This is a genomic window from Paenibacillus sp. BSR1-1 (genome assembly GCF_030403775.1).
Classification (GTDB): Bacteria; Bacillota; Bacilli; order Bacillales; family Cytobacillaceae; genus Neobacillus.
This window is the reverse complement of sequence record NZ_JAQMWQ010000006.1, coordinates 1-115,343: the sequence shown is the minus strand read 5'-3', so window position 1 is coordinate 115,343 and position 115,343 is coordinate 1. Positions and strand designations below refer to the sequence as shown.

The 115,343-nt window shown below is 38.7% G+C and carries 103 protein-coding genes, 1 pseudogene and 1 riboswitch (1 of these 105 running past the window's edge); of the genes and pseudogenes, 22 read left to right on the top strand and 82 right to left on the bottom strand.

What is annotated here, in order from left to right:
- The 16 genes from PH210_RS12095 to PH210_RS12020 form a co-directional block, all read right to left on the bottom strand.
- Positions 1-102, bottom strand: partial view of a EutN/CcmL family microcompartment protein gene (locus PH210_RS12095; protein WP_289985648.1) — the 5' portion only. Its footprint begins 180 nt before the window's first position; the window shows 102 of its 282 coding nt (coding positions 1-102); the start codon lies at positions 100-102; the stop codon falls past the left edge of the window.
- Between the two features lie 5 nt (positions 103-107).
- Positions 108-935, bottom strand: a complete 828-nt coding sequence (locus PH210_RS12090) for a hypothetical protein (RefSeq protein ID WP_289985647.1) — start codon at positions 933-935, stop codon at positions 108-110.
- Between the two features lie 5 nt (positions 936-940).
- Positions 941-1,723, bottom strand: a complete 783-nt coding sequence (pduL, locus tag PH210_RS12085) for a phosphate propanoyltransferase (RefSeq protein WP_289985645.1) — start codon at positions 1,721-1,723, stop codon at positions 941-943.
- 3 nt (positions 1,724-1,726) lie between these two features.
- Positions 1,727-2,008, bottom strand: a complete 282-nt coding sequence (locus PH210_RS12080; RefSeq protein WP_289985644.1) for a BMC domain-containing protein — start codon at positions 2,006-2,008, stop codon at positions 1,727-1,729.
- Between the two features lie 13 nt (positions 2,009-2,021).
- The gene (locus PH210_RS12075) at positions 2,022-3,497 is read right to left on the bottom strand and encodes an acetaldehyde dehydrogenase (acetylating) (RefSeq protein WP_289985854.1); all 1,476 of its coding nucleotides are present in this window, start codon (positions 3,495-3,497) and stop codon (positions 2,022-2,024) included.
- Positions 3,497-3,991 carry a BMC domain-containing protein gene (locus PH210_RS12070; protein ID WP_289985643.1) on the bottom strand — a complete coding sequence of 165 codons (495 nt, stop codon included), beginning with the start codon at positions 3,989-3,991 and terminating at the stop codon, positions 3,497-3,499. The genes PH210_RS12075 and PH210_RS12070 overlap by 1 nt, the downstream gene beginning before the upstream one ends.
- Positions 3,992-4,055: 64 nt before the next feature.
- Positions 4,056-4,868, bottom strand: a complete 813-nt coding sequence (gene phnX / locus PH210_RS12065) for a phosphonoacetaldehyde hydrolase (protein WP_289985642.1) — start codon at positions 4,866-4,868, stop codon at positions 4,056-4,058.
- A 146-nt stretch (positions 4,869-5,014) separates the two neighbouring features.
- A complete protein-coding gene (locus PH210_RS12060) occupies positions 5,015-6,208 on the bottom strand; it encodes a saccharopine dehydrogenase family protein (protein ID WP_289985641.1) in 1,194 nt (397 codons plus the stop codon).
- 264 nt (positions 6,209-6,472) lie between these two features.
- Positions 6,473-6,991 carry an MgtC/SapB family protein gene (locus PH210_RS12055; protein WP_289985640.1) on the bottom strand — a complete coding sequence of 173 codons (519 nt, stop codon included), beginning with the start codon at positions 6,989-6,991 and terminating at the stop codon, positions 6,473-6,475.
- Between the two features lie 69 nt (positions 6,992-7,060).
- Entirely contained in the window at positions 7,061-7,846 is a 786-nt protein-coding gene (locus PH210_RS12050) for a DeoR/GlpR family DNA-binding transcription regulator (RefSeq protein ID WP_289985639.1), read from the bottom strand.
- A gap of 150 nt (positions 7,847-7,996) precedes the next feature.
- Positions 7,997-9,130 (bottom strand): 2-aminoethylphosphonate--pyruvate transaminase, encoded by a 1,134-nt coding sequence (phnW, locus tag PH210_RS12045; RefSeq protein ID WP_289985638.1) that lies wholly within the window; start codon positions 9,128-9,130, stop codon positions 7,997-7,999.
- A gap of 64 nt (positions 9,131-9,194) precedes the next feature.
- Positions 9,195-10,502 (bottom strand): MFS transporter, encoded by a 1,308-nt coding sequence (locus tag PH210_RS12040; protein WP_289985636.1) that lies wholly within the window; start codon positions 10,500-10,502, stop codon positions 9,195-9,197.
- 216 nt (positions 10,503-10,718) lie between these two features.
- Positions 10,719-11,588: an EamA family transporter gene (locus tag PH210_RS12035; protein ID WP_289985635.1), complete on the bottom strand. Its 870-nt coding sequence runs from the start codon at positions 11,586-11,588 to the stop codon at positions 10,719-10,721.
- Between the two features lie 5 nt (positions 11,589-11,593).
- Entirely contained in the window at positions 11,594-13,348 is a 1,755-nt protein-coding gene (locus PH210_RS12030) for a putative 2-aminoethylphosphonate ABC transporter permease subunit (protein WP_483312108.1), read from the bottom strand.
- A gap of 123 nt (positions 13,349-13,471) precedes the next feature.
- Complete coding sequence (locus PH210_RS12025) at positions 13,472-14,470, bottom strand: ATP-binding cassette domain-containing protein (RefSeq protein ID WP_354669980.1); 999 nt, start codon at positions 14,468-14,470, stop codon at positions 13,472-13,474.
- A gap of 113 nt (positions 14,471-14,583) precedes the next feature.
- On the bottom strand, positions 14,584-15,633 hold the full coding sequence (locus PH210_RS12020; protein WP_289985631.1) for a putative 2-aminoethylphosphonate ABC transporter substrate-binding protein: 1,050 nt from the start codon (positions 15,631-15,633) through the stop codon (positions 14,584-14,586).
- 692 nt (positions 15,634-16,325) lie between these two features.
- Between PH210_RS12020 and mqo the strand changes: the two genes are divergently transcribed.
- A complete protein-coding gene (mqo, locus tag PH210_RS12015) occupies positions 16,326-17,852 on the top strand; it encodes a malate dehydrogenase (quinone) (RefSeq protein ID WP_289985853.1) in 1,527 nt (508 codons plus the stop codon).
- Between the two features lie 166 nt (positions 17,853-18,018).
- On the opposite strand, the gene phaP is transcribed toward mqo, so the two are convergent.
- Positions 18,019-18,660, bottom strand: coding sequence for a polyhydroxyalkanoic acid inclusion protein PhaP (phaP, locus tag PH210_RS12010; RefSeq protein WP_289985629.1), 642 nt, complete (start codon positions 18,658-18,660; stop codon positions 18,019-18,021).
- Between the two features lie 241 nt (positions 18,661-18,901).
- The gene (locus tag PH210_RS12005) at positions 18,902-20,122 is read right to left on the bottom strand and encodes a DUF3298 and DUF4163 domain-containing protein (protein WP_289985627.1); all 1,221 of its coding nucleotides are present in this window, start codon (positions 20,120-20,122) and stop codon (positions 18,902-18,904) included.
- A gap of 148 nt (positions 20,123-20,270) precedes the next feature.
- On the opposite strand from PH210_RS12005, the gene PH210_RS12000 reads away from it, so the two are divergent.
- Positions 20,271-20,483, top strand: a complete 213-nt coding sequence (locus tag PH210_RS12000; protein ID WP_289985626.1) for a hypothetical protein — start codon at positions 20,271-20,273, stop codon at positions 20,481-20,483.
- Between the two features lie 179 nt (positions 20,484-20,662).
- Here the strand turns inward: PH210_RS12000 and glgA are convergent, their stop codons facing one another.
- The 29 genes from glgA to PH210_RS11855 all read right to left on the bottom strand — a co-directional run bounded on the left by glgA (position 20,663) and on the right by PH210_RS11855 (position 52,042).
- A complete protein-coding gene (glgA, locus tag PH210_RS11995) occupies positions 20,663-22,108 on the bottom strand; it encodes a glycogen synthase GlgA (RefSeq protein WP_289985625.1) in 1,446 nt (481 codons plus the stop codon).
- Positions 22,109-22,115: 7 nt separating this feature from the next.
- Positions 22,116-23,120: a GlgC family sugar phosphate nucleotidyltransferase gene (locus PH210_RS11990; protein WP_483312107.1), complete on the bottom strand. Its 1,005-nt coding sequence runs from the start codon at positions 23,118-23,120 to the stop codon at positions 22,116-22,118.
- Between the two features lie 47 nt (positions 23,121-23,167).
- Positions 23,168-24,298, bottom strand: coding sequence for a glucose-1-phosphate adenylyltransferase (locus PH210_RS11985; RefSeq protein ID WP_289985622.1), 1,131 nt, complete (start codon positions 24,296-24,298; stop codon positions 23,168-23,170).
- Complete coding sequence (gene glgB / locus PH210_RS11980; protein WP_483312106.1) at positions 24,237-26,180, bottom strand: 1,4-alpha-glucan branching enzyme; 1,944 nt, start codon at positions 26,178-26,180, stop codon at positions 24,237-24,239. The genes PH210_RS11985 and glgB overlap by 62 nt, the downstream gene beginning before the upstream one ends.
- A gap of 112 nt (positions 26,181-26,292) precedes the next feature.
- Positions 26,293-27,216 (bottom strand): AEC family transporter, encoded by a 924-nt coding sequence (locus tag PH210_RS11975; RefSeq protein WP_289985620.1) that lies wholly within the window; start codon positions 27,214-27,216, stop codon positions 26,293-26,295.
- 84 nt (positions 27,217-27,300) lie between these two features.
- A complete protein-coding gene (locus PH210_RS11970; protein ID WP_289985619.1) occupies positions 27,301-28,593 on the bottom strand; it encodes a CitMHS family transporter in 1,293 nt (430 codons plus the stop codon).
- A 157-nt stretch (positions 28,594-28,750) separates the two neighbouring features.
- A complete protein-coding gene (locus PH210_RS11965; RefSeq protein WP_289985617.1) occupies positions 28,751-29,437 on the bottom strand; it encodes a response regulator in 687 nt (228 codons plus the stop codon).
- On the bottom strand, positions 29,430-31,037 hold the full coding sequence (locus PH210_RS11960; RefSeq protein WP_289985852.1) for an ATP-binding protein: 1,608 nt from the start codon (positions 31,035-31,037) through the stop codon (positions 29,430-29,432). Before PH210_RS11960 ends, PH210_RS11965 begins: the two co-directional genes overlap by 8 nt.
- Before the next feature lie 132 nt (positions 31,038-31,169).
- Positions 31,170-31,727, bottom strand: coding sequence for an NADPH-dependent FMN reductase (gene ssuE / locus PH210_RS11955; RefSeq protein ID WP_289985616.1), 558 nt, complete (start codon positions 31,725-31,727; stop codon positions 31,170-31,172).
- A gap of 42 nt (positions 31,728-31,769) precedes the next feature.
- Complete coding sequence (locus PH210_RS11950) at positions 31,770-31,994, bottom strand: Fur-regulated basic protein FbpA (RefSeq protein WP_483312100.1); 225 nt, start codon at positions 31,992-31,994, stop codon at positions 31,770-31,772.
- Between the two features lie 47 nt (positions 31,995-32,041).
- On the bottom strand, positions 32,042-33,181 hold the full coding sequence (locus PH210_RS11945; RefSeq protein ID WP_289985613.1) for an amidohydrolase: 1,140 nt from the start codon (positions 33,179-33,181) through the stop codon (positions 32,042-32,044).
- Positions 33,182-33,195: 14 nt separating this feature from the next.
- Positions 33,196-33,708, bottom strand: coding sequence for a GNAT family N-acetyltransferase (locus PH210_RS11940; protein WP_289985611.1), 513 nt, complete (start codon positions 33,706-33,708; stop codon positions 33,196-33,198).
- A gap of 30 nt (positions 33,709-33,738) precedes the next feature.
- Entirely contained in the window at positions 33,739-34,509 is a 771-nt protein-coding gene (locus PH210_RS11935) for an amino acid ABC transporter ATP-binding protein (RefSeq protein WP_289985609.1), read from the bottom strand.
- Entirely contained in the window at positions 34,506-35,216 is a 711-nt protein-coding gene (locus PH210_RS11930; protein ID WP_289985608.1) for an amino acid ABC transporter permease, read from the bottom strand. Before PH210_RS11930 ends, PH210_RS11935 begins: the two co-directional genes overlap by 4 nt.
- Positions 35,217-35,231: 15 nt before the next feature.
- The gene (locus PH210_RS11925) at positions 35,232-35,939 is read right to left on the bottom strand and encodes an amino acid ABC transporter permease (RefSeq protein ID WP_289985607.1); all 708 of its coding nucleotides are present in this window, start codon (positions 35,937-35,939) and stop codon (positions 35,232-35,234) included.
- A gap of 35 nt (positions 35,940-35,974) precedes the next feature.
- Positions 35,975-36,805: a transporter substrate-binding domain-containing protein gene (locus PH210_RS11920; protein WP_289985606.1), complete on the bottom strand. Its 831-nt coding sequence runs from the start codon at positions 36,803-36,805 to the stop codon at positions 35,975-35,977.
- Between the two features lie 55 nt (positions 36,806-36,860).
- Entirely contained in the window at positions 36,861-37,136 is a 276-nt protein-coding gene (locus PH210_RS11915; protein ID WP_289985605.1) for a glutaredoxin family protein, read from the bottom strand.
- A gap of 226 nt (positions 37,137-37,362) precedes the next feature.
- Positions 37,363-38,697 carry an LLM class flavin-dependent oxidoreductase gene (locus PH210_RS11910; protein WP_289985604.1) on the bottom strand — a complete coding sequence of 445 codons (1,335 nt, stop codon included), beginning with the start codon at positions 38,695-38,697 and terminating at the stop codon, positions 37,363-37,365.
- A 143-nt stretch (positions 38,698-38,840) separates the two neighbouring features.
- A complete protein-coding gene (locus PH210_RS11905; RefSeq protein WP_289985602.1) occupies positions 38,841-39,599 on the bottom strand; it encodes an alpha/beta hydrolase in 759 nt (252 codons plus the stop codon).
- Between the two features lie 80 nt (positions 39,600-39,679).
- The gene (locus PH210_RS11900) at positions 39,680-41,005 is read right to left on the bottom strand and encodes an LLM class flavin-dependent oxidoreductase (protein ID WP_289985600.1); all 1,326 of its coding nucleotides are present in this window, start codon (positions 41,003-41,005) and stop codon (positions 39,680-39,682) included.
- A 35-nt stretch (positions 41,006-41,040) separates the two neighbouring features.
- The gene (locus tag PH210_RS11895; protein WP_289985598.1) at positions 41,041-42,099 is read right to left on the bottom strand and encodes an LLM class flavin-dependent oxidoreductase; all 1,059 of its coding nucleotides are present in this window, start codon (positions 42,097-42,099) and stop codon (positions 41,041-41,043) included.
- A gap of 150 nt (positions 42,100-42,249) precedes the next feature.
- On the bottom strand, positions 42,250-44,265 hold the full coding sequence (locus tag PH210_RS11890; RefSeq protein ID WP_289985595.1) for an ABC transporter ATP-binding protein: 2,016 nt from the start codon (positions 44,263-44,265) through the stop codon (positions 42,250-42,252).
- Positions 44,266-44,279: 14 nt separating this feature from the next.
- Positions 44,280-45,170 (bottom strand): ABC transporter permease, encoded by an 891-nt coding sequence (locus PH210_RS11885; RefSeq protein WP_289985594.1) that lies wholly within the window; start codon positions 45,168-45,170, stop codon positions 44,280-44,282.
- A 38-nt stretch (positions 45,171-45,208) separates the two neighbouring features.
- On the bottom strand, positions 45,209-46,141 hold the full coding sequence (locus tag PH210_RS11880) for an ABC transporter permease (RefSeq protein WP_289985592.1): 933 nt from the start codon (positions 46,139-46,141) through the stop codon (positions 45,209-45,211).
- Positions 46,142-46,163: 22 nt separating this feature from the next.
- Complete coding sequence (locus PH210_RS11875; RefSeq protein ID WP_289985590.1) at positions 46,164-47,816, bottom strand: ABC transporter substrate-binding protein; 1,653 nt, start codon at positions 47,814-47,816, stop codon at positions 46,164-46,166.
- A 12-nt stretch (positions 47,817-47,828) separates the two neighbouring features.
- Positions 47,829-49,166: an LLM class flavin-dependent oxidoreductase gene (locus PH210_RS11870; RefSeq protein ID WP_289985589.1), complete on the bottom strand. Its 1,338-nt coding sequence runs from the start codon at positions 49,164-49,166 to the stop codon at positions 47,829-47,831.
- A gap of 135 nt (positions 49,167-49,301) precedes the next feature.
- On the bottom strand, positions 49,302-50,336 hold the full coding sequence (locus PH210_RS11865) for an LLM class flavin-dependent oxidoreductase (protein WP_289985588.1): 1,035 nt from the start codon (positions 50,334-50,336) through the stop codon (positions 49,302-49,304).
- Positions 50,337-50,604: 268 nt separating this feature from the next.
- Complete coding sequence (locus PH210_RS11860; protein ID WP_289985586.1) at positions 50,605-50,955, bottom strand: hypothetical protein; 351 nt, start codon at positions 50,953-50,955, stop codon at positions 50,605-50,607.
- Positions 50,956-51,142: 187 nt separating this feature from the next.
- Positions 51,143-52,042 carry a LysR family transcriptional regulator gene (locus PH210_RS11855; RefSeq protein WP_289985584.1) on the bottom strand — a complete coding sequence of 300 codons (900 nt, stop codon included), beginning with the start codon at positions 52,040-52,042 and terminating at the stop codon, positions 51,143-51,145.
- A gap of 304 nt (positions 52,043-52,346) precedes the next feature.
- On the opposite strand from PH210_RS11855, the gene PH210_RS11850 reads away from it, so the two are divergent.
- From PH210_RS11850 to PH210_RS11840, 3 genes are all read left to right on the top strand, one after another.
- Positions 52,347-54,377, top strand: coding sequence for an alpha-galactosidase (locus PH210_RS11850; protein ID WP_289985582.1), 2,031 nt, complete (start codon positions 52,347-52,349; stop codon positions 54,375-54,377).
- Between the two features lie 515 nt (positions 54,378-54,892).
- Positions 54,893-55,819 (top strand): DMT family transporter, encoded by a 927-nt coding sequence (locus PH210_RS11845; RefSeq protein ID WP_289985581.1) that lies wholly within the window; start codon positions 54,893-54,895, stop codon positions 55,817-55,819.
- A 12-nt stretch (positions 55,820-55,831) separates the two neighbouring features.
- Complete coding sequence (locus PH210_RS11840) at positions 55,832-56,404, top strand: cysteine dioxygenase (RefSeq protein WP_289985580.1); 573 nt, start codon at positions 55,832-55,834, stop codon at positions 56,402-56,404.
- A 336-nt stretch (positions 56,405-56,740) separates the two neighbouring features.
- Here PH210_RS11840 and PH210_RS11835 read toward each other — a convergent pair whose 3' ends face one another.
- From PH210_RS11835 to PH210_RS11815, 5 genes are all read right to left on the bottom strand, one after another.
- Entirely contained in the window at positions 56,741-57,706 is a 966-nt protein-coding gene (locus tag PH210_RS11835; protein ID WP_289985579.1) for an NAD(P)H-dependent flavin oxidoreductase, read from the bottom strand.
- Positions 57,707-57,731: 25 nt separating this feature from the next.
- Positions 57,732-58,445 (bottom strand): metallophosphoesterase, encoded by a 714-nt coding sequence (locus PH210_RS11830; RefSeq protein ID WP_289985577.1) that lies wholly within the window; start codon positions 58,443-58,445, stop codon positions 57,732-57,734.
- Between the two features lie 201 nt (positions 58,446-58,646).
- A complete protein-coding gene (locus PH210_RS11825) occupies positions 58,647-59,171 on the bottom strand; it encodes a methylated-DNA--[protein]-cysteine S-methyltransferase (RefSeq protein WP_289985576.1) in 525 nt (174 codons plus the stop codon).
- Positions 59,155-59,757 (bottom strand): bifunctional transcriptional activator/DNA repair enzyme AdaA, encoded by a 603-nt coding sequence (locus PH210_RS11820; protein WP_289985574.1) that lies wholly within the window; start codon positions 59,755-59,757, stop codon positions 59,155-59,157. Before PH210_RS11820 ends, PH210_RS11825 begins: the two co-directional genes overlap by 17 nt.
- 198 nt (positions 59,758-59,955) lie before the next feature.
- Entirely contained in the window at positions 59,956-60,924 is a 969-nt protein-coding gene (locus PH210_RS11815) for a ring-cleaving dioxygenase (protein WP_289985573.1), read from the bottom strand.
- A gap of 359 nt (positions 60,925-61,283) precedes the next feature.
- Between PH210_RS11815 and PH210_RS11810 the strand changes: the two genes are divergently transcribed.
- Positions 61,284-61,976 (top strand): hypothetical protein, encoded by a 693-nt coding sequence (locus PH210_RS11810; RefSeq protein WP_289985570.1) that lies wholly within the window; start codon positions 61,284-61,286, stop codon positions 61,974-61,976.
- Between the two features lie 222 nt (positions 61,977-62,198).
- On the opposite strand, the gene PH210_RS11805 is transcribed toward PH210_RS11810, so the two are convergent.
- From PH210_RS11805 to PH210_RS11785, 5 genes are all read right to left on the bottom strand, one after another.
- Positions 62,199-63,035 (bottom strand): DUF4405 domain-containing protein, encoded by an 837-nt coding sequence (locus PH210_RS11805; RefSeq protein WP_289985569.1) that lies wholly within the window; start codon positions 63,033-63,035, stop codon positions 62,199-62,201.
- A 390-nt stretch (positions 63,036-63,425) separates the two neighbouring features.
- Positions 63,426-64,595, bottom strand: coding sequence for a sulfite reductase subunit alpha (locus PH210_RS11800; RefSeq protein WP_289985567.1), 1,170 nt, complete (start codon positions 64,593-64,595; stop codon positions 63,426-63,428).
- Positions 64,596-64,839: 244 nt separating this feature from the next.
- Positions 64,840-65,727, bottom strand: a complete 888-nt coding sequence (locus PH210_RS11795; protein WP_289985565.1) for a peptidylprolyl isomerase — start codon at positions 65,725-65,727, stop codon at positions 64,840-64,842.
- A gap of 284 nt (positions 65,728-66,011) precedes the next feature.
- On the bottom strand, positions 66,012-66,863 hold the full coding sequence (locus tag PH210_RS11790; RefSeq protein WP_289985564.1) for an aldo/keto reductase: 852 nt from the start codon (positions 66,861-66,863) through the stop codon (positions 66,012-66,014).
- Positions 66,864-66,897: 34 nt separating this feature from the next.
- Positions 66,898-67,881: an aldo/keto reductase gene (locus tag PH210_RS11785; RefSeq protein ID WP_289985562.1), complete on the bottom strand. Its 984-nt coding sequence runs from the start codon at positions 67,879-67,881 to the stop codon at positions 66,898-66,900.
- 186 nt (positions 67,882-68,067) lie between these two features.
- On the opposite strand from PH210_RS11785, the gene PH210_RS11780 reads away from it, so the two are divergent.
- From PH210_RS11780 to PH210_RS11770, 3 genes are all read left to right on the top strand, one after another.
- The gene (locus PH210_RS11780) at positions 68,068-68,991 is read left to right on the top strand and encodes an AraC family transcriptional regulator (RefSeq protein ID WP_289985560.1); all 924 of its coding nucleotides are present in this window, start codon (positions 68,068-68,070) and stop codon (positions 68,989-68,991) included.
- 464 nt (positions 68,992-69,455) lie between these two features.
- Positions 69,456-70,817 (top strand): arsenic transporter, encoded by a 1,362-nt coding sequence (locus PH210_RS11775; protein WP_289985558.1) that lies wholly within the window; start codon positions 69,456-69,458, stop codon positions 70,815-70,817.
- A gap of 27 nt (positions 70,818-70,844) precedes the next feature.
- Entirely contained in the window at positions 70,845-71,516 is a 672-nt protein-coding gene (locus PH210_RS11770; protein ID WP_289985556.1) for a YwrJ family protein, read from the top strand.
- A gap of 266 nt (positions 71,517-71,782) precedes the next feature.
- On the opposite strand, the gene PH210_RS11765 is transcribed toward PH210_RS11770, so the two are convergent.
- A complete protein-coding gene (locus tag PH210_RS11765; protein WP_289985555.1) occupies positions 71,783-73,294 on the bottom strand; it encodes an MDR family MFS transporter in 1,512 nt (503 codons plus the stop codon).
- Positions 73,295-73,500: 206 nt separating this feature from the next.
- On the opposite strand from PH210_RS11765, the gene PH210_RS11760 reads away from it, so the two are divergent.
- The gene (locus PH210_RS11760) at positions 73,501-73,932 is read left to right on the top strand and encodes a MarR family winged helix-turn-helix transcriptional regulator (RefSeq protein ID WP_289985554.1); all 432 of its coding nucleotides are present in this window, start codon (positions 73,501-73,503) and stop codon (positions 73,930-73,932) included.
- A 411-nt stretch (positions 73,933-74,343) separates the two neighbouring features.
- Here the strand turns inward: PH210_RS11760 and PH210_RS11755 are convergent, their stop codons facing one another.
- The 3 genes from PH210_RS11755 to gdhA all read right to left on the bottom strand — a co-directional run bounded on the left by PH210_RS11755 (position 74,344) and on the right by gdhA (position 76,646).
- The gene (locus tag PH210_RS11755) at positions 74,344-74,850 is read right to left on the bottom strand and encodes a hypothetical protein (RefSeq protein ID WP_289985553.1); all 507 of its coding nucleotides are present in this window, start codon (positions 74,848-74,850) and stop codon (positions 74,344-74,346) included.
- An 88-nt stretch (positions 74,851-74,938) separates the two neighbouring features.
- Positions 74,939-75,073 (bottom strand): hypothetical protein, encoded by a 135-nt coding sequence (locus tag PH210_RS11750; protein WP_289985552.1) that lies wholly within the window; start codon positions 75,071-75,073, stop codon positions 74,939-74,941.
- Between the two features lie 199 nt (positions 75,074-75,272).
- On the bottom strand, positions 75,273-76,646 hold the full coding sequence (gene gdhA, locus PH210_RS11745) for an NADP-specific glutamate dehydrogenase (RefSeq protein ID WP_483312105.1): 1,374 nt from the start codon (positions 76,644-76,646) through the stop codon (positions 75,273-75,275).
- A 307-nt stretch (positions 76,647-76,953) separates the two neighbouring features.
- On the opposite strand from gdhA, the gene gltC reads away from it, so the two are divergent.
- On the top strand, positions 76,954-77,865 hold the full coding sequence (gltC, locus tag PH210_RS11740) for a glutamate biosynthesis transcriptional regulator GltC (RefSeq protein ID WP_289985550.1): 912 nt from the start codon (positions 76,954-76,956) through the stop codon (positions 77,863-77,865).
- Positions 77,866-77,896: 31 nt separating this feature from the next.
- On the opposite strand, the gene PH210_RS11735 is transcribed toward gltC, so the two are convergent.
- The 4 genes from PH210_RS11735 to PH210_RS11720 all read right to left on the bottom strand — a co-directional run bounded on the left by PH210_RS11735 (position 77,897) and on the right by PH210_RS11720 (position 83,331).
- Positions 77,897-79,000, bottom strand: coding sequence for an AI-2E family transporter (locus tag PH210_RS11735; RefSeq protein WP_289985549.1), 1,104 nt, complete (start codon positions 78,998-79,000; stop codon positions 77,897-77,899).
- A 148-nt stretch (positions 79,001-79,148) separates the two neighbouring features.
- Positions 79,149-82,241, bottom strand: coding sequence for an MMPL family transporter (locus PH210_RS11730; RefSeq protein ID WP_289985548.1), 3,093 nt, complete (start codon positions 82,239-82,241; stop codon positions 79,149-79,151).
- 183 nt (positions 82,242-82,424) lie between these two features.
- Positions 82,425-82,955, bottom strand: coding sequence for a TetR/AcrR family transcriptional regulator (locus PH210_RS11725; protein ID WP_289985546.1), 531 nt, complete (start codon positions 82,953-82,955; stop codon positions 82,425-82,427).
- A gap of 22 nt (positions 82,956-82,977) precedes the next feature.
- Complete coding sequence (locus PH210_RS11720) at positions 82,978-83,331, bottom strand: peptide-methionine (S)-S-oxide reductase (protein ID WP_289985545.1); 354 nt, start codon at positions 83,329-83,331, stop codon at positions 82,978-82,980.
- Between the two features lie 91 nt (positions 83,332-83,422).
- Positions 83,423-83,538, bottom strand: a riboswitch (SAM riboswitch).
- A 326-nt stretch (positions 83,539-83,864) separates the two neighbouring features.
- On the opposite strand from PH210_RS11720, the gene PH210_RS11715 reads away from it, so the two are divergent.
- Positions 83,865-84,365, top strand: a complete 501-nt coding sequence (locus PH210_RS11715) for an acyl-CoA thioesterase (RefSeq protein ID WP_289985544.1) — start codon at positions 83,865-83,867, stop codon at positions 84,363-84,365.
- A 231-nt stretch (positions 84,366-84,596) separates the two neighbouring features.
- Here the strand turns inward: PH210_RS11715 and PH210_RS11710 are convergent, their stop codons facing one another.
- From PH210_RS11710 to PH210_RS11700, 3 genes are all read right to left on the bottom strand, one after another.
- On the bottom strand, positions 84,597-85,616 hold the full coding sequence (locus tag PH210_RS11710) for an electron transfer flavoprotein subunit alpha/FixB family protein (RefSeq protein WP_289985543.1): 1,020 nt from the start codon (positions 85,614-85,616) through the stop codon (positions 84,597-84,599).
- Positions 85,617-86,444, bottom strand: a complete 828-nt coding sequence (locus PH210_RS11705; RefSeq protein ID WP_289985542.1) for an electron transfer flavoprotein subunit beta/FixA family protein — start codon at positions 86,442-86,444, stop codon at positions 85,617-85,619.
- 304 nt (positions 86,445-86,748) lie between these two features.
- Positions 86,749-86,970 (bottom strand): hypothetical protein, encoded by a 222-nt coding sequence (locus tag PH210_RS11700; protein WP_289985541.1) that lies wholly within the window; start codon positions 86,968-86,970, stop codon positions 86,749-86,751.
- A gap of 254 nt (positions 86,971-87,224) precedes the next feature.
- Here PH210_RS11700 and PH210_RS11695 point away from each other — a divergent pair, with 254 nt between their 5' ends.
- On the top strand, positions 87,225-88,637 hold the full coding sequence (locus tag PH210_RS11695; protein WP_289985540.1) for a PQQ-dependent sugar dehydrogenase: 1,413 nt from the start codon (positions 87,225-87,227) through the stop codon (positions 88,635-88,637).
- Between the two features lies 1 nt (position 88,638).
- On the opposite strand, the gene PH210_RS11690 is transcribed toward PH210_RS11695, so the two are convergent.
- The 3 genes from PH210_RS11690 to PH210_RS11680 form a co-directional block, all read right to left on the bottom strand.
- Positions 88,639-89,871 (bottom strand): MFS transporter, encoded by a 1,233-nt coding sequence (locus PH210_RS11690; protein WP_289985537.1) that lies wholly within the window; start codon positions 89,869-89,871, stop codon positions 88,639-88,641.
- A gap of 30 nt (positions 89,872-89,901) precedes the next feature.
- The gene (locus tag PH210_RS11685) at positions 89,902-90,906 is read right to left on the bottom strand and encodes an ROK family transcriptional regulator (RefSeq protein WP_289985849.1); all 1,005 of its coding nucleotides are present in this window, start codon (positions 90,904-90,906) and stop codon (positions 89,902-89,904) included.
- Positions 90,907-91,160: 254 nt separating this feature from the next.
- Positions 91,161-94,670, bottom strand: a complete 3,510-nt coding sequence (locus PH210_RS11680) for a hypothetical protein (protein ID WP_289985535.1) — start codon at positions 94,668-94,670, stop codon at positions 91,161-91,163.
- Between the two features lie 173 nt (positions 94,671-94,843).
- Between PH210_RS11680 and PH210_RS11675 the strand changes: the two genes are divergently transcribed.
- A complete protein-coding gene (locus tag PH210_RS11675; protein WP_289985534.1) occupies positions 94,844-95,578 on the top strand; it encodes a metallophosphoesterase family protein in 735 nt (244 codons plus the stop codon).
- Between the two features lie 40 nt (positions 95,579-95,618).
- Here the strand turns inward: PH210_RS11675 and PH210_RS11670 are convergent, their stop codons facing one another.
- Both PH210_RS11670 and PH210_RS11665 read right to left on the bottom strand, forming a co-directional pair.
- Entirely contained in the window at positions 95,619-96,506 is an 888-nt protein-coding gene (locus PH210_RS11670; protein ID WP_289985533.1) for a YitT family protein, read from the bottom strand.
- A gap of 152 nt (positions 96,507-96,658) precedes the next feature.
- Positions 96,659-96,832 carry a hypothetical protein gene (locus PH210_RS11665; protein WP_289985531.1) on the bottom strand — a complete coding sequence of 58 codons (174 nt, stop codon included), beginning with the start codon at positions 96,830-96,832 and terminating at the stop codon, positions 96,659-96,661.
- A 226-nt stretch (positions 96,833-97,058) separates the two neighbouring features.
- Between PH210_RS11665 and PH210_RS11660 the strand changes: the two genes are divergently transcribed.
- The 4 genes from PH210_RS11660 to PH210_RS11645 all read left to right on the top strand — a co-directional run bounded on the left by PH210_RS11660 (position 97,059) and on the right by PH210_RS11645 (position 101,820).
- A complete protein-coding gene (locus PH210_RS11660; protein WP_289985530.1) occupies positions 97,059-98,543 on the top strand; it encodes an aldehyde dehydrogenase family protein in 1,485 nt (494 codons plus the stop codon).
- A 218-nt stretch (positions 98,544-98,761) separates the two neighbouring features.
- The gene (locus PH210_RS11655; RefSeq protein ID WP_289985528.1) at positions 98,762-100,027 is read left to right on the top strand and encodes a molybdopterin molybdotransferase MoeA; all 1,266 of its coding nucleotides are present in this window, start codon (positions 98,762-98,764) and stop codon (positions 100,025-100,027) included.
- Positions 100,028-100,175: 148 nt separating this feature from the next.
- On the top strand, positions 100,176-100,964 hold the full coding sequence (gene modA / locus PH210_RS11650; protein WP_483312099.1) for a molybdate ABC transporter substrate-binding protein: 789 nt from the start codon (positions 100,176-100,178) through the stop codon (positions 100,962-100,964).
- A 187-nt stretch (positions 100,965-101,151) separates the two neighbouring features.
- Positions 101,152-101,820, top strand: coding sequence for a YjbE family putative metal transport protein (locus PH210_RS11645; protein ID WP_289985527.1), 669 nt, complete (start codon positions 101,152-101,154; stop codon positions 101,818-101,820).
- 176 nt (positions 101,821-101,996) lie between these two features.
- Here the strand turns inward: PH210_RS11645 and PH210_RS11640 are convergent, their stop codons facing one another.
- The 8 genes and pseudogenes from PH210_RS11640 to PH210_RS11605 form a co-directional block, all read right to left on the bottom strand.
- Positions 101,997-103,523 carry an amidase gene (locus tag PH210_RS11640; RefSeq protein ID WP_289985526.1) on the bottom strand — a complete coding sequence of 509 codons (1,527 nt, stop codon included), beginning with the start codon at positions 103,521-103,523 and terminating at the stop codon, positions 101,997-101,999.
- Between the two features lie 119 nt (positions 103,524-103,642).
- The gene (locus PH210_RS11635) at positions 103,643-104,617 is read right to left on the bottom strand and encodes a P1 family peptidase (protein WP_289985524.1); all 975 of its coding nucleotides are present in this window, start codon (positions 104,615-104,617) and stop codon (positions 103,643-103,645) included.
- Positions 104,618-104,620: 3 nt separating this feature from the next.
- On the bottom strand, positions 104,621-105,172 hold the full coding sequence (locus tag PH210_RS11630) for an ECF transporter S component (RefSeq protein ID WP_289985523.1): 552 nt from the start codon (positions 105,170-105,172) through the stop codon (positions 104,621-104,623).
- A gap of 105 nt (positions 105,173-105,277) precedes the next feature.
- The gene (locus tag PH210_RS11625; protein WP_289985521.1) at positions 105,278-106,120 is read right to left on the bottom strand and encodes an energy-coupling factor transporter transmembrane component T family protein; all 843 of its coding nucleotides are present in this window, start codon (positions 106,118-106,120) and stop codon (positions 105,278-105,280) included.
- Positions 106,104-107,000: an energy-coupling factor transporter ATPase gene (locus PH210_RS11620; protein ID WP_289985519.1), complete on the bottom strand. Its 897-nt coding sequence runs from the start codon at positions 106,998-107,000 to the stop codon at positions 106,104-106,106. The genes PH210_RS11625 and PH210_RS11620 overlap by 17 nt, the downstream gene beginning before the upstream one ends.
- Positions 106,997-107,851 (bottom strand): energy-coupling factor transporter ATPase, encoded by an 855-nt coding sequence (locus PH210_RS11615; RefSeq protein ID WP_289985517.1) that lies wholly within the window; start codon positions 107,849-107,851, stop codon positions 106,997-106,999. Before PH210_RS11615 ends, PH210_RS11620 begins: the two co-directional genes overlap by 4 nt.
- Before the next feature lie 163 nt (positions 107,852-108,014).
- Positions 108,015-108,846: pseudogene (locus tag PH210_RS11610) on the bottom strand (isocitrate/isopropylmalate dehydrogenase family protein).
- 116 nt (positions 108,847-108,962) lie between these two features.
- Positions 108,963-109,673, bottom strand: coding sequence for a FadR/GntR family transcriptional regulator (locus PH210_RS11605; protein WP_289985515.1), 711 nt, complete (start codon positions 109,671-109,673; stop codon positions 108,963-108,965).
- A gap of 365 nt (positions 109,674-110,038) precedes the next feature.
- Here PH210_RS11605 and PH210_RS11600 point away from each other — a divergent pair, with 365 nt between their 5' ends.
- Complete coding sequence (locus PH210_RS11600) at positions 110,039-111,472, top strand: MDR family MFS transporter (RefSeq protein WP_289985514.1); 1,434 nt, start codon at positions 110,039-110,041, stop codon at positions 111,470-111,472.
- Positions 111,473-111,526: 54 nt separating this feature from the next.
- Here the strand turns inward: PH210_RS11600 and PH210_RS11595 are convergent, their stop codons facing one another.
- Positions 111,527-112,543 carry a coiled-coil domain-containing protein gene (locus PH210_RS11595; RefSeq protein ID WP_289985513.1) on the bottom strand — a complete coding sequence of 339 codons (1,017 nt, stop codon included), beginning with the start codon at positions 112,541-112,543 and terminating at the stop codon, positions 111,527-111,529.
- A 402-nt stretch (positions 112,544-112,945) separates the two neighbouring features.
- On the opposite strand from PH210_RS11595, the gene PH210_RS11590 reads away from it, so the two are divergent.
- The 3 genes from PH210_RS11590 (at position 112,946) to PH210_RS11580 (ending at position 114,585) form a co-directional block, all read left to right on the top strand.
- Complete coding sequence (locus tag PH210_RS11590) at positions 112,946-113,356, top strand: GNAT family N-acetyltransferase (RefSeq protein ID WP_354669978.1); 411 nt, start codon at positions 112,946-112,948, stop codon at positions 113,354-113,356.
- 329 nt (positions 113,357-113,685) lie between these two features.
- Complete coding sequence (locus PH210_RS11585; RefSeq protein WP_289985512.1) at positions 113,686-113,862, top strand: hypothetical protein; 177 nt, start codon at positions 113,686-113,688, stop codon at positions 113,860-113,862.
- Between the two features lie 234 nt (positions 113,863-114,096).
- Positions 114,097-114,585, top strand: a complete 489-nt coding sequence (locus PH210_RS11580) for a CBO0543 family protein (protein WP_289985510.1) — start codon at positions 114,097-114,099, stop codon at positions 114,583-114,585.
- The last annotated feature ends 758 nt before the right edge of the window (positions 114,586-115,343 follow it).

The window sequence follows — 115,343 nt, the reverse complement described above, 5'->3', positions numbered from 1 at the left end:
TTTCCTAGTATTTATAGGCTGAACAATAAGAAGTTTGATATTTTCCATCCCTTTTTCTTTTTGAATTGCCCAAACACTTCCAACCACTTTTGCTAATAGCATTTATATCATCCTTTTTCTACAAATCTTACAGTCAATTTTTTCTCCTTCAATAAATCTTTAGCTAAAGGAGAGATGATGGTACCCTTTGAAAGGTAGATACTATTATCGGGGAAATGGGCTTGCGATTCAATCCAGTCGTGTGTGAGAAGCTTCTTCTTAAATATTGCCTTATTTTCTAAAGCAAGCTTATTTTCTTTTATATCAGACTCACATGTTGGCTGAACATCATCCAGTTTTCTCGCGAACTTTTGAATTACCGCCTCACCTAAACTCATTTGAGGCAAAAATTCAATTCCCAGCTCTTTCATTTGTTCTATATACGAATAAAATCGCTTTTGATATGGAGCAGGTAATGAAAGGGTTTTTAAACAACGGCGGTCAGATCGCTTTATCCCCGGTGAATCCCCACCAACTAATACAAATTTTTGCAGCATTATGGCGGAGAAAATAATTTCTGCCTTAATTGTTCCCTTTAAACCCGCAGCAACACGGGCTGCATTGTCTAAATCAATCTCAGGAATGATGATGCCGTCATAATCCATCGCAAGTTCAATTGGGGCCGGGGAATATTCATCTGCTGCAATTACTCTTTCTGATCCACTTGATTCGATTCGTTGCATCCCAAGCCATGATGAGGTTTCACCATCTAAAAATAAAATATCAAAGTCTATTTTTGAATTTTTTAATTTAATAAACTGATCAGCAAATGGTTCGTGTGCTGAACTATCACAAAAAACAAATAAAACTTTTCCGAGATTCTCTTTTTCCTTTTCAAGTTTCATCGATTGAACCACTTCTTGTACAACCGACTCAATCATTTCTCTTATATCCATCCTTCTCACCTCCCATTCAGATAAAATTGATCGTTTTTCCCAATGATTTTAACGAGATCCCCCGTTTTTAACCCAGCGGCATTCCCCTCATCCAGGTCAACATGAAAATCCTTGCAGTAGCCGGGATTAACACGGACTATCACATCTGAAAAAATGATCCGCCGATCACCGGTTGTTTCCAGTAATAGCCGATCACCTTGTTCAACATTGAGATCTTTTGCGTCATCAGGCGAAAGATGGACGTGACGTTTGGCGATAATGACTCCTTTTTCAAGGACAACACACCCTTTTGGACCTATTAAAGTTAGTCCGGGAGTGTCTTCGATTGAACCGGATAAGCGAACGGGGGGATGGATTCCAATTTGAAACCCATCCGATATGGAAATTTCCACCTGTGTTTCCCCCCGTGCAGGTCCCAAGATTCTTACATTTTGAATAATCCCTTTTGGACCAAGTAATGAAACCTGCTCTTTCGCAGCAAATTGACCCGGCTGTGATAATTCACGTAGCGTCGTTAACTGATAACTGCTTCCAAAAAGTGCCTCGACATCCTTGGGCGATAAATGAATATGGCGATTGGAAACCCCTACAGGAATAAGCGGACTTTTAGCTATCAGATTGGCACTATTAGCTTTTTTCATCCCATATAGTTGTTTCACTTCAATTCGTCTTTCGCGTAGAAAATCCCTGGCAGAAGGGGTGAGCTTTTCCCCTTCGCCCAGGATGAAAGGATTAGGAATCCCATTTTTCAGCATGGCTCTTAGTTTGGATTCCGAAATGATTGCCATGGTTTACCCTTCCAATTTTGGGAGGATTAACTCAATATCTGAATGCGGACGAGGAATAACATGTACAGAGATCAATTCCCCTACACTTTCTGCAGCTGAAGCCCCGGCATCAACAGAAGCCTTAACTGCCCCAACATCCCCGCGTACCATTACCGTTACAAGCCCGCCGCCAGCATGGACTTTCCCGATCAGCCTTACATTTGCAGCCTTTGCCATTGCATCTGCTGCCTCTACAGCACCTACCAAACCTTTTGTTTCAATCATTCCTAAAGCTTCTCCACTCATTGTTTATTCCTCCTCATTTAAAATTTAATTCTTTTAAAATACTTTTTACGATTTCCATTACCTCAGCTTTTGAAATGAGCGTTTCATCGCTTGAAGCCTTTTGCTGTGCAGCTCCTATTGCTGCTGGAGGTTCATTTTTCATTTCCCTGACTCCAAAAGCAACCCGTTTTGTATTCAATAAATGTTCCGGACCAATATTGTCAGATGAAATATTGTTTCCGTAAGTACCACAGCCGAGTGTTAATGATGGTGAAATACCGGTTGTGGCACCAATTCCACCAAAAGTTGTTCCAGTATTGACTACAACCCGAGAGACTCTTTGTGCTAGACTAAAGTTTTCGATGATTTGTTTGTCTTCACAATGAATCCCAAGAGTATGTCCTAATCCGCCTGCTTCTAATAGCTCATTACACACCTTACTTCCTTCTGTGCAATTTTCAACTGTATAGAATGCAAGAATTGGAGAAAGCTTCTCAAGAGAAATCGGATACGATTTTCCGATATTTTCCTCCTCAGCGACTAGTACTCTTGTATCATCTGAAACATGAATTCCAGCTATTTTTGCCAAGGCCTGCGGTGATTTCCCTACAATTGCCGGATTTAGACTTCCATTTTTCAAAATAATCTCTTCTATCTTTTTCTTTTCATAATCATCAAGGAAGTATGCACCTTCTTCTTTAAGAGCAGCTTTAACTTTTCGCTTGATGGATTGATCAACTACCAGTGCCTGCTCCGATGCGCAGATGGTTCCGTAATCAAATGTTTTACTATGAACGATTTGACTGGCCGCTTTACGAATATTGGCGCTGGAATGAATGTAAACGGGCACATTCCCAGGTCCAACTCCATATGCAGGTTTTCCAGAGCTATAGGCTGCCTTGACCATTCCAGGGCCGCCCGTCGCTAAAATAAGATTAGTCAACTTATGATTCATTAATTCTTGCGCAGAGGCAAGAGTTGGTTTAGTAATACACGAAATCGCACCTTCAGGGGCACCTGCCTGGACAGCTGCTTCTTTTAAAATTTTCACAGCCTCGTTTGTACATTTTGCCGCAGATGGGTGCGGACTAAATACAATTGCATTTCCTGACTTGATTGCAATCAATGCTTTATAAATAGCAGTTGAAGTAGGATTTGTCGTTGGCACAATCCCCGCGATAATTCCTGCCGGTTCTGCAACCTCCCAAACCTGGTTAGCATCATCACGAGAAATAATCCCAATCGTTTTTCGATCCTTAATGGACTCGTAAATATCTTTTGCTGCAAATAGGTTTTTCGTCACCTTATCTTCTATTTTTCCAAACCCTGTTTCTTCTACAGCCATCGCTGCAAGCCTGCCAGCCTCTTTCATCGCGGCATGTGCCATACTATAGACAATTTGATTCACTTGCTCCTGTGTCAACGTACTTAGCATTTTTTGTGCAAGTTTTGCCTGCTCAAGATTTTGTCTCGCTTCCTGAATTGACTCTAGTTCCTTATCCAGGTACATCATTTATCGCCACCTTTCTCAGCCAGGAACTTGCTAATCTGTTTCAATAATTCCTCTCTCTTAGCGGAAGAAATTTCTTCGAATGATAAAGGAAAACTTTTATACGAATTTGCAAGTTCTCTTAGCTCTTGAAGACTACTTTTGGTCCAATCTTTTGGTTTATCGTTTTTATTTTCTTTTTTTTCTGACTGTTCTTTTTTTAGTAGACCTGGAAACACCATTTGAATAATATGGTCATCTGGTCTAGCTATGACATGAGAATGGCGTAATTGCCCAACCTTCTTAGCAGCATCTGACCCTACTTCGACAGATGCTTTGACACTTGCTACATCGCCGATGATATAAATGGTAACAATACCTGAATCCGCCCCCTGGTAGGTGACCACCTTTACATCCGCCGCCTTTGAAGCAGCGTCCGCCGCAGCAATCAGTGCCGGGAAGCCAATGGTTTCGATCATTCCCAGTGCATAGGCCTGATTTTGCAATCCATTCACCTCTTTACCTCTTGGCTAGAAAAGCTAAAATTTCACCAAAAGCTCCAATTTTTTAAACTGTTTTCTAATAATCACCATTAGCTAGACGCAGATTAATTTTGGGAATTAGTTTATCCAATTCTCCAATACTATCAATCACATAATGGGCACCCGCTGCTTTAAAACGAGCGGCCACAACCTCCATTTTTTCCGCTAAAAGGTCTGGATCCATTGAATTTACTTCTTCCTCCTTTAAACCAAGCTCGCTTCCACCCTTGATTATTCCAACACTCCACACACCCGCATTAACACCTTCTTTCACATCGCTTACCGTGTCGCCGACCTTAATGATATGCTTCATTGGGAATACTCCTAAATTCATTGCATTCAAGTAACACATCCAAGGATAAGGTCGCCCCGCAGGTGCATCATCCGGTGTAAACATATAATCTGGTGCATAGCCTTTTTTCTTTGCCTCAGGAGCGACAACAGCCATCATTTCTGATGTATATCCAGTTGTAGACCCAATTTTAATTCCCTTCTGCCGAAGTCTTGCAACTAAATCAAGAGCACCAGGGATCGGTGTACAATAATTTCGGAGGCTGGCAAATAGCATAGGTTCAAAGTCGGCATATAAATCATCGACATCTTTATCGGTCGGAACCCTGCCGAATTTTTCCTTCCACAGCCCGGCAATCCGGTCCATATCACACATTGTGCGGATATGATCCCACTTTAAAAGCCCCATTGGCGCACGAGCTTCCTCGTCTGTTACTTCTATTCCTCTTTTTCTAAAAATCTCTAAAAATACATTTAATGGTGCAAAGCAACCATAGTCAACTGTTGTACCTGCCCAATCAAAAATAACTGCCTCAATTTGGGGAGATTGATTATTCAAAAGACGAACCTCCTTATTCAACAGCCAATACTGCCGTTTTTTATTCGGATCTAGTGTAATTATTGGCTGGTAGTTTTTTTAAAATGCAGGTATCCCTAAAAAATCTTTTATGTAAAATACCTGCCTTCATACGAATTTAAAAAAATTCAAGCATTAATCGCTTCTTCATCAATACTTTCTTCGACAACCTGAATTTCTTCGTGTATTTCAATGCCTCGTTTCTTTAGTTCTTCAAAAATCATCGATGGCTCAAATGCCTCTTCAGGAATTAATACACCTGTTTTTTGAACCAGGCCTTTGGCAATAATCTCAGTTGCAATTGCCATAGGGATCCCAACGTTTCGAGTGTATGCCCGTAATTTTTCCCAGCCCTTAACAGAACCGTCACTAGCGGGATGTGTATGGTATAAAACATGACGTTTCTTTACGCCAGCCTTTTTTCCAACCACCTCAATGTGAAGCGAGTATCCATATAATTCTGTTTCCTGCCCCTCTTTTGATTGAAACAGGTAGTCGCCAATTACATCCATAACCCCAACCTCTTGGCCGTTAATCTCAATTTTCGGATTACGCATAATTCCATAATCATAGAGGGATCTGACTAACTGCATATTCTGTTTTGGCCAGGTTCCCCGAACCTCAATAAGCTGAACGCGCTTTTTTTCAAGCGCTTTTGCCAGGGTACGTGTTTCTGAATGCGGAATAATGTATTGAATAGTTTCACCATATGGTTCCGGTAACTGAATTTTTCTTGGTCTTGCAAATGGAGGAACTTGAACGAATTCTCCTTTTTCAAAAACGATTCGTCCAGGAAGTTCTGGGTCGTATTCGTAGGTGGTGGTTTCGGTTATAGATTTCGAAAAAGCAATTGGCCGGAAAGAGCCGTGGCTAACTCTTACGGATTCCACTTCATCTAACTGATTTGCTGCATGCATTGCCATCATTTGGGTGACACCTGGTGTCATTCCAAAACCGGGAACTGCAGTGCGATTGTGTTTCTTGAAGATTTCGGAAAATTCATCTTCTGCTCCAAAACCGTTCAAATTAATTCCATGACATCCGGCCTCGGCAATACAGGCTGTAGATCGACCGTTTAACGAAATGGTCGTTCCATCCATGACGATATCGTAGCCCTTCAATTGTTTCACCGTTCCTTCATGATTAAACACATTTACTTTCACAAAGTTTACTCGGGGATCATCTAGCTCCTTCACCAATTTAAGCCCTAACTCCTCATTAAAGTCACCAATTGTAATGACATCAAAATCAGAATGCTCAACCAAATCCAGAACCGCTTCACGGCAAATTCTTCCTGCGCCACCCAGGCAAAAGACTTTCATTCCTTGCCCTCCTTATAAAATTTAAAATTTTCACTCAATTTCTGAGTTGATTTGATTGTATCATAAATTATTTGGTTTGTCTTTGTTTTGATTGTTATTTTTTAAAATTTTTTTATTTTTTTATTGGTTTTAGTTTGTTGTTTTGTATAAATAAATTGGAATATTTGCAAAAAATTGGTTTTAAGAACTTTACTCTCTGAAAAAACCAATTTTATGCAGACAAAAAAAGCCAGATCCTAGTCAAACTAGAACCTGGCTTTCATATTACCCAGAACCACTATGATATCCCCGCTTTGCTTCTTCTTTTTCCAATGTCATGGGATAGCGGTGTTCGATTATCTGGCTAATTTTTGCCAGTAAAAATGTAATTAATACAGAAGTAAAAACCAAGCCGTAAAAACCGGCTCCGATACCAATTCCAACTCCTCCGGCAAAAAAAATCATCGCCGCAGAAGTCAATCCCTTTACTTGTAATCCATCTTTTATAATTAAGCCAGCCCCTAAAAAACCAAGTCCAGAAACAATTTGTGCAGCGAGCCTCATCGGATCCATCCGGTTATTTGCATTTGAGCCGCCAAAAATCTCAGCACTATAAATGGATACCAGCGTAATGAGTGTGCATGAAACAGAAACATAGGTAAAAGTTTTTAGACCAGCCGGCTTATTTTTGGCACTGCGGTCCCAGCCAATAAACATTCCTAGGAGTGCGCTAATGATTAATCGCAGATAGATTTCAATGTTCTTCAAAAAATTCTCTTCATATAAGACTCCCAAATGCTCCATTCGTTTTCCCCCTTTCCCGGGAGCTTGTTCCATAGGTACGGAGAGTCTATCAATAAGTTTTCATTATTTTTAATTAGCAACCATCCATTGTACATTGTTTTCTTTCAAAAGGTATTCCCAGTCTTGTGGATGCTCATGATCTGAAACGATGATATCAATATCATTTAAATCGGCCATTTTATAATGGGTTCGCTTCCCGATTTTTGAATGATCGATTAAAACAATGGATTTGCCGGAATGCTCAATTAACTTCTTGGTTACCATACCTTTGGACGAATCAAAACTCGTAATTCCTGCTTCCTTTGTGAAGCCGTCAGCCGAGATAAAATATTTATCGACATAAAGATTTTCCAGCATTTCGATTGTAAAGCTTCCTGTAACCCGATGATGGGTTGTGTTAATTTCTCCGCCAAGCATAATGATTTTTCCGGTAAAAATATTATGCTGGTGCAGCTCAATTAACACAGAAAGAGCTGAAATGGAGGTAGTAAAAATCGTTATATTCTGCTTATTACGTAAATTTTTAACCAGATATAGAGGTGTGCTGCCATCATCAATCGCAATGACATCATTATCATTGATCAGGCTCACTGCAAACTCTCCGATACGATGTTTGGCTTCAGGATGAGTCACCTCCCGTTCTACGGTAGGGGGCTCTTCGGTAAAAAACGAAATGTTGATCGCCCCTCCATAAACTTTTTTCAATTTTTCTTCTTTTTGCAGTTGATCCAAATATTTACGAACAGTTTCCGTAGAAACCTTCAATATCTCTGAAAGTTCGTTTACCTTAACCTTGCCGCTGGCTTCAAGGAGCTCGAGTATTTTCCTTTTCCTTTCCTCTCCTACTAATGACAAACCATTCACCCCTCGATTTTTTATTCCACTATAATCTTACTATAATAATTGGAAAAAGATAGATAGTTTATTTGGAATATTGTTTATTTTACCATCCAATATTACTGGATACCAATTTTATAGTGAATAAGTGGAATCGATTTGGGTGGATTACTTTTCAGAAACGGTATCAAGCCAATAGATGCTTTGTTCAATTGCCTGAAGCAGAGCCTCAATATCTTTTTGGTGGACATCTCCGATATTCCCGATTCGGAAAGTATCTAATGCAGAAACCTTTCCAGGATAAATCACAAACCCTTTTTCTTTTAATTTTTGATAGAACACCTTGAAGTCAAAATTTTCAGAATCAGGATAATAAAATGATGTAATAATCGGTGACTGCAGTTCGTCAGGTAATATTGGCTTGAATTGAAGCTTTTTCATTCCCTCAGAAAGAACCTTTTGATTGTTCTTGTATCTGCTTGCTCTTTCCTTAATACCGCCCTCTTCTTCAAGCTCTTTTAACGCCTGAGCAAATGCACGAACAACATGGGTTGGTGAAGTAAAACGCCACTTGCCGTTTTGTTCCTCCATTGTCTTCCATTGATCATAAAGGTCTAATGAAACGGATCTGGCATTATCTTTACATTTTTCAAATTCGTCCTTTTTTACAATTGCAAAGCCAAATCCAGGGACACCTTCAATACATTTATTCGCACTGCTAATGATATAATCAATATTTAAATCGGCGATATCCAATTCAACACCGCCAAAGCTTGACATCGCATCTACAATAAACACCCTATTATATCGTTTAACAATTTCACTTACTTTTTCTATCGGATTGAGCATACCTGTTGTCGTTTCACAATGAACAATTGCTACATGTGTAATTTCGGTATCATTTTCTAGCTGGACCGCTAACCGGTTCAAATCAATGGCTTCCACTTCACTACTATCAATAACTGTTGTATTAATTCCAAGGGTTTTGGCAATCTTAACAATTCGGCTTCCGTATACCCCGTTTGCAATTACCAACAATTTGCCGGACCGCGGCACAACGGTACCAATTACGGACTCAACACTGAAAGTGCCGCTCCCCTGCATTAATACTGTAGAATACTGATCTTCCGATTTTGTTGCCAACTTTACAAGGCTTTTGCGGATTCCCTGGACAATATTATTATAATCATCATCCCATGTACACCAGTCCTTCATCATCGCAAGCTTAACAGTATCCGTTGTTGTTAGGGGACCGGGTGTAAGTAATATATAAGGGTTATTTGTGAAATCGTTTTGGTTCATTTGTTCATTCTCCTTTTAAATTAATTTTTTTAAGTAAGTAGGTAGAACATTTATAAGAATATTTTTATGCTGATTTTCTAGTTGGCGAATCTTTTTCATTTTCACTCATTGACTTCATTAAACTTACACAAATAAGGGACATGACTCCTAAAAGCATTAGGTAAATGGCTGCAGGCACCCAAGAACCATGGAAAGCAGTTACTAATGATGTCGCAATTAACGGAGCTGTACCGCCGAATATGGCAGCACCCAGCTGGTAGCCCATGGAAATACCGGTATAGCGAACTTCTGCACGAAACATTTCCGTAAACATGGTGCCTAAAACTGAGGTGATAATTGACCAGATAGCATAGCCGATCATAACGGCGATGGTTAATAAGAGGATTGATTTTTTTGAAAGCAAAAAGAAATATGGCATTGCAAAGGCAATTACACAAACTGTTCCAATTTTAAATATCTTTTTTCGTCCAAAACGGTCAGATAGACTGCCCATTAAAGGAATCATGACTAATGAAATCAATGTACCGATTGTGACAGCATTTAGAACAGGGCCTTCTGGCATTTTCAATGAATTAGTGGCATAGGAAATTCCAAAAGTTGCAAAGATATAAAATGGTGCTGTTTCAATGGCTTTTGCACCAGTTGTTAAGATTACCTCTTTCCAGTGATTTTTAAAGGTATCGACAATCGGCAATTTTGAAACAGTGCCTTCGTCTTTCGCTTTTTGGAAATCCGGTGTTTCTTCTAAACCACCCCGAATCCACAAACCAAGAACAACAAGTAAAAGACTCGCAACAAAAGGAACTCTCCAGCCCCAAGCAAGAAACTGTGCATCAGGCAGTAATCTCATTAATGAGATAGTAGCTGTTGCCAGTATCATCCCGACTGCTGCTCCCATCATTGGAACACTTCCGGCAAAGCCACGTTTCTTTTTCTCGGAATACTCTACCGCCAACAAAACGGCGCCTCCCCACTCGCCTCCTACAGCAATACCTTGAATCAGTCTTAAGGCAACAAGCAAAATAGGTGCCCATGATCCAATACTCTCGTAAACTGGCAGCACCCCAATTAAAGCGGTGCTGGAACCCATAATTGCAAGTGTTAGAACTAGTGATTTTTTCCTCCCTAGCCGATCACCGATATGAGAGAATATTACTCCACCAAGTGGACGGAAGAAATAAGGAATTCCAAATGATGCTAAAGCAATCAATAGTCCTACGGTTGGACCGAAGTTTGGAAAGAAAAGTTTGTTAAATACGAGCGCGGCAACAGTTCCATAAAGCAGGTAATCATAATATTCAATTGAACTACCTATCAAACTTGCAACTAAAGCTTTTGCCCTCACCTTCTTTGAATGTTCTTTTGCTGTCATAAAAAACCTCCTCCTTAACTAAATATAAGCTACAACTGGAAGCGCTTTCGCCTTGTACCTCGCAATTAAGAATAACACGTTTTCTGACAATTGTGAATAGTTTTTTCGATATTTCCCTTTATTTAATTTGTTTTTGTTTGTTTTCGGTTTAATTTTATTGGTATTATGATTTTAAAAGTAAAAAAAGATGTAGATTCCTACATCTTTTTTACTTTTTCAACTGAACTTTACTACCATGACCCCCGCTACAATGATAAAAATGGATGCCCATTTTACGAAATTTATTTTTTCTTTGAGCCAAATCAAACCAATTAACGCCGCAAAAACAATGCTGATTTCACGAACCGCTGCAACATAAGTAACCGGGGTGGTTTCCATTGCGTAAACAGCCGATGCATTTGAAATAAAAACAAAAAGCCCGCCGACTATTAAGGGAATCGGGTATTTTTTCACTAAAGGAAAATAGGAAACCTCTAATTTTGTGACTCGATCAATGGTTAGTTTTCCTAAAAACATTCCAACGAAAACAAAGTACTTAAATAATATACCAGACATTTGCGCGGCTCCCATGCCGTCCAAAACACTGCTTAAGGCAGAAAGGGAACCGGCCATAAATACCCATTTGAGATGGTGAAAATTCCCCTTGAACATTCCAAGGGCACCGGTTATCGAAAGCTTTTGCTGGTTGATGAAAAGAATTCCGCAAATGATTATGATGATTCCTGCAATCCCCATTAAGGTAACATTAATCCCAAAAAAGATAAGGCTAAGGACTGTTGCGACAATCGGGGCCGTGCCTCTTAAGATGGGGTAAGCGTTACTTAGTGTAATAGATTGATAGACTTTTCCAAGGGCAAAGAAATACAATGTTTCAGAAATCGTACTGAAAATCGCCCACTTATATGCTTTTACGGCAAAATCACCTGTATGAAGAAGAAAGATGGCGAGCGGCAGGTAAAGAATCACGGAGGCGCCTAAAATTAATGTGAAAAACGCCTCCCGCTCTTCCACCTTTTTTCCTAATGCATTCCATATGGCATGGCATACAGCTGCAATTAAAAGGATGCTTAAAATCGTATTGGACATAGTGTTTAACGCTGCTGCCAGGCTTGTGCCCGGTTTCTTATTTTCTTCGTAGCAAATTCATAGACGACACGAACTAGAATGTTCGTCAACACAATGATCAGCGACATTGCAGCTGCAGGCGCTGTATCTCCGGCATCCGTCATATTGACGATAGAAATCGACGCAAGCTTCGTGTCCGCTGTATAAAGGAAAATAACGGCTGAGATCGTAGTCATCGAATTGACAAAGAGATAGATTCCAATTTCCAAAATAGCCGGAAGTGACATCGGAACGGTCACATTACAAAATGTTTTATAGAATGGAATATTCATGGATTCGGATACTGGTTCAAATTCTTTATCCAATTTCTTCAATGCGGTTGTTGCTGTAATCAGGTTGACTGAATAAAAATGGATGATATTCGCAAGGATGATAATCATAAATGTCCCGTAGAGTGACTGAAACGGGTTCGTTATATACACGCCGATGAATGGCACTTCAAATACCGGTTTATTAAAGAAAAAGATATAAGCTAACCCGATGACAAGACCTGGCAAAGCAAGCGGTAAAATCGACAAAAAGTAACTTAATTGCCTCGTGATTTTCATAAACCGGGTTTTTTCTATTAAATAGGCCCCAAAGAAAATAATGATTGTTCCGAGAATTGCGGTAATAAACGAAACATAAAGGCTGTTAAAATAAGGCTCAAGTCCGTTTCCAGCAACATTTTTAAAGGTTAAATGTTCAAGTGTCAACGAGAAATTATAAGGCCACACTTTAACGAGTGAAGCCGCAATAATCGCACCAATTAACGATAAAACTCCTAAAGAAATCAAGAGACAATAAACAAAATAGGCCTTGTCACGCCATGGATTTTTCACAATCTTATACGAAACGGATTTCGAAGAAAAAGAGGTACTTTGTTTTCTTTGCATCATCCGGTCTGCAAAAAACGCGACTAAAGCCGGAATAATTAAAATGATCCCTACAGTTGACCCCATGCTTAAATTCTGCTGGCCGACAACCTGCTTATAAATATCAGTGGCAAGCACATTATATTGGGCACCGACCACTTTTGGGGCACCAAAATCAGTGAAGCTTAAGATAAAAGCAACAAAAAAGGCGCTTACCAAACCATATTTGATACTTGGAATCGTAACAGTGAAAAACTTTTTCATTTTTCCAGATCCAAGCGTTTCTGCTGCTTCATACAATCTATAATCTGTTACAGAAATCGCCACCATCAAGATTAAAAATGCCTGCGGGAACGTATAAATGACCTCGGATATGACAATTCCAACTGGGCCATATAAATGAATATCAATTCCCATAGTGGATCCAAATATTTTTTCAAAAAGTCCAAAAAAGCCTGTGGTGATAGCTCCTTTATTACCAAATAAGTAAATAAGCGCAATCCCGTGCATCATCGTTGGTGCAAATAAAGGAAGAAATGCTACATATTTGAAAAGTCCTTTCCAGCGGATTTGCGTTCTCGCCAATGCATAAGCATAAAAAAACGCCAAGACAACCGATATTACACCTGTCAAAATGGAGATATATAATGTATTGTACATAGATTGAACGAGCGACTCTGTTTTAAAATAGTTAACAAAATTAACAAACCCAACATATTCACCGTTTTTATCTTTTAGTGCTTCCAAAAATAGCTGAATTAACGGAAGAACGATTCCAATAATTAATCCCAAAAGCATTAAGAGAATTAATGATTTATGAAACCACTCTGCTTTTCCAGTCTTTTGGCGAATTTTTCGTTTATCAATCGTATTTTGTACTGTAACCTCTGACGGCTTTAATACTGTTTCCTCCGTAAGCACTATGATCACCTCAACATTCTATTTCATTTTTACTTTTAACAGGGACATTGTTTTTACAAAAAAGCACGCCTATGCATATGTAACAAGATGATTTTGCGGCAATTCTGCATTCAAAACACTTTCCTTGTCAATATCCAGCTTTTTTACTATAGATGCAGGGACATCTACCGCTAATAAACCGTCCGAAACCTGATATGATTGATCCATGATTTCCAAAAACAATCGATAAAAAGCACCGCGAAATTCTAAAGCCTTCACTTTCGTTTTAATACTGTTTTTGGTTTGAGTATCCATTATGTGAATATGCTCCGGTCTAATGGCAATTGTTGATCCCTCTTGCCCCAACATGTTAACGGTTCCGATAAAATCTGCAACAAAAGGTGTTTTAGGATGTTCGTAGACCTCCTGTGGTGTACCGATTTGCTCCATTTTTGCGTTATTCATAACGACAATTTTATCGGCCATGGTCAATGCTTCCTCCTGGTCATGTGTGACCATAATGGTGGTGATTCCCAGTTTCTCCTGTAATTTACGAATTTCAATTCTCAATTTTAACCTTACCTTTGCATCAAGGGCAGAAAGCGGCTCATCTAATAACAGGAAGGTGGGAGATAGCGCAAGTGCTCTGGCAAGGGCAATCCGCTGCTGCTGCCCCCCGGATAATTGAGCAGGATAGCGGTCCTTTACATGTTCTAAGTGGACGAGGGATAGTGCTTCCCGTACTTTTTCATCAATTGCTTTTTTTGATAGTTTCTTATTTTTTAAGCCATAAGCAATATTATGGTAGGCAGTCAAATTAGGAAACAAGGCATAGGATTGAAAAACAATCCCAAAGTTCCTTTTTGAAGGCGGAAGGGGGGTAATATCCTTTCCTTCCAGTAAAATTTTCGAACCGACATTTGGTTCCTCAAGGCCGGCAATGATTCGAAGCAGAGTTGTTTTACCGCAGCCGCTCGGACCTAACAAGCAGACAAATTCTTTTTTATTAACTGAAAAATTGACATGATCAAGCGCCACAAATTTACCAAAGGTTTTCGTAACATTTTGGATATACAGCAGCTCTTCCATCTTAATTCCCCTTTCGTTCTTTTCAAATAATAGATGGAAAGAAAACTTCACAAAGTGGTCTTTGCAAAGTTTTCTGTCCTTTATGCGTTTCAAATTTTTATAATTGGAAATATTTACTCCTCTTTCGGTTCACTCTTCGAATCGAATCGCTTCGTCCATTCCCCTACAATTGCTTCACGCTGTTTACCAGCCCATTGGAAGTCATTTTTGATTAATTGTTTTGTTAGCAGATCCTGCGGATATCCTTCCGGTAATGGATTACCCAAATCTTCTGATACTACTGCAAAGTTTTTATTTACAAGCTCTAAGAATTCCTTCGTTGTAACAAAATCCATAAACGTTTTAGCTGCTTTCTTAATTTTGGTTTTTTTAATTAAAGCCGTTGCTTCCATTTCCCAGCCGGAACCTTCTTTCGGGAAGACAACCTCAATAGGTGCACCTGATTCTTTTTCCTTAAAGCTAGGGTAGTCGAATGAAATTCCAATTGGGAATTCCCCTTCACCAGCTTGTTTTGCCGGTTTAGAACCTGAATGGGTATAAATGCCAATGTTCTGATGAAGTTTATCCATATACTCCCATCCCTGATCTTCACCCATAAGCTGGAGGAATGCTGAAACCGTTAGGAATCCTGTGCCACTTGAAGCTGGATTTGGCATGGAGATTAGCCCTTTATATTTCGGTTCCAGCAGGTCTTGGTAGGATTTAGGAACTGGTAGTCCTTTTTTCTTTAACTCAACCGTATTTACGGCAAAAGTAGCCATGTAACCATCCATGCCCACCCAGTGCACTGGATTAGCCTTATCTTTAAAATCAGGCATAATTTGGTCGATGTTCTTTGGATTATAGGGCTCCAATAAACCAGCTTCATCTAGCGGCATTAAACTTGTAATCCCCTGGCCCCATACAATGTCTGCAACTGGATTGTCTTTCTCTGCTAAAAGTTTTGCAGCGATAATACCGGTAGAATCCCTTACTAAGCTGACCTTAATATTTGGATAGGCTTTCTCAAATGCATCCATATAGGCAGGAATTTGGTTATCCTCAATTGCTGTATAAACCGTGATTTCCTCCTTTTTCCCCCCTGAAGAGCTTTTCGCGCTGCAACCGGCGGCAAAAATGGAAAAAATGAGCATAGCGGTAATTAGTAAGATACTTCTTTTCATTGAAACATCCCCTTTTTTATTTTTTTAATCATTGAAAAGTTTGACCCACTTTTGGGTAATTGAGGGATCTTGAAGAAATGGCATACTTTAAAAAAAAGTTTGTAATGATTGGATTCATGTGATGGGTTTAATTTGTTGTTTTAGGATTGGTAGATTTTCTAGCCATATCTGCTTATTGTGAACGCTTTCATAATGATTTGTTTAAGGTCTACTTATTTTGTAGGGGGATGTCGGCTAAACACATATTCACCTCTTCTTTAGTAGATTTTAAAATATTCTTAATATTTAAACTAAATATAAAGCGAAAAACAATGAATTGCAATATTTTTTATTTGTTTTCCCTTTTTTATTTTGGTTTTGCATATTTTTTCTGCTCTATTAATAATCTAGAAGTTGCACGTGAGCCAGGGAATATAACAGTCTACATGTGAATTTTTTCACATTGTTAATTCTTAAAATAAAACAAATTAAAAACAATCAAACACAACAAATTTTATTGGTTTTTGCTTTATTCCTTTTGAATTATTATCATTTTTCAACTTTTTTTACTTTCAAATAATTTAAAATCATCATATAATTATAGATGTTTTAATTTATAAATAATTTTAATGCACTAAGAAATTGTTTAGAGACAGAAAAGATTTGTGACTTGTGGTACCTTGTTTGGTGTGACATCAACATCTTTTCTGCAAATTTTAAAGGAAGGGGTTGTAAAAATGAGCGACAGAGAAACAAAAACAGATGTCATTTTAATTGGCGCTGGAATCATGAGTGCGACATTGGGGACACTCATGAAAGAATTAGTACCGGAATGGGAAATTACAGTGTTTGAGAAGCTCGCAAACGTAGGAGAGGAAAGCTCTAACGAATGGAATAATGCGGGGACGGGGCATGCTGCTCTGTGCGAGCTTAACTACACGGCCGAAAAATCGGATGGATCAGTAGATATTTCTAATGCTATAAAAATTAATGAACAGTTTCAGGTTTCAATGCAGTTTTGGTCTTATCTTGTAAACAACAAGCTTATAGGTAATCCACAGGACTTTATCATGCCAATGCCTCATATGAGTTTTGTACAAGGGAAACGAAATGTAGAGTTCTTAAATAAACGTTTTAACGCCCTATCAAACAATCCCCTATTTCAAGAGATGAGATTTTCCGATGACCCGGAACAACTGATGGAATGGATTCCGCTTATTATGCAAGACCGCACATCTAATGAACCCATAGCTGCCACAAAAATTGACTCTGGAACTGATATCAACTTTGGTGCTTTAACACGCATGCTGTTTGAGCATCTAGAGAGTAAAAATGTCGTTATAAACCACAAATATAATGTTAAGGATATTAAACGTACTATTGACGGCTTGTGGGAATTGAAGGTGCAGAATCTCGATAGCGGTACTGTCGAACGCCATATTGCAAAATTTGTCTTTATCGGAGGCGGCGGAGGAAGCTTGCATATATTGCAAAAATCCGGTATTCCTGAAGGAAAACATATTGGAGGATTTCCGGTAAGCGGAATATTTATGGTGTGTAATAATCCGGATGTTGTAGCGCAGCATCATGCAAAAGTTTACGGCAAAGCTAAGATTGGTGCTCCACCAATGTCTATTCCGCATCTTGACACAAGATATATCAACAATAAAAAATCGCTGGTATTTGGACCATTTGCCGGTTTCTCACCAAAGTTCTTGAAAAATGGTTCAATGTTCGATCTATTAACTTCCGTAAAACCGAATAATATCTTAACTATGTTGGCCGCAGGCGTAAAAGAGATGACATTGACAAAATACCTGATTAAGCAAGTTATGTTATCGATAGAAGAACGCATGGAAGAGTTGCGCGAGTTTATCCCGAACGCCAAAAGAGAGGATTGGGATTTTGTCGTAGCGGGCCAACGTGTGCAAATTATCAAAGATACTGAAGCTGGTGGAAAAGGAACACTTCAATTTGGTACGGAAGTGATTACTTCCGCTGATGGCTCAATCGCAGCATTACTAGGCGCTTCTCCAGGCGCTTCTACTGCCGTTGACGTTATGCTTGAGGTAATTAAAAAATGCTTCACACAACATATGAAAGAGTGGGAACCCAAAATCAAAGAAATGATTCCTTCTTATGGCATGTCACTAATGGAAAAACCAGAGCTTCTTCACGAAATTCAAACTTCAACAGCGCAGACACTTGGTCTTATCGAAAAAAAGCTGGTCTTTAGTTAATTCTTTGGATGTAGTCCCCATGTATCAATAAATAAAAGGCATCCAATTCATTTGCGAATTGGATGCCTAATTATAATGTTATTTACATTTTTGCACCTTTAAACCGAACCCGTTACTTGAAAGGTAAAATTGCTTTTTTTGTGCGATATCAAATATATATTTAACACTATTTACTTGGAGCAACAAGTACACGCACGCTATCTTCTATTCGTTCAGCAATATTATGATGAGTTTTCCTAGCTTGTGTTAAGTAGTTGTCTGTGACAGCTTCCCAAGCATTAAATGCTTCATTGGTATATTTAATGAATGACTCGCTATTTTGTTCAACAAGCTTTTCTGATCTTTCCATTAAATCAAAGGCTGTGTTAATTGGAGTTAAATAAAGCTCCTCTAGTTTACTAGCTGCTTCACTTACTTGTCCTTTTAAAGATTCAGTCACTTCTTGAGCAGCTTCATTTGTTTTAATAATAGGGTTTTGGAATAAGCCATTGCGCAAATCGCTATTAAATTTTGTCGCTTGCTCATAGAAACTCTTTAACGTTTTGCGGTAAACTCCATTGAACTTTGTTGTTTCCTTAATCGCTTTTAAGTAAAGTTCTTGGCGTTGTGCTCGATATTCTCTTGTGCGAGTTACTGCACCTTCAATTTGATCCCAAAATGTTTCAATAAATGACTCTGTAGCATAACTTGCTTCTTTTTGCTGCTCTACTTTTTGAATTTCAACTTTTGCAACCTCTACTTTTGGAACCTCTACCTTTTTAACCTCATTTTTTACGACATCTTCTTTTTGAATCACCTTTTGGGCCATCTTTATTCCTCCTCATTTACTTTGTAAATTTCTCTATTTTATCCTCTAAATGAAAAAAGAGGTATGTAGAGTTTCAGAATACTAGGTCACGAATTTGTTTTTTTGAAATTACCATATATGTATTTTACACATATAGGTCACACTTCGTCAATTGCACCTAAACAATAATTAATTAAATTTTATTAATAGTAAAAAAACATTATTCCACATTGGAATAATGTTTGACTAACCGGTTCTAATTTTAAAAATCTATTTGGAATGTTTTCATTATTTCGGGAACCACATTATTAAGGAAATCATTGACTTGTAAATCGTTCTGTGGGTATTTTCTGACTGAATAGGAATAAATGATATTATTGTTTTCTACCAATTCTACTTCCGTTTCCGGTTTTAACGAAGTCCATACTTGTTTTTCATACATATGGATACTAAACAATATCGGTTTATCAGAAGAATTATAATATATATTGACTTCATCATACCAAGATTTATTTGCCTCGTAATCTGCTCTTTCAAATACTAAACGATCAATCCAGGTTTTTGGAACCGAAAAATGATACCCTTCGGAAACATAAATGGTTATTAAGCTACTTGGTTTTGAAATATCAATCCCATGACTATTGAAAAATGCAGTATTCAAAATGCCCTTTATATCCGAAAACGGAAGTTGATATTGAAGCGTACCTTCAGCATAGGAAGCGTATTCATATGGTGGGAAATAAATAATTAAGCCTTCCTTTGTTAGATAAATTTGGTTTAAATCATCTGAGGTTATTTGTTTAAACTCACCCATAGCTTCAAGCGTGTGCAAAACATCCTCTTTTAGGACGAGTTGTGTAATGATTTGTTTTGCTTTATCTGATTCATTATACATTTCGTTTGGTTCTACAATCTTCCCATTATCCAAATCCACCAATATAGGAACTCGAGATGGCATTCCATGTGCAGCCCCGCTAAGATAGTAATATTGATTAAACATAAAACTAATGAGATGGTCATTTTGAAATGTGATTTCGTATTTTGAAAAGAACGATGACGGCGAACTTGGATCATCATTGGACATTTGACTCTCATCTGCATTGTTCGCCTTTTTCTTCAAAGTATCATTAATTTCTGCTTGTGCCAATTTGTCTTTCATGCCATCAATTTGTGGATAAATAATGTTGATAATTGGGCGTTCTTTTTGAATGGACTCGTCATGTATCTTTATCGTTTGATGAGTAGATGTTTCCTGTTGATTGGTGGTATTGCCCGGTTTAATGGTGGGTTTTTCTGGTTGAGCGCTAGGTTTTTCTGGTTTTACGGCAGGCTTATTTGTTTGATCACTGGTTAGTTCTGATTGATTTTTACCTGTTATTTTTTGTTGTTCTAAATCATGCTTTGTTTTTTGCGAATCGCCACATCCTGTAGCAAAGAAAACAAATAAAACAATGGGTATGGGTATGCTCCACTTCAATTTCAACTTCTCACTCCCCTTCAAATCCATCACCGTACAAATATAGTATTTTCCGCATTTTTTAGAATCCCTTAAAATTTATTTATCATTTTGGCATTATTATTATCAGAACTGAACCCAACTCTTGATCATATATTAATAAGAGGTGATTAAAATGGATAACCATCTTCAGCAATCATTTGATATCCGTTTTTTGAAAATTGGCCAGTTAGTCAATAGTGGCGTTCTCCAAATTGGTTGTGGGGCTGCTAAAGGTCAACGGGTCGCTCCTGTTGGATATACTACGGTTGGTTCTACGTTAGTTCCACTTGCAGCAGCCCCTATAGAATTTGCTGTCCCATTACAAGCAGCAGTTCGAACCAAATAATAAGATTTGACCATATATATTTATATTTTTAACAGTGGGAAGCATTTGTTTTCCCGCTGTTTTGAATTTTTTGATAAACAACATAATAATTAAACATCATTAACTATTAGTTAAAAGTAAGATATATTTTTTCAGTAAAAATAAAAAACCAGGCAAGATGCCCGGTTCCAGGTTTTGGTTTACTCTATAGGTTTGTCATCAAGAAGGTCCTCATAAATCTCATTGTATTTCTTTGCAGACTGCATCCAACTATAATCTTGACTCATCGCATTTTGTACTAAGCTATTCCAAGTTTCCTTTTGTTGATAAAAATAGTTCGCTCTTCTAACTGTATGCAGCATATCATGGGCGTTGAAATTCTTAAATGTGAATCCGTTGCCCTCACCAGTGCTTTCATTATAAGAATGTACCGTATCATTCAAACCGCCCGTTTCTCTTACAATCGGTATGGTTCCGTACTGAAGGGCAATAAGCTGCCCTAATCCGCAAGGCTCAAATTGTGAAGGCATTAAAAACAAATCAGCCCCCGCATAAATTTGATGAGCTAATGCTTCATTAAAGCCTAAATAGACCCTTACCTTATCCGGAAATTCTTGCTCCATTCGACTAAAGAAGTCCTCATATTGAGGGTCTCCAGACCCAAGAACGATGAATTGTACATCCTCCTGCATCATGCTGTGAAACACATTGAGCACCAAGTCTAACCCTTTTTGTGCGGTTAAGCGGGTTACCATCGCCATAACGGGGGTGTTTTCCCTTTCCGGCAGACTGAAATATTTTTGCAGCTCTTTCTTATTCACTGCTTTACCATCTAATGAATTTAGATCATAGGAAACCGAAATATCTTGGTCAGCTCTGGGATTGTAGGCAACGTCGTCGATGCCATTTACGATGCCAATAAGCTTATCGCTGTGTTTTCGTAAAAAGCCGTCGAGCCTTTCGCCAAAATAGGGATACTGAATCTCTTCTTTATAGGTCGGACTTACAGTTGTTACGACATCAGATGAAACAATTCCGCCCTTCATAAAGTTAACATTTCCGTAAAACTCCAGCTGCTCGCTGTTAAAATATTGATGACTTAATCCTAACAATTCACTCATTACCTCATATGGGAAAATCCCCTGGAACTGTAAATTGTGAATCGTAAATACCGTTTTCATGTCCCTATAAAGCGGATTGAGACGATACTGGGCGTCCAATAAAAAATTCACCATGCCTGTATGCCAGTCATGACAATGAATCACATCAGGGAAAAAATCCAGATGGGGAATGCATTCCAATACTGCCTTTGAGAAATAAGAAAATCGTTCCCCATCATCATAATGGCCATATAGAGTATCACGATAAAAATAATATTCGTTATCAATAAAATAATAGGTAATCCCATCATGCTCGTAGGAATAGATGCCACAGTATTGACTGCGCCAACCGAGCTGAATATAAATCGCCTTTTGAAATTGAAATGATTTTCTCAGCTTTTCAGGAATTAAACTGTAATTTGGCAGGATAACACGTACATCTGCCCCTAACTTTTTTAACGCTTTGGGCAACGCACCCGCTACGTCGGCAAGACCGCCCGTTTTCACAAACGGGACACACTCAGAAACTGCAAATAACACTTTCACTTTATCCTCAACGCCCCTCTTGAACTGTACCTTTACCTACTATATAAGGTGACACTAAGGTTCCTGTCAAGTGTACACTATTTTCAATCCTGACATCTTTATCGATAATGACTCCATCCAGTACACAATTTTCTCCAACCTGACACTTCTGCATGATGATGGAGTTACGAATCACAGCGCCTTTACCAACTTTAACAGAACGGAAAAGGATGCTATTCTCTATATCCCCTTCAATAACACATCCATTTGCAATCATTGAATTGGCAACCTTTGCTTCCTTCCTATAGCGTGTTGGCGGCTCGTCCTTTACTTTCGTGAAAATTGGATCTTCCTTTGAAAAAACTTCTTTCCATACGGACGGCTGCAGCAAATCCAGACTATTTCGATAATAGCTTTGAAGGGAGTCAATAATCGCAATATAGCCTGTCCAATCATACAAATTTATTTTAAAATTATGACGTTTATCATGGATTACATCAAAGATACTGTAATATCCTTGATTCTTATATTGATCAAAAAGGGATAGCAATAAATCTTTGCTTAATATATAGGTTTCCAGCGATTTCCCATTATTGGATACCTCCGTAATATCCGCTTCCGTTTCAATATGATGATCTAAAATTTCACAAAAATCGATGGTTCCTACTGTGTAGCAGTTGGTTATGACAACGTACTTTTGCTTACTGCGTAAGAAATAAGTGATATTTTTCGAGAAATGTGCAAATGACCCAAATCGTTCGTACCGGGATTTTCCATCTGGCGTGAACACAAACAGACCATCACGCTTTCTGTCCAAGTCCCATTGCTTTCCAGATCCTAAATGGTCCATTAACGACCGTATCTCATGTCCGGTGAAAATCGCTACATTCGTAATCCCTGAGTTCACCATATTTGATAACATAAAGTCGATTAAACGATAACGTCCTGCAAAGGGAAGAGATGCTAAAGTACGATGGGCAGTTAAATTCTGAAATGTTTCAAACTCATTGGTTGCATTGATAATACCAAGCATGGAACACGGCAAAGTATCCTCCTGCCTTTCCTAGTAAGTTTTTATGACTATTCTTCATCAGCAAACAAAATTACAGCATCTTTGTTATGTGAGGGACGAATAATAGCATTATCTTCCACCACCATACCTGGTGCGACAATAGCTCGCTCGATAACAACATTTTTTCCGACACGGGCATCCGGCATGATAACAGAGTCTTTAATCATACTGCCTTCCTCAACTGTAACGCCTTGGAACAAAACTGAATGCTTAATCGTCCCTTCAACAATACAGCCCTCATTAATCAATGACTCCTCTATTTGTGCGGTTGGAGCAATATATTGAGGCGGCTGATTTGGATTGACAGAATAAATTCTCCAATTACGATCATAAAGATCAAAGTCCGTATCTTCTTTTAATAAGTCCATATTGGCTTCCCATAAGCTTCCTACCGTACCGACATCCTTCCAATAGCCTTGGAAAGGATAGGCCACGACCCTTTTCTTTTCTTCCAGTAATAAAGGAATGATATCCTTGCCAAAATCATTGCTTGATTCAGGGTTTTTATCATCCATCTCTAAAAACATTCTTAAAACCGGCCATTTAAAGATGTAGATTCCCATCGATGCTAAATTGCTTTTTGGCTCTTTCGGTTTTTCCTCAAATTCAATAATTTCTAATTCCTCATTGGTATTCATAATTCCAAAGCGGCTTGCTTCCTCCCAGGGAACCTCAATAACGGAAATCGATACATCTGCTTCTTTTTCGATATGGTAATCAAGCATTTTAGAATAATCCATTTTATAAATATGGTCGCCTGAAAGGATTAGAACGTACTCTGGATTGTATTGTTTTAAATAATTTAAATTTTGGTAAATGGCGTTTGCCGTACCTTTATACCACCTGACGCCTGCCGTTTCCGAATAGGGAGGCAATACGGTAACCCCGCCATTAATTCTATCTAAATCCCAAGCGCTGCCGATCCCGATATATGAATGCAAAACGAGAGGCAGATACTGGGTCAATACACCTACAGTATCAATCCCTGAGTTTGTACAGTTGCTTAACGGAAAGTCAATGATTCTATACTTGCCGCCAAATGAGACGGCCGGCTTGGCCTTATCTCTTGTCAGCGCACTAAGACGGCTGCCCTGGCCGCCTGCCAGTAACATTGCTACGCACTTTTTTTTCTGTACCATTGCTTATTTTCCCCTTTCTTGTTTTCACTGGTCGTAAAATGGATATACCAAAAGGCGGGATGGTCATCTCCAGATGGCATGGCTGATTATGAAACGGCTTTTCAATTGTTTTGATTTTCTTTTTATTTACCCTGCCCGAACCACCATAAACAACTGAATCACTATTTAAAATCTCATTGTAATCATTGTAGGAAGGAACTCCTACTTTATAGTTTTCATAAACAACCTCTGTAAAATTGCAAACCATAATAAGAATATTGTCTTCAATTTTCCCTTTTCTAATAAAGGAAAAAATACTTTGGTCTTTATTGTCTGCATCAATCCACTCAAAGCCTTCATTATCATGGTCCAGTTCCCAAAGTGGTTTTGAACGCTTATACAGGTTCATCAATTCTCTAAAGTAATCATGCATGAGGCGGTGCATCTCGAAATCGTGTAATTCCCAATCTAAATCCTCTAAATCCTTCCATTCATCAAACTGACCGAACTCTCCGCCCATAAACAATAGCTTTTTACCAGGGTGTGTCATGAAATATCCAAACAATAAGCGGAGCTGGGCAAATTTCCGCCAATAATCACCCGGCATTTTATTTAAAAGGGATTTTTTGCCGTGAACCACCTCATCATGTGACAATGGCAGGACGAAGTTTTCCGAAAATGCATACAGGAGGGAGAAGGTGACTTTATCATGCAATTCCTTACGATTCTGGGGCTCTGCTTCCATATATTTTAAAATATCGTTCATCCACCCCATATTCCATTTATAGTTAAAGCCTAAGCCGCCTTCATAAGCAGGCGACGTCACTAACGGCCAATCTGTCGAATCTTCCGCCATCATCAAAATGGCTGGATCGGCATCAAATACAATCTCATTTAGCTTTCGTAGAAACGAAACAGCGAATTCATTTTTTTGATACACACCCCCGGCATTCCAGTAGAGCATATTGGCCACAGCATCGATACGAAAACCGTCAACGTGGTAGTATTTCATCCAGAATAAGGCGTTCGAGATCAAAAAGCTCCGCACTTCAGACTTTCCCAAATCAAAATTGGCTGTTCCCCATATTTCATTCTCGCGTACGTATGTATCTTCATATTCATATACGGGCTGCCCATCAAACATATACAAACCATGGGCATCCCTGCCATAATGTCCTGGAACCCAATCAAGGATGATCCCTATACCACTTTGATGGCATTGGTCGATAAAATACATCAAATCATGCGGTGTACCATAACGACTTGTCGGGGAATAATATCCGGTTCCTTGGTAGCCCCAGGAACGATCATAAGGATGTTCAATTATAGGCATAATTTCAACATGAGTAAATTTATGCTCAAGGACATATGGGATCAGATCCTCTGCCAGCTCTCGGTATGAATAAAACTCCCCATCGTCCTTTTTCTTCCAAGAACCTAAATGCACCTCGTAAATAGTAAGTGGTTCTTCATATACACTTTTCTTTCGTTTATTTTTAAACCACTTTTGATCGTTCCAATCATATCCTTCAATGTTGTAAACAATGGATGCTGTGTGCGGCCTGAGCTCAGAATAAAATGCATAGGGATCTGCCTTTAAGATTGTATCTCCCTTAGCAGTTATTATTTGAAACTTGTATATCTCTTGTTCCAGCAAACCTGGAATAAATAATGACCAAATTCCTTCATCATTTAGTTTTGTCATCCCATGCCGGCTTCCATCCCATTTGTTAAAATCCCCCACCACGTTGACCTCGGCGGCATGGGGTGACCAAACAGAAAAACGAGTACCCTTAACTCCATTTTGTATTTCAAGATGTGCCCCAAAGACCTTGTAGCATTCATACAAACTTCCTTCGTGAAAAAGGTGGACATCATAATCTGTTGGTTGTGTTAAGGTCACAATTCTCACCACTTTGCTGCTGAATTTTCCATCTCCATAATCAAACGCTCTAATTTGTAGCATGTTAAAAGAAGCCGCCCATTATTCTGGACAGCATTGCAAAATCAAATGATTAAAATAAAAGGGTTGATAAAAAAACAACAGTGGTTACGGTTATCATGCTTAGCACGGTAGACAGCAAAACGACTTGAGCGGCATATTCTGGATGATTTCCATATTCTAGAGCAAATAAAGCGCTATTTCTTGATGTTGGGAAGGAGCTTGCAATAAACAGCGCTTGTGCTGTAGTTCCATCCAATTTTAAAAGAAAAATAATGAGTAATGCGATGGCCGGTGAGAGAATGAGACGGCCAAATAAACTTAGAAACAACGGCAAAGAAAATTTGCTGATTTTTATATAGGCACTTTGTGCACCAAGCGTAACGAGTGCAACGGCCAGGAAAGCATCAGAAGTATTGCTGATTGGTGTCCACAGAAAATCAGGTAATTTTATATGCATGGTGTGGAGAATCAATCCCAATAAAAAAGCATAAATAACTGGATTCTTTAAAAACTTCTTTATTGCTATAATTCCACTTTGATCAACGGAAACCGAATTTAGCAGCCCATAGGTGTAGGTGAGTAGGTTCTGAAAAATCATGACCACAATTTGAATGGAAGCACCCAATGGACTATGCTGGAAAACAAGCTGGCTTACTGGCAGTCCAAAGTTTCCAGAATTGTTAAGGACCACGCTATTTTTGAAGGTGGATGACAAACCGTTTTCAAATTTGGCCGCTTTGGAAATGACTGCCGTAATAAACATTAAACTACTGCATTGTATTAATAAAAAGCTCAATATATGGACAAGTGTTTTTCCACCAACATTTGTTTGATAAATATTTACAAAACTAACACAAGGCATTAGAAAATAGTTATTTAATTTAGATAATGTATTCATATCAAACTGAAATTTTCGATGTAAAAATACTCCAGCACCTATTAACGTAAAGACTGGTAAAATGACATTTATTAATATAAGAAAAAATACTTCCATAACATTCCCTTTCTGTTATTCCCCATTAATGAAATATAGTCCAAGAACCCTCAGGTAGAGAGCTCTTGGACTATGGCAAATTTGTTAAAAAGGAATAATGGTCAAAATTACAGCAACCAAAATCATAACTGCTGATGATGCGCAGGCCCATTTTAGGAATGAACGCTGCAGGTCCCCGAAATCTTTACCAACCATTCCCACTAATAAATACGTAGATGGAACTAACGGACTTAACAGGTGAACCGGCTGCCCTAGAAGAGAAGCTCGTCCAATTGCGGCTGGATCGATTCCATATACGCTTGCAGCTTTAGCAAGTAAAGGCAAAACTCCATAGTAGAAAGCATCATTGGACATAAAAAACGTAAATGGTGCACTAATGATAGCAGTAATAATGGCGATGTGAGGACCTAAAGCACTTGGGATATGAGAAATCATAATGTTGGCCATTGCATCCACCATTTTTGTCCCAGAAAGAATCCCTGTAAAAATCCCTGCTGCAAAAACCATGGAAACAACAGACAAAGCATTATCCGCGTAGTGCATGATTCGTTCTTTTTGTTCTTTTAAATTTGGATAATTGATCGTAATGGCAATAGCAAAGCCTATCATGAATAATACGGTTGATGGCAGTACCTCTTGAATAAGTGCAACTAACAATAGAATAGTAAGTAAATAGTTTACGATGATTAATTTTGGACGCTTTAAGTAGTCATCCGCTGTTGTAGCAGCTATTTCTGATAGAGTGCTATAATCGATTTCTAGGACACCAATCCGTTTCTTTTCTTTTCGTCCAAGAAGGTATGCCATAAACAATACAAACAACACACCGCCAACCATACTTGGGATCACGGGAGTAAAAATATCGCTCATTTCAAGATGCAAGGCTGTCATCGCTCTTGCAGTTGGTCCGCCCCATGGAAGAAGGTTCATAACTCCTGATGATGATACAGCGATTCCAGCCAGTACCAATGGTTTCATGCCGATTCGCTTATACAAAGGAAGCATAGCAGAAATGGTAATCATATAAGTGGTTGTTCCATCACCATCAAGAGAGATTAATAGCGCAAGGACGGCTGTTCCTATTGCAATTTTTACCGGGTCCCCTTTTACTAGTTTCAAGATTGTCGAAATGATAGGGTCAAATACCCCCGCATCGATCAATATTCCGAAAAAGAGAATCGCAAACAGGATCATGATTCCTGTCGGTGCCACGCTTTTAATCCCCTCAAGCGCCATTGGCCCCATTTCTTTTCCGAATCCGCCGAATAAGGCAAATACAACTGGTACCACCATTAAGGCGATCATCGCTGAAAGACGTTTTGTCATAATTAATACCATAAATACAATAATCATTAAAAATCCTAAAGTTGCTAACATCGTCTTCACCCCTTTTGTTTGTAAATTAATAATAATCAAAATTTTCTAGAGTGAAAACGTTTGCAAAATAAAGTTATTATTGTAAATAAAGATGTATTTTGTACATATTGTTCACGGAACTCAAAAAAGAAAAAAGATACCAATGTCGGCATCTTCCTCAAATAGGATAATATTTCCTTTCCGGTCTACCGACGATTCCATAAACCACTTCCGCCTTGACTTCTTTTATGGATGAAAGGTATTCCAAATAGCGCCGTGCGGTGATCCGAGAGGCTCCAATTTCATTTCCCACCTCTTCGGCAGAAAGGCCTTGGTTTTTAACCTGTAGAACGTTTTTCACCTTGCTTAGCGTAATTTCATCAATTCCTTTTGGCAATCCAGCTTCCTTTCCTGGCTTTTCAATTTCTTTATTTCCAAAAAGAAGGTCCACATATTTCTGGTTTATTTCCTGTTCTGAATTTAAAAGAGAGTGCTTTTTAATAAAATCGAGAATGACTTCGTCAAATCTTTCCCGGTTCACCGGTTTAATTAAATAATTTTCTACGCCATAACCCAACGCTTTTTCAATGAACGCTTTATCGGTTGCTGCTGTTATCATAATTATATTTACTTTTGGGAACTGCTCGCGGACAATGGGGAGCAAATCAGAGCCGAGCATGTCAGGCATGTACACATCCAATATTAATAAATCTGGCGCTTTTTCCTCCAGTAATTGAAGCGTCTGACTGCCATTTAATGCTTTTCCAGCCACTTCAATTTCCTTAAATTTTTTTAAAAATTTTTCATGGATATCAGCGATCCGAAAATCATCTTCTGCAATAACCGCTTTTATCTTCTTATTCAACTTTTTGACTCCTCTCGTATTCCTTTGGAAGGTATACCGTAAAGACCGTCCCACTTTCAGGATTACTTTGAACTTCAATCATACCATTCATTTCAGTCACAGCCTCTTCTGCATTTGCAAGGCCAAATCCCCTAGGCTCAACTCCATTCTTTGAAGTAAAGCCCCTATTAAATAGGAGTGGAATTTCTTTCTCGCTAATTCCTTTTCCATTATCGGCAATCTCAAAAATGATATCACTTCCGATATCGGTCGTGAACAATTTTACGGTAGGAGATTCTTTACCGTAGACAGCTTCAAAGGCATTATCAATTAAGTTCCCCAGTATAATGATCAAGTTCGAAAGTTTAATATGGGCTGGCAATTCCTCTAAAAAACTGTCAGCAACAATTTCAAAGTTTATTTTCTTTTCTGAGGCTTTTCCTAGCTTTCCTAACAAAATCGCCTGCACCTTGGTATCTCTTATATGGTTAAAAACAATAGAATTCTGAATTTGCAAGCTTTGTGTTTCCGTTTGAATCATTTCGATTGCCTGATCATATTCGCCGAGCTGAAGCAATCCCATTAACACGTATAATTTATTAGTAAATTCATGTGTCTGTGCCCGTAAATCTTCCGAATAACTTTTTACTTCTGATATGGTATTGACCATTTGCTCAATCTCGGTTTTATCCCGGAAAGATGCTACGACTCCATTAATTCCCGTTTCATCAAAGAGCGGTGTGCAATTGACGATGACGGTTTTATCCTTCCAGACCATTTCTTTATCCTCTTGCGGATTTCCCGTTCTTAGTACCTCATATAGGTAGTCTGAAGGGAAAAGCCCGTCCACCTTCAAATGGCGGACAGATCCGTTAATATGTAAAAGTCGTTTCGCCGGCTGATTCATCATCGTGATGAATCCATCTTTGTTGATGGCTAGAATTCCTTCCTTAACACCATGCAGGACGGCGTTCTTTTCTTTATAAAGTGACGCTATTTCATAAGGTTCAAGCCCCATTGTATCTTTTCGGATGTTTCGTCCGAGCAGGATGCTGCCGATAAGCGAAATGATTAGGGCAAAAAGTGAAACAAGCAGCACCTTGGAAATAGTGTTCATAATTTGCTGCCTTACATCCTCTAGAAGGAAACCTACAGAAACGATTCCGATTACCTCTCCCTTTTCGTTAAAGATAGGAGATTTCCCTCTAATCGAAGGTCCGAGTGAACCATTCGCTTTGGAGACATAATATTCTCCTTTGTTAAGTGCTCTTTCATTATCTCCACCCCTCATTTTCTTCCCAATCTTAGAGGTTATAGGATGTGAATATCTTATTCCCTCTTTGTTGCCAATGACAACGAATTCAGCCCCCGTCTCTTTGCGGATCTTATCTGCAATCGGCTGAATCGTTTTAGAAGGATCTGCTGTTTCGAATGCCGAAATAATGGGAGGGATAAATGAAACTGTTTTTGAGATTTCCAATGCCATCCGGCCCTTATTTTCCTCTATTTGTTTACTTTCCATAATGCTGAAAAATACGGTCAATAGGAGAATCAAAAATAAACCCAGCGATAGGACCAGCCCAAATATTTTTGTTTGTAATAATATTTTTTTTGTTTTCAGCCAGAACCCCACCTTTTGAAGCTTATGGATTTTGTATAAAAACCATTATATCCTTAATTGCTGAAAAGTTGTTTGTAAATGTTTTCATTAATAGAAAAAACGGCAGCAAACGGCTGCCGTAAAATCTTAATTTCATAGAATGGGCCTTGAAACACTTTTTCGTGTTGTTAATGAAGTGTTTATCGGTTCTAATGATGATTCTAAACGCTCTTTGGCTTCTGAATTTAATTCATAGCGGTTATTTCCTAATTTATTAATTTGATTGTCTAAAATAAATACCCCTTTTAAAATATTGGTTGCTCCTAAAGCAGCAAGTACAGGTTTTAGGGCATAATCAATCATTAATAAGTGACCAAAAGTGCCGCCAACTGCAATTGGTAAAACAGTCTTATCTTCTAGGCCGCTTTGCGGCAGGAGATCCAAATACGTTTTTAATACTCCTGTGAATGATGCTTTATAAACCGGTGTGAGAATTATAATAATATTTGAATCCTCAACCTTCTGATTCGCTTTTTTAATTTCTTCACTATCAAACTTCGCCAGAATTAAATCCTCTGCCGGCAAATGGCGGACATTGATGATTTCCGGAGTTGTCTGTACACCATGGAAATAATTTAAAACATCATGTAATACACCATTTAATCTCGTTTCCTCTGATGGGCTTCCAGAAATAATTGTAACTTTACTCATTCGTTCGAACTCCCTTTCATAAATAATTTTTTAAATTCCAAATTACCTTTTGTTCCGTTTTTGATTAATCAATTGAATCGACCCAAAATCGCTATGAGGATGATTAAGTGATTGAAATCTTTTATATTCGTCTTCAAGTTGCGTCAAGGATAATTCAAAAAGATGTTGATCATCTTTCTTATAGACATTAAAAGCAATGAGTTTGTCGATTAAATTTTTCCGCTTATTTTCCACAGCTTTTCGAAGAATCTCTCCCAACTCAATCACTCCTATATATAGACTTTAAATTCCATCCTTCATAAAAATGGCTGATATCAGTAATTTAGATTTAACAATTCTCTTGATGTTTCAAATAAATAATACGCCGCTTTTATAAGCGCAGATTCATCAAGAGTGAATGCTGGATGGTGCCATTCCTCGGACCCACTTGTTCCAAAAAAAGCAAATGTTCCTGGAATCTCTTGAAGATAGTAAGAGAAATCCTCACCAGCCATAGAGGGTTCGGGATCGATAACATACAGCGACTGCTTTTCGGCACATTTCTTGGCAGCCTCGGTGATTGTTTTATGATTGCTAAGTGGCGGCGGCCCTGCAAACCAATCAATTTCCACTTCGTGTGAAAAAGCTCCAGCAATCGCTTCGACAATGCTGTAGAACCTCGACTTTACTTCTTCTCGGATAGCCTGATCAAAGGTTCGAATTGTTCCCTCCAGTTTCACTTCCCCTGGTATGACGTTCCACGTACTGCCGCCATTTATCTTCGTCACACTCAGTACAACATTATGAAGAGGGGACACATTTCGACTAACCACGGACTGAAGGGCTGTTATAAGATGGCCAGCAGTGAGGATTGGGTCCTTTCCATTTTGCGGTATGGCGGCATGACTTCCTTTTCCATACAGAACAATTTGAAACCGATCTACTGCCGACATTAATGGACCTTCCTTTAGACCAATGGTGCCAACAGGTAAGTCTGGTTTATTGTGAAGACCAATAATCGCGTCAACTCCATCCAATTGTCCGTCATCTATTACCTGCTTGGCGCCTCCTCCTAATTCCTCTGCTGGTTGAAAGATCAAGCGTACGGTTCCATTGAGCTTAGACTGGTGTCTTTTTAAAAGACGAGCCGCACCGATAAGTGCCGCTGTATGAAAGTCATGACCGCAGGCATGCATGACCCCTTTATTTTTTGAAGCATATGGCAAGCCGGTTTTTTCCTCAATAGGAAGTGCATCAATATCCGCACGTACCGCCACAATCGGACCAGGTTTCCCTCCTTTTAAGTCAGCAAACACACCTGTTTTCAAATCTGTTTTCCGAAGCGGAATGTCTAGTTCCAGAAGCCACTTTTCAATGGACTTCGTCGTTTCAAATTCTTGTTTCGATAATTCCGGGTATTGATGCAAATGACGACGAATCGAAATCAAGTATTGCTCAAATTCCTGCTGATTCATAACTATTTTCCTTTCTATAAATCAAATCGATAGCATTTTACTAAAATATCATTGTTCATAAATTCCTTCGTATGATCACGCTTAAACCCGAGCCATTCGTACAATCGAACCGCTTTTTGCATTTTATCACCGGTGTGCAAATACAATTTATCGACTCCCTGCGACTTTGCAAAATCTAGACTAGCTTTCAGTAACTCCTGGGCGACGCCTCGCCCCCGCGCCTCTGGATGAACAGCTAATAAGCGAACAATTGGTGAAAAAATTTGTAATTCCGGTCTTTGATAGGCCTTTTCTGACGACAGAAATAACTGTAAGGTACCGAGAATTTTGTCATCGCTTTTCGCAATTAAAATCTTTTCCACGTCTGGATTGTCTACAGATTCCTTAATATTTTTTAAATAAGCCTCCCAAACTTGAGGATTTGTATAAGCACCCTCATACTGCTGATAGCTCTCCACTAATAAGTTGCGAACTGTTTCTTTTTCATCTTCCACTAATTCGTCTATAATAATTTGGTTAATTGCCATAATCGAAACCATCTCCCAATTCAATTAGTTTTAATTCACCCGTTCTTTTAAAGGGGGAAAAAAAGAGTCACCGGAAATGCGCTGCAAGAATCGCCGGGTCCGTTCTTCCTTAGGAGCATGAAAAATTTCCAAGGGTGTACCTTCTTCTACAATCACACCTCCATCCATAAACAAAACACGATCCGAAACTTCCCTTGCAAAACTCATTTCATGTGTGACCACGACCATCGTAATCCCTTCCTTTGCGATTGTCTTAATAACAGAAAGTACTTCGCCGACTAGTTCAGGATCAAGAGCGGAGGTGGGCTCATCAAAGAGAATGACTTCAGGATTTAGAGCCAGCGCCCGCGCAATTCCTACACGCTGTTGCTGACCCCCTGATAATTGCGATGGATAGTGATGTAATTTATCTTTAAGACCTACTTTTTCCAGCACCAGTTCGCTTCTGTATCGGGCATCTTTTTTCTTCACTCTTTTCGCGACGATTAGCCCTTCCATTACATTTTGCAACACTGTCTTATGGGCAAATAAATTATAGTGTTGAAAAACCATCGCCGATTGTTTTCTAATAGTCAACATCTCCTTTTTCGTTGCCTTTTCAGTATCGACCTTTATATTTCCAATTTGCACCATGCCTCCATCAGGCTTCTCCAAAAAATTTAAGCATCTAAGCAGCGTCGTTTTTCCCGATCCACTTGGACCAAGAATCGTTACCACTTCCCCTTTTTCGATTTTCAAGTTAATCCCTTTTAACACTTCCGATTTATTGAATGATTTTTTTATTCCTTTTAAATTAATCATGACACGCCTCCTCGACTATACGATGTCACCTTTTTTTCAAGTAAAAAAGAAATTCCCTCTACCATAATCGTAAGTCCCCAATAGACGATTCCTGCCGCGATAAAGGCCTCTAAAAATTTCAGATTTGTAGAAGCGACGATATTGGCGGCACCCGTCAATTCTTTCTCTGAAACGAGAAATGCAATAGAGGATGTGTGTAAAAAACCGACAAATAGATTAGTAAAATTGGGAATAGACAGCGCCAAAGCCTGTGGAAGAACAATTCGGAACATCGCTTGATACTTTGTCATCCCTACCGAGTAAGCAGCTTCCAATTGACCAGTAGAAACACTGATGATTCCAGAGCGAATAATTTCTGATAAATAGGCACCTGCGGCTAACGACAAGGCAATCAATACAAACAAAATAATCGGTATTTTGTTTGTTTGAATGTTTAAATCAAATTTGGATGACACTTGATCAATTAATAAAGGGATTCCATAATAAATGACCATAATGTGCATGATGATTGGCGTACCTCTGAAAAAAGAAACATATCCATTCGCTGCCTGGTATAGAAACCTTGTTTTATATATCCTGACTAGTGCCACCGTCAATCCGATTAAAAAACCGATCGCCAAGGGAACAAGGGTTAATATAAGCGTAATGGGAAGAGACTTAATGATTTCTTTAAAAGCGGTCCAGATAAAAGGAATATCGATCGTCATGTATATTCCTCCTTTTTATGCAGCTGCTGATAGATCAGCTTTCTGATAACGATTGAAGTATTTTTCCAATTTTCCAAGTGTCTTTTCAAACAATAGAACAACAGAATAATAGATAATAGAAAGAGATATATACACTTCCAGCGCATGGGCAGTTGCTGAAATCAACGTATCTCCTCTTCCCATCATATCCATTACACCAATCGTGAACGCGAGTGAAGTATCCTTTAATGAACCGATAACAGAGTTAGCCACATTAGGAAAGGCAATCCGAAGTGCCTGTGGCATAACGATTCGAAAGAAGTTCTGCGTGCTGGTCATTCCCACTGAATAGGCCGCTTCCGTTTGTCCTTTATCAACAGCACGTATGGCTCCTCGGAAAATTTCTGAAAATCCAGCTCCATTACTAATTGCATAAGTAATGATTACGAAATAAATTGCCTCAAGTTTTGAAACATCAATTTTGATTATCTGAAGGACGGCAGGTAACCCATAAAATACAAGGAATAATTGGATAAGAATCGGTGTCCCGCGTATAAAAGAAACATATAAAATGACCAATTGATTTAAGATAGGTATTTTAAACATCCTCGGTATAGCAGCTGCTACACCGAGGATAAGTCCTAGAAAGATAGATGCTGCTAAAATCTGAAGAGTTACCCCTAGATAATGAAATAATGTCGGTATAAATTCGATAATTAATGACGGATCAAATGCTTTCCCCATTGATTAACCACCTCCAAACACTAACTTCCAACTTGTTAAAAGTTGACTGTATAGTCAGCTCCCAGCCATTTTTTACTCAATTCACTGACTACTCCTTCTTTTTTAAGCTCAACGAGTGCTTCATCGATTCTCTTTTGCAGTGGTGTTTCATCCTTTCTTAGCAGGAAATAAACTTTTGAATTCAAGAGCGGTTCACCGACCACTTTTTGCTGGGCATCAACAGACTTATTAAGGAAATCTACAGAGAATGGTGTAGTAATGGTGGCATCTGCCCGGCCAGTTTTAAGTTGGTTAATCGTTGAATCTGGCCCATTACCTGCATAGACAATCTCAATTCCAGCGTTATTTTCCTTGTTATACTTCTCTAAGAAAACAGCGGAGTTACTTGTTGCACTGACGATCGCTTTTTTCCCTTTTAAATCTTTTATCGAGTGAATATCATTATTATTTTTATTGACCGTTACATGTAGTGGAAAAATATTATAAGGTTCGTTATTGAAAAGAAACTTCTTTTTGCGCTCTTCATTCACTTCCATTTGGTGTGCGATAAAATCAATTTTATTTGTTTCTAAGCTAATTAAAAGATTAGAAAACTCCATCGTTTTGAATTCAAACTGGTATTCTGGCAGCTTTTCATCAATCTTTCGAACTAATTCCACATCATAACCGGTTAATTTTCCATTCTTATCAATAAAGCAGACATTCGGAAACTGTGTCCCTGTGCCAACTATGATTTTTTGTACTTTTGTGTCTCCTTTAGCGGTTTCTGTGCTTGCCTTGGTTGTTTTATTCGTTTCTTGCGAAGAGCATGCGCCAAGTGCTAACGTTAGCAGCACTGTTACAAATATCGTAAGTTTTTTCTTCATAAGTATTTGCACCTATCCTTTTCATTTACTTAAAATTCTATTGATTTAGTCGGAATTATTTCAATATTTTATGATTAAATCTTTCTAGCACTTTCTCGATATGTTCGATTCCTACTTGTGTAATTCCCTCATATACCTCATCTTTGCCAATTTCAACCACTGGCACATGACGGACACCATACTTGACTTCCAAAACATCTCTGCGATCATCATGGTGGGTAACATCTATTGTTTCGTATTTAATTCCCTTGTCTTCTAAATATTGTTTTACCTCTCCACAATAATGGCACCCTTCTTTTGCCCAAACCACAACAGATAATTCTTTTCCCATTTTTTATTCCTCCCAATAATTTTTCATTTTTGATTAATATAGCTCTGTTAAACTTGGTTGTTGATTTGCGCTCCAATCAACAGTGTTATTAAATCAACAATGGCCATTAACACAGCCATTAATAAAATAGGCTCCCTATTAAAGATTGATCATCTTTTAATAGAGAGCCTCTAGTTGACTAGCCGGCAGTGTTGCTGATCGGATTTACGATTATTAGTTTGTGTTATCAATGTGTTGTCACCTTTTTGGCATATTGGTTTTCTGGAAAAGGAATTCCAAGGTTTGCGCGTAATGTTTCACCCTCATATTCCGTTCTAAATATCCCTCGATTTTGAAGAATTGGTACGACCAAGTCCACAAAATCATTCAATCCATTTGGAACCGCTGAACCAATAATAAATCCATCAGCACCTTCTTTTTCGAACCATTCCTGAATAAGGTCCGCCACTTTTTCCGGAGTTCCAAAAAATGCAGGTTTTGGTGTTGTTTCTCTTAAAGCGACTTGGCGGAGCGTTAAATTATGTTCCTTAGCTTGTTTTTTTATTCGATTAGTATGACTTTGGAAGCTATTTTGACCTAAGTCTCCCAGATCAGGGAACGGTTCATCAAGAGGATATTGTGAAAAATCGTGATGCTCAAAATATCTGCCCAAATAATCCAGCGCTTTATCAATAGAAACCAAATTAGCAATTTCTTGATATTTTTTTTCTGCCTCTTCCTCAGTTGCAGCAATAATTGGTGCGATTCCAGGCAGAATGACGAGTTCATCGGGATTACGTCCGTATGCTTTTGCTCTATTTTTCACATCCCGATAAAAATCTTGTGCCGCTGCTAATGTTGGATGGCCTGTAAAGATGGCATCTGCTTCTTTGGCAGCAAGGTCTCTACCTGCATCGGAGGAACCAGCTTGAAATATGACCGGTCTCCCTTGCTTTGATCTGCCGATATTAAGCGGACCTTGCACGGAGAAAAATTCCCCTCTGTGGTTCAGATGATGTAATTTATCTGGATCAAAGAATACTCCCGTTTCTTTATCCCGGACAAAAGCGTCATCCTCCCAAGAATCCCAAAGTCCTTTGGCTACCTGCAAATATTCTGCTGCAATCCGGTATCTTTTGGCATGATCAGGATGTTCTTCGATCGTTTTACTAAAGTTGAGAGCCGTTTTTTCAAGTGGGGATGTAACCACGTTCCATCCAGCCCGGCCTTGGCTGATATGATCAAGCGACGAAAATTGTCTCGCGACATTGAACGGCTCACTATACGAGGTTGATAGTGTACCCACGAGACCAATTCTCGAAGTGACCGCAGCAAGGGCAGACAAAATGGTGAGTGGTTCAAAACGATTTAAAAAGTGTGGAATCGACTTCTCGTTAATATGCAAACCATCTGCAATGAAGACTAAGTCAAATTTACCTTGTTCTGCTTTCTCTGCCTGATTGGTATAAAACTCCAAACTGACACTTGCATCTGGTTGAATATTGGGATGCCTCCATCCAGCAATATTTCCGCCGACACCATGAATAATTGCACCAAATTTTATTTGTTTTGGATTAGGCATGTAAGATCCTCCTTATTAACTCCGAGTTATTTGATAGGAATGCTTTTATTGTTCTTGTGCTTAATCCTACCATTTAAAAATTGGAAATTCTATACTTTATCTGATAGAAAAATTTATTGTTTTCATTCGGAAATTCTATCAATCTAACTTACATCATGGCTACTATGCTGTTGAACAAAACGTTGGCACTCCTCTATAATTAGATCCTTGTCATGGTCCAAGGATGCCACATGATAGGAATTTTCCAGAACAATCATTTCCTTTCCTGCAGACCCTATATGATTCATTATATAATCTGTATTTTCCGGTGGTACGACATGATCGACAGCAGATTTAACACCTAATACTGGACAATGAATATCAGGTATTATTGCTGGTGTTTTGTCCATTAAAGTTTGCAGTTGATGAATAGATTTAATGGGTACTTTTTCGTAAGTAATTTCATGAGCATCCTTTGCCTTAATATCAGGATTTCCTTCATCAATAAATCTTGGACTGGCTTTTCCCCTTAAATGGTCATAAGACGGAAGCGTTAAAGCTGGATTAACCAAAATAATTCCCTTTACATCCCGATATTTATGAGCAAGCCAAAGCGCCAGTGTCCCACCCATTGACTGTCCTAATACAAAGATGCTGTTGCAATGCTGGGCTAATGTTTGATAGCCCTTTTCCAAAGATTTAAACCACTCTTCGTGTGTGCAATTCTCTAAATCATAATAATGGGTTCCATGCCCTTTTAATCTTTGTGCAAAAACCGAATACCCCAATTGTGCAAGTTTCTCGCCAACGTATTGCACACTTTGTGGAGTACCAACAAATCCATGTGAAATCAGAATCCCAACATTGTTTCCCTTATAATAAAATTCTTCTGCCCCCCTAATAATTGGAAACTGTTCTTCCATCTTTTTCGCCCTCCTTTTCTACAAAACTCAACTAAACACATTAAATAAGTAGGAATTATAATAATAAAAAAAGCCAATTTTTATTCAGATTGATTTTTTGGAAACGGCAGACCGTAATGATCTCTCAAAGTATATCCTGTATATTCCGTCCTAAAGAGCTGTCTTCGCTGCAATTCTGGAATGACTAAATTGACAAATGGTTCGAAATCACGGTTCATTACTTGTGGCATGATATTAAAACCATCAGCTGCTTTGTTATGAAACCAAAATTCAAGTTCATCCGCAATTCTCTTTGGGGTCCCACTGATGGTAAAATGGCCCCTTCCTCCTCCTAAACGAATAAGCAATTGTCTGACTGTAAGATTTTCACGTTGGGCCAATTGAATAATTAATTGACTACGACTTTGATGTCCTTGTATCTCCTCTATGACAGGTAGATTGGGCAGGGGTTCATCTAAGGAAACTGATGTTAAATCCACCCCAATTCTATTCGAAAGCTGTATTAAACTATGGCTGAAATTCATGAATTTGGCTAACTCTTCTTCTCTTTCTTTGGCTTCCTCATCTGTATTCCCTATAATAAAACTTATCCCCGGCAATATTTTTACTTGATTCGGGTCCCTGCCGTTCCTGGCTATCCTTGCTTTTACATCTTGATAAAAAACTCTTGCATCTTCAAAGGTTTGCTGTGCGGTAAATATGGCATCAGCATATTGAGAGGAAAATTCCTTTCCATCCTCTGATGTTCCTGCTTGAACAAGTACCGGTCTTTTCTGTGGGGAACTTGGAATGTTTAATGGTCCACGAACTTTAAAAAATTCTCCCTTATGATGAATTTCATGTACTTTATGTTTGTCTGCAAAAGTTCCATTCACTTTATCCGCTAAAATAGCATCATCTTCCCAGCTATCCCAAAGCTTCCTCGTTACCTCTAAGAATTCTTTTGCTTTTTTATAACGTTTAGCATGATCAGGGATATCTTCCAGATTAAAATTTTGTGCTTCACTATCAGTTCCAGATGTTATGATATTCCAGCCAGCACGCCCATTGCTCAGAAAATCAAGGGAAGAAAATCTTCGCGCAACATTGTAAGGCTCATTAAAACTTGTTGAGACAGTTGCAATTAATCCAATACGATCCGTTACGGCTGCCAATGCAGATAATAATGCAGTTGGTTCATAGGAGATAAGCGGCCCGTTATCGACAGCCTTTGGTGAAGTTGAAATACGATCTGCGAGAAAGATAGAATCCATTTTTGCCATTTCAGCTTTTTGAGCCAATTGTTTATAATAAGAGAAATTCATCAATTGATTAGGTAGAGATTCCGGGTGACGCCACGAGGCCTCATGATGTCCCATATTATATAAAAATAGATTTAGATGCATTTTTCTCCTTAGTTTACTCATGTATACCCCTTTCTGTCAGAATTCACATTTATTTATTAAGATTCCACAGCAGCAGGTTCCGTTTCCCAAACTGTACTTGGAACCTCTCGTCTAAGAACCGGTATAACATCCGTAGCAAACCTTTCGAGCTGCTCATATTGTTCTTCCTTACTTAAGCCGCCCACACTTATACTTTGTACTTGATGACCGAATGCTTGATGATATTTTAGTATCTTCTCTATAACAAATTCTGCGCTTCCAATTAAGGCTGAGCCATTTTCAATGTGATCTTCAAGATCCTTAAATGGAGATTGGTTATGTATTGCGGCTTCTGTATTCATTTGAATATCATAGTACGGCCGGAAACGATTAATGGCTTCTTCGTTTGTATCGGCCAAGTACAAACTGCCTGCCCCTGCACCGACAACCGCTTTTTTTGGATCAAACCCATAATATTCTAAACGTTCGCGGTAATGGTCAATTAACTCTTTATATTTAGCCATTGGATGAAAAGCATTAGATGAAAAAATTGGCTCTCCATTCTTTGCTGCCAGTTCAGTTGAGAGTGGACTTGATGCACTCCCATGCCAAATAGGTATCTGATTTTGATATGGTCTTGGTTCTGTCGTTACATTATATATTGGCGAACGGTAGTTTCCTTCCCATGAGACATTTTCTTCCGTCCATAAGCGTTTAAGAAGATCATAACGTTCAGCAAGGGAAGCCCATTGCTCCTCTTCTGTTATTCCGAATAACGGGTAATGACGCGGATCGTTGCCTTTACCAATCATCATTTCTAATCTTCCGCCAGAAAGATGATCAAGTGTCGCATAATCCTCTGCGACTCGCACCGGATCAAGAACACTCAAAACCGATACAGTAGGCAGCAATCGGATTTTGGTGGTTTTGGCAGCAATTGCTGTTAACATTACAGCTGGAGAAGAAGATAAAAACGGTGCCCCATGACGCTCACCTACCCCATAGCCATCAAAACCAAGCGATTCGGCCAAAACGGCCTGATCAATCACTTGTTGAATTCTTTCCTGTGTCGTTAAATTTTCTCCTGTTACACCATTTGGATGATTACTCATAAGGTCAAACAAAACAAATTTCATTAGTATTCCCCCCCCATTTTATCCTTCGTGCTTCATCCCGAATATGAAAGACATTTCGACCACTGCATCGGCTGTTTTTGTCCTTCATCCTGGTTATGAAAGACACTTTGACCTTTGTATAAATTGTTTATTTCCTTCATCTAAACTTTTTTAAATGGGATTATGGCAAGCAGCCCAATGCCCTTTATTAATTTCCCTAAATAGAGGTTGTTCTTCACGACAACGGGCCGTCGCAGCTGGACAACGGGTATGAAAACGGCAGCCGCTCGGCGGATTCAATGGAGATGGTATTTCTCCCTGTATAGATATCCGTTCCCTGTTGTACAAAGGATCTGCGACTGGAATTGAATCAATTAGTCCTTTGGTATAATGGTGGGCAGGATGCAAGAACAGTTCTTCACTATCGGCCAATTCCACCAGTTGACCTAAGTACATTACCCCAATACGATCTGAGACATGACGGACAATATTTAAACCATGAGCGATAAATAAATAAGTTAAATTGCTCTCTTTCTGTAATTCCTGCAATAAATTAATAATCTGTGCCTGAACAGAAACATCTAACGCTGACACGGCTTCATCAGCTAGGATAAACTGTGGATTTAGTGCAATTGCTCTTGCAATAGCTATACGCTGACGCTGCCCTCCAGAAAATTCATGTGGATATCGATCTAACCCGTTTTTATTTAGGCCAACTTTTTCTAACAATTCTTGAACTCTATTTTTCTCTTCTTTCAGACTAAGTGTTTCATGAACTTGCAATGGCTCGCCAATTATATCGCCAACCTTCCAACGAGGATTTACAGACCCATAGGGATCTTGATAAATCACTTGCATATCTTTACGCTTTTGACGCAATTCTCCTGCCCCTAATTTTGTTAAATCCCGGTCTTGAAAAAAAACATTTCCACTAGTCAACTTTTCCATCTGTAAAAGAACCCGGCCCAATGTCGACTTTCCACTGCCTGATTCTCCAACAAGACCAAATGTCTCTCCCTTTTCAATCGTGAATGAGACTTTGTCCACTGCTTTAATAATGGATTGGTTTCGAGAAAAAAGACTTTTTCCAATCGGATAATATTTACTCACTTCCTGAATTGAAAACAGAGGTTCAGCAGAGTGCTTTGAGCTGGTTTGAGATTCATTTTCAGACAGCACCACCGTTTCTTGTACTGGTTGTTTCCAATCATTCCTCAATATTTCCTCTGCATGCCAGCAAGCAGTTTCCCGATTATTCAATTCAAATAAGGGCGGTGATTCTACTCTACAACGATCCGTTGCAAAGGGGCAGCGGGGATGAAACTGGCAGCCCGATGGCAAATCAGCCAGTCCCGGGATAGATCCATTGATAGAATAGAGCTTTTTACTTCGATCACTATCTATCGTCGTAATCGACTGCATCAACCCACGTGTATAAGGATGATGGGGCAGCTCAAACAATTGTCCTGCCGTTGCCTGCTCAACGATTCGGCCGGCATACATCACAATAATCCGGTCTGCCATTTCTGCTGCAACGCCCATATCATGTGTAATTAAAAGAATAGACATGCCAAATTCTTTTTTCAATTCTTGAAGTAGTTTCAATATTTGTGCTTGAATGGTAACATCCAGGGCTGTCGTAGGTTCATCCGCAATGAGAAGGTCCGGTCCGCAAGCAAGCGCCATCGCAATCATTGCCCGTTGCAGCATGCCACCAGATAACTCGTTCGGATATTGATTCAATCGTATTTCAGCGTCGGATATGCCCACTCGTTCCAGCAAATAAAGCGCACGTTGTTTCGCATGCAATTTAGTAGATTGCTTGTTTTCAAGAATGGTTTCGATAATCTGGCTTCCTATTGTAAAAACGGGGTCAAAAGCAGCCATTGGCTCTTGAAAGATCATCGCCACTTTCTTACCTCTAATCGAACGAAGCTTCTTTTGAGAGAGTTGGGTGAGGTCAACTCCATCCAGTACAATGCTTCCATCTGAAATCATTCCATTTTCATAATCGATTAGCCTCATGATTGCTTTAGAGGTAACACTTTTCCCGCTTCCAGACTCTCCTACAAGGCAGACTGTCTCCCCGGCTTTAATATGTAACGATACATCGTTTATGGCGGTAAGAGCACGATCCTTAAACGCAAAATCCACCTTTAAATGCTGGATGTCAAGCAACTTCTGCATCTGAGGTTCCTCCTTTATCTCTTTTTGCTTATTTTTGGATCAAAAGTATCCCGTAGTTTATCCCCCATAATGTTTACAGAGAGAACCAAAAGAGTAATCGCTAAACCAGGAAAAGTACATATCCACCATCCTACCGTCAAATAACCACGTCCCTGTGAAAGTAGTGCTCCCCAATCAGGAATTTCTTTAATTACTCCCAGTCCAAGAAAACTTAACCCTGCCCCAATTAAAATGGAGGATCCAAGACCAATTGTTGCCATGACTAACAGAGGGGACCAGGAATTTGGCAGCAGGTGCCAGAGAAAAATCTTCCACTCATGTGTACCAATTGAACGCGAGGCATCTACATACTGGCGTTTTTTTATCGATATCATCTGCCCTCTCATGACACGTGCATATCCTGGAATGGATGCTGCAGCAACCGCTAAGACAATATTAAATAAACCGGGCCCGAGTGCAGCAGCAATCGCTAATGCAAGAAGAACCGCAGGAATTGTCATCAAAATCTCAATAAACCGCATAAATACAACATCAATGATGCCACCAAAATAACCGGCTGCAGAACCTATTATTCCGCCAATTAATCCTCCAATGAGAACAGAAGCAATCCCAATTATAAGCGAGTCCCTGCTTCCATATATGACAAGACTTAAAACGTCTCTCCCAAAATAATCTGTTCCGAACCAATGTGCCGAATTTGGTGCACTTAAAGTGCTGGCTGTATCCATAAAGGTTGGCGAATAGGGCGCAAGCCATTTTGGAAATAAGGCGCAGGTAATAATGAAGATTACAATTATTCCTGCACCATATATAAAGAAGTTTGATACCGAGAAGTTTGTGTGTAATCTTGCAAACTTCCATTTTGGAACCTGCAGCACCGTTTTGGTATTAACCACTTCCTTCATTATATTTTCCTCCCGCTTATAAATTTTTGTGTTACCATTTAGTTAGCCCTGCGTACCCTTGGGTCAATGATCGAATAGGATAGGTCTACTAATAGATTGATAACCACAAATACAATCGCACTAAAGAAGACAACACCTTGTATTACAGGCAGATCTTTCGCCATAATGGCATCCGCAACAATCCGGCCGATTCCCTGTCTTGAAAATACCGTTTCAATAACTACTGTACCCGCCATAAGTTCCCCAATATTTAGACCAATGATGGTAATCGCAGGAATAAGGGCGTTGCGAAGAGCATGTCGATACATGACTGCACGTTCAGAAAGACCTTTAGCCCTTAATGTAACAATGAATGGTTCATTTATCACTTCCAGCATACTAGTACGCACCATTCGAATGATTAATCCTGCACCTACAAAACCGAGGGAAAGTGATGGAAGGACAATTGTTTTCCAGCCATCTGAACCCATTGCAGGAAACCAGTTTAGGAATACTGAAAAGATTAATATAAGTAAAATCCCCGACCAAAATGTCGGCATTGATATTCCAAATAAACCAATCAAACGAGCGATAAAATCGATCCATTTATTACGGTAAATCGCTGATAATACACCGAAAAACACACCAATTATAATCGAAACTAAAGCGCTGGCCAGTGTTAGAGCAAGCGTAGCAGGAAAGTGTTCTAAAATTTTGGGAAGAACCTGATCCCTATTGACTAATGATTGACCAAAGTCCCCATGAAGGACATTCATAAAATAATCTAAGAATTGCACATAAAACGGTTGATCAAGCCCCAATTCCTTGCGTAAATTTTCTACCATTTCAGGAGTAGCTACAGAGGGATCAAGCATGGATAGCACTGGATCCCCCGGAAGCAGATAAATGATGCAAAAGACAAGGACTAAGGAGCCAAAAATGGATACAAGTGCCGTCAATATCTTTAAAAGGATCTTGTTCACTATAGCCATAATCTATCAGCCCCTTTTCTCTTTATTGTTCAATATTGACATCATTGAACAATGGATATCCTAATGAGTCGAATGTAATGCCATTTACAGTTTTAGACGCTGCCACTGTGTATGGGAAAACATAAATGGGAATGATCCAAGCGTCTTTTATTATTTTTTGCTGTACTTTTTTATAAGTTTCTTCACGTTTTGCAGGATCCAGCTCTATAGTTCCTTGCTCGAGCCATTGATCCAGTTCTGGATCTGAACCGCCAGTTAAGCCTTTAAAAACAGCTTCCTCTTCAGGAGTGCGTGTATGATATATGGCTCTAAGTGCATTGGGATCGGAATTAACTTGGCTGTTTCCATACAAGTCGTAATCTGCGTTTTTATAGATTACTGTTGCAACATCTTTCGTAATATTAATCTCTACTTTAATTCCAATCTTTTTTAACTGCTGCTGAACTATGACAGCAATATCATTTCTTTTCTCACGATTAGGCGTTCCATCTACATATTTCAATGTAAACGGCTTTCCATCTTTTACCCGGATTCCATCCGAACCTTTTTTATACCCTAGTTCGTCGAGTATTTGGTTGGCTTTTTTAATATTTGCCTTCGTCTCACCTTCCAGGGATTTATCGTAGCCTAAAATGCCCGGTGTAATTGGTGACCATGACCTTTCGTATGTTCCTAAATACAATGTCTTAACAATCGAGTCAACATCAACGGCCAGTTGAACCGCTTGACGGACCTTCACATCATTCCATGGTGCTTTTCTTTGATTGAAAAAGAGTGTGTATGGCAGACCAATAGTATTTACCTTAAGTAATTGAGTTTTCGAATCATTCTTTAACGAAGCGATATTTTGCGGCGGGACAGTTTCAGCCGCAAGCACTTGCCCGCTTTGGACACTTCCGATCCGGGTTGCCTCCTCTGGAATGATTTTAAATGTAATTTTATCTAAATAAGGTGCTTCCTTATTTTCGACATTTGCGGGTCCCCAGTGATAATCCTTATTTTTTTCAACTACAATGTCTGCGTTTTCTGACCAACTGACAAATTTATAGGGTCCGGTTCCTACAGGGTTTTTACTAAATTGATCACCATACTTCTCTGCAGCTGTTGGGGAAACAATCCCAAGCATGGCCTGGCTTAAATTACTTAAAAACGAGGCTGAAGGTGTTGCTAGATTAATTTTGATGGTGTAATCATCAATCACCTCTGACGATTGGTAGGGTTTCAAAAGAGCGACGGCATTTTTTGCTTGGGTTTTGGGATCATTTATCCGGTCAAAACTATATTTTACTGCTGCTGCATTAAAGGGTGTTCCATCATGAAACTTTACGTCTTTACGCAGCGTAAATGTATAACTTTTCCCATCATTTGAAATCTTCCATTCCGTAGCAAGCCACGGTTTTATTGTGTTATCAGGCGCTTGAACTACCAAACTATCAAAAATCGTTCTGAAAGCACGAACTGCCACAGCTAACCCGCTTCGAGCAGGATCAAGTGAATCAGGAGATGTTGCCAGTGCAAAGGTTAAATCTCCTCCTGACTTTGGATGTGATGCGCCCTCTTTGTTGGATTCTTGTGAACTACTATTTTTGGTACTAGTACTACTTGCACAGCCTGACACTAGAAGGACAAATACTAAAAGAATGGCTAATAATTTTATCTGATTAACTTGTTTCATTGCAAACTCCTCCTATCCATTTTTCACTGTAGATTGTGCATAACGATTAACCGGGTATGGGAGTCCAAGATTTCCCCGCAATGTGTCGGATTCATATTCTGTTCGAAATAATCCACGTTCTTGAAGAATTGGCACAACATAATCAATAAATCCAGTTAAATTGCTTGGTAGATTGAAGTGAACAATAAATCCATCCGCCCCATAGCCTTCGAACCATTCTTGGATAAGATCAGCAACTCTATCTGGCGTTCCAATAAAAGGTGTTCTTGGTGTCGCTGCCCTTAGCGCTACCAGCCTTAGTGTTAAGTTTTGTTCTTTCGCCTCCTTTTTGATAAGATCCGTTCCACTTTTGAAGCTGTTTGATCCCAAATCCCCGATTTCTGGAAATGGTTCATCAAGTGGATACTGTGAAAAATCATGATGTTCAAAAAAGCGTCCTAAATAGTTCAAAGCCTGTTCAATCGATACTAAATTAGCAATCTCTTGATATTTCTGTTCAGCTTCTTCCTCTGTTTTTCCAACAATCGGCTCGATGCCTGGCAAAATAAGAATGTGTTCAGGATTCCTGCCATATGCAGCCGTCCTGCTTTTCACATCTTGATAGAATTTTTGAGCTGCTTCTAATGTAGCCTGACCTGTGAAAATGGCATCGGCATTTTTGGCAGCAAGGTTTTTCCCATCTTCAGAGGAACCTGCTTGGAAGATGATAGGACGGCCTTGCTTCGACCTGGCTATATTTAATGGCCCTTGTATAGAGAAAAACTCCCCTTTGTGATTTAATTGATGTAATTTTTCAGGATCAAAAAATATCCCTGATTCCTTATCTCGAATAAATGCATCATCTTCCCATGAATCCCATAATCCATTGGCTACATCTAGATATTCAGAGGCAATTCGATATCTTTTTGGATGATCAGGATGCTCCTCAATCGTTTTGCCAAAATTTAAGGCCGTTTTCTCTAATGGAGATGTAACTACGTTCCAGCCTGCTCTGCCATGACTTATATGATCTAGTGATGAAAATTGCCTTGCGACAGTAAACGGTTCACTATAGGAAGTTGATACGGTTCCTGCAAGGCCAATTCGTTTCGTTACGGCTGCAAGTGCCGATAGAATTGTCAGTGGTTCAAATCGATTTAGGAAATGAGGCAATGATTTTTCGTTAATATGCAAACCATCTGCAATAAAGACAAAATCGAATTTAGCCTTTTCAGACTTTTGTGCTTGTTCCTTATAAAAATCAAAATTCACACTCGCATCCGTTAATACCTCTGGATGTCTCCACGCGGCAATATTTCCTCCGACGCCATGAATGATCGTTCCAAATTTTAATTGTCTTTTAGCTGACATTTTTAATTTCCTCCCTCATTGTCTATTATTCCTACATGAATAGTGTGTTTTAATGTTGTAAAGCGGCCCTATTTATTGATTTAAATACTTTGTTATCACTCCTGGCTTGTTTCGCATGATTTAAATAAATCTACTTTATTTTTTGGCGAATTCCTTATTTGACGGTTGCATGTTTTCCTCTTCTTCTTGGTATAACGGGCTTAACAGCTGAAAGGATCGAATTCTTTCTTCATCCTTTTCAATCGGTGTATGTAGAATAAATTCATCCACCTGATAGTTTTTATGAAGCTCTTCTAACATTTCATTCACCATAGCAGGGGTTCCTATGAGAATATCGGCTTCTTGCTCCGTGATTTCATATGGTTCACCAGCCTGCCTTCCGAACACTTCTGCTTGTTCAAGCGATTGTAATGTCACCGAGCGTCCGCTTTGCAGATGGACTTTTACAATTTTTCTATTGCCTACGAGGACTTCGGCTTCATCTTGGGTAGGAGCAGCAATAACTGCCAGTGAAATGATGAATTTTCCGTTAGGAAAGCCTTGCCGATAGGCAATTGCCGCATCTCGAAGTATTCGATCATCACTATTGATAAATTTTGCAAAAACGAATGAGATTCCTAGACTTGCAGCAAGTTCTGCACTATTTACACTTGCACCAAGCAAGAAAATTTCAGGTTTTTCATGGGGAATAGGAGTTGCTTGGATTCCTGCAAGCGGGTGATCATCTTCGACTGAATTTTCAATTATTTTTTGCAATAACGAAATCTTTTCACTAAAGTCATGCCCATTATTGACTGTCCCAAATTGTAAGGCTTTGGTTGACAATGGAAGCCCGCCCGGTGCTTTTCCTATACCAAGGTCAACTCTTCCTGGAGCAAGTGTCGATAAGACATGAAAGTTTTCTGCAACTTTATATGGACTATAATGCTGCAGCATTACTCCTCCTGATCCAACTCGAATTGTGTTTGTTCGTGCCAATACGTATGAAATCAATACTTCAGGTGAGGATCCTGCCACTTGGTCTGAATGATGATGTTCTGATACCCAAAAACGTGAATAGCCCCATTCTTCCGCTTTTTGCGCCAAGCGTACGGTTTTCTGTAATGCATGAGAAGCGGTGGTTCCAGGAAATACTGGGCTCTGATCTAAAATACTCAGTTGATAACTCATTTAATTTCGCCTCCGTTTTTATTCCGATATTACCAATTGGAAAAGTATGTTTTATTTTAATTGTTGTTTATCCTATCACTGAAAATACTGAACTGGCAATACTTTTACTTATAGGAAAAAATAGATTATTGATAAAAAAATTCTATCAAAAAACTTTTAGGACATTTTTGGCTAGGAAATTACTCTTCATTTACCGCATTAGCTTTTAATTTTCGGGTTTTGAACGCCTGCTTAAGTATTTACGTTTCAAGGTTCTAATTTTTAATCTCTAAAGAGGTATTACCTTTCCACCTTGAGCATCATCTTTCAGAAATTCATTCAGTCTTTTTGTTAGACCACCATGGCCAAAGCGAATAAATTTATGCATATTTGGCTCGTGCATCTCTTCTTTGACAAAATCTAAAAACGCCAAGAGCTGAATTCTTCGGCAATATATATTGTCAATTCCATAGTCATAAAACCATTGATCAATCGTATTGTATATCCCTCGATTGACTCCGTACTGTTGGTTACACCAAATAAAAAATGGCAAATCCGGCAAGTTGAGAAACTTGCTGGCTGCTAAGGAACTTACATTCTTTGTAAAGGTTCTGACTGAATTTTTACTTTGAGGTTTCATAAATGTCCCCCTCCTTATATACGCATATCCAATAATACAAACAAGAATAGTCGGAATTATAGTGTTACTTTGCCCCTGCTAATTTATTCGCGGGTGATTTATTTAATTGAGATTAATCCTATCACCCAGAAGATGGTAATGGCAATATGTTTACTGATAGAAAAAATCAATCAACCAATAGGAATAATTAATCACACAAGATGCTTTGCTTTTCAAATTCTTTAACAGAAAAAAGAATATCATTCCACAGCTGTTGATTTCCAAAACTATTATTTAAGTAAGCCGCATAAATATGCTGATTTAGATGAATAAAATGTGAAACATCGATTTCGATAAGCTCGCCTAGCTCCAACTCTTTTTTTACACATAAGTAAGGTAAAAATCCTATTCCATTTTTGCTTAGTATAATCGATTTTGCCACTTCAAGATGGTCCACTAAAAATTCAATATTGGGTTTTACATTAGCCACTTCAAATAATTTGTGAATCCGATTCCAGTCAAAAGCACCACACTCGAAAAACACCATCGGTTCCATGGCCAATTGCTGGATAGAAATATTTTTTAGAGATTCAAAGGAGTGATCCGGATATACAACTAATCTGACGGAATTATTTAAGAGTTCATGCTTTTGAATTCCATGGTGGGATATCTCCTTTAAAAAGGCGATATCAACTTGTTTCTGAAGAAGTTTTTCCAGCAATACATCGTTTGTAGCTGAGATAAATTTAAATCGCAGCTCGGGATGCGATTTTTTCAAGAAAGGAAGGGCAAACGGAATAAAGTATTGTGAGGTAATAATATTGGCCCCTATGACAATTTCCTTTGGATTATCTTCTTTTTTCAATAGTTTCTTTCCTTGATCGTAGGTTTGTATGATTTGCTCTGCATATGGAATAAAAGCTTTTCCTTCTTCCGATAATGTCAAGCTTCTCCCCTTTCGTAAAAATAATTCGATGCCTAAATCCCGTTCCAATGTTTTAATTCTCGCAGTAACGGTTGGCTGAGATAAATAAAGAGCTTCTGCAGCTTTATGGATACTTTCCAAATGAACTACATACATAAACGCTTCCATGTGATCGATATTCAATTCTTCCAACCCCTTTCCGTTTAATTATTTACCGTTGCCAATAAAAAAAGCTCCAAAACACACGAATGTGTTATGGAGCCTTTGGACGACCAATCGGCAGATTTCATTTTTTAAAAGTTTTCTAAATTTTACTCCAATTAATCCAATGTGTAAAGTAAGAATTAAAAAAATATTCTATTAAGTTTAAGAAATTAAGTTGGAACATATTGTTCATTAAAAAAATAAGTTTTCTGTAATATTATTAACTTAATAACTACAAAAATATTTCCTATCAAATAAATCTATCAATTTCGGGGGAAGTTTTATGCTTAAGAAGGTTATCACATCATTATTAATGTGCACATTCATCCTTGCTGGAAACTTTCCTTTTTCTATAATAGATTCGGATAAAGTCGAAGCTTCTTCCTATAACACTTTAGCCCAGCGTCCATTTATGGGCTGGAGCAGCTGGAGTTCGATTCGCAAGAAGCCGACAGAGGAAAACATTAAAGCGGCGGCTTATATTATGGCAGCAAAATTTAAGTCGCATGGATACGAATATGTCAATCTTGATGATTACTATCAGCTTGATTGGACGACAACCGTGGACAAATATGGCAGATGGGTTGTCGACCCTAAGAAATTTCCAAATGGCATGAAGGCAGTTGGGGATTATATCCACAAAAAAGGATTAAAATTTGGTCTTTATGTCACTCTTGGCATTCCTAAAGGGGCGATCGATCAAAACACCCCGATTGAAGGAACACCCTTCCACGCAAAAGATATCGTTGACCTCAGTATGGGGCAAAAAGTAAGTTTTAATTTCGACAATATGTATTCCATCGATTACTCAAAACCTGGGGCACAGGAATACATCAATTCTTGGGCAAGGCTGTTTGCTTCTTATGGAGTAGATTACCTTAAGATTGACGGCGTTCGCAACCAGGACATTCCTGATATTGAGGCATGGGCAACAGCTTTGGAGAAAACAGAAAGACCGATTCATGTGGAATTATCCAATAACTTGGATATCCACCATATATCGACTTGGCAGCAGTTATCCAATGGCTGGCGGACTGATCACGATGTGGAGGCATATGGCACACCAACAAACACCAATTGGAAAAAGGTGTCTAGAAGATTTAGTGATGTCGCAAATTGGCAGCCTCATGCTGGGCCAGGCGGTTGGAATGACTTGGATTCATTAAATGTGGCTAACGGAAGTAAGGATGGTTTAACAGAAGACGAAAAACGTTCGTATATTTCTCTATGGGCCATTGCCGCATCCCATTTTGTAATTGGGAACGACCTGACAAAATTAGATAACTATGGAATCAGTCTGCTAACGAATGATGAAATTATTGGCGTTAACCAAAGTGGTATACCTGGGAAACGGTTATTCAAAACCGACGACTCGCAAGTATTCTATCAAAAACTGCAAGATGGTTCATACAACATTGGTCTCTTTAATACTGGAACATTAACTCAAAAGGTAACCGTCAATTGGTCAGATTTAGGCATTCAAGGGCCGGCCATTGTTCATGATATGTGGAGCCATCAAGATTTAGGGAGCGAAGACTCTGGATTCACGGCTAGACTTGCCACTCATGATTCCAGGATGATTCATGTGGTTCCTGCTTCATCCCCTGCGGTTTCTCCTAAAAGCGGGGAAATCGAGGTTGCCCCATCTAAAGTTTCTTTAAACTGGGAAGCCAAGTCTGGCGTTGACAGCTACCATGTACTCGTTGCTGCCGATCCTATTTTTAAAAACATTGTGTCTGATCAAATCATTTCTTCGCCGTCGATCGATTTAGCTGACTTGGAGACGGGTACACAATACTACTGGAAATTATCTACTGTTTCGGAAGGATCCGAAAAACAGATTGGCATCTATTCCTTTCATACCAAAGTGACAACAGCACCTGATTCACCAGACTGGGTATTAGCCAATAGGAAAAATAAAGATTCAGTTTCACTTTCTTGGAATCCCACTTTTGGTACGGCATCTTATACAGTCTTTCGAAAGGAAATTAATCGTTTTGGAGTCAGCAGCAGTTACAAACCAATCGCTTCAAATCTAACTAATCCAAATTATGTGGATAAAGCTGCACCACTTAGCAAGTGGACCCACTACTCGTATGTTGTTACTGCAAAAAATGCGAACGGTACTAGCAAAATGTCTCCCATTGCACAAACCTACACATCAACTTTTACAACTCAGCTTGCAATTCTTCTAATAGTTTTAATTTTGGTCCTCCTATCCGCACTTGGAATTGCCAATAAGAAATTTAAATTAATCGCCCAAAGGCTATTTAGAAAACAGAAAAATTTTGGTCAAGAAGAAGTATGGGACTAACCATTTAAATCAAAAGAGTTCGGAACATTTGTCCCGAACTCTTTTTTATAATACCAGTGTATATTGTATTTGATTGGGCGATATTGCTGTGACGGCATGTATGCGATAGCCGATACTGAGTAACTGAGATAAAGTCTCAGAACAATTGAATCTTGGAGGCTCTGTCGGTGCATGAAAGCTTTTATAAAGGTCAATAAATTGGTTATCTGCTGTGCAATGAAGCAATATGACATGTTTACCAGTCCACGCCTGACCTATTATGGGTTCGGGGTGAGTATCTCTATAGTTCATCAACAAAAACACCTTCATAGTTAGATAAACTATTTTATGAAGATATCCTTGTCTATGGTTCTAAAAAAACCTGGAAAGTTATTACGGTTTCTTCCATTTATAATCAGTTTGACCATGACCACTTTTAATTTAATCATTTACCTCTTTTGCAAAAGTCACAAACATCTTATTTTTGGACAAGCATAAGATGAAATAACGATCATTTCTGAAAGGGATGTTCAGACGTGGCTTATAATAGATTTAGGCTAACCGCTTCACTATATGCGTTAATGTCCATTAGTTTTTGGGGAGTCTCATTTGTATCGACCAAGGCGGTTCTTGGAAAGCTTGACCCCTATTCAATACTCGTTCTTCGTTTTGGAATAGGAACCCTATTTCTTCTGTCGTTATTACTCATGCAGCGTACTCGGCTAAAAGTCTCGATTCAATATATTCCCCATTTAATGATATTGGGCATTCTTGGAGTATTTGTGCATCAAGTCCTACAAGCGACAGCATTGCTGACGATAAATGCGTCTTCTGCAGGATGGCTCATTTCACTTTCCCCGATCTTTACGGTTATCTTGTCCATTCTCTTTTTGCATGAGAAGATGAGTATGACTAAGGCTGCGGGTATGGTGCTGGCCATAACAGGTGTGTTGCTGGTCACAACGACAAGAAGTGGACAATCCTTTCAAATTACCCTGAATATTGGACTTTTTCTCATGATTCTGAGCACATTGAATTGGGCTGTTTATTCAGTGCTCTTAAAATCTTTAAAAATTCCTTATTCCCCTCTTTTAGTGACATTTTATTCTAGTTTACTAGGCTTAATTCTTACCATACCTTTTATCATCCGGAACAGAGGATGGGAATCCCTTTCACTTCTAACCCATACTGAATGGGCGCATTTGTTATTTCTGGGGGTTTTCGTTTCTGGCGTTGCCTATTGGTATTGGGGGAAGGCACTTGAAATTTTAGAAGCTTCAACGGTTTCGATGTTTTTATATTTAGAGCCTCTCTCGACTTTAGTTGCAGCGGTTTTGCTTTTGGAGGAAAAAGTTTTATTCATAAGTGCTGCCGGAGGAATCATAATTATAATTGGAGTCATTGTCGTTAATGGTCAGCTTGTACCTATGTTGTTTAGACTCTTCAAGAATAAACGCCCATAGGAGGATAGCTTTATGACTTTGACAAGTAGGATTAGGCATGTGTTGGATCCCTTAAAATGCCCATCAAAAACCGATTTAAAAAAAGCTTTATTACAATTAGATCTAAAACTTGATGATCTTGCTGGCTTACCGGAACCATCCGTGGGAAAGCCATACAATCGGAAGCTCCTTTATAAAAATGAAGAAGTCGAGATGCTCGTGATGAATTGGTCTCAGTTGGAATGCGCCCCCCATGATCATGGCAATTCCCACGGCTGGATCCAAGTCCTTTCCGGCACCTCCCTGAATTCGGTTTATGAGGTGAAAGGAAATGGCTTGCCATTTGAATTGTTCCATGAATTCCATCATAAAGGGAAACATTTTTATGCACCAAAAAAAGCTATCCATAAAATGCAAGCTTCAAATAAGACCAATTTAGTCACTCTCCATCTTTATTCCCCTCCCATTACCGGAATGATTGTCTATGATTTACAAAAATGTGCTGCTTGTGTTGTTTCTGACGACTGCGGAGCTTGGTGGCCTGACGAACAATATCAAAAAGTAAAAGAGATTCAACTAAAGAAGGATGCTGTTCCTGATAAATAAGTACAGAAGAAGGCAACGACCACAAGTAACAGGGTAGTTGCCTTCTTTGATTTCCTTTCTTTACATTTAGTCTACTTTTACATCCTCTAATAAATAATCAGAATTATTCACAGCCTTCTCATACTGTCCTGTCTCTCCATAGTGGGTATACAACTGTTTGCTATAGCGTTTCGTTAGTGGATTGGACCTTCAATGCAGAACAAGGTCAAGGAACATATTATGATGATACAGATGCCAGCAGCAACTAAAAAATAGGTAAAAAACTAACAATTTTTAAGAGCACCCCAATTGTTCAACACGTCAAACAATTGGGGTGCCTTTTTTGCAGGAAATTTTTTATCCGATATGAACGATTCTCTCTTTTGCTGCCATATATTCGCGATATAGCTTGTCAACGAATTCTCCTGCACCCGTGACCTCATTAATAACTCCGATTCCCTGACCGGATCCCCAGATTTCCTTCCACGCTTTCGGCTTCGATGATCCATCAGAAAAACTCATCTTAGATGGATCGCTTTCAGGAAGGGCCTCTGGATCCAACCCAGCTTTTCGGATAGATGGAGCCAGATAGTTTCCATGGACACCTGTGAACAAATTACTATAAACAATATCGTCAGATGTAGAATCAACGATTGCCTGCTTATATTCTTCAACAGCATTCGCTTCATGGGTCGCAATAAAAGGCGATCCGATATAAGCAAAATCGGCCCCCAGCGCTTGGGCAGCTAATACCGCATTACCATTGGCAATCGATCCGGACAAAGCAAGCGGACCGTTGAACCATTGGCGGATTTCTTGAATCAATGCAAATGGGCTCTTTACGCCGGCATGACCGCCAGCACCGGCAGCAACAGCAATCAACCCATCTGCCCCTTTCTCGATGGCCTTGTGCGCAAACTTGTTATTGATAACATCGTGCATCACAATTCCACCGTAACTATGTATCGCGGCATTTACATCCTCACGTGCCCCAAGGGAAGTAATAATGATCGGAACTTTATACTTCTTACACAATTCCACGTCATGCTCGAGCCGATCATTAGACCTGTGCACGATTTGATTAATCGCGAACGGAGCAGCAGGCCGGTCCGGATTCTTTGCGTTGTACGCTGCCAGTTCTTCTGTGATTTCTGCTAACCATTCATCGAGCATAGATGCAGGCCTGGCATTTAGGGCCGGCATAGAGCCAACAATTCCTGCCTTACACTGTGCAATGACTAGTTTCGGATTACTAATGATAAAAAGAGGTGCGCCGATTACAGGAATACGCAACCCTTTAAGTATTGATGGAATATTTGACATGTTCACTTTGCCTCCATTTGAAAATTTATTTTCTTAAAACTGATGCTGTACTAAACTGGCCATCGGATATGATTAATGCATTTAGCTGTCCGCCAAAAGCACATCCTCCATCGATTCCGATTACTCGGTTCGGACCAAAATATACATTATTATGATTATGTAATCTTCTAGTTGGTGTATGACCGAAAATGATTGTTTCACAACCTTTATACTCATAAATAAATTCATCACGAAGATTGAGAAACTCTACTTTGGTCGTTTTTTCCAATCCTTTTTTCGGATTAATTCCTGCGTGAACAAAAATTAATTCTGACTCCTTTTGATATAATGGGAGCGACTGTAAAAAGGAAATTTGTTCACGAAAACAGTCTATGATGGTTTTTCTTACTTCATTTTCTTTTATTTGGTCATGCAGCAATTGGGAATATTCAACACTGCCCATTCCAAGTCTTTGTAGGCAGCTATTAATCGTAGCTATTCCGCCAATTCTGCCATAGTAAAAAATGATTTCTTTATCATCCAGCCATCGTAAAAATAAATCATCATGATTGCCTAGTAATGCCGTTGCACCTTGGCCGCACCAATCTATTACCTTATCTACTACACCCATACTATCTGGTCCGGAGTCAATATAGTCTCCTAGAAAAATAACTTCATCTGGTTGAGCTTTGGTCTTTTGCAAAAGTAGATCAAGCTCCGTTAAACAACCATGAATATCAGATATTACGATTTTCCTCATTTTTCACCTCTCTTAAAAATGGCTAATTTTTTGATAAATAAGAGTGAACCATAAATTAACTTTGATTTATTATTTCAACATAATAGGCATGAATTCCTCTGAATTTTCTAATTTTTATTTAAGAATTGATGTTTTCATTTTGAACGGGACCTTAGTTAAAAAAATAAAAATGAGGCCGTAAGCCTCATCAATGGTTAATTTCTATTTAAATCCTTGCCGTTCCAAATCAAGGAGTTGTGTCTTCATCTCTAATCCGCCTCGGTAGCCGGTCAACGAGCCATTTTTTCCAACAACACGATGGCATGGTACGGTAATTAACACCGGATTAGCTCCAATTGCCGCGCCAACTGCTCGAACAGCGGCTGGTTTATCGATATAGTTTGCAATGTCAGAATAGGATTTTGTCTCTCCAAACGGAATCTCACAAAGTGCGTTCCAAACAGCTACTTGAAACTCTGTTCCATGAATATCAAACGGAACAGAGAAATCTTTTCGTTTCCCCTCAAAATATTCCATTAGCTCGGCTAAATAAGGCTCTAGCCTCTCCCGATCCTCCACGAGAAAGCTGCCAGGAAATCGTTTTTCTGCCCAAGCAGCCAACTCCTCAAACGATTTGTTTTGTGAGCCAACGAAACAAAGTCCTTTCTCAGAAGCTGCAATATTCAATTTCCATTCTTTAAATATAAACTGTGACCAATAAATGGGTGGGTTAATTTGAGCCTTCATTTTGAGGTACCTCCATATTACGTTGAAATTGTCGATATTGGGCAGGAGTGTATCCTATCTTTTTTTTAAATAAGGTAACAAAATAGGGGATATTAGGTATCCCTACTGCTTTTCCAATGTCCGCAATTGCTAGGTCAGACTGAAGCAATAAATTTTTCGCTGTTTTTATTCTGATTTGCTGGGTATATTCTACAGGAGTAATGCCGGTAATCCTTTTAAAAGTCCGATGCAAATGATATGGGCTACCATGGCTCATTTCAGCCAATGTTTCCAGCGTCAGCTTTTCAGGATAATTCTTATCAATGTATTCTGTAATGAGCGCAACCCATTCGTTATCAGGTAATCGCTCGTTGGTCGGCTTGCATCGTTTACAAGGTCGAAAATGGGCCGATAGTGCTTCTTCTGCGTTTTGAAAAATTCGGACATTTTCCTTTTTAGGAATGCGCGATTTGCATGAAGGCTTACAGAAAATCCCTGTGGTCTTAACAGCATAGATAAATTGATTATTATACGATGCATCGTTCCTGATTATGGCCTGCCACTTTTCATCGGTTATCATTTCACCGTTTAAATCCTCATGTATCATATTGTCCACCACCAGCAATTTGTTAATATCACTATACCTCGTTTTCAATTAAAAGAAAGCATATTCAAATAAAAAAGCAAGATAATGAAATTATGTTTAATGTCGAAAAATGAGTAAACGCACTAGCGGAAATTTCACCAGTGCGTTTACTTAGATTATAAAAGTTTTTTCGTAATTTGAATCCTAAATTCCAATCTTTCAATTCAGTTCTAGAGGCCGTAAATTTTCTTCAATTTCTTTTCGACGGGGCTCTAAAAATGGCGGCAATGCTAAATTTTGACCCATTGTTTCCATAGGTTCATCAGTTGCAAACCCTGGTGTATCGGTTGATAATTCAAACAAAATACCATTTGGCTCTCTAAAATATAATGCTTTGAAATAAAAACGCTCTACCTTGCCTGAATTTGGCAGACGGTTATCCTTTAGGTGCTGTGCCCATTGATCGTATTCTTCTTCATTCGGAACCCGAAAAGCAACATGATGGACTCCTCCACGACCTAACCGAGCTCTTGGCAAATCGGGCCTTGTCTCAATATGAACTTCTGCCCCGCTGCCTCCCTCTCCAGTTGCATAAACCAAGATTTCAGGGAACTCCCCTTCAAGAGATGGATAAGAACCGACAAAACGAAAACCCATGACTTCTGTAAGTACACCAATCGTTGGTTCGGAAATTCCGACAGTAAGTGTTACAGGCCCTAGACCATTAATGGCATGTTCTGTTGGAATATCATCCCGCTGCCAAGGAATACCTGCTCTTACTCCTTTTTCACCGTTATCTGCAACGAGCAATAATCGAGTTCCATCAAAGTCTCTAAAAGCTAAAGTATCACGTTGAGCTCTTCTTTCAATTTTTCCATGCTCAATCCCAAAGTGGCTAAAACGTTCCTTCCAAAATTCCAATGAATTTGTACCTTTAACCCTCAAAGAGACAGTAGAAATTTCAGAAGTTCCTCTGTAAGAATTTCCAAGTCCAGGGATGTCAAAAAAGGTGATCTCCGTTCCAGGTGTTCCTTCTGCATCTGCATAAAATAGATGGTACGACTTTGTGTCATCTTGATTGACTGTTTTTTTCACCAGCCTCATTCCTAAAATTTTCGTATAGAATTCATAATTTTTTTCAGCTTTCCCGGTCATAATTGATACATGATGTAATCCTAATAGTTCCATTTCATTTCACTCCTTTGTAGATATTTATTTTATTTTTTCGTTTTGGATTTAATAATTATTATCTCAAATTAAAGTATCTTGAATCTGAGATAATAATAATACGAATAATCTTTTGTGTCAATAGGTATTGATTATTTTTATTCAATTTCATTATATGAAACGACAAAAACTTTCCAATCTCTGTTTTTCGATAATAGAATTGCTCATAAATACTCAATAAAAGGAATTATCCATCGGATTTCATAAGAAAGTGACGATGAAAACTCAGCATACCTTGAAAGGAAAGTAAAAAAAAATATTGAATTTATAAACCTATACGGGGAAAAACCCTATTACAAAATCGGAAAGGTTGTGAGTTTATGAGACTTCTGAATGTACAGCCAAAGAAAAACTTCAGCTACATCTTCGTTCAATTTCCAGGAATGAACATGAATGTCCCAATGCTCTCGAACGATGAGGGAAAGGGGGTGAATGATGATGTTGCTTTATGTATCCAATTAACTAGCAAAGGGAAGGTTGCTGATTTATTTCTTGTCCGTACCCAAAGTATTAGACCCTTTGACTTTGAAGAAATTGGAGCAAAAGCAATATTTCGAGTCATCAGGCAAAAAGAAATCTCTCCAGACTCACAAACGAACAAATCCGAAGAATTCGTCACGTTTATTACGGATGAAGCAGCAGTTGTCCAGAAGAAATCGGAGACAGGCTATCACTTCGTCTTGGTATTAAATAAACGTGAGATCGGGATTGTCGCTTCGATTGAAGAAGTAGTTCTTCAATCGGAGAAGAATTTATCGCAGCTTAACGAGAAAGTGGAAATGCGCAATATGGAACGCACTGTTAGTAAAAAAAATAAGGCTGCCCTAGAAAGGAGAGTCAAAAAGAGGATTTTCTTGGGAGACGGTGTCTTCCAGTATGATGTAGTTCATGGACAAATCCGAATACTTTTTGAGGGCGTTAAAAGAAAAGTGACAGTATTTTCTCCTGCCGCGTTAGATTTCATCGGTCCAGGTGATCAGAACCATCCAATTTTCATTATGAGGAGGTGTTGATTAGCATTATCCACTATGGAATAAAAACTTCATATTATTAATAATATCGAAACACAAGGATTAATAGGATAATCCTTCTCGATAAAATTTAAATAAGAAAAGATATTAGGAAAGGGACAAATAAGTGAAAATTTATATAGAGACTTAACCAAGGGGTTAAGTCTTTTTTACTTTAATTGAATACTAACAAAAAAGCCCGCTTACCACGAAGCTGGCTTTCTGTTATGAAGTTTGAGGCCGAAACCTTGATTCTCGTTTTTTCCTTAATATTCGTTTTTCTATATAGTAGGTAGGAATGATGATGGCTGCCCATATTGCAAAATAGTTAAGGACGACGAGAAATGGATTGCTGTTGCCGCCATGTCCCTCTTTTCCATGGAATTTTCCTTCACGAAAATCTCTGTTAGGCGGTGCTTGATTTGTATTCGTTGTTGTTGTGTTCCCTTGGTTCGTTGTGTTCCCCTTATTGGTTGCCTGCTCACTTTGCTGCATTTGTTTCGTCATGAATTCACCATTGCTAGGTGTTGCAGTTGATGCAAACCATTGAATACCCCCTGCCAAAATGGCCAGTGATAGAATAACTGATGCTAAAACACCATTCCTAAGTTTTCCTTCCTTCGATTTAAACGCTTTTTTACAAATACTAATGATCCATTGCCAATGAACCCCAACATGTAGACCAACTAAAGCCAGTGTTACATCAGCAGAAAAACCATGAAGTTCACGGATTGTATGATTCCCTTCAATCGCAAGACTTGGCAATACTACCCTAGAAATAAGTATCCCCGTTACAATGACAGCCGCCATTGAAATTAAAAGGAGGATATTTAATAAGTAACTAAATCGCGTTTTTTTTGGTAGTTTTGGATCTAATATTTTTTTGGTTGTATTGATTACCCATTGATAGTTCAAACCTATATGAACAAGGATTGCAACTCCTATTACAAGACCAGATATTTCATGAAACGGTAAACCGTCTAATACTCTTGGATTCATTAGCAGCACAAACGTAATGGCCAGCAACAAATCAAGGACAATTTTTGTATAATTCTTTTTCATATAATAATTCCTCCGAATTTAAATAGAAACCTTTAACTGATTCCCATTATATTGGGATAACCTTAAGATAATCTTAAATTCAAAATTAATCTTAGGTTAAAAAGTGAATTAAAGGACCTTATGTGACTGAAACTAGGGTCAAAAGAGGATTTCGGTAACGTAGAAAGGGTCTACGTGACTGAACACCGAATCAAAAGTGCATTTCGGTAACGTAGAAAGGGTCTATGTGACTGAACACCGAATCAAAAGTGCATTTCGGTAACATAGAAGGATCAACTACGTAACTGAATCTAAGATTGTAAGTTTGCTGCCCTCCAAGCAAAAAAGAGTGACTTCATTGTCCGCTGTATGCGGAATAAAGTCACTCTTTAGGAAAATAATTAATTAAATTTAATACACATCACGCTGGTAACGCCCTTGACCCTTCATATCATCCAGATAAGCCTGAGCTTCATCACGAGTCATGCTTCCTTCCTTTTCGATTACGGTAAGTAGCGCTTCGTGGACGTCTTTTGCCATATATTGCTTATCTCCACAAACGAAGAAGTAAGCTCCATTTTCCAGCCATGCAAACAAATCTTTACTGTTTTCAAGCATTTTATGCTGTACATATACCTTCTGTTCAGAATCACGGGAAAACGCAGTATCAACTCTTGTCAGTACTCCATCTTTTTGATATTTCTCTAACTCGTCCTGATAAAGAAAATCTGACGCCGCATGCTGGTCTCCAAAAAACAGCCATGATCTCCCAGCAGCTTTAATCACTGCACGTTCCTCGATAAAGGAACGGAATGGGGCAATTCCTGTCCCAGGACCAACCATAATGATATCTTTCTCTTGGGACTCTGGAAGATGGAAGTGTTTATTTGGCTGAACAAATACTGGAAGCGTATCCCCTTCTTGAACACGTTCTGCAACTAAAACTGAACATACCCCTTTTCGCTCGCGGCCGTGAGCCGTGTAACGAACTGCGCCAATCGTTAAATGCACTTCACCAGGATGAGCGGCGATGCTGCTAGCAATGGAATAAAGACGCGGAGTCATTTTTCTTAATAGTGAAACAAACTCTTGTGCTGAAGCTTTCCATGGACCGAAATCACGGAACATATCAAGCAGATCGCGACCATTGGTATATTCTTTCAGCTGATTCGCATTTTCCACTAACACAAGCTTTTTTAGCTCTTCATTTTCTGTAAATTCAGCTGCCTGCTGCAGGATTTTTTTCGATAATAGTGTGATTTCAAAATAAGATGTTAAAGCTTCTTTTAATGGAAGCGTTTCACCCTGTTTATTAATGATTACACTTGCTTCTTCATCCCACGCCATCTCGTCTATTAGAGAAGCCACCAATTCTGGGTCATTCGCAGGAATAATACCAAGGGCATCACCCGGGACATAAGATAGGCCTGATCCGTCTAATGATAGCTCAATATGACGCGTTTCTTTACTAGAACCTGCTCCATTTAAATTTACATTGTTGAGAACCTTCGCTTGAAATGGATTCGTTCTTGAAAAAGGTACTGCCGTTTTATCTTTTGGGTTTTCTAAAGTAGTTTGCATAATCTTCACCTCAAATTGTTTGCATTAATAAATTTTGTTAGATTATTATTCAAATTTTTGTTCGGTCCCCATTTGATCATTTAATTGCACCAAATAGGCACCCATCAACAGTATCTAATACATTTTCTAATAAAACAACAAATATATTCACATTTCCATTAAAAAGCTATTATTCTTATTTTACAACAAGATTTTTTAATTGAATGTGTCCTACATCACATCAGTGCTTTTGACTTTTCTTTAACTATACTTCCGCAAGTGTGTTCTTAATATCATAGTCCTTTTTCTTTTCCTCAAGCCATGTTGTATACTCTGTATCAATTTTTTGCTCTAGTAATTGCTCTTTGATTTCCGCCTTACTATCGTCATAATTTGCTTCTTTTGCTTCCTTTTTAGCCTCTACCTTAATGATATGATACCCATATTCGGTCTTCACTGGGTCACTAATTTGGTTTACAGGGAGCGAAAAGGCAGCATTATCAAATTCTGTTACCATATCACCTTTTGAAAAATATCCAAGCTCTCCGCCTTGATCCTTCGTACTATCATCAGTGGAATATTCTTTCGCTAATGCCGGAAAATCACCGCCATTCTCAAGCATTTGCTTGACTTCCTTGGCAGTCTTTTCATCAGCAACGAGGATATGGCTAGCTTTTATTTGCTCAGCCTGGGCAAACGAATCTTTATTCTCCTCAAAGTAGGTTTTCATTTCCTCTTCCGTGATCTCGATTTCCGGTTCGAGTAATTTCTTAATCGTCAGGTAATTTTTCATATCTTCTTTAACAGCTGAAAGTGTAGTATTATTGCTTTCTAGAGCCGAGTTAAAAGCCTCCTCGCCTCCATATGATTCTTGTAATTTTTCAATCTGTTTATTTACATCACTTTCAGAAACGGTGATTTTTTGTTTTGTTGCCTCTGAAGCAACAATTTTATTTGCAATTAATTGGTCAACGGTTTCTGAACCATATTGTTTTACCATTTCATTATATAAATCATCTTTTGTTATAGCCTTCCCATTAATTGTTGCAATGGCATCGTCTTTTTTCAGAGCAAAACTAAGTATAATTGCTGATACAGCAATTACTGCAATGATAACGAGTAAAATCTTTTTCTTTTGTTTTATTAACGACATTCCTTAAGTTCTCCCTTTCTTATTTGATTTTCTATTTTCTCTTACATCAATTGAAAATCTTATAATGAAGGGGATTCCTTAAGTTTCTCTTAATATAAAAGGAGGCAGAAAAAAACTGCCCCCAAAAAGAGACAGTTAATGATTCCCAATTTTAGCGATTAAGGTTTTGCCTAAATGAGCAGTAACAATCCATTAGGTTTTGCCTGCAATACTAGTAACAATCCTGCATCTACTGATTCAATTATATTAATGATTAGTCATTACAATGTTAACTTGTTTTAGTGTTAAATATCCAATTTGCGGGTACCAATCCATTTTACCATTTCAGGATCTCTATGCGAAAAGAACAAGCTCTCTTTCGTATCTAACGCAGCAATCTTCTCCATATCCTGGATGCTTAATTCAAAATCAAAGATATTAAAGTTTTCGATAATTCTTTCCTTACGAACAGACTTTGGAATCGCAACGACTCCTCTTTGCGTCAACCAGCGTAAAATCACCTGGGCAACGGATTTATTATATTTTTCCGCTATTGATACTAATATTTCATTCTGGAACATGTTATTTCGCCCTTCAGCAAATGGGCCCCAGGACTCTATTTGAACATTATTCTCTTTCATAAATTTAGCACTTTCTATTTGCTGGTTGAACGGATGTGTTTCAACTTGGTTAACTGCAGGAATCACTTCATTATGAATGATTAAATCGAGCAACCGGTCTGGATGGAAGTTACTCAATCCGATAGCCCTGATTTTACCTTCACGGTACAATTCCTCCATAGCACGCCAAGAACCAAATACATCGCCATATGGTTGATGAATTAAATACAAATCCAAATAATCCAATTGGAGTCTTTCCAGAGATTTTTCGAAAGCTTTCTTCGTGCTCTCATAACCAGTGTCCTGAACCCAAAGTTTCGTGGTAATAAAAAGTTTTTCTCTTGGCACGCCACTTCGTTTGATCGCTCTCCCGACTGCTTCTTCATTCAGATAAGAAGCAGCGGTATCAATCAGACGATAGCCAGCTAGAATAGCCTCATACACACTTTGTTCACATTCGTTTGCATCTTGAATTTGATAAACACCGAAGCCTAATAAAGGCATTTCTACTCCATTGTTCAAAATTACTTTTTGCATCTGAAATCCTCCAGTTTTATATGTCATATGTCTGTTATTTTCCCACTCTATTAGCGTATTCCGCCGGGTAGCGGTCTCCCGCAATCTCGATTTTCGATAGCGCGTCATTCAAATCACTTAGTTCCTTAGGAGTCAGTTCTACTTCAGCAGCACCAAGATTTTCTTCCAGACGTTCTAATTTACGCGTGCCTGGAATTGGAACAATCCAAGTCTTTTGGGCAAGCACCCAGGCTAGAGCGATTTGAGCCGGCGTTACGTCTTTTACTGCAGCAATGTTTTGAATCAATTGGACCAAAACCTGGTTCGTTTCGAGATTATCCGGCATAAAGCGAGGTACAATGTTGCGGAAGTCCGAGTTAACGAAAGTAGCATTCTTATCAATTTTTCCGGTTAAAAATCCTTTTCCTAGCGGGCTGAATGGTACAAAGCCAATTCCTAGTTCTTCAAGCACAGGCAGCAGTTCGTCTTCAGGACTTCTCCACATCATGGAGTACTCACTTTGAATGGCCGTAAGCGGATGAACAGCGTGTGCCCGGCGAATTGTTTCTACCCCTGCTTCAGAAAGTCCCCAATGCTTAACTTTGCCTTCCGTGATTAGGTCTTGAACGACTCCGGCTACTTCCTCAATTGGCACACTTGGGTCAACACGATGCTGATAGTAAAGATCTATCGTATCAACTTTAAGGCGTTTAAGCGAGCCTTCGACTGATTGCCTAATGCGCTCCGGTTTGCTTTCAAGCACCTGCTTGCCGTTTTCCATTTGGATACCGAATTTTGTGGCGATAATCATCTTTCCCTTATATGGAGCTAAGGCTTCGCCTACCAGCTCCTCATTCACATATGGGCCATACACTTCGGCGGTATCAAAGAAAGTCACGCCACGATCAATCGCCTTATGAATTAGGGAGATCATTTCTTTCTTATCTGAGGCTGGTCCGTAACCATGACTCATCCCCATGCAACCAAGCCCAATCGCAGAAACTTCTAATCCACTTTTTCCTAATTTGCGCTTTTGCATATTTATCTTCCTTTCATTTATTTTTCAGTTGTTTCTCTTTCTACTCACTTATTATCCAATAAATAAAAACGTAATCGGTATCCCATTCGTCGCAAAAGATTGCCTAATCCTCTCACTACTACTTACGCATTAATTGAAGAGGCATTATAATAGAAACATCATTGATGATAAACCAAGGAGGATTGTATGTCAGACCAAATCTATAATCAGCAGGATGAACTCGCTAAACTCATTGAACGTTATTCAGGCAAGGACGGTGTTCATACTACCGATATTCCCTCTTTATTTTTCATTCGAGAGTCTAATGTTACCGAACCAGTTTACAGAGTATACAAACCTTCCCTTTGCATTATCGTTCAAGGCGTGAAGGAGGTATATCTTGCACAGGAACGCTTTCGGTACAGTCCTGCCGATTACCTAGTTGCATCCGTTGACTTGCCGGTTTCCGGCCAAGTAATAGAAGCTTCTTCCGACGTTCCGTATTTAGCTCTTAAGCTTGAATTTACACCGAGTCAAATCTTAGAGGTATTGAGTGATTCACAAATTCGGGTTGGCCCAAAAGAAAGTGCAAAACGAGGTATGTTTGTCAGCAGGGTCGAGCCTTCTTTGTTGGATGCGGTAATCAGATTAGCTTTATTACTAGAAAATCCTAAGGATATAGCGGTACTTGCTCCTCTTTTCAAAAAGGAAATTCTCTATCGGGTTCTGCAAGGGCAGCATGGATCTGTATTGGGGCAAATAGCAATAGAAGGAAGTTCTACTTTTCAAATTAGTGATGTTATCCAACATATAATGAATAACTATGAGAGGTCTTTTCGCATTGAGGAGCTTGCGGAAATAGCGAACATGAGTGTTTCTTCACTTCATAGACATTTTAAAGAAGTAACCGCGATGAGCCCGATACAGTTCCAAAAACACCTGAGGCTGCAGGAAGCCCGTCGCTTATTATTATCCGAATCAACAGATGCCGCTGATGTGGCATTCCGGGTAGGCTATGAAAGTCCATCGCAATTCAGCCGTGAATATTCCCGTATGTTTGGTTTTCCACCTAGAGAGGATATTAAGCGCCTTAGGGGGAAATATGAAGATAAGATAAATATAAATGCATGAATGCCTGCTTTTATGGTAAAACGAAATTCGATATCATATTAAAAAGCCCAAGTTCTCACCATTTAAATTGAGAAATTAGGCTTTTTTTGTTGCTCTGTCAAAGCAATTATCTCCAATTTGATTCAGGTAAGATAATACAATTAACACCAATCTATTTTTGGCATCCGTATCTAATCCCCTTTCTTCTGTTATTTATAAAATCCACATTTTCTGCAAGTAAATTTCAAACCCACTTATTTGTCTTGACATAAGTAATTACTATTTAAATATTTTTTAGACTCTAGTTGATTTTATTGAAAAAAGGGTACAAACCCAAAGCCTGTCTTTATTGTGACACATATAGATATAGCACAACAATACAAAAGGATAGATGTAAGGGAGGGACATTAGCGGAGTAAGACAAGTGGAGGTCATGTCGTCTCAGGAAACATCCTGAATTATGAGCTTAAAGAAAGGAGATCAATATGGTTCATTTTACCGTTTGGATAACCATTATCACTTTTGTGGTTACCCTCGGATTTATTCTTTGGAGACCCAGAGGAATTAATGAAGCTATTCCTGCTGCAATCGGTGCGATTATTGTCGTGCTAAGTGGAAGTGTTACATTAGCTGACCTGGGTATCATTGCAGACACCATCGGTGGTGCCGCCATTACGATTATGGCAACGATTGTCATGGCAATTGTGTTAGAAAGCTTCGGTTTCTTTAATTGGGTAGCAGAAAAACTCGCTGCCAAGGCAAAGGGCTCGGGGATTCGCTTATTCTGGTATGTGAATCTTTTATGCTTTCTTATGACACTCTTTTTCAATAATGATGGAAGCATTTTAATTACAACACCCATCTTAGTCATGTTATTAAACAATATGGGTTTGAAAAATCGTCAAAAAATCCCTTATTTGCTATCAGGTGGATTGATCGCCACCGCTTCGAGTGCTCCCATCGGGGTTAGCAATATCGTAAACTTAATCGCCTTAAAAATCGTTCATATGAGTCTGTACCTGCATACGGCGATGATGTTCGTACCCGCAACGTTTGGGCTACTCCTGCTGGTAGGACTTTTGTTTATCCGATTTTACAAAGTCTTACCCAAAACCATACCCACGAATCTAAATGGGCTGTCGTTCAAGTCTTATCATCCACTTAAGCAAGGAATTAAGCATGCATCAGAAAAAGATCGCTCCAGATTTATGCGAAATGTTCTACTGTTCGTATTTGCGGTCCGAGTCAGCCTCTTTGTCGCTTCTTTTGTGAACATTCCAGTCTCTCTTATGGCTGTCATTGGTTCTCTTGTCCTGTTAGGGTGGAGATGGGCATATTTAAAAATATCCCCTGCTGATATGCTGAAAAAGACGCCGTGGTATATTATCGTTTTCGCCTTTTGTATGTATACCATCATCTACGGTCTGAATAACATTGGTTTAACGGACTGGTTGATTGGCTTCATTGAACCAATTGTTTCTGGAAGTCTATTACATTCGAGTGTTGTGATGGGGGTTCTACTATCTGTTCTGTCCAATATCTTTAATAACCACCCAGCGCTCATGATTGGAACACTCACATTAACTCATATGAAACTAACCTTACTCGAATTGAAAATTGCCTATCTGGCGAACGTGATAGGAAGCGATATGGGCTCTTTACTTCTTCCTATGGGGACACTGGCGACTTTAATGTGGATGCACATTCTTAGAAAAGGAAAAGTGATCATCTCTTGGTGGGAATATGTGAAAATTACTAGCGTTGTGATTCCGCCTACTGTTTTATTCACTTTAGTCGTTTTATATTATTGGGTTTCTACTCTTTTTGGCAATGTTCTTCAACGATAAAAAATTTTAAAGAAAAGGAGATTTAAGATGCTAATTGATTTGGTTGATTTAATAGGAAAAGATATTGAGGTGGAAATTTCAGGAGGGAAATTGCACAAGGGAACCCTGCTTGATAGCGGATTGGACATCATAGTCGTATATGATGCTAAAAACCATTCTTACCTTTATATTCCTTTTACCCATGTTCAAAGATTAAAAGAAACGATATTAGACGAAGAATATTCCTCTACGGAACCTCCTTCAAATCCAATTGATACGGATGTGATTTCGTTTCGAAAAGCATTAACTTATGCGAAAGGGATGTTTGTCCAGGTTTATGTGTCTTCGAATAAATCCGTTTATGGCTATGTAACGAGCATTATGAATGACTACTTTGTCCTTCAGTCCCCGGTGTACAAAACACTGTTTATTTCAATGAATCATGTAAAATGGCTCATTCCTTGTCCACCAAAAACGACACCATATTCCTTGAAAAGCGAAAACATAGATATGATGCCAAAAGCCGCTCCAATATCCAGATCTTTTGATGAACAATTGAAAAAATTTGAGAATCAACTAGTGATTATTGATGGTGGAGACCACAATGAAAAGGTTGGATTACTTCAAAAGATTGGGAATAACAAAATCACGCTTATAACGGCTGAAAGCGAAGTGGTGATTCGGAATTTAGAGCACATTAAAACGGTACAGTTAACGTGATAAAAATAAAAAGTGGGTGCTTTCAAATGGAATATGAACAAAAAGAATAATCCAACCTGTTTTGCCGACGAGGATGGATTACTCATTACATGATGACATATATTTTTTTCGGACCGTGCCGCTCAAGCACGGTCCTTTTATGGTGTCCCACCTAATTTAGAATATGTTTTTTTAGTTCGTTTTGTTCAAGGTAAAATCTTACAATTTAACTTCCTTAAAGTCAAAGCAATTATATTGTAAAACTGCCATGAATAGCGGCTAAGCCTTTAGTGTTGAACTTGCTTTTGATGCTCCATTACTTTCTTGTGTGAAGGAAGGAATAAAGTCATTAAAAGATTTACGATTGCAATAAAAAACACAAGAATAAAAACAAGGTGCATACCATGAGCAAGTCCCTCATGGATCATTTTAATGGCTACAGATGGTAGTTTATTGATTGTCTCCGAGCTTAGGAGATTACTGATGTTGCCTTCACCACTCCAAGTTCCGTTCGCATGTTCTTTACCAAAAGTTATAAGTGAATTATTAAAGATTGTTCCAAAGACAGCAACCCCAACCGTTTGCCCAATTGACCTAGTAAATGTGTTAGAAGCAGTCGCAGCTCCACGCATTTGCCAGCCGACAGCTGATTGAACGAGAACTGTTGTTGGAGTGGTAGCATATCCCATCCCAAGACCAAAGACAACCATAATCCCTACAAAATACCAATACGGAGAGTCAAGTTGGACTGCCAATAACCATGTTCCACCTAAGGCAATCAAAACTGCACCTAGGATGGCAGTGAACTTTGAGCCAATTTTATACATGTAACGCCCTGCAAAGGTTGCACCCAGAGGCCATGCAATAGACATTGGCATTAGGGTAAGTCCTGAGCTCGTCGCACTGTGCCCAAGAATCGTTTGAATCCACATTGGCAAATAAACATTCACCCCAATTAGAACAGAACTTGCTAGAAAACCAATAAGATTGGAAACCAGGATTACAGGTATCTTGAATAATGATGGAGGAAGCATCGGTTCCTTCACTTTGGTTTCAATATAGCCGAAAAGCACGATAAAGATGACCGCAACTGCAAACAGCATATAAATAGCAGTCGAGTTCCAGGCATATTTTTGCCCAGGACCCGCATTTAATAGAGCATATAAGAGAGTTGAAATTCCAATCGTAAAAGTAATGGCACCTAGATAATCAATTTTACGATCCTTTTTCAATTCAATTGTTTCGTGAAAGAAGACAGTGAGTAACACTAGGGATACTAAACCGACCGGTAAATTAATATAGAAAATCCAACGCCAGCTGATTTGATCGACAAAGAACCCACCTACTAAGGGACCAAGGAGACCTGCAATTCCCCAGACCGAACTAAACACTCCTTGCATTTTTGCACGCTGTTCTCCAGGGTAAAGATCGCCGATAATCGTAAAGGTGAGAGGCATCACCGCTCCAGCTCCTATTCCTTGAAAAGCACGGAACCAGATTAATTGGGTCATGGTCTGTGCGGCCCCAGAAAGCATGGATCCAGCCACAAATAAAATGACGCCCGTGATAAAGACTTTCTTTCGTCCAAATAAATCTGCTAATTTTCCGTAAATCGGTGTAGTTACTGAAGTGGTAAGCGTATAGATAGCAAATACCCAGCTGATTAATTTTAATCCGTTGAGATCGCTGACAATCTGCGGCATTGCGGTACTAACAACTGTGACATCAATGGCAACTAAAAGAATCGCAACCAGCATAGAAATGGTTACCATCTTACGATTCGTTGTTGTTTTTGGCATTCCTGTCATCTCCCTATTATTGATTGGGATGGTGGGTTTAGATAAATAGAATTATATTCTTTTCTCAATCCCACAATTAGTCAATGTATTGACTAATAAAGATTAATTCACAATTGTAAATTAGTCAATAACTTGACTAATTTTATTTGTCTTATTAAAATTGGTAATTAACTAATTGAATACTTTACCAAAATCAGGAGGTTATTATGGAAAATTTAAAAACCAACATAACTTTAGATTTCTTAAGGATATCAAATCTTTTGAGCAGATATGGTGCTAAAATGGTGGCAGATGTAGGTCTAAATAGTATACAACAATGGGTTATTCTAAGAAACATTATAGAAAAAGGAGATATATCAATTGGTGAATTAAAAGAAGAAACACTTGTAACAAAACAAAATATGACAGGGATGATCAATCGCCTATTGCAGGCAAATTTAGTTGCTTTATTTACAGACCCTGAAGATAAAAGACGTACACGTGTGAAGGTGACAGAAGAAGGACAACTGGTTTATGAACAATTAAGTTCATTACGAAATGAATTTAACAGCAAATCTTATAATATTTACAATGAGCAAGAAGTATTGCTTTTAAGTGATTTACTCAGTCGACTCGTTGAGCATTTAAAAGAAAACTAATTTTTCAATTTGCTAACAAAAAATCGAGAGGAGAATTTTATGACAGAAACAAGTAAAAAAAAATCTTCCTCAAAAAAGAAGAGAAAGATAACACTTTTTCTCGACAATTTAAATTTCTTTCGTTTACTTAAGTTAATCTTTCTTATTTTCCTATCCCTACTAATTGTCTATCTCTATTATTTGCATACAAAAGGAATTTTGATTTCCGATATAAGCTTACTGTGGAAATTACATAAGAAGGTTATTATGATTATTTTCGGGTTTGTATCATATAGTTTGGGTGTTTTTTATTTGGGTTTTAGGAAAGGAAGAAATGGTTAAAAGAATCTAAATAAAAAGGGACGAATTGTCCCATTTACGATTTTTCGCAAGATAACCCCAACTGCAGATGCTGTTGGGGTTATCTTATTTTTATAAAGCAATATAATTCCAATTTTTATTCATGACAATTGCAGCTACCTGTTGAATATTTAGCGGGTTGGCGAACGATTCCATTTTCGAATTGTCGGACCAGGATTCTGCATTTCCGGCCCATGTATTGGTTGTTCCACAATAGGTTACTTGCCCGCCATGGCGGACAAATGTCTGTGCCCATTCCAACAAATTTTGTGGAGGGTCGCTATGGAGAAAATCAGGAATAGACATCCCTACTTGTTCCGTAATCGTTTTTTCCGCATCAGGATTGCCGATCATGGTTGCCAGTCTTCCTTTAATTAATCCATTCACACCCTCTCCATTAAAAAACATTGTCACTGGAGTTCCGTACCGCTGCAGGTATACCGCGGTCACAAAAGCTGAAAAGAAGTTAGGGTAAACCGATGCCTCAAAATTTGAAAAGCCGTTTCCTGCACTGTCTGGACCAGAAGATACATGTATTAAAAGTGGTTGCTGACTTTGAGCAGGTAAAAAATAACTCACTATTTTCCCTCCCGAAATTTAGCCTTTTGCATTTTATGTGAATAGCCAATCATGGGTGTTTGGGAAAACTCTATTAATTGAATTCTTGTTATGAGTTATTCTTCACATTTAATTCAATAATTTGTACTAGTTCTTCAATAATATCGTTCAGATTCATCATGCTTGTATCTTTCTTAAGAATATTAGAAGTTTTATACAGCAATAATTCCTCTTGCTCACTCACAAAAATGCCCCCATTCTTAAAATCATGAACTTTTTTCCTAATGACATTTTATACTCATATATGTAATTTACACATATTATACATCATGTTACTTGTATATGTAAATTACATATATAAATTTTTGCGAGAATTCAGAATAATAATAAATAACAAAAAAGGCCACTAATCAGTGACCTTTTTTCAAAACAAAAACATGAAGTTAGTTAATTCCCTGCTCAATCATGGCATTTGCTACCTTTAAGAAACCTGCTATATTGGCACCGACAACCAGATTTCCTGGGGCATCATATTCTTCTGAGGCTTTCATACTCTTACTATATATATCTTTCATGATTACTTGTAATTTCATATCCACTTCTTCTTGAGTCCAAGCTAACCTTGCACTATTTTGGGCCATTTCTAACGCTGAAACGGCAACACCACCTGCATTTGCAGCTTTGGCAGGTGCGAATAAAACATTATGCTCCAAAAAAGTATCAATGGCTTCTAGAGTGGAAGGCATATTCGCTCCTTCTCCGACTGCCTTTACCCCATTCAAAATTAACAGTTCTGCTGCTTCCTTATTTAACTCATTTTGAGTTGCACATGGTAATGCAATATCGCATGGGATCGTCCAGATTCCTGAACACCCTTCTTGATATACTGCGTCTGGATGTTCCTTGACGTACTCATTTATTCTTTTATTCTCTAATTCTTTTATTCTTTTAACCGTATCCAGGTTAATTCCATTTGGATCATACACATAGCCATTTGAATCGCTGCATGCAACCACTTTAGCACCAAACTGCAAGGCTTTTTCTATTGCATAAATCGAAACATTCCCCGAACCAGATACCACTACAGTACTCCCTTTAAAGCTTAATCCCTGAGAATTCAGCATTTCTTCTACAAAGTATACGGTTCCAAATCCTGTCGCTTCTTTGCGCCCCAAGCTTCCACCATAACCAATGCCTTTTCCCGTTAATACACCTGCTTCATAAGCACCTTTTAACCTTTTATATTGCCCAAACATATAACCAATTTCTTTTGCCCCAACCCCAATATCCCCAGCAGGAACATCGATATCCGGCCCGATATGTCTGCTTAGCTCTGTCATAAAGCTCTGGCAAAAGCGCATAATTTCTAAATCGGATTTACCTTTTGGATCAAAGTCAGAACCGCCTTTTCCGCCTCCAATTGGCTGTCCTGTTAATGAGTTTTTAAAGATTTGTTCAAAACCGAGAAATTTTATGATGCTTGCGTTAACAGAAGGGTGAAACCGCAGTCCCCCCTTATATGGTCCTATTGCACTATTAAACTGAACACGAAATCCACGGTTCACTTGTACATTCCCTTTATCGTCCACCCATGGAACCCTGAAGATAATCATTCGCTCCGGTTCCACCATTCTTTCTAGAACTGCTAGTTTGATATAAATCGGATTTTTCACAAGGACAGGTACTAAAGAATCGAGGACTTCTTTAACAGCCTGCTGAAATTCCCATTCATTTGGATTACGCTGTTGAACACTATTAATTAAACGATTGACGTATTCCTTTACAATTTGTGTTTGATTCTCTTCCACTCTTTCCATCATTTTCATAAGTTTTCAGCCCCAGATCTATTTTAAAATTGGCTGTGTTAAACTTTGCTGTTGATTTGCGCTCCAGGCGCTTAAGCGCCGAGGAGGCTCCCCTGCCCCGTCCTCCCGCAGGAGTCTCGCGCCTTCCGCTCCAATAAACAGAGTTACAAAATCAACAATGACTTTTAACACTGCCTAAAAATTAAGAAAATTCCTTTTCTTCAATGTGTTTTCATTTTATAATTTATTAATTAATAGTTACAATCTTAATTTTCGATGAAATTAATGCGTTTTACGCATTAAATGGAGTGATTTAAAAATGGAGACAAGGCAAATTCAGTATTTCATAGAGGTGGCAAAAAGAGAGCATGTAACAGAGGCCGCAGACTTCTTGCATGTTGCCCAATCATCCGTAAGCAGACAAATCTTCAATTTAGAAAACGAATTGGGGGTAAAACTTTTTATACGTGAAGGAAGAAGTGTAAAGTTAACCCCAATAGGAAGGATTTTTTTTGAAAGGATGAAACAAGTATGGAATATGATGGAGGATGCAAAGCGAGAAGTAGAAGAAAATTTAAACCCTGAAAAAGGTACTGTTCGAATTGCATTCCCCATAAGCATGGCGGCTCATACCTTGCCGTTCATTATTTACGCTTTTCGCACCAGGTACCCAGAAGCGAAATTTCAAATGAGCAATGCCCTTTATTATGATTTAATAGACGGTGTTATAAATGGTGAATTTAATTTAGCCATGATTGCCCCCATGCCCAATCCAGAAAAAGAAAAAAAAATTAAAGGAGCTACACTTTTTACGGAAAATATCGTTGCTCTCATCCCCCTACATCATCCGTTATCTGATCGGAAATCGATAAGGTTACGAGACTTAAAGGATGACCCATTCTGTGTTCTTCCAGAAGGGTTTGTTTTTCGTGAACAGGTTGTTGGGGCTTGTATTGATGCCGGTTTTTCACCCCAAATCGCCTTCGAAGGAAAAGATATTGATGCATTAAAAGGATTAGTCTCAGCAGGTCTAGGTGTAGCATTGATGCCTGAGATGACTTTGGTGGATAATACCCCCCGCTCCACTGTCATGATTCCATTATCTGATGAGAATCTCACCCGATCAGTGGGTGTCATTTATCCTGCCCAACGGAAACTTCTTCCCACCGAAGCTTTGTTTTATGATTTCCTGCTTGAAACTTATGAACGATTACATGAATTTAAAAAATGAATGTACCTAAAAAGGAACCTGAGTCAATGACTCAGGTTCCTTCAACTATACTTTTCGCCGCTTTTCTCGCTCTCAAAAATCGGACTACGTTTAAAACAATAGTTTTTAAAACAGCATACGTTGGGACAGCCAAGACCATTCCAAGGACGCCTGCTAGATTGCCCGCAGCCAAAAGAATAATGATAATGGTTGCTGGATGCGTATCCAATGATTTCCCTAAAATCATTGGAGACAGGAAGTTCCCTTCAATTTGCTGGGCAACTAGGATTACGACGATTACTAATAAAGCTTTAGTAGGTGAATCAAAGAAACCGACGAGCACTGCAGGCGCACCGCCAATGATCGGCCCGACATATGGGATTATGTTGGTGAAGGCTACAATCAGCGCCATTATTAATGCATAGCGTAAGCCGATAATTAAGTATCCAATAAAGGCTAATGTTCCGACAGCCAAGGCGACCACCACCTGTCCCTGAATGTAGGCGGATAGGGTCTCTCCTGTTTCTTTTAATATTTTTAAGCTTTCATCCCTGTAATCGGAAGGAATGAACTTTGATACTGCTCTAGGAAATTTTTGTCCATCTTTAAACATATAAAATAATAAAAATGGAACAGTCACAAGAATAATCGCAATGTTTGTGACGATGCCAAAAAAGCCTAGAAGGATGTTAGTCAGTTTGTTTGGAAGTGTATTGGCATACTCCAATAACCGCTGCTGAACATTATCAATCATTTCACTTTGCTGGTTCCTAAAGTTTTTAAACTCTGAAGACTTGATTACATCATTAACATAATCAGTCGTCTTATGAGCAAATCCAGGGAGATCATTGGCAAGCTCTGTCGCCTGTTTGGAAACAGCAGGGACGAGGCTTCCAGCTGCCAATACAAGAAGACCGGCAAACACAACATATAGGACCAAAATGGCTGCTACCCTAGGGAGTTTTTTGCGTTCCAGAAAATTCACAACCGGATTCAATAGGAAATAAAGGAATCCAGTGATGAGAATTGGAAAGAAAACCGTCGAGAAAAACACCCCTATAGGCTTAAACATAAAAGAAATCTTGGTTGAAACGAAAATAATCGACAAAACAAGCAAAATTTGAATTAGCCAGAATTGTATTTTAGATTTTGACACGAATATGTACCTCATGCTTCAAATATTTGGATAAAGTATATCAAAATCTTGGAGAAATATACAGTAAATATGAAAGTTTTTATTCAAGTAAATAAAAAAGCCGATTCTTTCTTTATAAATAGAAAGTAAATCGGCTTTTTATTTGAAGTTAGGTCCTTACTACTTTTTCCTCTATGCTTAATTCATTTCCCTTTTTTCTAGAAGATAAATTTGCTAGCGCACCTGGAAGGGCAATCATCGCTGGCAAAAAGATTGGAAGAAGCACAAAGCAAAGCACAATCAGTCCTGTAATAACTGCTACCGCTAATTGATATAAAACCATTATTCCAGCAGGCATTAGTGTGGCAAAAGTGCCTCCTAGTATAATGACGGCTGCAATAATGACGCCGCCTATATGTCTAGAAGCCACCACGATGGCGTCTTTCTGTGACATATGAGGGTATTCCTTAAAGCGCATCATCAAGAAGATGCTATAGTCTACTCCCAAGGCGACAATAATGATAAAGGAGAAGAACGGAACGAAGGAAGATACCCCTTCATACCCCTTCAAATCTATGAAAATATAGTTAATAACGAACATGGCTGCATAGTACGCTCCCAAAAGGGATGCCGTGATGAAAACCGGTGTCCAGAAAGATCTTATTACAAAGAACAATACGAGCAATACTCCGATTATAACAATCGTTGTCGTTCTGTTGAGATCCCGGCTCAATATATCATTTGTATCATTTGTTGTCGCACTTGGCCCAGCTGTACCCAACTTGGCATCTGAAAGCTCTGTTCCTTTTAGTCCATTGGCAACCGTTGTATTTATTTTATTAATGGTACTTAAAGCCTCTGGAGAATACGGATCCGCTTTTAAAACAACCAACATTTTTGTAATCTTTCTATCTTTGGACATGAAAGCATCTAATGATTTTTCAAACCCATTGTCCGTCAAGGCTTCCTTCGGCATAAAGAAAGTTTTATTACCTTTATATTGCGTTAAGAAACCGTTTGTTTGTCCGAGCCCATCAGATATTTGCTTTAACCCGCCGTTTACATCCGATAGCTTTTGCCCAAAGACACTGAAACCATTGAGCCCGTCTGCCAGCTGCTGCTGACCCGATTTCATTTGACCAAGACCATCCGTTACTTTGTTCATATTTGTTACGATTTGGCCTATTCCTGAAGAAGTTTTACCAAGTCCAGCTTCAATTTCTTTCAAGCCGGCTGCCATTTGTGATAGACCGCTGCTCATGATGGTAAGATTTTTATTGGCTTCTGCAAAACCGACCTTTGCCTCATCGTACTTTTCATTTAATGCATTTATTCCTTGAGGCGTAATTTGACTCAATTTTGATAATGAGTCATCGATTTCTTTCTTTAAGTCCTGGTAATTCTTATCACTATTGGCATTTGCATAACTCTGACCCAAGTTTGTTACCATTGATTGCATGAGAGCGAGTGAATTTTTTGCATCAAGAAGTTTCTGTGCATCAGCTTGGTATTGGGTCCCCATATCACGGAAACCAGCCTGCATGCTTTTATAATTTTCATTTAACACAGCAATGCCGCTGCTCGTCTTTGAAAGGTTTGTTTCGATGTTTGCTATCCCATTGCTGATCGTTTGTGAATTACTTGACCCATTATCGATACCAGCTTGGATTTGCTTTAATCCATTGGTTAAGTCGTTCATTCCTTTTTGAAGCGTTGCAGTACCATCAACCATTTGGGTGACCTTAGAAAAGTCAGCTGATTCGAGCTTTTCTTGCGCCTGATTCAATCCATCATAGATTTGGTCCACACCATCTTGCGTTTTGGAAATGCCATCCGTTACCGATCCCATTTGACTATCTACATAAAATCCATCAATTGGTTTTCCTTGAGGCTGGGTAACCGAAGAAACCTGCTTCACTCCCTTAATAGCCTTGAGGCTTTCCGTTACGTTATCAATAACCGCAAGCGATTCATTTTTATTTAATGCTGAACTATTTTCAATGACAACAGTCGCAGGCATTGCCTGACCCTTGCCAAAATGGTCCGCAATAATATGAAAACCCTTTGTTGAAGGATAACGATTTCCAAGCTCTCCAATCGTATCAAAGTTAAGCTTTTGTTGGTGGAAATACACCATTGGTCCTAGGATTAAAACGATAAGGATCACCGTTATTAAAGGACGCTTTGTAGCAAAGGAGGATGTGGCTCCCCAGAACTTGTTTTCCTTATGACCGTCGCCTGCATTCTTGGAAGGCCAGAAAAGTTTATTGCCAAGGACTTTCATCATGAAAGGTGTTAAGGTCAGAATTTCAAGCAATAGGATCGTAACACCGATTGCTACAACCACACCAGATTTATAGATTGGTGACTCCGCAAAAACAAGGGCAAGGAATGCAATAAATACTGTGAGAATGCTATAAGCAATCGTTTTACCCGCCGTTTTATAGGTTCTAATGATCGATTCATCTATCGAATGGCCATGGGATAGTTCCTCCCTAAATCGATTAAACAGAAGGATATTGTAATCCGTACCAATACCAAAGAGGATAAGCACTAAGAGCATTTGGGTAAGACTTGTAATTGGAAATCCTGCCTTATCAATTAATTGAGCGGCAATTCCCATGGAAACCAGATAGGAAAAGGCCACCGTTACTAAGGAAATCAAAGGCGTTACCACTGACCTAAACGCAATAATAAGCACAACTAAAATAAAGATTACGGTCAATGCAGCGCTCTTCTCAACTCCGGACACAGAAGCTTTTAGATAATCATTATTGATAAAATCCTCCCCGCTAAGATAGTACTTAACAGGTACTTTTTTAAGTTTGCTATCAAATTCTTTTTTAATATCATCCACTTCTCTTGATTTCTTATCAAGCTTAAAACTCACCATAAGAGTCGTGCCATCTTTAGAAACCAAAGAGCTTTTTGCTTCTGGCGTACTAAAAGGATCAATCATATCGGTAATACCAAGCTCTTTGCTGCTATCGCTAATCGCTTTTACCTGATCCCCGATTTTTTTCATTTCGTCATTAGAGATTTTATTTTTATCATAAAATACGATAAGGTTGTTCGTACCCTTGGTAGTATCCATCTTTTTGAGGATTTTGTCCGCTATAACCGAAGGGCTTCCATTCCCCGTTCCTTGCTGTCCTTTTTGCCGCAGTATGGCATTGATGTCGGGCTGAATGACTGTAAGCAATATTGTTGCAATCAGCCATAAAGCAAATATAGCCCAACGGCCTTTTATAATTGATCTCACCCTACTTGTTCCCTCCTATTTTGAATAAAATGTTTATTTTTCCTATTGGTCTTCTTTCAGAAAAAACAAAACATCATCGAATTCCCTCTTCACATTAGTCACTATAACAAGGGAATAGGAAGGGTTCAAAAAGCAAAATGGAACGAGTGCATCAAAATAATACATTATTAGCGATTTGTATTATTACAACATGACCTGGTTGAAGATTTCGAACAGCTCCTCTTTCTTATAATTATATTCCTTACTAACCCAATTCTGTAAGATGGTTATAAAGGAAGTGGCATATAAGTCACACATGACCTCAGGATATTTCGACTGATTGATTTTTGTAGAAATCGGATCATTCTCTGTTTTGGAATGTTCACGTAAAATATCACTTGCCGTTTTAACCATGCTTTTGAAAAAGATATGCCCATCCGATCCCAATAACGTATTTTCAAATAATACAAAATGTTCATCTACATAATCGACCAGTAATTTAAACGTGTCAGTATTACATTCCTTATTTAATTTAATAATCTCTTCAGATAAATGATAAATAAAATCTCTTAGCAGGCTGTATTTATCTTCATAATATCGATAAAAAGACGTGCGATGAATTAACGCATCATCACAAATATCTTGAACCGTGATATGTGAGAATCGTTTCGTTTGTAAAACACGCATAAAACTTTGTATGATTTGGCGCCGTGTGCGCTCGGTTGTATAGTTCATAGTACACATCCCTATCATGAATTCAAAAGCTAATATTCTCCCATACTGGAGTAATTTCTGTAATAATTTCATTATTTAATATATGTTGCAGCTCGTTTTTCTTTTGTTTGGCTACTGTTACTTGATGAAGATCAGAAAAGAAAATGAAGGATTGATTTTTATACAGCTGACCTTCTCTTGCTGTTGGGTCATGTAAATCAAAAAACAATTCTACTAGTTCATCATAAGATATTTTCCACGGATTAAACCATATTTCTACTATCTTTACATTTGAGTCTTTTAGATATCCATTTCGAACCTTTTCAATCCCACGATATCCTGTAATAAATGCTTTTTGACTAAAAAATTCGCTTGCACCAAACACTGCTCTTTCCATTTAATATCGCTCCTTTAGAGCGATAAGCCTTCTTTCCATTCAAAAAACCTCTCTTAGATTAAAAGAGAGGTTGGTATGATGAAATACTTTCCTCTCATCTTTCAAAGGTTAACACCTTTGCAGGAATTAGCACCGTTTCAAGTCAATATTTTGACTGATGGTTGCCGGGTATCATAGGGCCTGTCCCTCTACCACTCTGGATAAGAAGTTTATCGCTATTTATTTTTTAATAACAATAACACCCACTGAACAGAAATTCAAGTAAAAAATCTCGGGGACGTGCCTTTAGGGGAATGGATCAAAAAGGCAAAAAATGATTGTTTTACTACGTACAAAAGCTCACCAAAGCAAACCATTGAAGAACCTTCAATATCGAATTCATATGAACAATTACATATTTTTCCATATGAAAATTCCTTATATTTTAATATTTTTTTTTGCAATTTTCATTATTCGGATAATTCATTTATCCTATTCATAATGAATTTAAAATCTTTAAATTAAGGACATATAACAAAGGAGTGAGAATATGTATGGAAGCAAAATTTTGTAGAGAATCAAGAGTTTTACGAACAAGTCGTGTATTTCCAAATGACGTAAACAACCACAATACATTATTTGGGGGACGATTATTGAGTGATGTGGACCAGGTAGCGTCTATTTCCGCTGCTCGACATAGTCGCAGGGAATGTGTTACTGCTTCGACCGATTCAGTTGACTTCTTATGTCCTATTCATACATCAGATTCGGTTTGTTTTGAATCCTATGTGACATGGACAGGTACATCTTCCATGGAAGTTTTTGTAAAGATTATTGCTGAAGATTTAAAATGTGGTGAACGTAGAATTGCAGCTACTGCTCTACTAACCTTTGTTGCACTTGATCAGGATAAACGTCCGGCACATGTTCCCGAGGTCATTCCTGAAACAGAAGAAGAGAAAAAATTGCATGAAACTGCACCAGAGCGAGCAAAAATGCGCAAGGAAAGAAAACAAAAGAGCAAAGAATTAGCCACTTTCTTAACAACAAATTAATTAGTACGTTGATTTCCTCTCTAATCAAAAATGGTGGCAAAAACAAAATAAAAAAACCCTTATTGTATAAGAAATTTAAAGTAATAAGGGTTTTTTGATTCATTTAAGATCTATTGTGGGATATCTTCATGGGTCACCTCTTAAATTTCTCCATATAGTTTAAGAAGGCCCACATCGTCGCCTATAAGATTCACGAAAGGAGTTTGGGAAGCCAGGAGAAACGTCCCCGGGTTACCTTACCTTTTCTTTAGATAAAGCATTTTTAAATTGTTCGATTAAAATAGGAACGATCTCAAAGGCATCGCCAACGATTCCATAATGGCAGTTTTGAAAAATAGGGGCTTCTTTGTCCTTATTAATGGCAATGATTAAGCCGGAATTTTTCATTCCCACAATATGTTGAATCGCACCGGAGATCCCAATTGCAAAATAAATTTTCGGAGTCACGGTCACACCGGTCTGCCCTACTTGATGTGCGTGTTCAATCCAGCCAGCTTCCACCACATCTCTGCTGGCACCGACCGCTCCTCCAACGGTTTCCGCCAATTGGTGAATTAACTGAAAGCCCTCGAAGCTCCCTAATCCTTTTCCGCCGGCAACAATGATGTCCGCTTCGTCGATTCTTACTTTTTTAACGGTTTCCCTTACAATTTCCAAGACTTTTGTACGAATATCTTCTTCCTTTAAGGATATGGTTTCTTCCACGATGTTGCCAGTTCTTCCTGGCTGAGGGGGCAGTGCCTTCATGACCTTGGAACGTACAGTCGCCATTTGAGGCCGGTATTTTTTACATAATATGGTCGCCATAATATTTCCGCCAAATGCCGGTCTGCTCGCCAAGAGTAACCCTGTTTCCTCTTCCACATCCAGTTCGGTCGTATCCGCCGTCAACCCAGTTGGCATATCGGTGGCGACCGCGCTTGCTAGGTCTTTTCCCGTTGAGGTGGCACCGAAAAGGATAATTTCTGGTTTATATTTTTCCGTACAGTCCAGCAGCGCCCTCATGAAGGATTCGGTTCGATAATGCTTAAAGATAGGTTGGTCATAGACATACACTTTATCTGCTCCATATTCAAATACGGTTTTTGTTAAATGTTTAACATTTTCCCCGATTAAAATGCCCGCCAATTCCACTCCCCGTTTGTCTGCCAGCTTCCTACCAGCACCCAATAGTTCAAGGGATACGGAGGCAACCGCTTCATCCTTCTTTTCAATGAATACCCATACACCTTGGTAATCTTGGAAATCCAATTACTTTTCCCCCTTCACTTCAAACAGTTCTCGCTTTTCGAGTACGACAGAAAGCAATTGCTCCACTTGTTCCCGAGGGCTGCCTTCAAAGAACGTTCCCCCTGCCGGTTTTTGCGGAGCCCATACTTTAGAAACAATCGTTGGGGACCCCTTCAAACCTAGCTGCTTGATATCAACCCCTTCCAGATCATCAACAGACCAGATATGCGGTTTGTATCGAGCAGCTTTAATCATGTTTGGAAGCGGAGAATACGGCACTTCATTGATGGTTTTTTCAACAGAAAACAAACACGGCAATGAAGACTTGACTACCTCATAACCGTCCTCCAACTTGCGATGGACAATGGCATATCCTTCTTCCTGATTAATTTCCTCAACTTTGTTCACAGAAGTCAGCGGTGGAATATCGAGCCTCCTCGCTATCCCGGGCCCGACTTGCCCGGTATCACCGTCGATGGACATTTTGCCGCAAATAATCAAATCGACCGGCCTCGTTTTGGCAATCTTTTCAATCGCCTTTGTCACGGCATAGCTCGTTGCCAATGTATCCGCACCCGCAAACCGGCGGTCGGTGATTAAATAGCCCTCATCAGCGCCAATTTCAATACACGTTTTGATCGCGTTTACCGCTGGTGGCGGCCCCATCGTGACAACGGAAACGATTCCCCCATACCTTTCCTTTAGGCGTACCGCCTCTTCGACCGCATGAGCATCATAAGGATTCAAGATCGCAGGCGCCGTCCTGCGGTCCATTGTATTTGTTTTTGGATTCATCTTAATAATTTTGGTATCAGGCACTTGCTTGATACAGGCTACAATATGCAGCATTTTACCCCTCCCTATACTTGCCGGCAGTTTTACGGCTAATAAGCCTTTTTACGCCCGTTTACTATTACTTTATTAAAAGAGATGTCCAAACATTCTAAATTTCTCACAAATAACTCTATTAAATCCCTAACAAAGACCAAAACAAAAAAACGCACGACCTGGGAGAGGAGCCATGCTTGAAGAAATTAAATCGTTTTCTGTTCTGCCACTTGAGGGATCTTTTGCCTGCGGGATATAACGAAGTAAACAGCAATTAGGCCGATTAATTCACCAGTCGAAGCGGCAATAGCACCTGCACTGCCATTTAGTGCCGGATATTCCAAAATACTAACGGAATAATTACGAGGACCACAGTGACCATATTAAAAATTTGCGGTTTTAATAGAGACTTTGTACTTTTTTGAAGCATAAGAATGCCTCCGAAGTAATCCACCCAAGGGAAGACCATCGTTTTAATAATAAAAAATTTCAATACACGCAGACTTTCAGCTGCCAATGTCTTGTCAGCACCTAGCACTGTTCTCATAAACCAAGGGCCGGCATCTGTAAAACTAAGAAATGCCAGCAAAACCGATGGAACGATACTGAAAACAATCACGCACCAAAAATATTGTATTTCCGAAAACGGTTTTACTACTTCATATTTGCTAGATTTATAGTAACAATTACTCAGAAATTTTCTGAAGACAAAAACACCTCCACATCCCTTATTTGGTACTGATAGAACTGTTCTAGTCATATTCTTATAAAAGAAAACAATAAGAAGGAGTGGAAAGTCGGGTGAAAAAAGTTAAGGTTCGTTTACGTCCTATTGTTAGTAAGATCAACTTACCCACTGTATTGAAAACAACGATTCTTCCAGGTGATACAACTGAACGATTATTTATTGCAACGCAGGTTGGAGAAATCTTTTACATAGCAAACCCAAGTTTACGGACTTTTTTAGATATTCGCTCTCTAATCATTAAACAAGGGGAGTCCGGTGGTTATGATGAACGGGGATTGCTGGGCCTTGCGTTTCATCCCCAATTTTTTTATAACGGCCTGTTTTATCTTCATTATTCACTCGCAGGAACACAAGGTCCAGGTGCTCTTTCAGAAGGTTTTAATCCTAACCCATGTGATCCCAAAACCTTAAACCTAAAGTGGGAAAATAGAGAATCTCAATATGATCATATTGATACAGTAGAAGAATGGATTTTACAATCGAATGGACATCCACAAAAACGACGGACACTGCTTAACTTAAGACGACCATTTATGAATCATAATGGTCTCAATAGTTTAAACTTTTCACCTGAAACAGGAAAACTGGTTTTAACAACTGGGGATGGCGGGTCGGGCTATGATCCATTCAATTTAAGTCAGGACGATATGGAAATTGCCGGTAAAATTATTGAAATTGATGTAAGTAAAAATACATTTATCATTAACCCACCAGTAGTCACACGTTTTAATGAACTGCCCGTACCAATTCAGGAAACGCTTGCGGTTATGGCCAAAGGGGTCCGTAATATACCTGGCATTTCCTTTCAACAGTTTTATAATCAGTATTTTAAATATGTAGGAATTGTCGGACAGGATTTGGTGGAGTCGATTTTTTCATTCGTTCATTACAAACCAATACCGGTGCCTCAGCTTGTTAAAGCTTCTTTAATGAATATGGAACAAGATCCAGAAGGGTTAATTAACTTTGGCTGGCGAGGCTGGGAAGGTGCTTTTCCTACATCGATCATTAGGAACTGCACTACTACCCAGGGGTTAGACGAGAAAACAATGGCTTATTTCGATGAAGCAATCAAATTTTCAGTAAGGCGACTTCAGCCTCTAACTAGTTATTTTCATAGAGATCAAAGGCCCGATAAGTTTGGAGGAACCGCCCTTACGGGAGTGCAGGCCTATATGGGAAATGGAATCCCCGATTTAACGGGACGCGTTGTGTTTACAGACCTTGCCCGAAAGGAAGAGTCTCGCTCTCCTGTTAGAGGGGTTTTAGCTTATAGCAGGGTAAGAACAGATGGTAAACTAAATGATTATAGTGTGATCGAAACTGACTATAATTTTGGATCACAATCATCTTATTATGTTAATTTGGGAACGAACCTTGATCAAACCAGACTATATTTAGGGGTTTATGGCTCTATGAAAGTGACTGATTTTAACCAGGGTACTGTTTTTGAAATTGTTCCATGAATTAAATTATGTTAGAGTTTTTATTTTTTGCACATAATAAATCGTTTCTATTCAATATGGCATTTAATTTTTCAGAACCTAAGAACATTATTGCAACAAAACTAGCAATAACAAATGGGAAGATCCCTATTGTTGAGTGTGCGGCAATGAAACCAAGAAGTGGCGGCAGGAACGTACTGCCTGTATAGGCAACAGCCATTTGATACCCCATGATGGTCTGAGAATGTTCCTGTCCAAAACGTTTTGGTGTTTCATGTAACATACATGGGAAAATAGGTGCTAATCCTAATCCAACCATAATAAAACCAACTAGCGAGAACGTGGACGGCAATGGCAGAAATAGAAGCGCCGCACCAATTAATGCTAGTAGTTGCCCCATCCGAATGAGAGTACGGTTACCTATTTTTAAGGTAACAAAACCTGTGATAAATCTACCTATGGTTATTCCCGTGTAAAACAAGGAAACCCATTTTGCGGCTGCGTCTACGGATAAATCTTTAACATTTACGAGGAAACTACTTCCCCAGAGACCCATCGTTGCTTCTGCTCCACAATAAAACAGGAAAGATAATAACGCTAGTTTAACTCCCCTAATTTGCATGGGTTTTCGATATTTAGCATTTGCACCATTCAATCCATTATTATTGGTTTCTGCCTCATTAACTGAGATACCACTGCTGCTTCCTCCAACCTTATTCCATAAAGGCAAAGTGAAGAATAGAATAATAACTAATGCAATCTGAAGACCTGCAATGGCAAGATACCCGCTTCTCCAAGAATGTTGACCTGAAATAAATTGAGCCATAATCACGGGACCAAGTGTCGCCCCAACTCCCCAAAAACAATGAAGCCAGCTCATGTGGTGTGCTTTGTAATGTGCCGCTACAAAATTGTTTAGCCCCGTATCCACTGCACCTGCACCTAATCCAAGTGGTATGGCACATATAAACAACCAAAAAACCGAGGGAGCAAAATGAAACCCAAGTAATGCTCCAGCTGTCATGAAACAACTGAAAAATGTCACAATGCCAGTTCCGAAGCGTTTAAGCACCTCTCCGCTAGCAAAACTGGAAATGATTGTTCCTCCAGCAATTGTCATAAAAAGCAATCCGGCAGTCTCAAGCGGTGCCCCAAATTCCGTTTGCATCAAAGACCATGACACTCCTAACAAGGAATCAGGCAAACCCAAGCTGATAAAAGCCAAGTAGATAATTACTAAAAAGTATGTAGCCATGTATAAACCCCGCCTTATTTTATATCTGTCTTAATTGCTTATTTCGCTGATCATGAGTTCAAGACCCAGACTTTGTAATCCAAAAAGATAGTCTTGTTTCCAATCACTCATAATAAGATTTGGAAGATGCTCTGCTGGAATATACCGCGAGCTTCGTTCTGCAATATGGTCTAGAATCAATTGATCGACTTCACCTTCACAAAAAATAAAAGTATGAGGGTTAATGATAGCTGTCAATGAAGCTACTAACCTGCTAATAGCGTCAATCTCAAATTCCTCAGATCTAAATGCTCCCTTCGTCTCGTTTCCATTTTCCAAAGCCTGACCAAAATTTCGGTCATCATACTGTGGAACGAATCTAACCTCACCTGAAAAATTAGTGCTGCCCCGCACCACAACTCCATTTACCATAATTCCTGCACCTGGACCATTTTGACCTGAATATAAATAAACCAAAGATTTATTTTTCTTTTTTCCTTTACGATCGTGATAACCAAGCACTGCCGCATTCATATCATTTTCTATTACAACAGGTATGGAAAAACGATTTTCCAAGTACCCCTTCAAATCATAGCTTTGAAGATGCTCATAACCTGGTATATAAATAATCCGTCCATTATCAACGGAACCAGGTACACCAATGGCTACAGAATTGATTTTCGGATACTTCTCTATTAATTGTACAACACAATGGGTTAATAATTTTAAATCATCATCTATTAATGCACTTGAGGTTTTTCCCGCGTCCTTTACTTCTCCTAGACAGTTAAAGACAATATAATTGGTCTCTGTTTTTTCTAAAAATATCGCCAGCCCTAACATATACTCCGGATTGTATGTATATCTTTTTGCCCTTCTTCCACCACTCGAATCATCAAGGCCAACTGAAATAAGTTCACCGTTCTTTCCCATTTGGCTTAAGAATTTACTTATTGTAGGGAAACTAATTCCTAATTTTTCGCTAAGTTCAACTTTTGTTGCACTTCCTAGTTCTAAGAGTGATTTACGAATACCGCGAAGAATTTCCATTCTCATCGATTTTACAGTCGTATTCACAGGGGTCACCACCTATTAACAGTAACTTATTAAAGGCATTTAATAAGTATTCAACAAAAAACTTATTAAACTTCTTTAATAAGTGATGCTGGTAATATATCATAGAAAATTACTGAGAGAAATGGAGTTTTAAATTGAATCAAGACCTCACCTCCTTTGGTTTTTATTAAAATATGATTATTTTATAACAAAACCTCTTTCACTTGTTCAGCAAAAGAGGTTTTCATCTGTTTTTATCCTAATGTTTCCATCTCTGTTTTAATATTATTAACTAGTGCTTCATCCACCCATTTTCCCGTCTGTTTTAATTGATCCATGTAATGCAAAATTTCTTCTCCATCTTGAGCTGCCTCAAGCTTATTTCCGAGACTAATATGGACTTTCATCCTTACATTTAATACTTCAATCAATGTATGGAATTTTGGTAAGATACCCTCTTTATATAACATTCTTCTTTTCTGAATGGCTTCATCTAAATCAGCCAGTCCACCGCTCAAATCGCCTGAAGCACAACGTCCCTCACCACGATATTTCAATGCTGATGAAAAATAATCTCTATTTAATAACTGGCCATTCTGATCTAATTTTCTGCAAAGATCAACTGCTTCTGTACAATATTGTAACCCTATATCATATTGTTTATTTAGATTATAAGCATATCCTAACGACATTACAGTGCTGGCCAATTGTCCAAGATCAGTCAATTTTCCTTCCTCTAGTGACTTTCTTCCGAGAGTTGTGGTAGCTTCAAAATCCTTTATGCCAGATTCGTAGTCACCCAGATCCAACGAAATAGTTCCCCTGCTCATTATGATTTCCATAACTAACTCGCTTGAGGGGGTGAATTTTTTTTCCTCCTCTAGCAATTGTAAGAGCTTAATAGAAGTATTAACATCATCTAAAGCTTCCTTGAACCTCCCCTGACATCTGTAGGTATACCCTCTTTGTTCATAGTGCTCCGCCTGGCTGATAAGGTCGACCGGTATTCCTTGCTTCCAAAGATCGTTTCGCAGATTAATAGACTTAGTTAAATCCTCAAGTGCTTCCGTAAAATACCCAGTTCGTCGATAAGCTGCTCCTCTTTTAGCATAACTTAATGGTAAAGAATCGGGATCTGCTAACAATTTCCTTCCATACAAGTTTTCTTGCTTACTAATCGCTTCATTGTAATCTTGAAAGGCTTCTTTATATTTCATTAATAAATAATAAGCCTCTCCTCGCAACATATACCGATCAGCGATCTCCGTTTCCTTACCTTTTGTGTCCTCTAGAATCAATAATTGTTGATTCAGTAACTGAATTCGACGCTCTCGCTGATATTTTACAACGGAATGTTTCTTAAGGTAGGTTGCTAATTGATGACTAAACTCTATGAACGATGGGTTGTAGAACTGGCACCTAACAAATTGATCATTTATTAATTCTAAATAGTTTAAAGCTTTGGAGATAAGATATACTTCCCCATCATTTTCCACACTTTCCCATTTCATTTGTTGACGGTTTTTATTTAAAAATAATATATCTTCCAACCAACCTCTGGTCAGTTGATTTAATTCGGGTTCATATTTTTCAATGATTAATTTCTTCCATTCATCATGAGATATAGTAATGAGATTCCCTCGATAGGACCGATCCACTTTGAGGAAAATACGTAAGTCTAATAAATAGGCCAAAAAGGTAAAGGTTGGCTTATCTTCTCCTGATAAATAAGAAATTTCTCTAAAAGTCAGGCTTTCAAAAGCTCCTGAAACAATTAAGAGAATCCGAATAAGGTTCTCATAAAATTTATTCCCATACATGTCATGCAGCTTGTCTAAATAAAAGTTAAACAGCTCAGATCCTTTTGGGAGATCCTTTACATCAATCCCGCCTTTATAGGTAACGAGCAGCTCTTTAATTGCTTTTAAATACAAAAATCGATTTTCCGCCTTTTCGATCAATTCATCAAACATTTGTTCATGATCTTTGGTCATTTTGCCGTCAGACAGCAACTCCTTCTTTAAATAAGAGATCAAGACATCCCGATTTTGTTCATGATCCCGCTTGTGAATAAATTGCTCTGTAAATGTGAACTGATCCAATTTAAATTGAGTAAAAGGTGTAAGCTCTCCTTTAACTCTACTGGTTAAGAGAATGTATACCCCGTCATTTAACATCGTTTCATCTGGGATAAAATCAAAAATAGATTCCTTATCATTTCCTGGAATCTCATCCATCCCATCAATAACAAGGAGTAATTTATCCTTATCAAAGTGTAATCGATGTGCTTCTGAAAACTCATTTATCATATGGGCAAAGTGAACCTTTTTATCCTTAATATTAGAAGGAACTCCTTCTATCCCAGAAATCCTGTTTTTTCCGTCCTTATGTAGACATAAAATTTCATGAACTCTTTGCGAAAAATGATTCATTTTATAACTGAACGAATCGTTGATATAGTAAGCCCGAACCGAACAATCCAATAACTTTTGATATTTATTTAATGACAATTCATCTAACGCCCGCGAAAAAGTTGTTTTACCTGTTCCCCGCTCCATTTGAATTAAGAATAACCCTTTAGGATATTTATTCATGGCTGTAGAGAGGTCATGAATAAGGTAACTTGGGCTTTGAAAATCCTTTACTTCACCAATTTTATTAAGAATTTCAGCTTCAATCATGGAATACGTTCGGTCGTCCACTGTCGATCTTTTTCGAATTATGAAGTCTAATTCTCTACGTGTTCCTTTTATCAACTCATTTACTTGATGATGAATCTTCTTTTTACCTTTTGTGTAATCAAGCACCATTGTTTTGTCTTTGTTTGAATAATGGGTATCAAAAAAATAGATGCTATTATCGCTGCTCAAAATAAAAGGGAATAACGGAACAGTCAAATCATCATTTAACCTTACTGAAATATCGGAGGTGTCTTTTTCAATATGAAACATAGCCTCTTCACCAGAAAGCCGATATTCATTTCCACCTTGTTTAAGATAAAGATTGATTTGCTGGTCCAATTCGTACGTTTCTTCAAAATAGATTTTAATCGCTTTAAGTTTGTTTATAAGATCCTCACGAAATGTTTCATCAATATCAAATGATAGGGCACCATGGCCCAATTGCTCATTGCGCCAATTTACAATTTTCTCGTCTCTAAATAATTTTAAGGTTCTATCTAACACTTTACGTAGAATCGGATGAGTAGAGTCCAGATTCGATAACACCCCTCCAATTCTCTCCCAATCACCTAGAGAAAGAGGTTTTTCTAGCAACGAGACCATTACCTTTATTTCTTTATCTGACCGTTCTCTAAGAGAATAAATATGACTTACGCAAATAAGGACAGGAAATTTAAGCAAAACTTCCATGAGATCCTTAATCTGCAACATGGCGCCAAAAGATTGTTTCTCTCTAAGTAAATTATGTAAACGAGCGTATTCATGGGCAATAACTGAGGTGCTGTTCATAAACGCCGGTTTAAACCAAAGTTGGTCATTGTCACATAACAAACTAAAAAAATGATCTCCATTAAATTCAGTCGAATTAGATTCTTTTCTTTCTGAGAAACCTTCCCTTTCACATTGAAAATCCTTATTCTCTAGAGCTTCTAAAATCCTTTTTCTCGGAGCAAACTTAACCCCCAGATCAGTCAAATCTTTTTCGCTAAAAGTTAGAAGGTCTGCGAACGTCACCTCTTCTTCTGCAAATAATTCTATGTATTGTTTCAAATCAAGAGATATTAAAAATTTTTTTACATCCATATACTCACCGCTCCAAAAGTTCTTGTTGTATTATTAATTTCAAGTTGCTTCTTAACTATTAAAATTCCTTTATATTTTACTATAAAAATAGATTAGAAAAAAGATAACTACCGTCCCTTTCACACCGATGCTACAATTAAAATAAATGTTATAAATGTATGAGGTTATGAGTAATGAAAAGGAAATTCGCTATAAGCGATATACATGGTGAGTTGGATTTATTGATTACTTTGCTGAATGCTGCAGACTTTAATCCTTCTATGGATCAATTAGTTTTCGTTGGTGATTTAATTGACCGAGGTCCTGACTCAGTCGGAGTGATTAAGTGTGTGAAGAAATTGAAGGAGCAAAATCCCGAAAATATTTTTGTTATCCTGGGAAACCACGAAATCATGATGCGGCAGTATATATTCGGAGGAAAAAGTCATATGTGGCTGCGTTATGGGGGACTGAAGGTTATTGAAGAAATGAAGACCAAATTTGAAGGCATAACGGATCGGAATAATCACCTCGTTTGGCTGGCGAATCTCCCTCTTACCCATGTAGATGAAAAGTATTTGTATGTTCATGCTGGGATTGATTTGTCTCGTGATATTAATAAACAGGAGGAAGCGAGTACCTTTATTCCTCTGAAAGAATTGTATTCAATAGATCCTAATGTTTTAAACAAAACCGTGGGAAATCGAATCATCGTCCATGGACATACGCCATACCCTTTGGTATACCGTGCAGGTAACTTCATTTCATGTGATACGGGAGCTTCTGTTTATCCAAATGGAAAACTATCTTTGGTTGACCTTACTAATCAAATATACTATTGCTGCGAAACTGATTCTACTAGAGTACTTGAGTTATCCATCCAAGCACTTGATATAAAAGAAAGAATTAATAAACAGCCGCACAAGTGACGACTACTCACTGTGCGACTGTATTTAACTTTGATCCTTTTTAATGAATATCTTTTTTCTTAAATCGGCCTCCATATACGGAAGATACATCAGTAGCAATGATAAATGCTTGGGGGTCTAGCTCCCTAATGATATCTTTCATTTTGGTTTCCTCAAGCCTTGTAAAAACACATAATATAACTCGTTTATCTTCGCCGCTGTAGGAACCCTCTCCGTGCAAAAAGGTCACTCCCCGACCTAAACGCTCTGTTATCGCATCCGAAATCTCGTCAGTATTATCGCTTATGATATACACGGATTTCATATCATCCAATCCTTTAACAACAACGTCAATAGTCTTGAATGCAATATAATATGTAAGCATTGAGAATAAAGCATTTTCTAAAGAGTAGACAAAAGCTGCAATCGTGAAGATAATCACATTTACAAACATGATAATTTCACCAACAGAAAACGGTAGTCTTTTCTCCACTAAAATTGCCAATGTTTCTGTACCATCTAAAACTCCACCATTTCTGATCGTTAAACCTACCCCTAAGCCTAAAATTAATCCACCGAAAACAACGGCCAGCAGCTCATTATTTACGATAGGTTTTACATGATGCATAAAAGAAGTCGCCACAGAGAGAGCTACAATTCCATACAACATGCTAATCGCAAAGGTTTTACCGATTTGTTTATATCCTAAGAAAAAGAAAGGCAAGTTTAAAATAACTAAAAATATACTTAGGTTTATGGCGGTCACATGACTCAAAATCATGGATAAGCCCGTTACACCACCGTCAATCATATTGTTTGGAATTAACACTGCTTCTAAACCATAGGCCATAATGATGGCACCAATAGTAATAAAGACCGCTCTTTGAACAATATTCCTTAAGGTTAATCTTTTGTGTTTCATTCCCTTTTTTGCTTCTGGTGTACTCATTAAATCTCTCCCTTCCATATTCATTATTGTTTACTTATTTTTAACAAATCAAATAATATGCCCATTTTATATTCATACGAAAAAGCTAGTCGGGAACTTGACCAGCTTTTTTCACAAAAGTACCTGTCAATTCATAAATGATCGGGTTTCTTCTATTTTATTCGTTTAATTCTGTTTTCCTTTTTTGCTTTCATGAGTTTTTGCTTTTTGACCACTTTTCTTCTTTCTATTTCTTTGGAACAATCTTCCCTCCATGAAATTAATTCTTCATTGGACATTGTTGGTATTCTTTCAATTATTTCGATTAATAAATCCGATTTAATCATCTTCAAAAACCCCTTCATATGATTATGATTTTAGTCTTTACAGGTTGTTATCCAGTTTATACTATTTAAAAATATAGAATAGAGTTTTTAGTCCATTATGTCATTTATTGTCAGAATTTTTATATTTATTTTTATTGTTTATATATTTTCATAGTGTTAACATTTCATATGTAAACGCTACCATGATTATCCTAATAGAATACATATTCTTTTAAGGAGGAATTAGATGAGTCAATTAACCACAGCTATAAAAGAAAAGGTTGAAAGGTTCCTAACTGGAAAGAAGAAGTTATTTATTAATGGAGAATTCGTTGAGAGCAATTCGCAAAAAACCTTCGATACCTACAATCCAGCTACGGGTGAGGTATTAGCATGTGTTTACGAAGCGGGTGCAGAAGATATTGATCTTGCAGTAAAAGCGGCACGTAAAGCATTTGATCAAGGACCATGGTCAAAAATGAGTGCAGCGAATCGAAGCCGGCTAATGTATAAGCTTGCCGATTTAATGGAAGAGAACAGTGCTGAACTAGCACAATTAGAGACGTTAGATAACGGTAAACCAATCCGGGAAACAACCAATGCAGACATTCCTTTGGCCATTGAGCATATGCGCTACTATGCAGGCTGGTCTACGAAAATTGTTGGACAAACCATTCCTGTTAATGGACCATTCTTAAACTATACTCGCCATGAGGCAGTAGGAGTAGTGGGACAAATTATCCCTTGGAATTTCCCTCTTCTCATGGCAATGTGGAAGCTCGGAGCCGCTCTTGCAACTGGTTGTACAGTTGTGTTAAAACCGGCAGAGCAAACTCCTCTTTCAGCTCTTTACTTAGCAGAACTCATTCAGGAAGCTGGCTTCCCGGCAGGTGTTGTCAACATAGTTCCTGGTTTTGGAGAAACGGCAGGTCAGCCGCTTGTTGACCATCCTTTAGTGGATAAAATTGCTTTCACTGGTTCGACTGAAGTTGGAAAATTGATCATGGCAAATGCCTCAAAATCATTGAAGCGAGTAACACTTGAGCTTGGAGGAAAATCTCCTAACATTATCCTGCCTGATGCGGATTTATCCAAAGCCATCCCAGGTGCTCTTAACGGTGTAATGTTCAACCAGGGTCAGGTTTGCTGTGCCGGATCGCGCGTGTTCATCCAAAAGAAGCAATTCGATAATGTTGTTGCAGATATGGCTGCCCATGCGAAGAAAATTAAGCAGGGTGCAGGAATCCATGTTGATACAGAAATCGGACCACTTGTTTCAGATGAGCAGCAAAAGCGTGTGCTTGGCTATATCGAGAAGGGTCTAAATGAAGGTGCACAGCTAGTAGTTGGCGGTGAAAAGCCTCAGGAACAAGGTTATTTTGTATCCCCTACGATTTTTGCAGATGTACGGGATGAAATGACCATTGCAAAGGAAGAAATCTTTGGACCTGTTATATCTGCCATGCCATATGATGATTTAGACGAATTAATTAATCGGGCAAACAGTAGCGAATATGGGCTGGCAGCTGGTGTGTGGACACGCGATGTGGCTAAGGCACACTACATTGCCAACAAACTTCGTGCAGGAACCGTTTGGGTGAACTGCTACAACGCCTTTGATGCTGCTTCACCATTTGGCGGATATAAACAATCTGGTATAGGGCGCGAAATGGGATCCTACGCACTTAATAACTATACAGAAGTTAAGAGTGTTTGGATTTCAATGCAATAAAATATTAATAGTTTCTTTAAAAAGAAGGTGCTGATTCAGCAACCTTCTTTTTTCTACAGATAATTACAATTCTATTATTCCTTTGTATGTTTTTAGTCTATTTAAAGATTAGTGAATTCTGTTTATCACTTTTATTAATTTGTTATAATCAAGTAAGTCTAATTATTAATAAATAGGCTCTTAGTAATTTACTCAATTTAGAAAGGGAAGAATTTAACATGGTAGAAATAAGAACCCCTATTCAAATTGGAGAAGCCGTTGCAAAGGTCATGAGGTTTGCCCGCTTTGGAGAAGCAGAGGAAGTAAAGCTTGAACAATCATTTGGAAGGTACTTAAGCGAAGATTTAATTGCAGACCATGATGTACCTCATTTTGATCGTTCTGGATACGATGGTTTTGCAATTTGTTCAAAAGATTCACTTACAGCTAGCAGTAACAATCCTGTTGTTTTTGAGGTTATTGAAGAAATCGGTGCAGGTTATGTAGTAACGAAAGAAGTGAAACCATTTCAAGCAGTCCGTATTATGACTGGTGCGCAAATGCCAGAACAATGTGATACTGTTGTCTTACTTGAGTTAACAAAGGAATTTGAGAAAAACGGAAATAAATACATAACTATAGAACGATCCTTTCAAGCAGGTGACAATGTATCTTTTAGAGGAGAAGATGTAAAAAAAGGAAATGTACTAGTTCCAAGAGGTACCTATATTAATCCTGGAGTTCAAGCGTTACTGGCAACATTCGGTTACCATCAAGTTGAAGTTGTAAAAAAACCTCTTATTGGCATTTATGCAACTGGAACTGAACTGTTAGATGTACATGAGGAACTTAAGCCTGGGAAAATTCGGAATAGTAATGCACATATGGTTCATGCACAAATTGAACGTGTAGGTGCTATTCCTTATTATTTTGGCAAGTTAGCCGACAATTTTGAAGACTGCTATAAAGCTATTTCAAATGCAATAAACGAGGTTGATATTTTGATTACAACAGGTGGTGTATCTGTTGGTGACTTTGATTATTTACCTGCTATCTATGAAAAGCTTGGTGCACGTGTATTATTTAATAAAATTGCGATGCGGCCAGGAAGCGTCACGACCGTTGCTGAATTGAACGGTAAATTATTATTTGGTCTTTCAGGGAATCCTTCAGCTTGTTATGTTGGGTTTGAGCTTTTTGTAAGACCCCTAGTTAATACATTATTTGGATCAAAGAAGCCTCATTTAAAAAAAGTAAGAGCCATTTTACAAGCAGATGTAGCCACTTCAAATGCATTTACTCGATTTGTGCGAAGTTATCTGTCCTTTAGCGAGGAGGGGTTACAAGTCGAACCAGTTGGATTCGATAAATCAAGTATGGTCTCGACACTTGCAACAGCAAATAGTTTACTGGTATTGCCAGGTGGGCCGACAGGTTTCAAAGCTGGAGCGGTAGTCGAAGTGCTGCTCCTGGAAGATGTGGAAGGCAGCGAGTGGCCGTGGTAAGGAACCCTTCTAACTGTTCCAAAAAAGAAGGATGCTGGTTTTTCAGCAGCTTTTTTTAAAGGGTCCCATATACAATTTCCCTGTCTGTGAGGTTCATAACTATTTATAATTACTAAAGTGCAGTTATGTTTAGATTGAAAGGGTGAGTTTGATGAAAAAATTAAATCTTTTATTTTTTACGATGATGCTATTATTAGCCATATCAGGATGTTCAACAAAAGAACAGAAACAAGCAGCTTCTGAAAAGAAAGTGGAATTAACCATTTCAGCAGCAGCAAGTTTACAAAATGCCTTAAATGATATTAAAGCACATTTTGAAAAAAAACATCCAAATGTCATTATAAATTATAACTTTGGAGCTTCTGGGGCACTTCAACAGCAAATTTCTCAGGGAGCACCTGTCGACCTATTCTTCTCTGCTGCTGAGGACAAATTTCAGAAATTAGTACAGGATGGACTTATTGAAAAGAAAAACGGAACTGATTTAGTAGGAAACGAACTTGTCCTTGTAGTACCAAAAGATTCAAATAAAGGAATTAACACATTTGAAGATTTAACAAAAGCTGATAAGGTATCACTTGGTACCCCTGAGTCCGTTCCAGCAGGGCAATATGGTAAGCAGACCTTAGATAAGCTAAAAGTATGGAAGTCTATTGAAGGAAAAGTAGTATATGGAAAAGATGTTCGACAGGTGCTTACTTATGTCGAGTCTAACAATGTTGACGCAGGACTTGTATATAAGACAGATGCATTAACTTCTCAAAAAGTTGAAATAGTTGCAACCGCGACGGAAGGCACACATGATTCGATTAGATATCCACTAGGTGTAATTAAGAATAGTCCACATCAAATAGAAGCCCAACTATTCTACGATTATCTTAAAGGTGACCAATCAATGAAAACGTTAGAAAAGTATGGATTTAAGAAACTAAAATAGTTAAAAATGGCACCAAGCTTTGGTTCTACACAAAGGATGTCCTTTAAAGGAAACTAACAAAAAACTAGATTTGGACAGAATTTCCATATTAAGTTCATAAAATTTTTTGCCAGAGTCCAAAAAGATATGATATATCAATAACATAGAAGTTTAATAAATATACATAAACTGGGGGAATTCTAAAGAAATGACAGTTCTACAAATTTTAAGTTTAATAGGAATCGATATTTTGTTATCGGGTGATAATGCGGTGGTTATTGCATTAGCTGCTAGTAAAGTACCTCAGCATTTGAGAAATCGGGCAATTTTTGGCGGGACATTAATGGCTATTGTTTTAAGGATTCTAGCAGCAACTGTTTTAATTCAGTTTCTAGGAATCCCCTTCGTGCAATTAGTGGGCGGTTTAATCTTGTTACGTATCAGCTACAATTTAATCGCACATAAAGAAGAAGAAAACGCAAATATCAAACCATCAGATCGAGTTCTAGCAGCAATCAAAACGATTGCGATTGCCGATTTTGCCATGTCTATTGATAATGTTATTGCCTTATCAAGCGTTGCGGAAGGAATTCTGCCGATTGCAATTGGAATTCTCATCTCCATCCCAATCATTATTTTTGGCAGCAAATTATTAACGAGCCTAATGGAGAGATATCCGATTATCGTTTATGCCGGTGCAGGTTTATTAACCTATGCTGCAGGTAAAATGATGGTTGAAGATAAAGGCTTAGAAAAGGTCCACATCTTAATTCCAGAATCACTTCATTTAGTTATTCCAATTGCTATGGCTATCATTTTGGTGGTAGCAGTGTTTGTTAGAAACAACATGGGAAAAGAAGCAAAAGCTACAATTTAATCATGAAAGAGCACCGTTTAAAATGCCCTGCACTACAAAATGGGCTAAATAAACAATAAAAGCAGCCCTTCGGCTGCTTTTATCTTTTTTCTTATGATTCTTCATATTTTTCTTTAAGTCTTTTAATCTTTGATCTTTCGATTTTTCGGTGTTTAATTTACTATCAGTTTCTTCCCCTACAGCTGTCTCCTTGATTCCGAAAAAGGCGAAAGTTGTTGTGTCACTGCATCAATCGATGTTACATGTACACCTGGCCGCCGCCCTTGATTCCATTTTCCATTTAGTGCACGCTCGATTTGGGCTCCCAGCTGCAGAAGCAATCCATCGTCTCCTTGACGTGTGAGCGCGTGAATTCCAAGCGGAAGCCCGTTCTCAAGTTCAGCCATCGGCAACGAGATGCCCGGAAGACCACAAAGGTTGGCAATCGGAGTATATGAAAATATCCCCCAGAGGTTTCTGAACCAGTCGTAGACAGAAGGATTATCGCTGATTGTCAGATACTCCTTCGTTCCAACCAATGGCGTGGGCAGGGCAATCGTCGGGGTCAGAATGATATCCCAGTCCTCAAAGAAGGCGGCTACCCTGCGAGAAGTGTCGTTGAACTTCGACTGCATCTTCGCACGTTGTGTATATGAGGCGGAAATGCCTTCTTCCCAGACCCGAATGCACATCGGTTCAATAAGATTTGCAGATGGTTTTTCCAAGCCTTTTTGCTCCAATACACCCTGAATAGTTTGTGCAAAATTCATAATATAGCACTCGGTTTGTGCCTCGTAGGCGGTATGAAAGTCAATGTCCGGAATCACCCACTCGACGTGATGGCCAAGTGCTTCGAGAAAGCGGGCCGCCCGCTCCAATTCAGCAACTATGTGTGGTGTGGACGCATAATCTCCCCACTCATGTGAAACGGCGATACGAAGTTTTTTCGGATCCCGGCGTATCAGCTCGGAGTAAGGCTCCTGTGGTGTCCAATATGGCATGAACTCACCAGGTGCTCCCCCCCTGCAGCTGTCCACAAAGGCAGCGGTGTCACGTATTGTGCGTGAGATGCAGCCTTGAGCAGAGACAACACCCATCAGGTCCGAACTGTAAGGGGCTACCGATAAGACGCCACGGGACGGCTTTAGACCAATATTGCCGTTTACACCTGCAGGAATTCGAATCGAGCCGCCGCCATCTGTCGCATGGCCGATGGGAATGATCCCGGCCGCAACCGAGGCTGCTGTGCCAGCAGAGGATCCACAGGTTGTATAGTCAAGATTCCACGGATTTCGCGTAACATAGACCTCTGGATTCTCGGCTGAACTGCAGAGCCCAAACTCAGGTGTTGTCGTCCGCCCGATGATGTTAAGACCTGCTTGGCGAATGCGACTGGTAAGGAAGCTGTCGGCTGAAGCACGATTTCCTCGCATAAACAGAGAACCCATTTCCTGTAGACGCCCTTTAACAGTGGGTCCTAGATCCTTCATCAGAAATGGTACCCCTGCAAAAACCCCATCAGGATTCGTTCCTTCTTTCATGGGGTCATTGACTGCATCTTCAAAGACCTCAATGACGGCGTTGATTTCAGGATTTAAGGAATCAATGGCAAGGGCGACCTGTTCGGCAACCTCTTTCGGGGTAATCTGGCCCTTCCGTACCAAATCGGCGAGGCCGATGGCATCTAGGTTAGACCATTCATTCCAGCTCATAACTGATGTCACAAAGTTTCACTCCTTCATATTTGTTCGGATTGGATATTTATCACTGCAATCTTATCTTTACAATGTAAAAAACCCTAAATTAATTTCGTATTATCCCAATGGTTATTTACAGCCACTTATTACCGCTCCACTTGATGTTTATTAAATAAATCTTTATGAGCGATAATTCCTTCAATACTTTCTGCTGATTTAACAGCGTTTATTATCGCTATCTCCATGACCTTTGCTGCAAGCCCGCCAATCACATCTACCGGAACCCTTTCTCCTCCGGTAGCCACTGCAAAAATGGTGTCACCATCAAACAGGGTATGTGCTGGATAAATCGTTCTTGCATACCCATCTTGAGCCATTTGCGCTACTTTTGTTGCCTCGGCCTTTGTTAATTCTGCATTTACAGCAATCACTCCAATGGTGGTATTAGATCCAACAGGAATAGTAGGTTGATAGTTTTGTTCAAGAAGCTTGATACTATCAACTAGCTTCCCATTTTTATAAGGTCCTGCCAAAATTTCTCCCGTGGAAGAGTCACGGACATCACCGGCAGGATTGACAGCCACAATCGCGCCTATCACCACACCATTTTCTAAGCGGAACGACGCACTGCCGAGTCCGCCCTTCATACAAAAGCCAGGACCAGCCAATTTACCAAGGGTAGCCCCGCACCCGGCCCCATAATTCCCTATACTAAACCTCTCTGTTGTTGCCGCTTTTGCAGCGTCGTAACCCATCTGTTTATCTGGTCGAATTTTAGGGTCGCCGTATGGCAGATCAAACAACACTGCTGCTGGAACAATAGGAACCTTTGCGACACCCACATCTAAGCCGATCTCTTCTTCCTCTAAGAATTGCATTACGCCAGAAGCAGCATCCAAACCAAATGCACTTCCGCCGCTTAAACAGATAGCATGAACTTTATCAACTAAATTAATCGGGTTCAAAAGATCGGTTTCCCGGGTTCCGGGAGCGGACCCTCTTACATCCACCCCCGCTACTGCACCCCCTTCAAAAAGAATAGCGGTACAACCGGTTAATGCCTGTTGATTTTCTTTATTGCCAACTTTTACTCCCGGTACATCTGTAATTTGATTATGCATCCCTTACAAATCCTTAGAAATTTTTGATTTCTGCGTTTTGCCAATCTGTTTCCAAGCTAATACAACCGCTAATGTAACAATAGTACCGACAATGGCTTCAGGAATTCCGTTTGTGATTCCGACTGTCCAGGCTACTCCCGCAGTTAAATAATGGCGAACTACAGCCATTGTTAACACAAGTACAGTATTTGTTAATGTCCCGATAAATGCGGCAGCTCCAACTGCCAAGTATTCATTTTTGCGTCGCAGTCCAACATAAATTAGCCATGAAACCACTCCGATAAAAAGCCGCGGTAAAATCGCTACTAATGGATCCTTAAAAAGAGGGACCGTTGCGTTAAGGAAAGAGGATATTCCAAAAATGGCGCCAACAATTAAGCCAACCACTGGTCCCTGCATAATCCCCCCAATAATAGCGGGAATGTGCATGATTGTGGCATTCCCAGCCGCTGTTGGAACTGGAATATATCCCAATCGTGTTACCCCTAATAAAATGGCTACTGCACCTAACACCCCAGCGATGACGATATCACGAACCGTTAAAGATTTTTTCATTCAAATACTCCCCTTTTGTTTTTGGATTTTTTAAACAGGCCCTTTATTTGCTCAGAGATTGTGTTTTTTTGGATTCTCCGATAAACTTTCGAAAACAGCCTTTAATTAAAAAGGAAACGGATAAAATAGTAATAGTAATGAAAAAAATAATCCAACCAATAAGACAAGATAATCCTTCGCTATTGCTTTATAAACGGAGTAGGAACTTCTTTCGCCTCCTGGCGTATAGCAGCGTGATTCCATTGCAAGAATCAAATCCTCCGCCCTTGACAAGGCGATATTAAATAAAGGGATAATAATCGGAAACATTTCTTTTGTTCTTTGAACAATTCTCCACCAGCCGCCGGTACCAAAGTCGGCTCCCCTTGAGGCTTGTGCTTTCATCATTTTTTCCATCTCGATGGCAAAGGTTGGGACGAATCGAATCGCAATCGTTGTAATCAAAGAGATTTCGTGGACAGGGAACTTAATTTTCTTTAATGGGCTTAATAAGCTTTGAATGGAATGTGTTAATTCTGTGGTGGAAGTTGATAAGGTAAGTACACTGCTTAAGAAGATGATTTCAATAAATCGAACGGCTGATACAACTACCAATCGAATGCTTTCACTGGTGATTAAGACAAAGCCATAATCCACATACACTCTTCCATCTGAAAAGAGCTGTCCTTGAAAAAGCAGCTGTAAAACGGCTAAGATGACAATAAATGGAATGGCTGGTTTCACACCAGATAACCCGTAGCTGATTGGGATTTTGGAGGCCCAGAATAAATAAAGAGATAAAACTAGACCAATGGCATTTCCGAAATAACTCGTATTAAAGGCAATCGCCACAACGAGAATAACAAAAACAAGAAGCTTTATTCTTGGGTCTAATCGATGAATAAATGAGCCTGTTGGTACGTATTGACCAATTGTAATACTACGGGATATTTCAAATTCGCTGGACATGTTCTGAACCCTCCTTCTTGCCGGCAAGAACCTTCATAATTTCCTCTGCTGCTTCCAAGACGGAAAAAGCTTCCGTATTTACTTGGTATCCAAGATCAGTTAATTTATAAAGAACCTGCACCGTTTCAGGGGTCCCTATTTGATGATGCTGCAGTTTTTCTTTATCCGTAAAAATTTCTTTTGGGGTGCCTGTTAACACGTCAGTTCCTCCAGCCATCACATATACGCGGTCTGCCAGCATGGCGACCTCTTCCATATTGTGTGACACAAAAACGACCGTTAATTTTTCATCCTTGTTTAACCGTTTAATTTTATCAAGCAATTCCTTTCTTGACTTCGGATCCAAACCAGCTGTCGGTTCATCAAGAACTAATATCTTCGGTTTTAAAGCAAGAATTCCTGCTAAGGCTACCTTTCGTTTCTGTCCGCCGCTTAACGCAAAGGTTTGCCTGTCCTTTATTTCCTCAAAATCTAAACCAACCACGTCCATCGCCCATTTGACCCGCTCCCTCACCTCCTTAATAGGAAGGCCTAATTTAAAGGGCCCATATGCAATGTCATCACCTATAAGTTTTTCAAAAATCTGATCCTCCGGGTTTTGAAAAACAAGTCCCACTTTCTGCCTCAATGTTTTCAAATCCACCTTTTTCTTCGATAAATCTTCCCCGTCAATGATGACTTTTCCGGATTCTGGACGCATCAGTCCATTGAAATGCTGGATTAGAGTCGACTTTCCAGATCCTGTATGGCCAATGATGGCTATGCATTCACCTTCTTCTGCATAAAGGTTGGCTCCTTTTAAGGCAACATGCTCCATTGGGGTTCCCTTCATATACGTATGGGATAGGTTTTCTATTTCGATGATTGGCCTGCCCGTCATGTTCCCACCTCCTCTTTGTGAAATTTCTCCACTTCTTCAATAAACTCATTTTCTTGAATGATGTCCTTTGAAAAAGTGTTAAATTGGCTGTGAATCACTTCGGCCATTTGGCTCACTGAAGGCACTTCTAATTGCAGATTTTCTAATTCCAGCTTATGTTTAAAAATTTCACGCGGCGGACCATCCATGACAATCTGCCCGCCTTCAATGACGATAATCCGGTCAGCTTCCGCCGCTTCCGACATATGGTGTGTAACGGTAATAATCGTCATTCCCATATTGTTCATTTTCCTCATCACCTGAAGAACTTCTTTCCGGCCAAAACTGTCTAGCATACTTGTTGCTTCATCAAAAACAATGCAATCTGGCTTCATCGCCAGCACCCCGGCAATCGCAACCCTTTGCTTCTGTCCTCCCGAGAGGTGATGCGGCGGTCTGTGGCGGAACGGAGACATTTTGACAACATTTAAAGCTTCATCTACTCTCTTTTTCATTTCTTCTCTTGGTACTCCAATATTCTCCAGGCCAAAAGCTACATCTTCCTCCACAATCGTCGCAACAATTTGGTTATCTGGATGTTGGAATACCGTGCCAACCGCTTGACGAATAGATCGTTTCTTGTTGACATCCTTCGTGTTATGCCCGTGAACCCAGACATCACCGCTGTCTGGAGTCAAGATTCCGTTAAGGTGTTTGGATAAGGTAGATTTTCCTGATCCATTGTGGCCAATTATGGCTACATATTCTCCAGGGAAGATGGAAAAGGAGATGTTCTTAAGAACGGATACTTTCGTTTTTTCATTGATTTTGTATGAAAAAGAAACATTTTCTAATCGAATAATGGGCTCCATTTTATTCTCCCTTCATTTTTTCTAATATTTAGAAATATGGCTATTCAAATTGCATATTAATTGCTAGTATTAGCACCTTCTTCTAAAAATCTTTTAACCGTTTCTTTCCTCATACCGCCCTGTGCACCTGTAACAACAAACACCTCATTTTCTAATCTCATCATTATCGATCCTCTCTTACTAATAGTAAATGTTGTAAAGCATCACATATTGCTGAACCCATTTCACTTGTCGTCGAACTGCCGCCTAAATCAGGTGTTCTTACTTCATTTTGTACAAGGACCTGTTCAATTGATTCTAAAATGCCAGCCGCTAAATCCTTTCTCCCCAAATGCTCTAGCATAAGTGCTGCCGACCAAATCTGTGCAATCGGATTAGCGATTCCTTTGCCCGCAATGTCAGGAGCAGAACCATGGACCGGCTCGAACATGGAAGGGAAATCTCCTTCCGGATTTAAGTTTGCAGATGGGGAAAGCCCAAGCCCTCCTACAACCGCGGAGCCTAAATCACTTAAAATATCCCCAAACAAATTGGAGGCAACAACTACCTCGAAATCCTCCGGCCTGGATACAATCTGCCTCCGCTATTCGAGTATTCACCTTCAGCATTTTCCCTGACGATAACAAAATCGATATTTTCACCTGTATAACGGCTAGGCGCACCCTTCAATAATTTTACCGGGCGTAAATTAATGTACTGATTGAACATTTTCCGTATTGGCATGATTAGCTCCCATACCGTCACATCATCAGGCACTCTCTTATCGCCGATCGCCCCGAATAAAATAGCATCATATTTTTTTAAAGTGTCGAGGGCGTCGTCTGGCATCATCTTTCCATTGCTTAGATAATACTCGCTGTTCCAATCAAATGTATCAAATTCGATTTGAAATGAAGGGTCCACGTTTTTAAGCAGTTCTAGGACTTTAACTGCTTCATTCTTACCTCCGGGCCGATTCCATCCCCAGAGATAACAGCAATCTGATAATTAGTCATTTTATCCACCTCTTATTTCATTGATATAATCATTAAATTAGTTGAGTGTATTAAGATATTATCCAACTAAGATAGAACGCTCTCAAAAAAGAATAGAGTATGAACCTTTTGCCTATTTATTTCTCAGATTCATCTATTTTTGCCGAAAAGACCTTTTCAGGTAATTCAAGATGGTTACGCATAATTAAAGAAGCCTTCTTACTATTTCCATTTAAAATTTGAAAATAAATGGTTTCATGCTCCATTAATATCTTTTCAATAACGCCTGAAACTTGGAAAAATTTAGATATTTCTGATCGGTAACTATCAATAAGAAGCGTAGTAATTTTTTGCAGTACTTGATTATTTGAAGCTTTTGCTACAGCAATGTGAAATTCAACATCCCACTTAGCAAAATGTTCATAATCGTTTAAGCTTTTCTTCATTCCCTCGATCGTTTTTTCAATTTCTATAAGATTGTTATTTGTTCTTCGTTTTGCCGCTAATGAGCTTGTTTCACTCTCAACGATTTGTCTCGCTTCCACTATTTCAAGCAGGTTATTGATATTATGGAAGATTAATGATGAAAATTCTGGAGTAACAAACGTTCCTTTTTCTGATTTATTTAGGTAAGTACCTTTTCCTTGATGAAAACTTATAATCCCTACTGCAGATAATTTAGTCAGAGCTTCTCTAATAACGATTAAGCTGACCTGATAACGGTTTGCCAATTCCTTCTGAGAAGGCAATTTATCACCATATGTATACACACCGTTTTCCACATCTTTTAAAAAGACATTAACCACATCATCGACTAGGGATTTACGTTTTATTACCATGTTTTCCATCCGTCCTTAACTCTTAATATGATACGATAACTTAAGAGTATTTTATAAACACAATTCTGAATTGTCAATATATTAAAAATTGTTTTATTAGTTAAATAATTTTTTGATATAGATAAAGTAAGTTCAAATGTTTTGTAATTGTACTTTCTCAAAGAAAAAAGCCCCAAACGGGACTTCATGTATGACTTATCATCCTATTAAGGTAAACAATTCTAGCAAATTTCATTATTAAAACTTTTCTTTTTGCTATTCAATACATCAACTAACACTCTTACTTGACTTGGATTATTTTGGACACTAAAATTTAACAGATAACAGACTTATCGGAATAGAAAATTGATATCAGAGGGAAGTGGAGTCCTAAAATGAAGCAATACAATACGCGTGCCATTATGGCGTCGCTGCTCATCTGCGGTTTTGTTGGCATGTTCAGTGAAACAGCTCTCAACATTGCGATTAGTAATTTAATGGTCGTTTTTCAAATTTCGGCCGCGACGGCACAGTGGCTGACGACAGGTTTCCTGCTTACACTCGGCATTTTGATGCCGATGACTGGGCTCCTTCTACAATGGTTTACGACAAGACAATTGTTTATCGGTTCATTAGTGAGCTCAATCGCCGGAACATTGATTGCGGCGCTCGCGTTCAATTTTGAAATGCTTATGGTCGCTCGCGTTCTTCAGGCAGGCGGCATGGGCCTGCTGATTCCGCTCATGTTCAATACGATCCTCGTCGTTTACCCACCGGAGAAGCGCGGAGCGGCGATGGGTTTCGTCGGACTTGTAATTATGTTCGCACCAGCGATTGGTCCGACAGTAGCAGGTCTTCTAATTGAATATTTTACATGGCACTACATCTTCTGGCTCTCTCTGCCGTTTTTAATGCTAGGGCTGTTGGTAGGGCTAAAGTATTTGGAAAATGTTACAGAAGTCACGAAGCCTCGAATCGATCTACTGTCTGTCGTATTATCAACGATTGGCTTCGGGGGCGTTGTTTTTGGTTTTAGTAAGGCAGGCGAAGGAGCAGAAAGCTGGACCAGCCCGGTCGTGCTCTCTTCCATCATCATCGGACTTGTTGCACTTGTGTTGTTCACATTAAGGCAGGTGTTTATGCGTGAGCCAATGATGGATCTTGGCGTCTTTAAATACCCAATGTATATCGTGGGGCTGCTTATGGTACTTGCATGTATGATGATCATCTTGTCCAGCATGATTATTCTGCCACTGTTTCTTCAAAACGGTATGAAACTATCCGCGTTCACTGCTGGACTTATTCTGTTGCCAGGCAGCGCGCTGAACGGCATCCTTTCGCCGCGCATGGGGCGTTTGTTTGACAAATATGGACCAAAGTGGCTTGTTATTTCCGGCCTCGCCGTCGTGGCGATCATGTTGTGGTGTCTCTCCAGCATATCGTCCCAATCTTCGATTGCATATATCGTCGCTTTACATATTGGATTAATGGTAGGGATCTCCATGGTCTGGATGCCGGCGCAGACGAACGGCCTGAACCAGCTTCCGCCTGAGCTTTACCCACACGGTACGGCAGTCATGAACACGCTGCAGCAGGTTGCGGGTGCGATCGGAACAACGATTGCGATCATCATCCTAACGAGCGGCATGGATAAGTATATGCACGAATCCCCTGCTCCAACCAAACCGACCGAGATGGCTAATGCGATGACGCTCGGTTCCCAGCACGTGTTCTTGTTCGCCATGATCGTGACGCTGATCAGTCTTGTCCTAGCGTTCTTTATCCGCCGAGTCATCGTTAACCATGCTGAAATGAATCCAATGCATTAATGTTTTCAAAGGGAGCCCGCTGGGGCCCCCTTTTTTTCTTACAGCAGATTAAACTCAAAGCATTGCTTTATAAGTATATGATCCTTTGTATAGCTGATCCCACTGTTCATGCAGCCTTTCGGCTGTCTGATAGTCATCGAAGTCCACTTTTGAATCTGCCTGTAATTTCTCTTTTAAATGGCGGCAGGATTCTTCCCATTCCTCTAAACTTTTCATATCAATAAGTTTTGCAAACCTTGGTCTCATACTTTCCCAATTAGAAAACATGTTATTACACCATTCCAGCAAATATTCATGGTATTGCTGTTGTTCCTCTGTATCCAACCATTTATCTAATTCAACCTTATTCTCCTCTTGTAAAGCTTCAGTTTCCAAAAAATCCTCATGGATTAGTTTTTGCTCTTCCAATTCCAAATGTTGAACAGACTCAACTTCTATCTCTCTCTTCTCTTGATAAGCATTCAATTCTTTGTATAGCAGTTCCCACTGTTCATATAGCCTTTCAGCTGTCTGATAGTCATCGAAGTCCACTTTTATCTCTGCGTGTAATTTCTCATTTAACTGACGGTAGGATTCTTCCCATTCCTCTAGGCTTTTTATATCAAAAAGTGTTGAAAACCTTGGCCTCATACTTTCCCAATTAGAGTAAATATTATTACACCATTTCAGCAATTCTTCACGGTATTGCTTTTGTTCCTCTGTATCTGATTCATCCACAATCTCCTCTTGAATACCTTCTATATCCCAAAGTTCTTCTTCATGGAATTGTTTTTGCTCTTCCAATTCCAAACGTTTTTCAGAATTGTCTTTAATCTCTTCTTGATAAGCATTTGATTCTTTGAATAGCTGTTCCCACTGTTGATAAAGCCTTTCAGCTGACTGATGGTTCCCGACTTCCTCTTTTAAATCTGCCAGTAATTTCTCTTTTAATTGACGGCAATATCCTTCCCATTCCTCTAAAATTATTATATCAACAAGTTTTGAGAACCTTGGCCTCATACTATTCCAGTAAGAATAAATGTTATTACACCCTTCCAGCAAATCTTCACGGTATTGATTTTTTTCTTCCATTTGCTGCATTCCCCTCACAAAGGTTAATTATTTTTTTAATTATCCTGATTATAATGACCCCAAATTTATTTCATGTTCCACGATTGTCCTAGGCTTAGGTATTCATGGATATATAAAAACAATATGACGTAAGTAACAAAACGGAGAGGGCTATTTAACCATTTCTAAAAAAGAATTATTCTTAATCAAAAATAAATGCTTCTCTAAAACAACATTGTATTCCCTGCTTCAAAATCCTTACGTTATTATTAAGTAGTACATGGAGGTGCTTATCATTAATAAACCCATTTGAAAACAATGGAATTCTTATTATTGAAACAGAACAGTATCTTTTTAGAGGTCTTACACTTGAGGATGCCCCGGCATTATTCGAATTTATGAGCGATGCTGAGACAATGAAATATGTCAGAAATGGAAGAGAAAACGAAGAGCCATCTTGCAAACTTTCAAAAGGAGAAAGAAATTCCTTGGGTGATTATTGAAAAAAACAGCTGTGAAGTGATTGGCATGTTTCGCCTTCATAAACTCCACATGTGGTATAAAAAAGCAGAAATGGGTGCATATTTGCACCCAAATTATCACAAAAAAGGCGTTATGACCGAGGTCTTAAAGACAATTTTGCCTTTTGTATTTAATGAACTTGGACTAAATCGCATTGTCGGAGATTTATTTGCAGAAAATCAAGGTTCAAAAAAACTTCTTGAAAAATTCGGCTTTCATCAAGACGGAATCCTTAGGCAAACTGACTTTGATGGTTCCAAATTTCACAACACCATCGTCTGCTCATTATTAAAAAAAGAATTTAACCAGTAAGATATGGTCATGTTTTTTATGTTATCTATTGTTAAACGATCACAGAAAAAAGTTGGTGTAACGCTTAAGTAAAGACAGGAACCTTTCAAACGATGGGAATAATGATTTTCCTGCTTATGTATGGTTTTCTATTAAAGCTTCGATTTGGTGGGGAAGAGTAAGAGTCTCTTCTCACACCTTAACTATTCCTTCGATTACTTCACAAATATAAACACATATTAATTTCCCATTACATTTTTTTCATTTATTTATCATTTACTATTAAACTACATAAACCGACCTGTATGTTTCGAAAATTTTGATGAGGAGTATCACAAAAGGGGGAAATTATGAATTCTGAAGAAAAGTTAGAAGAATTAGTGGATTACATTGCCGTTTTGAAGGAATACTATATGACTGTTTTATCACAGGAAAAGGAGGATTATAACAAAGCTTTTATTAAAGGTAAGTTAAATGTATTAGATGATATTAGAAAAAGACTAAAAAAATTGGATATAACAAAATAGATATTTACGATGAAAAGGTACCGAAAACCTTCTCAATTAGAATTAGAGGGTTCCCTTTTGAGGTCTTATCTGAAATTACATAGCAATTGGAAACAAAGAAACTCGCCAGCGGCGAGTTTTTTCATTTTAGGCAATTAAACACAAGAATAAAAAGCTTTGAAACCTACGAGTATCATTGAATTATTTTGGAAATTGTATTAATATCACCATACATAATTGAGAGGATGTCAATCAGTGGAGAAAAAGTTGTTAAATTTGCTCACTGCCTTTTGTATTGTTTCTTTACCATTCTTATTCAAGGGTTCAAAGATGAGAGAAAACCTACTTATATTTTTCTCAAAAGGAGTTATTGCAACACTACTTGATGCTTATGTTGTTGGAACCAAAAGAGTTGAATATCCTGTTCGCCCTTTACCACGCATATTTAAAACCAACATTGTTTATGATTTATTATTTTTTCCAATTTTAAGCGTCATTTGGGTTAAAATGTCATACAATGATAATTTTGGGAAAACCCTTTTAAAAAGTTTGGTATTTAGTGTTCCCATGAGTATTGGCCAATGGTATATGGAAAAGAACACTAGATTATTTAAATGGAAAAAATGGTCACCATTCCATACTTTTTTCAGTGTTAATTTAACTTTGTTTACGATTAGAGGATTCGTTGGTTTATTAAAAATATTTGATAAGTTAAAGGGGCATCAAAATATGACCGATTTATAAAGGTTGATATTATAAAAAATAATTTTATAAAAAGAAATTATCGATTTGGTTTTATTTGTTTTTACTGTCTTAGTTGTTAATTCAATTGTTTATAAAATGGAAAAACATCTTACTAAAAATCAAATAGTTCACATTTGGGCATTTCATCATTATTGGTGTGACCTGGGTTGATATATTTAAGATGAAAGAATCTTGGGTACTGGTATTTTGATAAGGGGATTGGGTGGCGAAATTTTTTGGTATATACAATACTTATCCCACCTGTTAGTGTTCTAATTTTAAACTGGCACCCTTTTAATGATTCTTTGTTAAAAAAACTTCGTTACTTTGTTTTTTGGAACATATTTATGTTGTTTTATGAATCAATTGCCTTACTGCATCAACCTTGGGGATTCTTTCATTATGGCTGGTGGAAGTTATGGTATTCAATTATCGAGGACCCTATTTTATTATTAATTTTGTTTGGATATTATAAATGGATATGAAAAATTGAAAAAGTCAATTACGTGCCTTGAAATTAAATAAGGGCTTAATCTGACGATGCTTTATATAAACCGATGTATAAGCTAGTATTGAGCATCAGCTAAACCGCCAGATATTTTACTTTCTAAGTGCTTTATTATGTGTTCGGTGCATGAAACCCAGATAAAAAAGCCCTAAAAATCTGATATTATCCCCTTTAAGTAGACAGTGTAAAAAAGCCCGCTAATTTGGCGGGAATGATACACTACTACTTGGAGGGGATTTTTAATGGCTAA

What these genes read in the sequence shown, in the direction of transcription:
- PH210_RS11885 (WP_289985594.1), bottom strand. Translation starts at nt 45,170, where the DNA reads ATGAAGGAAGTGGTTAATACCAAAACGGTGCTGCAGGTTCCAAAATGG.
- PH210_RS11970 (WP_289985619.1), bottom strand. Translation starts at nt 28,593, where the DNA reads ATGTTAGCAACTTTAGGATTTTTAATGATTATTGTATTTATGGTATTA.
- PH210_RS11990 (WP_483312107.1), bottom strand. Translation starts at nt 23,120, where the DNA reads ATGCTTGGTATTATCAATGCAACCAATGAGTTTGAAACATTTCAGAAT.
- PH210_RS12055 (WP_289985640.1), bottom strand. Translation starts at nt 6,991, where the DNA reads ATGGAGCATTTGGGAGTCTTATATGAAGAGAATTTTTTGAAGAACATT.
- PH210_RS11930 (WP_289985608.1), bottom strand. Translation starts at nt 35,216, where the DNA reads ATGACGATCGATATTCCTTTTATCTGGACCGCTTTTAAAGAAATCATT.
- PH210_RS11715 (WP_289985544.1), top strand. Translation starts at nt 83,865, where the DNA reads ATGGAAGCAAAATTTTGTAGAGAATCAAGAGTTTTACGAACAAGTCGT.
- phnW (WP_289985638.1), bottom strand. Translation starts at nt 9,130, where the DNA reads ATGAACCAAAACGATTTCACAAATAACCCTTATATATTACTTACACCC.
- PH210_RS11815 (WP_289985573.1), bottom strand. Translation starts at nt 60,924, where the DNA reads ATGGAACTATTAGGATTACATCATGTATCAATTATGACCGGGAAAGCT.
- PH210_RS11945 (WP_289985613.1), bottom strand. Translation starts at nt 33,181, where the DNA reads ATGAATCAGCAGGAATTTGAGCAATACTTGATTTCGATTCGTCGTCAT.
- PH210_RS12020 (WP_289985631.1), bottom strand. Translation starts at nt 15,633, where the DNA reads ATGAAAAGAAGTATCTTACTAATTACCGCTATGCTCATTTTTTCCATT.
- PH210_RS11645 (WP_289985527.1), top strand. Translation starts at nt 101,152, where the DNA reads ATGACAGTTCTACAAATTTTAAGTTTAATAGGAATCGATATTTTGTTA.
- PH210_RS11620 (WP_289985519.1), bottom strand. Translation starts at nt 107,000, where the DNA reads ATGACGGGCAGGCCAATCATCGAAATAGAAAACCTATCCCATACGTAT.
- PH210_RS11675 (WP_289985534.1), top strand. Translation starts at nt 94,844, where the DNA reads ATGAAAAGGAAATTCGCTATAAGCGATATACATGGTGAGTTGGATTTA.
- PH210_RS11590 (WP_354669978.1), top strand. Translation starts at nt 112,946, where the DNA reads ATGTCAGAAATGGAAGAGAAAACGAAGAGCCATCTTGCAAACTTTCAA.
- PH210_RS11775 (WP_289985558.1), top strand. Translation starts at nt 69,456, where the DNA reads ATGGTTCATTTTACCGTTTGGATAACCATTATCACTTTTGTGGTTACC.
- phaP (WP_289985629.1), bottom strand. Translation starts at nt 18,660, where the DNA reads ATGGCCCAAAAGGTGATTCAAAAAGAAGATGTCGTAAAAAATGAGGTT.
- PH210_RS11835 (WP_289985579.1), bottom strand. Translation starts at nt 57,706, where the DNA reads ATGTCAAATATTCCATCAATACTTAAAGGGTTGCGTATTCCTGTAATC.
- PH210_RS11665 (WP_289985531.1), bottom strand. Translation starts at nt 96,832, where the DNA reads ATGATTAAATCGGATTTATTAATCGAAATAATTGAAAGAATACCAACA.
- PH210_RS11870 (WP_289985589.1), bottom strand. Translation starts at nt 49,166, where the DNA reads ATGTCAGCTAAAAGACAATTAAAATTTGGAACGATCATTCATGGCGTC.
- PH210_RS11840 (WP_289985580.1), top strand. Translation starts at nt 55,832, where the DNA reads ATGACTTTGACAAGTAGGATTAGGCATGTGTTGGATCCCTTAAAATGC.
- PH210_RS11810 (WP_289985570.1), top strand. Translation starts at nt 61,284, where the DNA reads ATGAGACTTCTGAATGTACAGCCAAAGAAAAACTTCAGCTACATCTTC.
- PH210_RS11760 (WP_289985554.1), top strand. Translation starts at nt 73,501, where the DNA reads ATGGAAAATTTAAAAACCAACATAACTTTAGATTTCTTAAGGATATCA.
- PH210_RS11985 (WP_289985622.1), bottom strand. Translation starts at nt 24,298, where the DNA reads ATGGTACAGAAAAAAAAGTGCGTAGCAATGTTACTGGCAGGCGGCCAG.
- gdhA (WP_483312105.1), bottom strand. Translation starts at nt 76,646, where the DNA reads ATGGAAAGAGTGGAAGAGAATCAAACACAAATTGTAAAGGAATACGTC.
- PH210_RS11725 (WP_289985546.1), bottom strand. Translation starts at nt 82,955, where the DNA reads ATGAACTATACAACCGAGCGCACACGGCGCCAAATCATACAAAGTTTT.
- pduL (WP_289985645.1), bottom strand. Translation starts at nt 1,723, where the DNA reads ATGGCAATCATTTCGGAATCCAAACTAAGAGCCATGCTGAAAAATGGG.
- PH210_RS11765 (WP_289985555.1), bottom strand. Translation starts at nt 73,294, where the DNA reads ATGCCAAAAACAACAACGAATCGTAAGATGGTAACCATTTCTATGCTG.
- PH210_RS11880 (WP_289985592.1), bottom strand. Translation starts at nt 46,141, where the DNA reads ATGGCTATAGTGAACAAGATCCTTTTAAAGATATTGACGGCACTTGTA.
- PH210_RS11705 (WP_289985542.1), bottom strand. Translation starts at nt 86,444, where the DNA reads ATGCTGCATATTGTAGCCTGTATCAAGCAAGTGCCTGATACCAAAATT.
- PH210_RS12080 (WP_289985644.1), bottom strand. Translation starts at nt 2,008, where the DNA reads ATGAGTGGAGAAGCTTTAGGAATGATTGAAACAAAAGGTTTGGTAGGT.
- PH210_RS11940 (WP_289985611.1), bottom strand. Translation starts at nt 33,708, where the DNA reads ATGGCAATTAACCAAATTATTATAGACGAATTAGTGGAAGATGAAAAA.
- PH210_RS11865 (WP_289985588.1), bottom strand. Translation starts at nt 50,336, where the DNA reads ATGAGTTATCAACTGAGTATTTTAGATCAGAGCCCAGTATTTCCTGGA.
- PH210_RS11660 (WP_289985530.1), top strand. Translation starts at nt 97,059, where the DNA reads ATGAGTCAATTAACCACAGCTATAAAAGAAAAGGTTGAAAGGTTCCTA.
- PH210_RS11635 (WP_289985524.1), bottom strand. Translation starts at nt 104,617, where the DNA reads ATGCATAATCAAATTACAGATGTACCGGGAGTAAAAGTTGGCAATAAA.
- PH210_RS11680 (WP_289985535.1), bottom strand. Translation starts at nt 94,670, where the DNA reads ATGGATGTAAAAAAATTTTTAATATCTCTTGATTTGAAACAATACATA.
- PH210_RS11700 (WP_289985541.1), bottom strand. Translation starts at nt 86,970, where the DNA reads ATGAGAACAGTGCTAGGTGCTGACAAGACATTGGCAGCTGAAAGTCTG.
- PH210_RS11720 (WP_289985545.1), bottom strand. Translation starts at nt 83,331, where the DNA reads ATGGAAAGAGCAGTGTTTGGTGCAAGCGAATTTTTTAGTCAAAAAGCA.
- PH210_RS11825 (WP_289985576.1), bottom strand. Translation starts at nt 59,171, where the DNA reads ATGAAGGCTCAAATTAACCCACCCATTTATTGGTCACAGTTTATATTT.
- PH210_RS11790 (WP_289985564.1), bottom strand. Translation starts at nt 66,863, where the DNA reads ATGCAAAAAGTAATTTTGAACAATGGAGTAGAAATGCCTTTATTAGGC.
- PH210_RS11685 (WP_289985849.1), bottom strand. Translation starts at nt 90,906, where the DNA reads ATGAGAATGGAAATTCTTCGCGGTATTCGTAAATCACTCTTAGAACTA.
- PH210_RS12025 (WP_354669980.1), bottom strand. Translation starts at nt 14,470, where the DNA reads ATGGAAGAGCTGCTGTATATCCAAAATGTTACGAAAACCTTTGGTAAA.
- PH210_RS11895 (WP_289985598.1), bottom strand. Translation starts at nt 42,099, where the DNA reads ATGAAATTTGTTTTGTTTGACCTTATGAGTAATCATCCAAATGGTGTA.
- PH210_RS12000 (WP_289985626.1), top strand. Translation starts at nt 20,271, where the DNA reads ATGGATAACCATCTTCAGCAATCATTTGATATCCGTTTTTTGAAAATT.
- PH210_RS11585 (WP_289985512.1), top strand. Translation starts at nt 113,686, where the DNA reads ATGAATTCTGAAGAAAAGTTAGAAGAATTAGTGGATTACATTGCCGTT.
- PH210_RS11900 (WP_289985600.1), bottom strand. Translation starts at nt 41,005, where the DNA reads ATGAGTAAACTAAGGAGAAAAATGCATCTAAATCTATTTTTATATAAT.
- PH210_RS11905 (WP_289985602.1), bottom strand. Translation starts at nt 39,599, where the DNA reads ATGGAAGAACAGTTTCCAATTATTAGGGGGGCAGAAGAATTTTATTAT.
- PH210_RS11690 (WP_289985537.1), bottom strand. Translation starts at nt 89,871, where the DNA reads ATGGCTACATACTTTTTAGTAATTATCTACTTGGCTTTTATCAGCTTG.
- PH210_RS11830 (WP_289985577.1), bottom strand. Translation starts at nt 58,445, where the DNA reads ATGAGGAAAATCGTAATATCTGATATTCATGGTTGTTTAACGGAGCTT.
- PH210_RS11920 (WP_289985606.1), bottom strand. Translation starts at nt 36,805, where the DNA reads ATGAAGAAAAAACTTACGATATTTGTAACAGTGCTGCTAACGTTAGCA.
- PH210_RS11820 (WP_289985574.1), bottom strand. Translation starts at nt 59,757, where the DNA reads ATGATACATGAGGATTTAAACGGTGAAATGATAACCGATGAAAAGTGG.
- ssuE (WP_289985616.1), bottom strand. Translation starts at nt 31,727, where the DNA reads ATGAGTAAAGTTACAATTATTTCTGGAAGCCCATCAGAGGAAACGAGA.
- PH210_RS11860 (WP_289985586.1), bottom strand. Translation starts at nt 50,955, where the DNA reads ATGAAACCTCAAAGTAAAAATTCAGTCAGAACCTTTACAAAGAATGTA.
- PH210_RS11670 (WP_289985533.1), bottom strand. Translation starts at nt 96,506, where the DNA reads ATGAGTACACCAGAAGCAAAAAAGGGAATGAAACACAAAAGATTAACC.
- PH210_RS11925 (WP_289985607.1), bottom strand. Translation starts at nt 35,939, where the DNA reads ATGGGGAAAGCATTTGATCCGTCATTAATTATCGAATTTATACCGACA.
- gltC (WP_289985550.1), top strand. Translation starts at nt 76,954, where the DNA reads ATGGAGACAAGGCAAATTCAGTATTTCATAGAGGTGGCAAAAAGAGAG.
- PH210_RS11850 (WP_289985582.1), top strand. Translation starts at nt 52,347, where the DNA reads ATGCTTAAGAAGGTTATCACATCATTATTAATGTGCACATTCATCCTT.
- PH210_RS11915 (WP_289985605.1), bottom strand. Translation starts at nt 37,136, where the DNA reads ATGGGAAAAGAATTATCTGTTGTGGTTTGGGCAAAAGAAGGGTGCCAT.
- PH210_RS11595 (WP_289985513.1), bottom strand. Translation starts at nt 112,543, where the DNA reads ATGGAAGAAAAAAATCAATACCGTGAAGATTTGCTGGAAGGGTGTAAT.
- PH210_RS12090 (WP_289985647.1), bottom strand. Translation starts at nt 935, where the DNA reads ATGGATATAAGAGAAATGATTGAGTCGGTTGTACAAGAAGTGGTTCAA.
- PH210_RS11615 (WP_289985517.1), bottom strand. Translation starts at nt 107,851, where the DNA reads ATGGAGCCCATTATTCGATTAGAAAATGTTTCTTTTTCATACAAAATC.
- PH210_RS11630 (WP_289985523.1), bottom strand. Translation starts at nt 105,172, where the DNA reads ATGAAAAAATCTTTAACGGTTCGTGATATCGTCATCGCTGGGGTGTTA.
- PH210_RS12035 (WP_289985635.1), bottom strand. Translation starts at nt 11,588, where the DNA reads ATGTCCAATACGATTTTAAGCATCCTTTTAATTGCAGCTGTATGCCAT.
- PH210_RS11605 (WP_289985515.1), bottom strand. Translation starts at nt 109,673, where the DNA reads ATGGAAAACATGGTAATAAAACGTAAATCCCTAGTCGATGATGTGGTT.
- PH210_RS11655 (WP_289985528.1), top strand. Translation starts at nt 98,762, where the DNA reads ATGGTAGAAATAAGAACCCCTATTCAAATTGGAGAAGCCGTTGCAAAG.
- PH210_RS11975 (WP_289985620.1), bottom strand. Translation starts at nt 27,216, where the DNA reads ATGGAAGTATTTTTTCTTATATTAATAAATGTCATTTTACCAGTCTTT.
- PH210_RS11805 (WP_289985569.1), bottom strand. Translation starts at nt 63,035, where the DNA reads ATGAAAAAGAATTATACAAAAATTGTCCTTGATTTGTTGCTGGCCATT.
- PH210_RS12040 (WP_289985636.1), bottom strand. Translation starts at nt 10,502, where the DNA reads ATGACAGCAAAAGAACATTCAAAGAAGGTGAGGGCAAAAGCTTTAGTT.
- PH210_RS12075 (WP_289985854.1), bottom strand. Translation starts at nt 3,497, where the DNA reads ATGTACCTGGATAAGGAACTAGAGTCAATTCAGGAAGCGAGACAAAAT.
- PH210_RS11770 (WP_289985556.1), top strand. Translation starts at nt 70,845, where the DNA reads ATGCTAATTGATTTGGTTGATTTAATAGGAAAAGATATTGAGGTGGAA.
- PH210_RS11785 (WP_289985562.1), bottom strand. Translation starts at nt 67,881, where the DNA reads ATGCAAAAGCGCAAATTAGGAAAAAGTGGATTAGAAGTTTCTGCGATT.
- PH210_RS11780 (WP_289985560.1), top strand. Translation starts at nt 68,068, where the DNA reads ATGTCAGACCAAATCTATAATCAGCAGGATGAACTCGCTAAACTCATT.
- PH210_RS11875 (WP_289985590.1), bottom strand. Translation starts at nt 47,816, where the DNA reads ATGAAACAAGTTAATCAGATAAAATTATTAGCCATTCTTTTAGTATTT.
- PH210_RS11800 (WP_289985567.1), bottom strand. Translation starts at nt 64,595, where the DNA reads ATGCAAACTACTTTAGAAAACCCAAAAGATAAAACGGCAGTACCTTTT.
- PH210_RS11935 (WP_289985609.1), bottom strand. Translation starts at nt 34,509, where the DNA reads ATGATTAATTTAAAAGGAATAAAAAAATCATTCAATAAATCGGAAGTG.
- PH210_RS12060 (WP_289985641.1), bottom strand. Translation starts at nt 6,208, where the DNA reads ATGAAAGTCTTTTGCCTGGGTGGCGCAGGAAGAATTTGCCGTGAAGCG.
- PH210_RS11625 (WP_289985521.1), bottom strand. Translation starts at nt 106,120, where the DNA reads ATGTCCAGCGAATTTGAAATATCCCGTAGTATTACAATTGGTCAATAC.
- PH210_RS11890 (WP_289985595.1), bottom strand. Translation starts at nt 44,265, where the DNA reads ATGCAGAAGTTGCTTGACATCCAGCATTTAAAGGTGGATTTTGCGTTT.
- PH210_RS11795 (WP_289985565.1), bottom strand. Translation starts at nt 65,727, where the DNA reads ATGTCGTTAATAAAACAAAAGAAAAAGATTTTACTCGTTATCATTGCA.
- PH210_RS11600 (WP_289985514.1), top strand. Translation starts at nt 110,039, where the DNA reads ATGAAGCAATACAATACGCGTGCCATTATGGCGTCGCTGCTCATCTGC.
- PH210_RS11910 (WP_289985604.1), bottom strand. Translation starts at nt 38,697, where the DNA reads ATGCCTAATCCAAAACAAATAAAATTTGGTGCAATTATTCATGGTGTC.